Annotated in this window: 92 protein-coding genes, 6 tRNA genes and 2 pseudogenes (1 of these 100 running past the window's edge); 33 read left to right on the top strand and 67 right to left on the bottom strand. The window is 44.2% G+C overall.

Translation table 11 applies throughout. The features are described from left to right. On the top strand, positions 1–603 hold the 3' portion of the coding sequence (locus ACH0AB_RS04655) for a glycosyltransferase family 2 protein (RefSeq protein WP_406877362.1). The gene continues 147 nt to the left of window position 1, outside the view; 603 of the gene's 750 nt are visible here — the last part of the coding sequence; the start codon falls outside the window, past its left edge; the stop codon is at positions 601–603. Positions 604–691: 88 nt separating this feature from the next. Here ACH0AB_RS04655 and ACH0AB_RS04650 read toward each other — a convergent pair whose 3' ends face one another. The 7 genes and pseudogenes from ACH0AB_RS04650 to ACH0AB_RS04620 form a co-directional block, all read right to left on the bottom strand. Continuing rightward, positions 692–1,768 (bottom strand): WavE lipopolysaccharide synthesis family protein, encoded by a 1,077-nt coding sequence (locus tag ACH0AB_RS04650; protein ID WP_007116947.1) that lies wholly within the window; start codon positions 1,766–1,768, stop codon positions 692–694. 174 nt (positions 1,769–1,942) lie between these two features. Continuing rightward, positions 1,943–2,914 carry an HpcH/HpaI aldolase/citrate lyase family protein gene (locus ACH0AB_RS04645; protein ID WP_353478667.1) on the bottom strand — a complete coding sequence of 324 codons (972 nt, stop codon included), beginning with the start codon at positions 2,912–2,914 and terminating at the stop codon, positions 1,943–1,945. Positions 2,915–3,007: 93 nt separating this feature from the next. Further along, positions 3,008–4,147 (bottom strand): cysteine protease StiP domain-containing protein, encoded by a 1,140-nt coding sequence (locus ACH0AB_RS04640; RefSeq protein ID WP_007116945.1) that lies wholly within the window; start codon positions 4,145–4,147, stop codon positions 3,008–3,010. 2 nt (positions 4,148–4,149) lie between these two features. Beyond that, a complete protein-coding gene (locus ACH0AB_RS04635; protein ID WP_406877360.1) occupies positions 4,150–4,980 on the bottom strand; it encodes an HAD family hydrolase in 831 nt (276 codons plus the stop codon). Between the two features lie 96 nt (positions 4,981–5,076). Next, positions 5,077–6,252, bottom strand: coding sequence for a phosphoribosyltransferase domain-containing protein (locus ACH0AB_RS04630; protein ID WP_406877359.1), 1,176 nt, complete (start codon positions 6,250–6,252; stop codon positions 5,077–5,079). Positions 6,253–6,281: 29 nt separating this feature from the next. Then, positions 6,282–7,364, bottom strand: a complete 1,083-nt coding sequence (locus ACH0AB_RS04625; RefSeq protein ID WP_406877358.1) for an ATP-grasp domain-containing protein — start codon at positions 7,362–7,364, stop codon at positions 6,282–6,284. A gap of 231 nt (positions 7,365–7,595) precedes the next feature. After that, positions 7,596–7,712 (bottom strand): annotated as a pseudogene (locus ACH0AB_RS04620) (IS5/IS1182 family transposase); the annotation flags it as partial. Between the two features lie 160 nt (positions 7,713–7,872). Here ACH0AB_RS04620 and ACH0AB_RS04615 point away from each other — a divergent pair. Then, the gene (locus ACH0AB_RS04615; protein WP_406877357.1) at positions 7,873–9,924 is read left to right on the top strand and encodes an OPT family oligopeptide transporter; all 2,052 of its coding nucleotides are present in this window, start codon (positions 7,873–7,875) and stop codon (positions 9,922–9,924) included. Positions 9,925–10,119: 195 nt separating this feature from the next. Here ACH0AB_RS04615 and ACH0AB_RS04610 read toward each other — a convergent pair whose 3' ends face one another. Further along, on the bottom strand, positions 10,120–11,634 hold the full coding sequence (locus ACH0AB_RS04610; protein WP_406877356.1) for an aminoacyl-histidine dipeptidase: 1,515 nt from the start codon (positions 11,632–11,634) through the stop codon (positions 10,120–10,122). Between the two features lie 231 nt (positions 11,635–11,865). On the opposite strand from ACH0AB_RS04610, the gene ACH0AB_RS04605 reads away from it, so the two are divergent. Next, complete coding sequence (locus ACH0AB_RS04605; RefSeq protein WP_007116939.1) at positions 11,866–12,048, top strand: hypothetical protein; 183 nt, start codon at positions 11,866–11,868, stop codon at positions 12,046–12,048. Here ACH0AB_RS04605 and ACH0AB_RS04600 read toward each other — a convergent pair. Beyond that, on the bottom strand, positions 12,017–13,006 hold the full coding sequence (locus ACH0AB_RS04600; RefSeq protein ID WP_406877355.1) for an extracellular solute-binding protein: 990 nt from the start codon (positions 13,004–13,006) through the stop codon (positions 12,017–12,019). The two genes, ACH0AB_RS04605 and ACH0AB_RS04600, sit on opposite strands and share 32 nt — an antisense overlap. 182 nt (positions 13,007–13,188) lie before the next feature. On the opposite strand from ACH0AB_RS04600, the gene ACH0AB_RS04595 reads away from it, so the two are divergent. Together ACH0AB_RS04595 and ACH0AB_RS04590 are read left to right on the top strand one after the other, a co-directional pair. Further along, positions 13,189–14,790, top strand: a complete 1,602-nt coding sequence (locus tag ACH0AB_RS04595) for an ABC transporter permease (protein ID WP_406877354.1) — start codon at positions 13,189–13,191, stop codon at positions 14,788–14,790. Continuing rightward, a complete protein-coding gene (locus ACH0AB_RS04590) occupies positions 14,787–15,863 on the top strand; it encodes an ABC transporter ATP-binding protein (protein WP_406877353.1) in 1,077 nt (358 codons plus the stop codon). Before ACH0AB_RS04595 ends, ACH0AB_RS04590 begins: the two co-directional genes overlap by 4 nt. 252 nt (positions 15,864–16,115) lie before the next feature. Here the strand turns inward: ACH0AB_RS04590 and ACH0AB_RS04585 are convergent. Continuing rightward, positions 16,116–16,191: transfer RNA gene (locus ACH0AB_RS04585), tRNA-Arg, on the bottom strand. 279 nt (positions 16,192–16,470) lie between these two features. On the opposite strand from ACH0AB_RS04585, the gene ACH0AB_RS04580 reads away from it, so the two are divergent. From ACH0AB_RS04580 to nagZ, 5 genes are all read left to right on the top strand, one after another. After that, positions 16,471–17,064, top strand: a complete 594-nt coding sequence (locus tag ACH0AB_RS04580; RefSeq protein ID WP_076774537.1) for a c-type cytochrome — start codon at positions 16,471–16,473, stop codon at positions 17,062–17,064. Positions 17,065–17,223: 159 nt separating this feature from the next. Next, entirely contained in the window at positions 17,224–18,183 is a 960-nt protein-coding gene (locus tag ACH0AB_RS04575; RefSeq protein WP_406877352.1) for an ABC transporter ATP-binding protein, read from the top strand. Between the two features lies 1 nt (position 18,184). Continuing rightward, positions 18,185–18,958, top strand: a complete 774-nt coding sequence (locus ACH0AB_RS04570; RefSeq protein WP_406877351.1) for an ABC transporter permease — start codon at positions 18,185–18,187, stop codon at positions 18,956–18,958. Between the two features lie 32 nt (positions 18,959–18,990). Beyond that, positions 18,991–19,842: an NADPH-dependent 7-cyano-7-deazaguanine reductase QueF gene (queF, locus tag ACH0AB_RS04565; protein ID WP_406877350.1), complete on the top strand. Its 852-nt coding sequence runs from the start codon at positions 18,991–18,993 to the stop codon at positions 19,840–19,842. Between the two features lie 135 nt (positions 19,843–19,977). Beyond that, positions 19,978–21,018 carry a beta-N-acetylhexosaminidase gene (gene nagZ / locus ACH0AB_RS04560; RefSeq protein ID WP_406877349.1) on the top strand — a complete coding sequence of 347 codons (1,041 nt, stop codon included), beginning with the start codon at positions 19,978–19,980 and terminating at the stop codon, positions 21,016–21,018. A gap of 161 nt (positions 21,019–21,179) precedes the next feature. Here the strand turns inward: nagZ and ACH0AB_RS04555 are convergent, their stop codons facing one another. The 17 genes from ACH0AB_RS04555 to ACH0AB_RS04475 form a co-directional block, all read right to left on the bottom strand. Then, positions 21,180–21,722 carry a hypothetical protein gene (locus ACH0AB_RS04555; protein ID WP_406877348.1) on the bottom strand — a complete coding sequence of 181 codons (543 nt, stop codon included), beginning with the start codon at positions 21,720–21,722 and terminating at the stop codon, positions 21,180–21,182. 273 nt (positions 21,723–21,995) lie between these two features. After that, positions 21,996–22,071 (bottom strand) — tRNA-His (locus tag ACH0AB_RS04550). 31 nt (positions 22,072–22,102) lie between these two features. Next, a tRNA-Arg gene (locus ACH0AB_RS04545) sits at positions 22,103–22,176 on the bottom strand. A 62-nt stretch (positions 22,177–22,238) separates the two neighbouring features. Then, positions 22,239–22,315: transfer RNA gene (locus ACH0AB_RS04540), tRNA-Pro, on the bottom strand. 153 nt (positions 22,316–22,468) lie between these two features. Continuing rightward, entirely contained in the window at positions 22,469–23,605 is a 1,137-nt protein-coding gene (gene nadA, locus ACH0AB_RS04535; protein ID WP_406877347.1) for a quinolinate synthase NadA, read from the bottom strand. Positions 23,606–23,792: 187 nt separating this feature from the next. Next, the gene (locus ACH0AB_RS04530) at positions 23,793–25,235 is read right to left on the bottom strand and encodes a lipopolysaccharide biosynthesis protein (protein WP_406877346.1); all 1,443 of its coding nucleotides are present in this window, start codon (positions 25,233–25,235) and stop codon (positions 23,793–23,795) included. Positions 25,236–25,268: 33 nt separating this feature from the next. Beyond that, positions 25,269–25,817, bottom strand: a complete 549-nt coding sequence (locus tag ACH0AB_RS04525) for a tyrosine-protein phosphatase (RefSeq protein WP_050324010.1) — start codon at positions 25,815–25,817, stop codon at positions 25,269–25,271. A gap of 148 nt (positions 25,818–25,965) precedes the next feature. Then, positions 25,966–27,387 carry an FAD-dependent oxidoreductase gene (locus ACH0AB_RS04520; RefSeq protein WP_095356380.1) on the bottom strand — a complete coding sequence of 474 codons (1,422 nt, stop codon included), beginning with the start codon at positions 27,385–27,387 and terminating at the stop codon, positions 25,966–25,968. A 164-nt stretch (positions 27,388–27,551) separates the two neighbouring features. Then, on the bottom strand, positions 27,552–32,021 hold the full coding sequence (gene gltB / locus ACH0AB_RS04515; RefSeq protein ID WP_406877345.1) for a glutamate synthase large subunit: 4,470 nt from the start codon (positions 32,019–32,021) through the stop codon (positions 27,552–27,554). A gap of 222 nt (positions 32,022–32,243) precedes the next feature. After that, positions 32,244–33,227 carry a hypothetical protein gene (locus tag ACH0AB_RS04510; RefSeq protein WP_406877344.1) on the bottom strand — a complete coding sequence of 328 codons (984 nt, stop codon included), beginning with the start codon at positions 33,225–33,227 and terminating at the stop codon, positions 32,244–32,246. 69 nt (positions 33,228–33,296) lie between these two features. Continuing rightward, positions 33,297–34,394 carry a 3-dehydroquinate synthase gene (gene aroB / locus ACH0AB_RS04505; RefSeq protein WP_406877343.1) on the bottom strand — a complete coding sequence of 366 codons (1,098 nt, stop codon included), beginning with the start codon at positions 34,392–34,394 and terminating at the stop codon, positions 33,297–33,299. Positions 34,395–34,462: 68 nt separating this feature from the next. Then, a complete protein-coding gene (locus ACH0AB_RS04500) occupies positions 34,463–34,999 on the bottom strand; it encodes a shikimate kinase (RefSeq protein ID WP_062334134.1) in 537 nt (178 codons plus the stop codon). Between the two features lie 107 nt (positions 35,000–35,106). After that, positions 35,107–37,440 (bottom strand): type IV pilus secretin PilQ, encoded by a 2,334-nt coding sequence (gene pilQ / locus ACH0AB_RS04495; RefSeq protein WP_406877342.1) that lies wholly within the window; start codon positions 37,438–37,440, stop codon positions 35,107–35,109. A 17-nt stretch (positions 37,441–37,457) separates the two neighbouring features. Further along, positions 37,458–37,991, bottom strand: coding sequence for a pilus assembly protein PilP (locus ACH0AB_RS04490; protein ID WP_203171548.1), 534 nt, complete (start codon positions 37,989–37,991; stop codon positions 37,458–37,460). Continuing rightward, a complete protein-coding gene (locus ACH0AB_RS04485; protein WP_203171547.1) occupies positions 37,981–38,739 on the bottom strand; it encodes a type IV pilus inner membrane component PilO in 759 nt (252 codons plus the stop codon). Before ACH0AB_RS04485 ends, ACH0AB_RS04490 begins: the two co-directional genes overlap by 11 nt. 2 nt (positions 38,740–38,741) lie before the next feature. After that, the gene (locus ACH0AB_RS04480; protein ID WP_050324001.1) at positions 38,742–39,413 is read right to left on the bottom strand and encodes a PilN domain-containing protein; all 672 of its coding nucleotides are present in this window, start codon (positions 39,411–39,413) and stop codon (positions 38,742–38,744) included. After that, the gene (locus ACH0AB_RS04475; protein ID WP_312540149.1) at positions 39,413–40,465 is read right to left on the bottom strand and encodes a pilus assembly protein PilM; all 1,053 of its coding nucleotides are present in this window, start codon (positions 40,463–40,465) and stop codon (positions 39,413–39,415) included. The genes ACH0AB_RS04480 and ACH0AB_RS04475 overlap by 1 nt, the downstream gene beginning before the upstream one ends. A gap of 201 nt (positions 40,466–40,666) precedes the next feature. Between ACH0AB_RS04475 and ACH0AB_RS04470 the strand changes: the two genes are divergently transcribed. After that, positions 40,667–43,396, top strand: a complete 2,730-nt coding sequence (locus ACH0AB_RS04470; RefSeq protein ID WP_406877341.1) for a penicillin-binding protein 1A — start codon at positions 40,667–40,669, stop codon at positions 43,394–43,396. 115 nt (positions 43,397–43,511) lie between these two features. Here ACH0AB_RS04470 and ACH0AB_RS04465 read toward each other — a convergent pair whose 3' ends face one another. The 22 genes from ACH0AB_RS04465 to ACH0AB_RS04360 all read right to left on the bottom strand — a co-directional run bounded on the left by ACH0AB_RS04465 (position 43,512) and on the right by ACH0AB_RS04360 (position 68,095). Further along, positions 43,512–44,030: a DUF6586 family protein gene (locus ACH0AB_RS04465; protein WP_050323998.1), complete on the bottom strand. Its 519-nt coding sequence runs from the start codon at positions 44,028–44,030 to the stop codon at positions 43,512–43,514. An 86-nt stretch (positions 44,031–44,116) separates the two neighbouring features. After that, positions 44,117–48,349, bottom strand: a complete 4,233-nt coding sequence (gene rpoC / locus ACH0AB_RS04460; RefSeq protein WP_406877340.1) for a DNA-directed RNA polymerase subunit beta' — start codon at positions 48,347–48,349, stop codon at positions 44,117–44,119. Positions 48,350–48,492: 143 nt separating this feature from the next. Continuing rightward, positions 48,493–52,611 carry a DNA-directed RNA polymerase subunit beta gene (gene rpoB, locus ACH0AB_RS04455; RefSeq protein ID WP_406877339.1) on the bottom strand — a complete coding sequence of 1,373 codons (4,119 nt, stop codon included), beginning with the start codon at positions 52,609–52,611 and terminating at the stop codon, positions 48,493–48,495. Positions 52,612–53,149: 538 nt separating this feature from the next. After that, positions 53,150–53,521, bottom strand: coding sequence for a 50S ribosomal protein L7/L12 (gene rplL, locus ACH0AB_RS04450; protein WP_007116395.1), 372 nt, complete (start codon positions 53,519–53,521; stop codon positions 53,150–53,152). 69 nt (positions 53,522–53,590) lie between these two features. After that, on the bottom strand, positions 53,591–54,094 hold the full coding sequence (gene rplJ / locus ACH0AB_RS04445) for a 50S ribosomal protein L10 (RefSeq protein ID WP_201664582.1): 504 nt from the start codon (positions 54,092–54,094) through the stop codon (positions 53,591–53,593). A 298-nt stretch (positions 54,095–54,392) separates the two neighbouring features. Further along, a complete protein-coding gene (rplA, locus tag ACH0AB_RS04440; RefSeq protein WP_406877338.1) occupies positions 54,393–55,091 on the bottom strand; it encodes a 50S ribosomal protein L1 in 699 nt (232 codons plus the stop codon). Next, on the bottom strand, positions 55,092–55,523 hold the full coding sequence (gene rplK / locus ACH0AB_RS04435) for a 50S ribosomal protein L11 (RefSeq protein WP_007116398.1): 432 nt from the start codon (positions 55,521–55,523) through the stop codon (positions 55,092–55,094). 214 nt (positions 55,524–55,737) lie between these two features. After that, positions 55,738–56,268: a transcription termination/antitermination protein NusG gene (nusG, locus tag ACH0AB_RS04430; protein WP_007116399.1), complete on the bottom strand. Its 531-nt coding sequence runs from the start codon at positions 56,266–56,268 to the stop codon at positions 55,738–55,740. A 139-nt stretch (positions 56,269–56,407) separates the two neighbouring features. After that, on the bottom strand, positions 56,408–56,875 hold the full coding sequence (gene secE, locus ACH0AB_RS04425) for a preprotein translocase subunit SecE (protein ID WP_007116400.1): 468 nt from the start codon (positions 56,873–56,875) through the stop codon (positions 56,408–56,410). A gap of 73 nt (positions 56,876–56,948) precedes the next feature. Next, positions 56,949–57,024, bottom strand: a tRNA-Trp gene (locus ACH0AB_RS04420). 73 nt (positions 57,025–57,097) lie between these two features. Next, on the bottom strand, positions 57,098–57,610 hold the full coding sequence (locus ACH0AB_RS04415; RefSeq protein ID WP_239741595.1) for a DUF2726 domain-containing protein: 513 nt from the start codon (positions 57,608–57,610) through the stop codon (positions 57,098–57,100). A gap of 165 nt (positions 57,611–57,775) precedes the next feature. Then, entirely contained in the window at positions 57,776–59,128 is a 1,353-nt protein-coding gene (locus tag ACH0AB_RS04410; RefSeq protein ID WP_406877336.1) for an SPOR and LysM peptidoglycan-binding domain-containing protein, read from the bottom strand. Positions 59,129–59,290: 162 nt separating this feature from the next. Continuing rightward, on the bottom strand, positions 59,291–60,640 hold the full coding sequence (gene folC, locus ACH0AB_RS04405) for a bifunctional tetrahydrofolate synthase/dihydrofolate synthase (protein WP_406877335.1): 1,350 nt from the start codon (positions 60,638–60,640) through the stop codon (positions 59,291–59,293). A 24-nt stretch (positions 60,641–60,664) separates the two neighbouring features. After that, a complete protein-coding gene (gene accD / locus ACH0AB_RS04400) occupies positions 60,665–61,570 on the bottom strand; it encodes an acetyl-CoA carboxylase, carboxyltransferase subunit beta (RefSeq protein ID WP_406877334.1) in 906 nt (301 codons plus the stop codon). A gap of 148 nt (positions 61,571–61,718) precedes the next feature. Next, positions 61,719–62,537: a tryptophan synthase subunit alpha gene (gene trpA, locus ACH0AB_RS04395; RefSeq protein WP_406877333.1), complete on the bottom strand. Its 819-nt coding sequence runs from the start codon at positions 62,535–62,537 to the stop codon at positions 61,719–61,721. A 37-nt stretch (positions 62,538–62,574) separates the two neighbouring features. Next, positions 62,575–63,165: a hypothetical protein gene (locus tag ACH0AB_RS04390; protein ID WP_406877332.1), complete on the bottom strand. Its 591-nt coding sequence runs from the start codon at positions 63,163–63,165 to the stop codon at positions 62,575–62,577. Between the two features lie 90 nt (positions 63,166–63,255). After that, positions 63,256–64,482, bottom strand: coding sequence for a tryptophan synthase subunit beta (gene trpB, locus ACH0AB_RS04385; RefSeq protein WP_036601146.1), 1,227 nt, complete (start codon positions 64,480–64,482; stop codon positions 63,256–63,258). A gap of 16 nt (positions 64,483–64,498) precedes the next feature. Next, positions 64,499–65,251, bottom strand: coding sequence for an SDR family NAD(P)-dependent oxidoreductase (locus ACH0AB_RS04380; protein WP_406877331.1), 753 nt, complete (start codon positions 65,249–65,251; stop codon positions 64,499–64,501). 95 nt (positions 65,252–65,346) lie between these two features. Beyond that, entirely contained in the window at positions 65,347–66,000 is a 654-nt protein-coding gene (locus ACH0AB_RS04375) for a cold shock domain-containing protein (RefSeq protein WP_239741587.1), read from the bottom strand. Further along, positions 66,001–66,645, bottom strand: coding sequence for a phosphoribosylanthranilate isomerase (locus tag ACH0AB_RS04370; protein ID WP_406877330.1), 645 nt, complete (start codon positions 66,643–66,645; stop codon positions 66,001–66,003). 129 nt (positions 66,646–66,774) lie between these two features. Then, positions 66,775–67,197 carry a YgaP family membrane protein gene (locus ACH0AB_RS04365; protein ID WP_406877329.1) on the bottom strand — a complete coding sequence of 141 codons (423 nt, stop codon included), beginning with the start codon at positions 67,195–67,197 and terminating at the stop codon, positions 66,775–66,777. 16 nt (positions 67,198–67,213) lie between these two features. Continuing rightward, entirely contained in the window at positions 67,214–68,095 is an 882-nt protein-coding gene (locus ACH0AB_RS04360; RefSeq protein ID WP_406877328.1) for an MBL fold metallo-hydrolase, read from the bottom strand. Between the two features lie 299 nt (positions 68,096–68,394). Between ACH0AB_RS04360 and ACH0AB_RS04355 the strand changes: the two genes are divergently transcribed. From ACH0AB_RS04355 to ACH0AB_RS04335, 5 genes are all read left to right on the top strand, one after another. After that, positions 68,395–68,703, top strand: coding sequence for an ArsR/SmtB family transcription factor (locus tag ACH0AB_RS04355; RefSeq protein ID WP_197931512.1), 309 nt, complete (start codon positions 68,395–68,397; stop codon positions 68,701–68,703). A 78-nt stretch (positions 68,704–68,781) separates the two neighbouring features. Further along, positions 68,782–70,497 carry a SulP family inorganic anion transporter gene (locus ACH0AB_RS04350; protein ID WP_406877327.1) on the top strand — a complete coding sequence of 572 codons (1,716 nt, stop codon included), beginning with the start codon at positions 68,782–68,784 and terminating at the stop codon, positions 70,495–70,497. A gap of 75 nt (positions 70,498–70,572) precedes the next feature. Then, complete coding sequence (locus ACH0AB_RS04345; RefSeq protein WP_050323982.1) at positions 70,573–70,905, top strand: protein tyrosine phosphatase family protein; 333 nt, start codon at positions 70,573–70,575, stop codon at positions 70,903–70,905. A gap of 29 nt (positions 70,906–70,934) precedes the next feature. Then, positions 70,935–71,384 (top strand): YaiI/YqxD family protein, encoded by a 450-nt coding sequence (locus ACH0AB_RS04340; RefSeq protein WP_406877380.1) that lies wholly within the window; start codon positions 70,935–70,937, stop codon positions 71,382–71,384. A 6-nt stretch (positions 71,385–71,390) separates the two neighbouring features. Then, on the top strand, positions 71,391–72,074 hold the full coding sequence (locus tag ACH0AB_RS04335) for a hypothetical protein (RefSeq protein ID WP_406877326.1): 684 nt from the start codon (positions 71,391–71,393) through the stop codon (positions 72,072–72,074). Positions 72,075–72,087: 13 nt separating this feature from the next. Here the strand turns inward: ACH0AB_RS04335 and ACH0AB_RS04330 are convergent, their stop codons facing one another. The 7 genes from ACH0AB_RS04330 to ACH0AB_RS04300 form a co-directional block, all read right to left on the bottom strand. Beyond that, positions 72,088–72,567 carry a DMT family transporter gene (locus ACH0AB_RS04330; protein WP_157797004.1) on the bottom strand — a complete coding sequence of 160 codons (480 nt, stop codon included), beginning with the start codon at positions 72,565–72,567 and terminating at the stop codon, positions 72,088–72,090. A gap of 30 nt (positions 72,568–72,597) precedes the next feature. Next, entirely contained in the window at positions 72,598–73,563 is a 966-nt protein-coding gene (gene epmA, locus ACH0AB_RS04325; protein WP_406877325.1) for an EF-P lysine aminoacylase EpmA, read from the bottom strand. Positions 73,564–73,671: 108 nt separating this feature from the next. Further along, positions 73,672–74,775, bottom strand: coding sequence for a 4-phosphoerythronate dehydrogenase (locus ACH0AB_RS04320; protein WP_406877324.1), 1,104 nt, complete (start codon positions 74,773–74,775; stop codon positions 73,672–73,674). Between the two features lie 118 nt (positions 74,776–74,893). Then, positions 74,894–77,806: a hypothetical protein gene (locus tag ACH0AB_RS04315; RefSeq protein WP_406877323.1), complete on the bottom strand. Its 2,913-nt coding sequence runs from the start codon at positions 77,804–77,806 to the stop codon at positions 74,894–74,896. A 169-nt stretch (positions 77,807–77,975) separates the two neighbouring features. Then, positions 77,976–78,878, bottom strand: coding sequence for a 3-hydroxyacyl-CoA dehydrogenase (locus ACH0AB_RS04310; RefSeq protein WP_406877322.1), 903 nt, complete (start codon positions 78,876–78,878; stop codon positions 77,976–77,978). A gap of 173 nt (positions 78,879–79,051) precedes the next feature. Beyond that, positions 79,052–80,635: an alkyl hydroperoxide reductase subunit F gene (gene ahpF / locus ACH0AB_RS04305; RefSeq protein WP_406877321.1), complete on the bottom strand. Its 1,584-nt coding sequence runs from the start codon at positions 80,633–80,635 to the stop codon at positions 79,052–79,054. Between the two features lie 136 nt (positions 80,636–80,771). Continuing rightward, on the bottom strand, positions 80,772–80,909 hold the full coding sequence (locus ACH0AB_RS04300) for a hypothetical protein (protein ID WP_156652230.1): 138 nt from the start codon (positions 80,907–80,909) through the stop codon (positions 80,772–80,774). 111 nt (positions 80,910–81,020) lie between these two features. Between ACH0AB_RS04300 and ACH0AB_RS04295 the strand changes: the two genes are divergently transcribed. Continuing rightward, the gene (locus ACH0AB_RS04295) at positions 81,021–81,911 is read left to right on the top strand and encodes a competence protein CoiA family protein (RefSeq protein ID WP_036598423.1); all 891 of its coding nucleotides are present in this window, start codon (positions 81,021–81,023) and stop codon (positions 81,909–81,911) included. A gap of 76 nt (positions 81,912–81,987) precedes the next feature. Here ACH0AB_RS04295 and ACH0AB_RS04290 read toward each other — a convergent pair whose 3' ends face one another. Next, the gene (locus tag ACH0AB_RS04290; protein ID WP_052024207.1) at positions 81,988–84,054 is read right to left on the bottom strand and encodes an alkyl/aryl-sulfatase; all 2,067 of its coding nucleotides are present in this window, start codon (positions 84,052–84,054) and stop codon (positions 81,988–81,990) included. A gap of 140 nt (positions 84,055–84,194) precedes the next feature. Between ACH0AB_RS04290 and ACH0AB_RS04285 the strand changes: the two genes are divergently transcribed. Next, positions 84,195–85,076, top strand: coding sequence for an IS982 family transposase (locus ACH0AB_RS04285; protein WP_036598391.1), 882 nt, complete (start codon positions 84,195–84,197; stop codon positions 85,074–85,076). A 212-nt stretch (positions 85,077–85,288) separates the two neighbouring features. After that, positions 85,289–85,513: an HP1242/YdcH family protein gene (locus tag ACH0AB_RS04280; RefSeq protein ID WP_406877320.1), complete on the top strand. Its 225-nt coding sequence runs from the start codon at positions 85,289–85,291 to the stop codon at positions 85,511–85,513. Between the two features lie 139 nt (positions 85,514–85,652). On the opposite strand, the gene cytX is transcribed toward ACH0AB_RS04280, so the two are convergent. Next, complete coding sequence (gene cytX / locus ACH0AB_RS04275) at positions 85,653–86,852, bottom strand: putative hydroxymethylpyrimidine transporter CytX (protein ID WP_406877319.1); 1,200 nt, start codon at positions 86,850–86,852, stop codon at positions 85,653–85,655. 139 nt (positions 86,853–86,991) lie between these two features. Continuing rightward, positions 86,992–87,558 carry an alkyl hydroperoxide reductase subunit C gene (gene ahpC, locus ACH0AB_RS04270; protein ID WP_050323971.1) on the bottom strand — a complete coding sequence of 189 codons (567 nt, stop codon included), beginning with the start codon at positions 87,556–87,558 and terminating at the stop codon, positions 86,992–86,994. Between the two features lie 579 nt (positions 87,559–88,137). Between ahpC and ACH0AB_RS04265 the strand changes: the two genes are divergently transcribed. From ACH0AB_RS04265 to ACH0AB_RS04220, 10 genes are all read left to right on the top strand, one after another. Further along, positions 88,138–89,103 (top strand): hydrogen peroxide-inducible genes activator, encoded by a 966-nt coding sequence (locus ACH0AB_RS04265; protein ID WP_406877318.1) that lies wholly within the window; start codon positions 88,138–88,140, stop codon positions 89,101–89,103. Between the two features lie 6 nt (positions 89,104–89,109). Further along, entirely contained in the window at positions 89,110–90,645 is a 1,536-nt protein-coding gene (locus tag ACH0AB_RS04260; protein WP_406877316.1) for an exonuclease SbcCD subunit D C-terminal domain-containing protein, read from the top strand. Continuing rightward, positions 90,642–94,427 carry an AAA family ATPase gene (locus ACH0AB_RS04255; protein WP_406877315.1) on the top strand — a complete coding sequence of 1,262 codons (3,786 nt, stop codon included), beginning with the start codon at positions 90,642–90,644 and terminating at the stop codon, positions 94,425–94,427. Before ACH0AB_RS04260 ends, ACH0AB_RS04255 begins: the two co-directional genes overlap by 4 nt. Positions 94,428–94,628: 201 nt before the next feature. Continuing rightward, the gene (locus ACH0AB_RS04250) at positions 94,629–95,543 is read left to right on the top strand and encodes a bifunctional enoyl-CoA hydratase/phosphate acetyltransferase (RefSeq protein WP_309593290.1); all 915 of its coding nucleotides are present in this window, start codon (positions 94,629–94,631) and stop codon (positions 95,541–95,543) included. A 40-nt stretch (positions 95,544–95,583) separates the two neighbouring features. After that, the gene (locus ACH0AB_RS04245; RefSeq protein ID WP_406877314.1) at positions 95,584–96,813 is read left to right on the top strand and encodes an acetate/propionate family kinase; all 1,230 of its coding nucleotides are present in this window, start codon (positions 95,584–95,586) and stop codon (positions 96,811–96,813) included. 310 nt (positions 96,814–97,123) lie between these two features. Further along, complete coding sequence (locus ACH0AB_RS04240; RefSeq protein WP_406877313.1) at positions 97,124–97,714, top strand: phasin family protein; 591 nt, start codon at positions 97,124–97,126, stop codon at positions 97,712–97,714. A gap of 199 nt (positions 97,715–97,913) precedes the next feature. Beyond that, positions 97,914–100,034 carry a class I poly(R)-hydroxyalkanoic acid synthase gene (phaC, locus tag ACH0AB_RS04235; RefSeq protein ID WP_406877312.1) on the top strand — a complete coding sequence of 707 codons (2,121 nt, stop codon included), beginning with the start codon at positions 97,914–97,916 and terminating at the stop codon, positions 100,032–100,034. Positions 100,035–100,209: 175 nt separating this feature from the next. Beyond that, positions 100,210–100,872 (top strand): 2-polyprenyl-3-methyl-6-methoxy-1,4-benzoquinone monooxygenase, encoded by a 663-nt coding sequence (coq7, locus tag ACH0AB_RS04230; RefSeq protein WP_406877311.1) that lies wholly within the window; start codon positions 100,210–100,212, stop codon positions 100,870–100,872. A gap of 174 nt (positions 100,873–101,046) precedes the next feature. Then, a complete protein-coding gene (locus ACH0AB_RS04225) occupies positions 101,047–102,087 on the top strand; it encodes a tetratricopeptide repeat protein (RefSeq protein ID WP_312174635.1) in 1,041 nt (346 codons plus the stop codon). A gap of 182 nt (positions 102,088–102,269) precedes the next feature. Next, positions 102,270–104,585 carry an esterase/lipase family protein gene (locus ACH0AB_RS04220; RefSeq protein ID WP_406877310.1) on the top strand — a complete coding sequence of 772 codons (2,316 nt, stop codon included), beginning with the start codon at positions 102,270–102,272 and terminating at the stop codon, positions 104,583–104,585. A gap of 103 nt (positions 104,586–104,688) precedes the next feature. Here ACH0AB_RS04220 and ACH0AB_RS04215 read toward each other — a convergent pair whose 3' ends face one another. The 5 genes from ACH0AB_RS04215 to ndk all read right to left on the bottom strand — a co-directional run bounded on the left by ACH0AB_RS04215 (position 104,689) and on the right by ndk (position 110,153). After that, positions 104,689–105,588, bottom strand: coding sequence for a LysR family transcriptional regulator (locus ACH0AB_RS04215; RefSeq protein WP_007116438.1), 900 nt, complete (start codon positions 105,586–105,588; stop codon positions 104,689–104,691). Positions 105,589–105,815: 227 nt separating this feature from the next. Continuing rightward, a complete protein-coding gene (dnaX, locus tag ACH0AB_RS04210) occupies positions 105,816–107,918 on the bottom strand; it encodes a DNA polymerase III subunit gamma/tau (protein WP_406877308.1) in 2,103 nt (700 codons plus the stop codon). Between the two features lie 64 nt (positions 107,919–107,982). After that, entirely contained in the window at positions 107,983–108,321 is a 339-nt protein-coding gene (grxD, locus tag ACH0AB_RS04205) for a Grx4 family monothiol glutaredoxin (RefSeq protein WP_007116440.1), read from the bottom strand. A 171-nt stretch (positions 108,322–108,492) separates the two neighbouring features. Then, positions 108,493–108,993, bottom strand: a complete 501-nt coding sequence (ispF, locus tag ACH0AB_RS04200; protein ID WP_065253686.1) for a 2-C-methyl-D-erythritol 2,4-cyclodiphosphate synthase — start codon at positions 108,991–108,993, stop codon at positions 108,493–108,495. 728 nt (positions 108,994–109,721) lie between these two features. Then, positions 109,722–110,153 carry a nucleoside-diphosphate kinase gene (gene ndk / locus ACH0AB_RS04195; protein ID WP_007116442.1) on the bottom strand — a complete coding sequence of 144 codons (432 nt, stop codon included), beginning with the start codon at positions 110,151–110,153 and terminating at the stop codon, positions 109,722–109,724. 301 nt (positions 110,154–110,454) lie between these two features. Between ndk and ACH0AB_RS04190 the strand changes: the two genes are divergently transcribed. From ACH0AB_RS04190 to ACH0AB_RS04180, 3 genes are all read left to right on the top strand, one after another. Further along, positions 110,455–111,270, top strand: coding sequence for a phosphodiester glycosidase family protein (locus ACH0AB_RS04190; protein WP_406877307.1), 816 nt, complete (start codon positions 110,455–110,457; stop codon positions 111,268–111,270). 150 nt (positions 111,271–111,420) lie between these two features. Further along, a tRNA-Ile gene (locus ACH0AB_RS04185) sits at positions 111,421–111,497 on the top strand. Positions 111,498–111,814: 317 nt separating this feature from the next. Next, positions 111,815–112,423, top strand: coding sequence for a TetR/AcrR family transcriptional regulator (locus ACH0AB_RS04180; protein ID WP_406877306.1), 609 nt, complete (start codon positions 111,815–111,817; stop codon positions 112,421–112,423). A 225-nt stretch (positions 112,424–112,648) separates the two neighbouring features. On the opposite strand, the gene ACH0AB_RS04175 is transcribed toward ACH0AB_RS04180, so the two are convergent. From ACH0AB_RS04175 to ACH0AB_RS04165, 3 genes are all read right to left on the bottom strand, one after another. Beyond that, positions 112,649–112,948, bottom strand: a complete 300-nt coding sequence (locus ACH0AB_RS04175; RefSeq protein WP_406877305.1) for a DUF1330 domain-containing protein — start codon at positions 112,946–112,948, stop codon at positions 112,649–112,651. 3 nt (positions 112,949–112,951) lie between these two features. After that, entirely contained in the window at positions 112,952–113,635 is a 684-nt protein-coding gene (locus tag ACH0AB_RS04170) for a type 1 glutamine amidotransferase domain-containing protein (RefSeq protein ID WP_406877304.1), read from the bottom strand. 687 nt (positions 113,636–114,322) lie between these two features. Continuing rightward, positions 114,323–114,625 carry a putative quinol monooxygenase gene (locus ACH0AB_RS04165; RefSeq protein WP_007116447.1) on the bottom strand — a complete coding sequence of 101 codons (303 nt, stop codon included), beginning with the start codon at positions 114,623–114,625 and terminating at the stop codon, positions 114,323–114,325. A gap of 551 nt (positions 114,626–115,176) precedes the next feature. Between ACH0AB_RS04165 and ACH0AB_RS04160 the strand changes: the two are divergent. Continuing rightward, a pseudogene (locus ACH0AB_RS04160) lies at positions 115,177–115,343 on the top strand (zinc-binding alcohol dehydrogenase family protein); the annotation flags it as partial.

Below are 115,343 nucleotides of genomic sequence, written 5' to 3'. Positions count from 1 at the left end.
TTGCTTATCGTGCGCGATGTGTATGATACCCCGCGATTTGTTGCTGAGCGATTAACGCGCTTGGGTGTGCGCAATTTTATGATTCATACCCTTGATGGCGAGACAGCGGGACAAGCTGAAACAGTAGCGCTTGGACTGGGACTTGAACAGGGACTCGGTAATCCTAGCATTGATGACGATGAGCCGATTTATATTTTTAACATCGATACCTTTCGCTATGGTTTTCAAAAACCTGACTGGGTAGAGTCCGTTGATGGCTATTTAGAAGTATTTGAAGGCGAAGGTGATCATTGGTCATTTATCGCCATCGATGACGATGATAGGGTGATTAAAACTACCGAAAAACAGCGTATCTCCAATCTTTGCAGTGATGGCTTATATTATTTTAAATCCAAGCAGCAGTATCTATCGTTGTTTCAACAAGCGGTTGCCCAACAGTTGACGGTTAACAACGAATATTATATCGCCCCTATGTATAATTTATTAATCGCGCAAGGCGGCCGGGTTGGCTATGTCAAAATCACGGAGGACGACATTGATTTTTGTGGTACGCCGGATGAATACCAAGCGCTTAAAGCCCACGGTTTAAAGATTGATGTTTAAAGGTTGATGTTTAAAAATTGTCGTTTAATTGTTTAACTGTTGAAAAAAAGCTTACCATCTGTTGGGTAAGCTTTTTTATTTAGCGGATTTAGGGATAAAGACGCGAGAAAATCTGCTGTTGATCGACTGGGCTATTTTGATAAAACTCTGCCGCGGCAATACTTTTCATCACCGCTCGTTCATCCGCATGAGCCAAGCGGGTTTCGTCAACTTGGTTGGGATACCAATATTGATAAAACAGCTGATACCAGTCATCATGGCTGATGCAGTTCATCGCCATAAAAGCATCGGTCAATGTCCACGCGTATTTGGGTAACCGTAGTCCGTAGTCTGTCATATCAAGTACAATCACGTCACTCGCCAAAAATGCCTTGTGCGCGTCTAGAATCTGCTCGTTGAGTTCATTGTAATAGCTTGGCGTGGCGGCGTACCCGATTTGATTGGCATAATGACTGGCAATATGCTGCTCGACAGCCAAGCGCGTGCGAAAGGTATTGTCCGCAAATTTGGCATCGACATCTTGTGCATGCGACTCAAAATAAGTGGCATTGTCACGACTCATCAGGGGCGCCGACCAAAACGCCTGCAGTCGATCGGTCTTGCCAAACTGCGCCCAATCGCTGATATGAAACGCCATATGCTCAAACATGCTGGGGTCAATGGTAAAAAACGACGGCACTACAATCGGCGAATAGTCGGTTCCTTTACTTTTTGAGGATAAATGGCGCTGGGAATGTAACGTTACTTGCTGGGTATAATAGCGATAAAATTGTAGTAGATTGTCATTGAGCAAGTAGCTATCGGTGCGCAGTTTGAGCGCATATTCGGTGCTGACTTGGCTTAAACCCGCTTGCGTGGAGATGATTTGTCGATTGACGTTGTTAGGGGCGTCGTAGCCAAATTTGATATTGGGCAGACCCCCAGGATCTGGGTTTAAAATCAGCTGATCGATACCCAATTTGTCGGCGGTGTCAAACTCGGGCGGCAACGCAAGCGTATCCCAAGTCGATAATACAATGGTCGCATGGGGCAAGGCTGCTCGGGTTTTAGCGACGTTAGCCAAAAAATCACTGCCGTCATCGCCGCCCTGCCCTAGCTGATGAACGTTGATACTACCTTGAAAAATAACCGTCACTGACTGACTGGGGAGAGTATTTGCTTGCATAGGTTTCCATGATGCTGGTTATCAGTTAAATTGTTATCATAAATTATTGTTATCTGCTAACCCGTCATCATACCGCAATTTTGTTCAATTATCGGTCAGTGATTTGTTATCTGACTTTGATGTGACAAACTGTTAGACAGTGGCTTTTAGACCTTGGCTGTTAAACCTTAGCTTTTAGACATTGGCACGCAGCATCACACTGGTCGCCCACGCGCGATGCGTGGCTGGCTCAAGCATACTGTTGTCTTGCTTGAACACCGCCTTGGCATCGGCGGCAAGAATCGCGGTGGCTTGACTGCGCTCTATATCGTTGACATAAAAAGCTTGTTTGACTGCGGCAATTTGCTCAGGGTGAATGATGGTCTTTCCCACCAGTCCCAAGGCGACATCTTGACGCAATTCTTCAGCAAACAAGGCAGGTTTATCCAAATACTCAAACACTGGCGCGGTCAAATAAAAACCCTGCGGCACAAAACACGCAATTAACTGATAGATAAGTATGCCGACTGGGGTTTGATAGATCGTCACATCAGACGGACGACGCAAGCGCAGCGAGGCAAATAAATCATTGCCGCCAATACGCAGTGCCAAAATCGACTGGCTAAACCCTTCGCTAAAAGCTAGCGCCAGTTCTTGGTTGTGTATCGGGTTAAAGATGAGCCGAGTCTCAAGGGTCGGCATCAATAGCTGTGTCGATGGCAATGCCTGACAAGCCAATCGCCAATCGGCAAGGCTTTGCATATCGATTTTTGGTAACACAAAGCCATTCACCAAAGCAATCGTCTGCCAACTGGCAAGCTCAGTGAGCATCAAGGCGTTGCGCGGTCGGATAAACACCATCGGGCGTGAGGCTCGCGGTGAAATTTGACGCGATTCATCGCCAAAACCATGCCTCTCGGCGTGCTGAGCCCATGTCGCAAGCAGCTGCTTTAAGTTTGCGAGCGCGGCAGGAATTTCACTTTCACTTACCGCATCTTCCAAACAAATCACGATACTGTCAATCTCAGCCAATTTTTGCTGGCTAATAATTTGCCAAATATCTTGGCGCGTGGCTGGCATATATAAGGTTGCGCCCAACTGGTAGGGATTGATAGTTGAGGCAACAGACGCAGGTAAAAAATGATTTACAGGGTGTAATAGTGTCATAAAAGTACAATGTGCGTAAAAGAGCGATTAGGATAAATGGGCGGTTAACAGGGTCGATGAGCGCAAAGACGCGGTTATCATTGGCTTCTGTTCTTAATTTTGGCTTCTGTTCTTAATAATGGTGACAGCTTGGTAAGGTGCAATGCTGGCATCTTCAATTAATTGAATATTTTTTTCCTCACAAAGATGACGCAGTAATGCTGTATCTTGTCCGTCTGCCATCTCATTCACCAATACACACTCAGGGTCGCGCCGTAATATCGCGCGGGTCGCCTCGGCAATGGTGGGTTTGATACGGTTGCGATTGCTGATGGCAAAGCGCGCCGCCAAGTCATCTATCACAGACTGGGTGGCAAAAGTCGGCAACAACTTGCCCGTTAGTGGTGTTGGTAAGGGCGTTTGCTTACGCAGCGCATCAATGGTTTGGATAAACTCGCCACTGCGATCCCAAGGCTGTAACTTGTCATAATACACTGCTTGGTGCAGTCCATCACTGGGCTCACGATACAGGGTACGCGATATCAGCCCAGAGACAGTGCTATTGAGCAAACTTGCCGGCATCAGCCAATCATCATTACTCGCCGATAGCCAAGCCACCCCGGCAGGATCTGCCAACGTCACCAGTGGAATCACCCCCTCACCTTGGTGAAACAGTTGCGCTTGTTGCCGCTTATCAGTGATTTGGGCTAAACTTCGTTGCAACTCACCATAGATAGCCCCTTTACCCGTCCAACCATCGACAAACACAATCGGGCTATGGGGATGCTGCTGCAAAATATATTGCAAGGCAACAGGGTCAAGCCCGCGGTCACGGATGATACTCACCCCGTAATGCTGACTGGCTAACGCATAGCTGGCAGATGCATCACTAAACGCTTTTTGTAGCAAGACCCCAATCGGCAATCCTGCCCGCACGAGACTGACCAATATCAGCGGCTGCGAGGCACTCACGCGAGCATGAAATAGCTGATGTAAGCTAAAGGCAAGGCTTGTGACATCATTTGCCATGCGCTGTTTGCCTGCCGCCAATGCTTGATTGTACAAGGCTTCATGCATGGCACTGGGCGGTTTTTCAAGCGTCAGCATATCTGAATAATGGCTCTGACCTGATTGAATTAACGCTTCTTTTTGCGTTGGGCTGATATCATTGACGCTATCAGCACTGACGATATCGAGCAGCAAGGTAACCTCAGTGGGTAAATAACTACCCGAAAAATTCGCCTGAATTGTCATGATTATAAACACCCTTGATTGATAGCATCATGCAGTTGCCCGCGATTGGGCGTGCCATACCAGTCCAATAATTGTAAAAACGGCAAATCCGCCAAGCTATCACCAAAACCAAAACAAGGGCGGTTTTTATCCAAATGATAATCTAGCAAAAAACGCATCGCGTGATGCTTGTTGACAACGTGCGGCAAGATTGCCAAGTTATTGGCATTGACATGGATATAAAACTCATCGCCCAAATCAGCCGCCTCATTTAGCACACTCGGCAGCTGTGTCGCAAACTGCAGCAAAGCATCGTGGTCTTTATGCCGATGTTTGATGGCGACATATACCATCAAATCCGTCGCGTTATTGTCTACTATAAAGTGTTCATAATGTGGGGTAATGCGCAGTGCTTCAAACCCTGCCAATCGCGCCATAAGCTGGATAAGTTTGGGTTGTAGCGCCACCAATTGCCCTGCCATTAGCCGCTGCCAACGCGCACAAAGCTGCCCCGATGGCGCTACAATCACCGCACCATGGGTCAAAACTTGCCAACTATCAAACGGCAGTTTGACGCGCATAATCTCAGTGGTATCTCTTGCGGTGACGGGGATGAGCTCAGTTGATTGGTATAACCAATTAAAAAAATGGCGCTGCTTTGGGGTCAAAAAGCTCAATGGTGCATTCTGCTTATCGACGGTCGCCGCCACTAACCCATCCATTGGCAATTGCCAAGCTGCAATTTTTCGTTGGGTTTGAAACAAGGTATCATCCAAATCCATCAAAGCATAAGGCTTGACTAGCGCGACTTTTGATTCAAAAAAACGGGCTTCGGGTTTAAAAAAATCGGTCATTCACACTCACTTTTATCAAACTTAACTTTTATCGTTCTTGTGCTTAATTAGCTTTCGGACTTCAGGTATCGGACTCCGGTTGTCGGGTTTAGAATGTCAGATTTTGGGTCTTGGTGAAATTACCATGACATTATCAAAGCGCTGCCAAAACTCATCCACGCTATCTTGGGGGGTTTCCACGCACAACAGCACCCAATCCCACGCATCAGGCGTCACGTTATAAACAAAATTGGTCATGCCCAAGCCATAATGATCAAAGAACTTGATAACGCTAGTTACGGCGCTATCAGCATGGATGGCGATGGGTGACCGCGTCAAGGCGGAAAACTTGACATCCGCTTGATGCTGCGCCAGACTTTCGGCAAGCAGCAACGGCAACCAAACAAACTCATTACTGCCTAGCACCAAGATTTTTTGATGAGCAAATGACGCTAAGGTCAATTGTCTTTGTCTCAGCATATGCTGCAAACCTTGCAGCAAAAAATCCAATCCCGATGTACTATCGCGTGTCGGTTGCCTACCCCAATTGCCGGTAGGCAGCAGTGGCTGACTGCCTGCCTCTGTGGTTGACACATTTGGCATGGTAACCGCGGGCGCATTTATCCTATCTGTCCACGTCCAATCTCCTGCGAGCAGATGATGGCGAAAAAAGGCGATGTCATTAAAGATATTACTATCTGTTTTGCCCAGTGACCAATCAACTAGCGTCGCCAAATGCACTTGCTCAAGCTTACTCATTCCTGCTTGACGCAGGGCGTTAACCACATTTTGGCAGGTATTACCTGTGGAAGCTTCGTCATCGACCATAATCAAGGTTTTGGCGTTTTCAACGTTCGATTGTAGCGCGCTGTCATCACTTTGGTAAATCAAATGCACACTGGCATGACTATGATCTTCGCTAAACGTGGCAAGCAGCTCTGCTGCCTGTGCATGCCGCGTCGAGTTGAGCAAAATAGCTTGTGGATAACGCGCCTGCAGCACTTGATGCACCCCTGCCGACAGTCCGACTGCAGTCTCCGCCATACCAATCACCACAATCGGCTCAGGCAAATCATCGGGTATGAGAGTCGCCAACTGGGTGAAGGCTTGTCGCATCTTATCGGGGGATACCGGAATATGTCGCCCCAATACTTTGGATACAAACAAAAACGCGCGCTTGGGATTGATACGCTCAGCAAACCCCAACAAATCATCAAGCTGATAATCCGCAGTGGTTTGATAGCGTAAAGTAAGCTCGCCACGCGATAACGAAATGATTTTTTGCTCGGTCATGGCGTCTGTTGTCCTGTTATTTTTATCCGTTAGCCGATTTTGACGCTGGTCATGAGCGGACGCACGATGCAAGGGGTGATGGTATCACGTACCGCTGGCAGATGCGGTTTGGCAATACAGCCTGACCAATAGGCAAAAGCTAATTGGGTTAAATTCATCGTGCCGTTGTCAAAGGCGTGATCGGTGTAACCAATCCCACCTGACGCACGGCTATTGATTTCCAGTACCTTGTGCATCCCATTTTCATCAGCCTTGGTTTGGATGCTCACAATACCATCGGCTTTTAGGGCTGCCACTAGGCGCTTGACAAGTGCCATCACTGCCTCGTCATAGCCCACATGCTGTTCACTGCCGTCTTTATAGCGCGTCACTGCGGCTAACACTTCCCCCGTCTCACATACCACATCAATCGAATATTCTTTGCCTGCTAGATAGGGCATCAGCAGCATGGCAATGGGTTTGTCAGTTACCATTTGGCTATGGTTATAGGCGTGTAAAAATTGTGCAAGATGAATTTTTTTAGCATCAGTAAAGTATAAATGCTCAAAACTATCCCATTCATCGACCGCTGCCGTATCGAGTCGCCAAAACCCTTGCGCAAATATGCCTTTAACGGGTTTTACACATAACGGCTGCCCACCATGCAACGCGAGCAGTGCCATTAACTCATCTGTATTATCGAACTGCCAGCCACTGGCCACAGGGATGTCATGTTGCTGGCAAAAAGCTGTAAAAGCGGCTTTATCATCCATTAATTCAAGCGTGGCTGTGTCAGTTGCGCCTGTCAACAACCGAATACCGGCTGCTTTGAAGTCTTGACGTCTGGCTTCGTAATCTTGGCTATTGCGCCCTGTCAATATCACTTTGCTATTATGCTTTTTGGCCTGTTCAAGTACAAATTCAACCCGCTCACTTGGCTCGGATGGCTCTTGGCACGCTATATCGGCACAGTTTAAGATTTCTGGTCGTGGTTGTCGATGGGATGCCACGATGGTCATCGGTAAGTTATATCGGCATTTCATGGCTTGCATGGCAAGTAGCATCTCACGCTGGCTTGACTGCCCTTCTGCCAACCAAATTGAAAACGGGGTATTACTGGGGTTTAAAATCATTGAACTTCCATTGGCAACGCATCATGCCATTTAACTTATTATCAACTGGATGAGAAGCCGTATCATAAAATAAAACTGGGTTGGATGAATAGCATTTTTAGCATTTCGTCCACTAAAAAATCTTGGGCAACTGAACGAGTGAGTAACGCAATCATAATTTTTTTCCTTTACCGCTTAAATGCTGGCTAAATCAGGGATAAAATCTGCAGACTGTTGTTAAATTAACCACCGTGATTTTAACCGTTTAACAAAGCTGTCTTTATCACAATTCAAATGAATTTTAAAGCTGCAGACGATTTTTACTTTGTCAGTGCTATCTTTTTTACTGACATAGGCGGCTTCATTCTCTTAGCTATTAAATGATCGTCCTATTCAGAACCGTAGTGTTACGATGTTTCGAGGGTGAGGGTGCTCGATAAAAGTTATTGTTTTAGCCATAAAACGCAGTATAATCCATAATATTTTTTTTACTCACCATCAACTTTTGCTTTTACATGGAGATTTGCCCATGCAAGTTCAGCCTATCGGTGATATGTATGCCAATCACAAAGAATTGACGCTAAGGGGCATTATTCTTGGGGCATTAATCACTGTCATCTTTACCGCGTCCAATGTATATCTTGGACTTAAGGTCGGGTTAACGTTTGCCTCGTCCATTCCGGCGGCGGTGATATCAATGGCGGTTTTAAAATTTGCCAAAGATAGCAATATTCTTGAAAATAATATTGTACAAACCCAAGCTTCGGCGGCAGGTACTTTATCGTCCATTATCTTTGTGTTGCCAGCGTTATTAATGCTTGGTTATTGGACAGGGTTTCCGTTTTGGCAAACCACTATTTTATGTATCGCTGGCGGTATCTTAGGGGTGATTTTTACTATTCCGCTTCGCTATGCGATGGTCGTTAACAGTGATTTGCCCTACCCTGAAGGCGTTGCCGCTGCTGAAATTTTGCGGGCAGGCGAACAGGACACATCAGATGATACCCCCGCTCAGTCAGATGCCTCAACAGGCGCCAAGGATATTGTGATTGGTGGCGCGTTATCAGGCATTGTAGCGTTTTTGACCGGTGGACTTAGGGTATTGGCAGATTCGGCAGGCTACTGGTTTAAAGCAGGCTCGGCGATTACCCAATTACCCATGGGGTTTTCCTTGGCGCTACTTGGCGCAGGCTATCTAGTTGGAGTAGCAGGCGGTATTGCTATTTTGCTGGGTATCGTTATTGCTTGGGGTGCAGCGGTGCCGATATTGACGAGCATGACGCCTCAGCCCAGTGACATGGAAATGTCGGCATTTGCCATGAAAATCTGGAAGGAAAATGTCCGTTTTATTGGTGCAGGTACCATTGGTGTTGCCGCGATTTGGACGCTACTCACGCTTATGAAGCCAATGATTGAGGGATTAAAAATTTCCATGCAGGCGCTCAAAGGTGGCAATTCATCAAACCTCAGTCGTATGGAGCAGGATTTATCGCCCAAGGTTATGATCGGCTGGACGGTGGTAATGACGTTGTTATTGGCGGTTAGTTTCTATCAGTTTGTGGCAGATGCAAGCTTGCCAGCGGGTTTGGCATGGTTGCTGGTGTTGGTTTGTACTGCGGTCACCTTTATCATTGGTTTCTTGGTAGCGGCAGCGTGTGGTTATATGGCGGGTTTGGTTGGATCGTCGTCTAGCCCAATTTCAGGTATTGGTATTATCTCGATTGTGGTGATTTCGCTCATTTTATTGCTTGTTGGCAATGCCTATCCACAATTGTTAACCACGGGTGATGGTAAATTTGTCACCGCGTTGGCGCTATTCTGTGGTTCAGCGGTATTATGTGTGGCGACAATTTCAAATGACAATTTGCAAGACTTAAAAACGGGTTACTTGGTAAAAGCCACACCTTGGCGTCAGCAAATTGCCTTAATGATTGGTGTCGTGGTAGGTGCCTTGGTAATCTCCCCTATTTTAGAACTACTGTACAAAGCTTATGGTTTTACTGGGGCATTGCCTCGCCCTGATATGGATGCCTCGCAAGCCTTGGGCGCACCGCAAGCAACCTTGATGACTACGATTGCCAAAGGGATTTTTGCGCATAATTTAAACTGGGACTTTATCCTTATCGGTGTGCTGATTGGTGCTGTACTGATTGTCGCTGATACTTTATTACGCAAGACTTCAGCGGGTAAATACAGCTTGCCAGTATTGGCAGTGGGTATGGGCATTTATTTGCCACCTACCATTAATATGCCGATTTTTATAGGCTCAGTATTGGCATGGTGGATTAAAAACCGTATTACCAAAAACAGTGCGGCGGCGCAACGTGAGCGTAACTTAAAGCTTGCAGAGCGCAAAGGTACGTTATTTGCTGCAGGGTTAATTGTCGGTGAAAGCTTGATTGGCGTTATTATGGCGTTTATTATTGCCGCATCAGTCACGACGGGCGGCTCAGATGCACCGCTGGCGCTTAAACTTGCTAATTGGGACAACATTGCCCAATGGCTAGGGTTATTGGCATTTGTATTGGCTATCGTGATACTAGCCAGACGCGTGTTGAGCAGTGCCAAAACATCGGCATAACAAGCATTAAAACCCAATATCTCTATACATCCTTGAAAATCAGTAAACCCTTGAAAATCAGTTTTTTCAAGGGTTTTTTATGTATCGCGGTTTGAGAAAATAGGCTCAAAACCCTAGATTTAAAATCCTAGATTTAAAACCTTAGCAACGACATTTTTTCACAACTGTGATAGCAGCATGAGCAATCATTAGCAATTACAAAACTTTTAATAAGTCTAATAACACCTGCCAAGTTTTTGCCACGCTGGCGATTTCTACGCGTTCTTTGGGTGAGTGCGCCGCACGGATATTTGGACCAAAAGAAATCATGTCCATGTTTGGCGCTTTACCTTTAAATATGCCGCATTCAAGACCGGCATGAATCACCTGCAGTTTTGGCTCGCCTGCAAAATGGCTCGCCATCACAGATTTTGCCACTGCCAATAGCTTAGAATCTGGGTCAGGTTGCCAGCCTGGATAATCATCGCTTAACTCTAGCGCTGCCCCTGCCAAATCTGCTAAAGCTTGTAGCCGCTGGGTGATGTCATCTTTTGGGGTTTCACCCAAAGATCGCATCAGACAACGTATCTCAAGGGTGGCGGTTTGATTATTGTCGTGAGTTTGGCCAAGCTTAACCACGCCCGTGCTAATTGATGTATCTACCACGCCGGCAAAACTATCGCTCATGCGTATCACGCCATTGGGTAGGCTACGCAGCAAGTTAAGCACACGCTGACTGTCGGCTATACTAAGGGCGGAAAGGTTGCTAGATGCCGGTGACAGCGCGTCCGTGGCTACTAATTTTTCAACAGTGACGGTGAGGTTGGGTTCCGTGATTTTATATTCAGCTTGTAGCGTTTGCAAGATAGTGGGAAGCAACTGGCTAATACGCTCAAAATCACCCAACACCGCCGCAGAGGCTTCGCGCGTAATCACATTTCGCAGTACCCCACCTGTCCAGTGTTGTAGATAAAAAGGCGATGAGCCAAACAGGCTTGCCAGCACGCGCGCCAGTAATAAGTTAGCATTGGCTAAGCCTTTATGAATATCAATGCCAGAGTGCCCACCTTGTAAACCGCTCACCTTAATCACCATCGGCGTGACATCCTCGGTTACGGTAATGAGCGAGGAAGTTAACTGAAATGTTGCATCACGCCCGCCAGCACAGCCAATAAACAGTTCACCTTCATCTTCTGAGTCAAGGTTAATCATCGCAGGTGCGGTCAGCCACTCAGGGTGAATGGCTTGGACGCCGCCCATGCCGATTTCTTCTTCACAAGTCAAAATCAACTCAAGCGGTGGATGGACAATATCATCACTAAACGCCACCGCCAATGCCATAGCAAGCCCAATACCATTATCTGCCCCAAGCGTCGTATCGCTTGCCCAGACCCAATCATCTTTAATGACAGGTTTGATAGGATCAGTGATAAAATCATGGTTGGTGGTTTCCCCTTTTTGTGCCACCATGTCAAAATGCGCTTGGATAGCCACCGCAGGACGGTTTGCCATATTGCTATCAAGCTGTACGCTTGCTGGTTTATAGATAAAAATATTGCCTTTTTCATCTTTTTTGACCGTTAACCCGTATGGTTGTCCGCGGGTTTGGACTGCTTGAACAATAAAGTCACCCAAAGCGTGTTCATGAAAAGTAGGATGTGGAATAGCACAAATTTGATCAAACCATTGCCAAACAGCAGTGGGTGGCAGTTGAGAAAGAGTGGTTGTCATGGTATTGCCCGATTTTTAGTGTATTAACTATCAAAGGCAATATTGTAGCGAATTTTAGATAGGAATGGTCAGCTTATTTCTGGTTAGCATAGTTATAGCGCGATTACTGGCAAATCTACAATGCCATTCCGTTTTAGAAAATATAATATTGTTAATATTATTTTACAGAATATAAAGGTTTTTACATAATAATTCACCTACAGAATATCTATGATGAATTAAAATGTAAAAATGACTAAGAAAAACAAATTATTCGCCGAAGGATTGACGGCAACGCACAATATTATTCAATCCTTTGCGCAACAGCGATTTGGCAATATCACCGAGGGCTTTGCCCAGTGGCAACAAGCCCAAATTGACAACCCGCCTGTGAATACCGTGTTTATTTATAACCCGCTTTTTTCATTAGCATAATCGCATGGCGTTGGTTTTTACCAGCCACGGATACATTGATAATGTCCTGCTTAAAGCTGCCCCATCTGGCGACTTTTGGATCTGGTGCGATGCGTGGGTTGGCTGGGTATTCACTGTTCAAGTCAGCAAATAAATTCTGTGCCTCTGCGCCACTGAGCCATTCCATAAATTTTTGTGCTTGTGCGGCGTTTTTGCTGTGTTTAACTATGCCAATACCCGATACATTGACATGGGTGCCTTGCCATTTTTGGTTAGCAAAATAGGGTTTGACCTTAATGTTTGGCTTGGTATCAAGCAGCCGACCATAGTAGTAAGTATTAGCGATACCGACATCACAGCGACCTGCGTCAATTGCTTCAAGCAGCGCTGTGTCATTGGCAAATGGTGCGGTGGCTAGATTACTGACCCAACCTTTTAAAATACGCTCCATTTGTGGTAAGCCGTTGTGCTGAATCATGGTGGCAACCAAAGATTGGTTATAGACATTGTCCGACGTTCTTAAACACAGCTTGCCTTTCCACTTGGGGGTAGATAAATCTGCGTAAGTTGATAGCTGGCTTGGATTGATTTTGGTTGGGTTGTAAAAAATGGTACGGGCGCGCACTGACATACCAAACCAACGATTTTGTGGGTCTTGGAATTGCGGCGGGATATTGGTTTCAAGTACTTTTGAATTGACAGGTCTTAAGATGTTTTCTTGCGCCGCTTGCCATAAGTTACCGCCATCAACTGTGATAAGTAAGTCAGCTGGGGTATTAGCACCTTCTGCTTTAATTTTTTCGATCAGTACGCCTGCTTTATCGTTGACCAGCTTGATTTTTACGCCAGTTTGCTGCTGGTATTTTGCCACAATCGGCTTCAACAAATTATCAGCACGCGCCGAATAAATCACCAGATCACTTGCTAGCGCAGGTGTTACCGCGCCCATCAACATACCAAAAGTCATCAAGCGTTTCATAATTTACCCTTTTATTCGTCCTAAAAAATTATACCGAACACCCTACTAAAAAGCAGACCTTAACGATGCGACGGTGCAAGTTAAAATCGCCGCCACACGTATTGGTTTCGTAGTATAATATAGAATATTTATTTAAACAATAATAATTATTATTTACATTTAGGTTGACGATTTGGGTGGACATGAATAAGGGTATTGGTTTGGCTCGGTTTTGGCTGGTGCTATGTTCGACTCTAGTATTGCTGCCGCTTTTGGTGGTACTTACTAGCTTTGGTGAGATTGACCAAGAGATTTGGCAGTTTTTGCTTGATTATCAGTTGGGGTTACTACTTAAAAACACCCTGATATTGCTAATCACGACGTCCGTCGGGATTTTGCTACTTGGCGTGACCACCGCATGGCTAACGGCGATGTACCAGTTTCCAGGACGTAAGCTATTTTTTTGGGCGATGATGCTGCCACTTACTGTACCTGCCTACGTATTGGCGTTTGTGCAATTGGGTATGTTTGACTATACAGGTGCAATTAGTACCTATTTGCGAGAGCAGCAGGGGTTTGCACAAGGTCTGCCCGATATCCGCAATATTTGGGGATTATCGATTGTGCTGATACTAGCTTTTTATCCCTATGTGTATCTTCTCGCTCGCAACGCCTTTACCAGTATGGGACAACAGGCGCTGGAGATGGGCGCATCGCTTGGCTTGACACCGCGCGAATCGTTACTCAAAATTGCCCTACCGATGGCGCGTCCATGGCTCATGGGTGGCTTGCTGCTGGCGATGATGGAAGTCCTCGCAGATTTTGGTGCGGTATCTGTCTTTGGGGTAGAAACCTTTACTACTGCTATTTATCAAGCTTGGTTTGGCTTTTTTTCCATTGATACTGCCAAACAACTGGCTTCTTTACTGGTGCTATTTGTATTTGTCATGATTGTGCTAGAGCAGCTGAGTCGCGGCCGCCGTCAATTTGCCACCAAAAAATCAACGGCAATTCAGCCAAAGCCGCTACCTAGTGGGTTGGGTTGGCTGACAACGGTCTATTGCGGTGTGATTTTGCTGGTCAGCTTTGTGCTACCTGTCATCCAGTTGATTGTTTGGGTGGTCGCACATTGGCAGCAGGGCGATGTGAGCGCGTTGCTCCAGCCGATGGGCAATTCATTAGTGATTGGGCTTGTTGGTGCGGTATTGGTCATGGTTGTGGCATTGCTACTTGTGATTGCCAAGCGCAGTGATAAGTCATTGTTCGCCACGATTTTGATGCGTATTACCACGCTCGGCTATGCCATCCCTGGTTCGGTGTTGGCGATTGGTATTTTTATCCCAATTGCAGCGATGGACAATCTGTTATTACAATTTTTGCCCGTCAGTGATGGTACGACCGCTGTCATCAAAGGCACGTTAATTGTGATGCTTTTAGCCTATATTATTCGCTTTTTGGCGCTGGCAGTGTCGAGCATTGAGGCAGGTTTTGAGCGTGTCCGCCCAAGTCTTGTGGAGTCGGCAGTCATCCTCAATGTGCGCGGTGTTGCGTTGATTCACCGTTTGTATATCCCTTTGGTCAAAAGCTCGCTAGGCGTTGCCGTACTCATGGTGTTTGTCGATTTGATGAAAGAAATGCCCATCACGCTGATGACCCGACCTAGTGATTGGGACACACTCGCGGTGCGAATTTATGCCTTTACCATGGAAGGGCAGTTTCAGCAAGCCGCATTGCCTGCACTGGTCATTATACTAGCGGGACTGCTGCCCGTGATTTTGTTTTCCAAGGAAACTAACGTAACATGAACTTCAATAATTTATCGCAGAACGCGGTATCGGATGCGCATTTGACTGTGAATGAGTTATCGCTCAGTTATCACCCGTCTAGCAAAACCGTCCTCGATCAGATTAGTTTTGAGTTGCCGCAAGGGCAAATTGCGTGTTTGGTCGGTCAATCTGGCTGTGGTAAAACCAGCCTGCTACGCTGCATTGCAGGTTTTGAAACCCCGACAGCAGGCTCAATTCAATTTGGCAAGCGGACGCTATTTGATAGCCGCACCCACATCAATATCCCTGCTTATCAGCGCCAGATTGGCATTGTGTTTCAGGATTATGCGCTGTTTCCGCATTTGACGGTGGCAGACAACATTGGTTTTGGGCTTCAACACTTGTCAAAAACTGATAGACAGAGCAACATTGATGCTTTACTTACCTTGATAGGACTGGAACAGTTAGCATGTCGCTACCCGCATGAATTATCTGGCGGGCAGCAGCAGCGGGTGGCATTGGCACGGGCGATTGCCCCCAATCCGCAGCTGATTTTGTTTGATGAGCCATTCTCAAGTCTCGATGCCGATATGCGAGAAGCGTTGGCGATGAGCATTCAGCAGCTACTTAAAGCCAAACAAATCAGCGCCATTGTGGTGACCCATGACCAGCAAGAAGCCTTTATGATAGCCGATAAAATCGGTATGTTGGCAGATGGTCGATTGCAGCAATGGGACACGCCAATTCAATTGTATCAAGCCCCCAGCACCGCCACGGTGGCAAAATTTGTCGGCAAAGGCAGCTTTCTACAGGCGCGGCAACATGGCAATGAGTTGCTGACCGCAATCGGTGCGTTGCCAATGAGCAATTATCCTTATTTTGCAGACAGTCACCAAGTGCTGATTCGACCAGAATGGCTATCGGTGGTACCCCAAACAAACAGCGCGGTTAATGGGTTGATTACCGCCAAGCAGTTTAAAGGCAGTCATGTGGTTTATGAAGTGCAGCTTGCTAGTCAAGAGCGTGTGTTGGTCTACTCACCCACAGATGTTGCCATATTGGGCGAAACCGTGGGGCTGCTGATCACTCACCTGCCTACAAGCCGTCAATAAAGGTGAACCGCCCCGGAATTGTCGGAGACCTAAAACCTTGAGACAATACCCTTATGAAAACCAAAAAACACCCAACAGAAGTTAAAAATAGAGCCGCCGAGTTGCTGATCGAATTGCAAAAGATTATTCTTTACTATGGGTAGTCATACAAGCAATTACATTCTACCAATGGATATGTATCGCCTATTATGTATCCATAAAAACATGAATAAATTAAAATCCTCATGAAATCAATAATTTAGGCATTAAGAATGGTGCGCTCGGCGGGACTCGAACCCACGCCACAGGCTTCGGAGACCTGTACTCTATCCAGTTGAGCTACGAACGCTTTGATTGGGATTGAAAAAAAGCAGTGGGCTATTTTAGCAAACTTTTCGTACAATAAGCAAATCATCAAAATTACTGCTAAAAACTGCTCGGCAAAGTTGATAGCACACATCAAATAAGCATAGCTTTTTCAGATAATTTTCCCTTATAATAGTATGGAAAATAAATCTGTGTAACATTTATCGCATCAACGGATACAATCGAGCAATCTAATGGCTCATATTGTCCGTTTTAAAAGTATTACGATAATTTAATTCACCTGTTTGAGAGAACGTGACGAATGAAAAAAGTAGTGATGTTATCAGCGGTTACTATGCTAAGTCTTGCGGGTATCGCTGTCAGCCAAGCTGAGGATAAAGCCAGTGCCCCTGCAGCGGCATCAGCTACCGCTAGCGCTTCAAGTACCGCGACAGCCTCAAGTACTGCAACTGCTTCAGCCCCTGCATCCTCTGCCGCTCCCGCAAAAAAGGAAGCAGAAAAAGCACCTGAAGACCCACCTCAAGTTGCAAAATTGGTTGCATTATACCCAAATCTAATCGCACGTATTGCCCCACAAGGTAAAGTTTGTTTTGAAGGTAAAGAGTGTGATATCACTATTGCCGCTGCATTGGGTGCCGCTGATCCAGATAAACCACGTGAAGGCAAAGTAATTTATGAAGGTGTTTGCCATACTTGTCATACTGCAGGTCTGTTAGGTGCACCAAAATTTGGTGATAAAGGCGCTTGGGGTCCCCGTATCGCTAAAGGTACCGCTACCCTTCACCAACACGCGCTACAAGGCTTTAACGCCATGCCAGCCAAAGGTGGTAACGCTGATTTGCTAGATGTGGAAGTGACCAACGCGGTTGATTATATGGTGTCTCAAGCCAAATAATCATTTTTAGCCCCGATGAAGCCTATCAACTGATAGGCTTTTTTAATTGTATCATTGATATAATTTAGCTTAACCACTATAAACTTAGTTCACGCAAATCTTTAAACTGTCCAACCCATCCCCATTAAGGTCTCACCTTTAACCAGAACCTGCATTGCTATGGCAAACTTTGACACTACCATCCCTGCTCTAAAAATTACCCAGCTCACCAAAACCTACCCAAATGGTTTTTCAGCACTCAAAGGCATTGATTTGACCGTACCCCAAGGTGGATTTTTTGCCCTACTTGGTCCCAATGGTGCGGGTAAATCCACCACCATTGGTATTATCAGCTCGCTATTTAAACCCAGCTCAGGCTCGGTAGAAATTTTTGGGGTAGATTTGCTTAAACAGCCTGCCAAAGCCAAGCAGTTTTTAGGCGTGGTGCCGCAAGAATTTAACTTTATGCAGTTTGAAAAAATCGAAGATATTTTAATTGCCCAAGCGGGCTATTTTGGCATACCTGCCAAGGAATCTCGCCCGCGTGCCGAAAAACTCCTTAAAGCATTGGGGCTTTGGGAAAAACGCGATGACAAAGCGCGTATGCTCTCTGGCGGTATGAAACGCCGTTTGATGATTGCGCGTGCTTTAATGCACCGTCCCAAACTGCTGATTTTGGATGAGCCGACTGCAGGGGTGGATATTGAACTGCGCCGCTCGATGTGGGATTTTATGCAGCAAATTAACACGGAAGAAGGTACGACCATTATTTTAACCACCCATTACCTAGAAGAAGCTGAGCAGCTGTGTAAAAACATTGCTATCCTTGACCAGGGTGAAATTCGTATCAATACCGATATGAAAAGTTTGCTTACCAGCCTTGATATGGAAAGCTTTGTGTTTGATTTGGCGCAACCTTATCCCGCACGCATTGCGTTAACCAATGTGGTAAAAACCAAGCAGCCAGACCCGTTGACCCTTGAAGTCACACTCAAAAAAGGCGACAGTCTAAATGACGTCTTTGCCCAGTTAACTGCTCAAAATATTCAGGTAGCCAGTATGCGTAACAAAGCCAATCGCCTTGAAGAGCTGTTTTTGGGGATTGTTGAAAACAATTTGACTGAAAAATTGGAGAATTAACATGGATTTTCAGCACCAGTTGGTTGCATTTAACACCTTGTTAGTCAAAGAAATCCGCCGAATTCTTCGCATTTGGCCGCAGACGCTGTTGCCCCCTGCCATCACCATGAGTTTGTATTTTATCATCTTTGGTAAAATGATTGGCGCTCGGGTTGGCGATATGGGCGGTGTCTCCTACATGCAGTTTATCGTGCCTGGCTTGATTATGATGTCGGTGATTACCAATAGCTACTCCAATGTGGTATCGAGTTTTTTTGCCACCAAGTTTCATGGTAATATCGAAGAGATGTTGGTCAGTCCGATTTCTAAACATACCATTTTACTGGGCTTTATCGCGGGCGGTTTGTTTCGGGGGTTGACCATTGGCGCGATTGTGACGGTGCTCGCGTTGTTTTTTACTCAGTTATCACTGGTGCATGCATTTGTCACGATTTTTACCGTGGTTATGACCTCAGCATTGTTTTCGCTGGGCGGTATGATTAATGCGGTATTTGCGCGCTCGTTTGATGATATTTCCATCGTACCCAGTTTTGTGTTGACACCCTTGACATATTTGGGCGGCGTGTTTTATTCACTGAATGATTTATCGGGATTTTGGCAAAACATATCGCTACTAAACCCCATTGTTTATATGGTCAATGCTTTTCGCTATGGTATTTTGGGTCATTCAGATGTCAATGTATGGTCATCTTTGGTAGCGATTGGGATTTTTACCGCGATATTTTATGGCATTGCGTATTATCTTTTAGCAGATGGCTCACGCGTTCGTTTATAACTTAGTTAAATTAAAAGTTAAATTAAAAAAATATGAAACCACTTGAAACTCACGGTATTTTGGGTCAATCCACTAGCTACCCAAAAACCTACGCCCCCGATATACTTTACCCCATTCCTCGCGCATTAGGACGAGCAAACCTAGCGCTGCCTGCTGACGCCTTAAGTATCGGCATGGACTGGTGGCAGGTTTTTGAGATGTCTTGGCTTAACTCGCACGGTATATCACAGGTGGCAATGGCGCGCCTTGCCATCCCTGCCACATCAGACTACATTGTCGAATCAAAATCGCTCAAACTTTATTTTAATAGCCTAAATTTCACTGAATTTGACAATCAACAAGCTGTTAAAGCAGCGGTGGAAAAAGATTTATCCGCTTGTCTAAAAACTGATGTGACGCTTGAGATTTTTGAGGTAAATATTGCAAATAGCTTACCTATCAGCGCGCCACAAGGTGACTGCATTGACAACGCGTTGGATAATAGCGATAAAAAAATCGCCATCGTCAGTGATGTCGATCCTTCAAGTTTGACCGTTGCCCATCAAGGCGCCTCGGATAGCCAGTTACAAATTTTGCATTCGCATCTGCTGCGCTCAAACTGCCCTGTCACCAATCAGCCAGATTGGGGAACACTGGAGATTCAGATAGATAGCCAACCGATTGACCAAGCAGGACTGCTTGAGTATATTTTGAGCTTTCGTCAGCATAATGGCTTTCATGAACAATGCGTGGAGCAAATTTTTAGTGATTTAACCCAAGCCTTTGCGCCAAAAACGCTCATGGTACGCGCATGGTACACACGCCGCGGCGGGATTGATATCAATCCTTGTCGGGTGAGTGATATCAGTTTGTTACCGCCACCGTCACGGCTTAACCGTCAGTAATAATCGCTAATAATAATCGCCAGTAAGCTAGTCGCATTTTTATCAAAAAAAGCGTATGCTATGTTTTTTCAAAATTTTTCTGCCTCCAACTATATCTAACCGTTGACGGCAAGCAATACCCAGAAGGATTACCGCATGCAAGCAGTCGGTCAACTCATGCTTGATATTGAAGGCACAGCGCTTAGCCTAGCAGACGAAGCACTGCTACGCCAACCGGAAGTTGGCGGCGTGATTTTGTTTGGGCGTAATGTAGAAAGCCCTGAGCAAGTACGCGAACTGACCGATAGTATGCGTGCTATCAAGCCCAATATTTTAATTGCGGTTGACCAAGAAGGTGGACGTGTCGCTCGCTTGCGCGCGGGTTTTTCGCCGCTACCTGCGATGGGTAAACTCGGTGAAAGGTTTGAGCATGACCCTATCACTGCGCTTGATCTTGCTTATTGCGCAGGCTATTTGATGGCAAGCGAAGTCCTAGCGGTTGGGATTGATTTTAGTTTTGCGCCTGTACTTGATATCAATGGGGTGAGCCGCGTCATTGGTGATCGCGCGTTTCACGCCCATCCGATTGCAATCACCGCCTTATCTGCTGAATTCATGCGTGGGATGAAGCTTGCCGGAATGGCAACCACGGGCAAGCATTTTCCCGGTCACGGCTCAGTTGCACCAGATTCTCATGTGGATGATGCCACCGATGAGCGCAGTTATGATGAGATTCGCCAATATGATATGCAGCCCTTTATTCGCAACAAGCCGCTACTGGATGCACTTATGCCCGCTCACGTGGTATTTAGCGCAGTTGATAACAAACCTGCAGGGTTTTCATCGATTTGGCTGCAGCAAATTATTCGTGGCAAACTAGGGTTTAATGGGGTATTGTTCTCCGATGACCTATCGATGAAAGCGGCACATGTTGCAGGTGATGCAGGTGACCGTATTGCCGCTGCTTTAACGGCAGGTTGCGATATGGGATTATTGTGTAATGACCGCCCTGCTGCCTTAGTTGCGCTTGAGCGTTTGCAAAAACAGCCAACACTGCTCAATACCACCAGCCAACATCGGTTATCTAGCATGAAAGGCAATATCAAAGGCTGGCGGGGCTCACTGGCCGACTCAGCTCAAGAGTGGTCACATTGGCAAAGCAGTCAGCGTAAGGTGCTAGAAAATTTCTTTGCATGACTTTTCTTAAAACAAGCCACTTTGAAACAAGCCACTTCGAAAAAATCAAATTCAAAAAAACAAATTCGAAAAAAAGCACCTTTTAAAAAAAGCAACGCGGCAACGTTGCTTTTTTTATGGCTACTTTTTCATAGCTATTTTTTTAGCTACTTTTTGATTCATCAATTGACATAGCGTAATTGAGCTATCATTTTTTGCAAATGCTCACTACTTAATTGACTCCAGATATTATAAAAACAGCCATTGTTCAGCACTATATAAGCCAGCATTTTACCCTGTGGGTTATTGCCCTCTCGCCCAAGCGTCACATAACTACCATCGGCATAGTTTTTACGATAGGCCCAGCCCTGGTACAAGTCACGCTTAGACGTCGTACCGGCATTGGCTACGCCATAAGCACTGCGTAAAGACCTGCCTTTATAGTTCTTCAAATCATACGCCACCGCAAAGCCACCTGAAAAATTGGCAGCGCGTGATTGTGCAGTTTTAACATTGACTGATGAATGATTAGCAATGGCTAAAATTGGGCAATATTTATAATCAGATTGTCGCCATTGCTGTTGATAAATTGGGCTAACTTGGCTACTTTTGAGCGATGCATGCGATTGCCAAGGTGATTTTGGCAGCCTAGTAGCCGCTTGGGCAGTATTGACAACTATGCAGCCACTTATCGCAACACAGGTCATAGCAAGTTGATAAAACATCGTTGTACTTCGTATCATATTTATGCGCTCACGCCATTTTATTTGAGGTTTTCGATTAGGTAAAGTTACGCTATTGCCAATTTACCTTTACGAGCTTATCTTCTAGTACACTATATGACCCTAGTATATAAAGTAGATAATTGTTCATCCTAAAAAAGTGTAGCACAACCGTTGTTTTTTATAACAAATCTGCAAACGTGATAAATAGATAAGGGAGCAGGCAAGGCATAAAAAAAGCCCTTAATTCAATGAATTAAGGGCTTTTTTAGAATATGGGGCGAATGATGGGACTCGAACCCACGACAACCGAGATCACAACCCGGGGCTCTACCAACTGAGCTACATCCGCCATAAGGTAGGTTTTACAGACTAGCAAAATGCGCGCCTGACAGGATTCGAACCTGTGACCACCCACTTAGAAGGCGGGTGCTCTATCCAACTGAGCTACAGGCGCATAAAAAAAGCCTGCTCGGCTCTTGATTCATTTTTTTAACTTGGGTAAGTTTAAAGAATGAATGGTCGGAGTGAAAGGATTCGAACCTTCGACCCCCTGGTCCCAAACCAGGTGCACTACCAAGCTGTGCTACACTCCGATTGCCTAACTAGGCTTTAATTGTTACTTCAATACCTTAGCAATAGTGAGCTTAAAGGCTATCATCGCTAAGTGGTGCGTATATTAAAGCAAGTTAGTTAGGCTGTCAACGACTTTTTTCAATATTTTAAAAACAAGTTAGGGTTGTTAACACCTATCTTTTGAGCGTGGCGCCAAACGCGAGCATTCGATCTAGGGGTTTTTTAGCTTGTTCGATTAGCTGCGCATCAACAAAAATCTCGTGCGGTATGGCGTCAGGTGTGCCTACTTTCTCCAGTGCATGGATGATTTGGTCTAAATCATTCATCGCCATCCACGGGCAGTGCGCACATGAACGACAGGTTGCACCTTCCCCACGCGTCGGCGCTTCGATAAACACCTTATCTGGCGCCGCTTGCTGCATTTTATAAAAAATACCGCGATCCGTGGCGACAATGAACATCTTGTGCGGCAGGGTTTGCGCCGCTTTAATCAGCTGACTGGTGCTACCGACGGCATCTGCCATTTGGGTCATCTCAATCGGTGATTCTGGGTGTACCAATACGGCGGCATCGGGGTACATCTCTTTCATGGTTTTTAGGCTGCGGCTACGGAACTCTTCATGCACGATACAAGCGCCATCCCACAGCAGCATATCTGCGCCCACTTTTTGCTGGATATAACGCCCCAAATGCTGGTCAGGTGCCCAAATGATTTTTTCACCTTGGCTGTCTAGATGGTCAATGAGCTCAACCGCGATACTCGATGTCACCACCCAATCTGCCCGCGCTTTAACAGCCGCTGAGGTGTTGGCATACACCACCACAGTACGGTCAGGATGCTGGTCACAAAACGCGTTAAAGTCTTCAATCGGACAACCCAAATCTAGTGAGCAAGTGGCTTCTAGCGTTGGCATTAATACCGTTTTTGCAGGGCTTAGGATTTTGGCGGTCTCACCCATGAATTTGACGCCTGCAACAATCAGTACATCAGCATCACTATCACGCCCAAACCGCGCCATCTCTAAACTATCCGACACGATACCGCCTGTGGCTTCGGCAATTGCTTGGATTTTTGGGTCGGTGTAATAGTGAGCAATTAACGTGGCATTATGCTGTTTTAACAAATCGGCAATGCGCTGTTTTTTTTCTGCGAATTCGGCATCGTCAATCTGAATATCTTGGGGTATACCGAGCTTATCGAGATGTTGTTTGACAATGTCTTTGGCAGACACTGCTACCAGCTGCTCATTATTCGCTAATAGAGGATTGGCTAGCTGGGTAGTTGCTTGTGGCGTACTTGATTGTTGCATGAAAAACTCCTTCTCATGAGATGACTTACCCCTGTCTATCACAGGTAAGTAGCAATTCATTGATTCTCCTGCTGTTACTATAGCAAACTTTTTTGCGCAAGGTGAATCAATTGCGACTAGTAATTAATATAAGGATAATTTGGCTAAATTAAATACTTATACCCATTAAAATCTTATTAAGGTTCATTCATGACGCTTTTGCTTTTACCAAACGTTTTAACAGCGCGCGCTCGCTATAGCCGATTAAGCCAATATAGACCAGTAATAAGGTATTGGATAACCAAAAATTCATTTGAAAAGCACTGACGATTATCACGCTAAACAGCATCAGCGTGCCCAAAAAGAAAACGATTTTTTTGGTTTGGTAAGGTATCGGATAAAAATGCTGTCCAAGCGCGTACGATACTATCATCATGAGGAAGTAAACAAAAAGCGTCACCCATGCCGACACCATAAAGCCGTATTGTTTTAAAAACAGCATATGGAGCAAAATAGTCAGTCCCGCCCCAAGCCACGAGATGGCTGAGCCAATCCCAGTACGGTCAGTTACCTTATACCAAGTTGATAGGTTGTAATAAATCCCAAAACATAGATTCGCAATGACGATAATCGGTACGATATTAATCGCTGTCCAATAACTGGGATCGGTGATAAATAACCGTTTGAGCCATGAAATATTGGCAATAATACCAAGCGCCACCACCGATGCAAATAAAGCAAAGTACTCTGTCATCATCGCATAAGTATGTTTGGCATTGGCGTGGTGCATTTGTTTGAATAAAAACGGCTCAATCCCCATCCGATACGCGGTCACAAACAAAGTCATTAACACTGCCAATTTGTAGCAGCCACCGTATGCCCCCGCATCGCCTTTATCAATCATATAATATTGAATGATTTTATCGAAGTTTTCATTCACCATAAACGCCAACCCTGCCAGCATGACCGGATAAGAATAGCGAATCATACGTTTGAACAAAGCTTTATCAAAATGCCAGCGTACTTTTTTGATAATCGGAAACAGCATCATAAAAGTGGCGAGACTGGCAACTAAATTCGCAAAGAACGGATACGCCACTTGCTCAGTCAAACCGAAACTTTTGGCAGCCTCAATGGGCACAAAGCGAAATAGCGCAATAACCACCACAGTTTGTATCAAAATCGACACTACCCGCACCACCGAATACTTCACAGGCTGGTTGTGATAACGTAGCCAAGCAAACGGAATGGTACAAATCGCATCAAAAAACGCAATCCAAGCAAACCAGCGCAAAAATTCAGGGTGATTGCCATAATCCATCAGAATTGATAGCGGATTGCTAAATAGCAACACCATGACCAAAAAACCGCCTGCCAACATGGCAATAAACCAAAACGCCGTGCTAAACACATTTTTTTCGGCGGCGCCTGTTTTATCTTCTCCTGAGAAACGAAAATAAGATGTTTCAAAACCAAAAGTGAGCACAATATTGATAAAGGCAATCCAGGCATATAGGCTGGTAAAAATAGCAAAGGCTTCTTTATCGATGTAATTGATATACAACGGATTGAGTAAAAAGGTAATGACACGGGGTAAAATCGCACCGATACCATAGATAATGGTTTCACCTAACAGTCGTTTGATATTCACAGGCTATCCAAAGTTAATGTCGCTTGATGGGTTTTAAGGTTGGCTAATAATAGGCTTTTGGCGTTGTAGCGCTAACAAGGCGTGTTGCACTTCTTCCACTTTTTTCTCGGTCAATAAATTGCTGATATTAATCCAAATCCAGTGAAAGCCATACCCGCCGTCCTGCATTTCAATTTTGGCATGTTCAATCGTCCAGTTTTGTACCAAAATGCGATACATAGCAACGGTAATACCGGTGCGATCTGAGCCATGATAACAATGCACGAGCACCTTGTCGCCACGCGCTTGGTGCCACAAAATATCATACAAAATTTCAGCAAGTTGCTGCGGCTTGATTGCCCAAGTCATCAATGGGTGATTGATAAAGGTCAGCGGTAAATTGGCTAAATTTTCTTCGTTATCATCGCGATCAAAAAATCGTAAATTGATAAGCGTATTGATGCCGTACTGCCGGATAATACCGATATCATCGGGCGTTAGCTGCTCACTACGAAACAGCTGCTCATCGATTTGATAAAGATTGGCATGTTGACACCGTAATTTTGCCCAAGTAGCGGGACGAAAATGCTGCGCAAATGGCATGTCATTGACCTAGTAGTATGATGAATTTATGCGACATAATAGCCCAAAGTGGACAAAAACGCACCGAAATTTACCTGTAAAAAAACCCAATCAATATTGGGTTTTTTGACGTAATTAACAGCAATTCTTAGCTAAAGAAGGTTCTCGATTAAACATCTAGGTAATCTAGGATACCTTTAGCGGCCTCGCGACCTTCCCAAATCGCGGTTACCACCAAGTCTGAACCCCGCACCATATCGCCACCTGCGAAGATTTTTGGATTCTTAGTTTGGTACTTATAGGTTTGTAACTCAGGCGCGATCACCCGTCCGCTATTATCCATCTCGATGCCTTGGGTGGTAAACCAATCAGCCGGGCTAGTACGGAAACCAAATGCCATAATCACCGCATCGGCTGGCAAGATTTCTTCTGAATTGGGAATAGGCTCTGGGCTACGACGACCGCGGTTGTCAGGTTCGCCAAGTTTAGTGGTCACTACTTTAACGCCGGTTACTTTACCGTTTAAACCGATAATTTCAATCGGCTGACGGTTAAATAAAAACTGTACGCCTTCTTCACGCGCGTTACGCACTTCACGGCGTGAACCTGGCATATTCTCTTCATCACGGCGGTAGGCACAAGTCACAGAAGTTGCACCTTGGCGGATACTGGTACGGTTACAGTCCATCGCGGTATCACCACCGCCAAGAACGACCACTTTTTTGCCTTGTAAGTCGATGTACTCTTGTGGGTTCGTTTCCCAACCTTGGCAGCGGTTGACGTTTGCGATTAAAAAATCAAGCGCATCATACACGCCAGATAACTCTTCACCGGCATAACCGCCACGCATATAGGTATAGGTACCCATACCCATAAACACCGCGTCATACTCAGAGAGTAACTCATCAATAGTGACATCTTTACCGATCTCGGTATTTAAACGAAATTCAATGCCCATGCTCTCGAAGACTTCGCGGCGGCGACGCATGACATTTTTTTCCATTTTAAATTCTGGAATACCAAAGGTCAGTAGTCCACCAATTTCAGGGCGTTTATCAAATACCACAGGTTTGACACCATTACGGACCAATATGTCAGCACAGCCAAGACCGGCAGGACCTGCGCCAATCACCGCAACTTTTTTATCCGTCCAAGTCACACCGCTCATATCTGGACGCCAGCCTAGCGCAAACGCAGTATCGGTGATGTATTTTTCCACGTTCCCAATGGTGACTGCCCCAAATCCGTCATTGAGAGTACAAGCCCCTTCACACAGACGGTCTTGAGGACATACTCGCCCACAGACTTCTGGCAACGTGTTGGTTTGGTGGCATAAATCTGCCGCTTGGAAAATATGACCTTCGGTAGCCAGTTTTAACCAGTTTGGAATGTAGTTGTGAACGGGACATTTCCATTCACAATAAGGGTTACCACATTCAAGACAGCGGTGCGCTTGGTCAGTTACCTTGTCTTGCTCAAAGGGATAGTAAATCTCAACAAACTCGTGAGTACGGGTATTAATGTCTTTTTTTGAAGGGTCGACACGTGCGACGTCTAAAAACTGAAAATCGTTGTGTAATCGTTTTGCCATGCCCCAATGCTCCTAAAGCAATGCTCCTAAGTGAGTGGTATCCAGCGATTCACTGTATACCGACCTGCTTGACAGCGAACTTTTAAAATTTAAGTTAAAGGTAGAGCGCTGGTCACGCGCTACCTTTAGCAATCCAATATCATGAAATTATGCTACACAATCGCTTATTGTGGGTCTGCCATGGTCGTTTTTAGTAGCGAAGTAATGTTCGCGGCTTTTGGTTTGACCAAATAGAACTTACGAACATAATGCTCAAAGTCGTCAAGGATGGTTTGACCCCATTGGCTACCTGTTTTTGCCACGTGTGTTTTGATAATCGACATCAAGTTGATACGGTGATTTTCTGTTTGCTCACTTGAGATACGATGCATATCGATAAGCTCATGGTTACAACGGTCAAAGAAATCGCCATCTAAATCAAGCACGTAAGCAAAACCGCCTGTCATACCAGCACCGAAGTTTAGCCCTGTTTTACCCAACACTGTCACTACACCACCCGTCATGTATTCACAGCAGTGGTCACCGGTACCTTCAACCACCGCAAAACAACCTGAATTACGAACCGCAAAACGTTCACCGGCAGTACCTGCTGCATATAGATGACCGCTTGTGGCACCATACAAACAGGTGTTACCGATGATAGCGGTTTGCTGGCTAGCAAAAGTCGAACCTTTTGGTGGGTAAATCACGATTTCACCCCCTGCCATGCCTTTACCTACGTAGTCGTTGGCATCCCCTTCAAGCTTAATGTTTAAGCCGCCTGCATTCCACACACCTAAACTTTGACCCGCGGTGCCGGTTAAGTGCAAGTTGATTGGCGCGCTTGCCATACCATTGTTGCCATGCAGCGCAGCAATCTCCCCTGAGATACGCGCACCGATGGAACGGTCACAGTTGCCAATACGATAGCTAAAGTCACCACCTTTGGCTGATTTGATGGTCTCCATCATATCGATAACCATTTGCTCAGCAAGCAAGCCTTTGTCAAATGGCTCATTGCGCTCAACTTGGCAAGTTTGTGGTTTGCCATCGCCTTTGCTATGGGTAAATAATAGCGGCGCTAAGTTTAGGTGTTGTTGCTTGTTGGTAGTGCCTGACATGGCTGATAGCAAGTCGGTGCGACCCACAAGCTCTTCCATTGAACGCACGCCCAATGCCGCTAACCACTCGCGGGTTTCTTGTGCCACAAATCTAAAGAAATTAATCAGCATCTCTGCTTCACCGATGAAATGCTCATCGCGCAGTTCTGATTTTTGCGTTGCCACGCCCGTTGGGCAGTTATTTAGGTGACAGATACGCAGGTATTTACAGCCCACGGCAATCATCGGCGTGGTACCAAAACCGAAGCTTTCCGCTCCCAGTATTGCTGCTTTTACTACGTCTAAACCCGTTTTTAAACCACCATCTGTTTGCACGCGTACTTTATGACGTAACCCGTTGACACGAAGCGATTGGTGCGCTTCAGATAAGCCCAATTCCCAAGGCGAGCCTGCATAGTGAATTGACGACAAGGGTGACGCTGCGGTACCACCATCATACCCTGAAATGGTAATCAAATCGGCATACGCTTTTGCCACACCCGTTGCAATGGTACCTACGCCTGGGCGCGACACCAATTTGACTGACACAAGCGCGTTTGGATTGACTTGTTTTAAGTCAAAAATTAGCTGCGCCAAGTCTTCAATCGAATAAATATCATGATGTGGCGGTGGTGAAATCAAGGTCACACCTGGCACTGAGTAACGCAAACGCGCAATTAAGCTATTTACTTTACCACCCGGCAACTGACCGCCTTCACCGGGTTTTGCCCCCTGCGCGATTTTAATCTGCATCACTTCTGCCGAACGCAGGTAAGCCGGTGTGACCCCAAAACGACCTGAGGCGACTTGTTTGATTTTTGAGTTACGAATCGTGCCATAACGTGTGGGATCTTCACCGCCCTCACCCGAGTTTGAACGTCCGCCAATCGTGTTCATCGCGGTTGCAATCGCCTCGTGTGCTTCTGGTGACAAGGCGCCTAATGACATACCTGCTGAGTCAAAGCGTTTTAGGATTTGTTCAATGGGCTCAACGTCATCAACACTGATGGATTTACTGGTATCTAACTGCAGCAAATCACGTAACGTCGCTACGGGTCGGCTGTTGACAATCGACGCATATTCTTTGTAATTGTCGTAGTCGCCCGTGCGTACCGCTTTATGTAGCGCTTGAATCACATCTGGGTTGAAGGCGTGGTATTCTTTGTTAAAGACAAATTTTAACAAGCCGCCTTGGTCAAGCGGTACACGTTTGGTAAAGGCATTTTTTGCCAAGATTTGTTGGTCAATCGCCAAATCGTCAAACGTGGCACCTGAGATACGGCTTTCAACCCCAGTAAAGCAAAGCTCAACCACTTCTTCTGATAAACCCACGGCTTCAAACAATTGCGCGCCGCGATAAGAAGAAACGGTAGAAATACCCATTTTTGATAGGATTTTTAACAAGCCTTTATCCAAGCTTTTGCGGAAGTTGTTTTTGGCGTACAACGGGTCACCAAGCAAGTCGCCTTTATCGACCAAGTCTGCAATCACATTGTAAGCCAAGTATGGATAAACCGCGGTAGCACCAAACCCCAACAAGACCGCTAATTGGTGCGAATCACGTACCAAACCTGTTTCGATGATTAAGTTGGCATCTGCGCGTAAACCCACATTAATCAAGTGATGATGCACCGCACCTGTCACCATAATGGCATTGGCAGGTACTTTACCTTTTTCAATATTGCGGTCAGATAATACAATCAATACTTTACCTGCGCGTACCGCTTGGGCAGCTTGCTCACAGATGTGTTTGATGGCATCTTCTAATGCCATTGATTCATCATAATTTAAATCAATGGTTTCAATTTCAAAACCTGGTTTTGTGACGCTGCGTAGTTGCATCATTTTGCTCGATGACAACACAGGCGATGACAATACGATACGGTTGGCGTGGTCTGGCGTGGGCTCAAAAATATTTTTTTCGCTACCCAAACAAGTTTCCAATGACATGACAATCGCTTCGCGCAGGGGATCGATTGGTGGGTTGGTAACCTGAGCAAATTGTTGACGGAAGAAATCAGCCACGTGACGAACTTGTTTCGACAGTACCGCCATCGGGGTGTCATCGCCCATTGAACCAACAGCTTCTTGACCGTTTTCGGCTGAAGGACGGATGATTTCTGTGCGTTCTTCATTGGTGATATGAAACATTTTTTGCAGCGCTAACAGATGCTCGCCTGTTTCACGTTGCTCATAAGCTTTTTCTTCTAGCTGTTCATCATCCCGTAGACGTACCGCATTTTCACGTAACCATAGGCGATATGGGTGGGCTTTTTTTAGCTGACGACCCACGGCTTTGGTATCCATGATGTTACCAGTTTCGGTATCAATCACTAGCATTTGACCCGGTCCGACGCGACCTTTAGCAATCACGTCTTCAGGTTGATAATCCCAAGTACCGATTTCTGAAGCCACGGTGATATAGCCATTTTTGGTAGTCACCCAACGTGATGGACGTAAACCATTGCGGTCAAGCATACAAACCGCATAGCGACCATCTTGGATCACTAGACCGGCTGGACCATCCCAAGCTTCCATATGCTGTGAGTAAAACTCATAAAACGCGCGTAAATCCATGTCCATCGTGTCAACATTTTGCCATGCTGGCGGCACGAGGATAGAAAGCGCACGGAATAAATCCATGCCCCCTGACACCAGTACCTCAAGCATATTGTCTAAGCTTGATGAGTCAGAGCCCACACGGTTGACGAGTGGTTGTAATTCTTGCAGTTCTGGAATCAAATCGGTGACAAATTTTGGCGTACGAGCGACTGCCCAGTCACGGTTACCATCAATCGTGTTTAATTCACCATTGTGGGCAAGATAGCGAAAAGGCTGGGCTAATGGCCATCTTGGCAGGGTATTGGTTGAGAAACGTTGGTGGAATACCACAATGTGTGACGCCAAACGTTCGTCTTGTAAATCCAAGAAGAACGCGGGTAAATCGGCAGGCATAACCAAGCCTTTATAGATAACCACTTGTGAGGTCAATGACGTCACATAAAACAACGGGTCATCTTTCAGTTCGATTTCTGCTTTGCGGCGTGCAACGAATAATTTACGGTTAAAGGTTGCCTCGTCCATATTGATTGGGCAATTGACTAAAATTTGTTTAAAGCCTGGGAGTGATTCACGGGCAATGTCACCGACGATACTTAAATCAACTGGCACATCACGCCAGCCAGCGACTAGCAAACCTTGTGCTTCAATCGCTTGGCTTAGTGTATCTTGGCTATGCTGTGCTAATGCTTTGTCGAGGTTAACAAATACCGTGCCGACGGCAAAAATTTCGTTTAGGGTAAAGCCATTGTCTGAAGCGATTTTTTTAAAGAATACCTTGGGTGTCGCAATCAATAAACCACAACCATCGCCTGTCTTACCATCAGCTGCCACGCCACCGCGGTGGGTCATACAACTTAAACTATGAATCGCTGTTTGCACTAAGTCATGACTAGCTTCACCATGGGTATGCGCAATCAAACCAAACCCACAGTTGTCTTTGAACACATCGGGTTGGTAAAGATTATGCTGATCTGAATACTGATTTAAAGACATAAGCGTGTTCCCTTAACAAGCTGGTAGCAAAGAAATGGGCATACTATAAATATGTGCAATGTTTGCTATTGAATCATAAAAGATTGGAATAGATAACCGTCATGTTTGTTATCTATATGTACCATAAGAAATCAAAATGATACCCTTCGTTATATTAACGAAAAAGGGTGAAAAAATCCACTGTTATTTGAAAACCAAACTGAACCAACCTGTCTAACCTCACTAGTTGGCTTGGGACTTCTGCTTGATTAACTCGCCCATGCTGTCCTTTGAGGCATCTTTGGGTTTTGGCTTTTCTTCAGACGGCTTGCTGTGGGTTTGTTTGGGTTTGACATCAGTATTATCGTTCTTGCTATTGATAACTTTTGGTTCTGAACGGGTAACATTTGAGTCGTTACTGTTGCTTTCAGCAATCACTTTACCTTCCTGAATAGAAAGGGTCTCTTGAGGATTAGTTGACTTTTCAATGCTGGTTTTTGGCGCCATGCGTTTTGGTTCTACTGCTGTAGAAGTCGCAGCTTGTGGTTGTCGTTCAACTTTGGCTTTTGGCGCAGGCAACAATTTTGGTGTAGCGTTTAGTTTGACTTCTCGCGCGGCTGTCTTACCCACATCACGAAGTGGCGGCGCGACTTCATACTCATCCATTTGTGGGGCATACATTTTAAATTCTTCAGGAAATGCTTTGACCTCTTTTGGTAAATTAAAATTCACTACTTTAGCCGCGCCAACTGCTTCTTGTACTGAGCCAAATACGCCATAGGTGACCACAAAGCGTTTTTGGTTATGCGCATCAACGATACGAAAATAATTAAATTTATCACGATCGTCACGGCTATTTAGGTAATCGGTGACCACTTCGTGCTCCACCACGTTCATGACTTGAACTGTCCATTTACCGTTATTGGCCTTGATAAAGCGACTGTCCTTAAATTCTTTGGGATAGTTGCGCATATCACGAATTACCGCATCAAATTTGATGGGTCTAACTTCAGTATTAAGCTCTTCAGGTGTTTTGGCCAATAGTAGCGCGGTGGGATCTTGATTTAGATTGGCATTACTCGCCGCTTTCACCGCACTTTTGGCAGGCTTTACCGCAGAGGCAATCCACACCGTGACTGTCAAACCCCCTGCAATCGCCGCTAAAATCAGCCAAGTGGTCACTTTAAATGCCCATGAACGATACAGCGTAGATAAAGAATGCACCATAAAACAACCTTCTGTCTGAGGTAAGGTTAACGCCCGATATGACGCTTTAACCCATCTATAAAATTTATATCAATTAGGTTTGTCAGTCAAAGCCAGCACGTCTGTCAGTAACGCTGGATCATACGCTGACGTCAATACCGCTTGTCCCAATTGTTCTAGTAATACGAGACGAATTTTGCCGGATTTGACTTTTTTATCATGCCCCATCAAATCCAGTGCTGTATCCACCTCAATGACTGGCGGATGGGTGGGTAAATCAGCACAGGCGATTAAAGAGCTGGCTCTGTCAACATCGTCGGCGCTAAGCCACCCTTGTTTTTGTGACAACTGCATCGCTTGAATCATACCTACCGCGACTGCTTCACCGTGCAGCCAATTGCCATAACCTTCATGCGTTTCAATCACATGACCAAAGGTATGACCAAAATTAAGTAGCGCGCGTGTATTAGCTTCAAACTCATCTTGCGCCACAATATCCGCTTTATGCTGGCAAGAAATCAGTACAGCTTGGGCTAATAAATTCAAATCGAGCGCGCGTAACGACGTTATATGGGTTTCAAGCCAAGCCAAAAACGCCACGTCGCCGATTAACGCGTATTTAATGACTTCCGCTAACCCTGCTGATAATTCACGCGGTGGCAAGGTCTTTAAGGTGGTCATATCTGCCAAAACAAGACGCGGCTGCCAAAACGCGCCAATCATATTTTTGCCCAAGCGATGATTGATGCCTGTTTTGCCGCCCACGCTAGAATCCACTTGCGATAACAAAGTTGTGGGAATTTGGATAAAATTCACACCGCGCATAAAACTTGCTGCCGCAAAACCCACCATATCACCAATGACGCCACCACCAAGGGCAATCAGCGTACAGTCACGGTTAAAGTGATTTTCCATCAACTGATCATAGATACTATCAATGCTTTGCTGGGTTTTATACTGCTCACCATCAGGTAAAATACAAGTCTTAATGAGTTTATCGGCAGGCAAACGTGCGACGAGTTTATCAAGATATAGGGGTGCAACTATCTCATTGGTGACAACCAATATTTGTTTGCCACCAATATAGTCAGCAAAATCAAAGGTTTCGATGAGATTTTCCCCGATAAAAATGGGATAGTCGTGTGAACGTGTATGGACAATTAACTCACGGCGCATGGCAGTACTCATATCAATGTTATCTTTTTGGCATCTAGCAGGTTGTCATCAATTAGCTTGTCATATCTACAGTGCTACATTTAGACGGTTATATTGGCGTCTTGCAATTGCAGCAAAATGTCATGCACCATTTTTTTTGGGGAACTGTGACCCGTAACAATGGTGATGTCGGCAAGCTGCTGATAAATTGGGTCACGTTTACAAAACAGTTCGGTTAACTTTTGCTTAGGATTGTCTATTTGTAATAACGGACGGTTGCGGTCACGACAAGTGCGTTCATACTGAATGTCAACTTCTGCCCGCAAATAAATGATTATACCACGTTTTAAAAAATGGTGATTTTCAGCGATAGTAACTGCCCCACCGCCTGTGGCTAGTACGACATGATCCAGCTGGGTTAGTTTATCAAGTACACGTGTTTCGCGTTGACGAAATCCTACTTCACCCTCTTTTTCAAAAATCCAGCTAATACTCGCGCCCGAGACGCGTTCTATTTCCTGATCACTGTCATAAAACGTAAATCCAAGTTGCTGCGCCAACAGTTTACCAATTGTGGTCTTACCCGCACCCATCGGACCAATCAAAATAATTAACGGCTTAGGTTGATTACACTCCATAAAAAAACCACAAATCACTCTATAATATATTGAAAACATTATACTGTGATTTGTGGCAATGCGCTATAAGACTATTTTGTTATACAACAGCTCTATTAGGGAGTAAATTAATTAACACGGCCCGTGTCATTCACCAATTTTGGGGTCACAAAAATCAATAATTCTTGCTTGTTGTTGGTTTTTGAGGTGCGTTTAAAGAAGCGATCAACATAAGGTAAATCGCCTAAGAAAGGGATTTTAGTCACATCGTTACCTAAGGTATTTTTAAACACGCCACCGAGCACAACCGTTTGACCATCATCGACGACCACGTTGGTTTTAATCGAATCTTTAGAAACCGCTGTCGCACCATTGACGATAGTTGGTGAACCATTTTCAATACTCAAATCCATGCCAATACGACCTTCAGGGGTGATATTAGGGGTCACTTCAAGACTCAATGCCGCTTCGACAAAGCTCGTTGAGGTCGCCCCACTGGCAGAGGCTTCTTGATAAGGGATTTGTGTGCCTGACATGATTCTGGCGGTTTGTTTGTCGGCGGTTAGCACTTTTGGACTGGAGATGACTTCACCCTTATTATCCGCTTGCATGGCTGACAATTCTAAATCTAATAGTAAATCTGAAATGCTCAGCAGGCCAAACGCAATTTGTCCTGCAGGGTTAGCTGCACCTAGATTAACACTAAGGTTATCAGGTCGTGTAATAGTGTATGAAGGATAATCAACAGTTTGCCCATTTACGGTCATTGATTGCATACTATATTTCTTAAGATCCCATATGGTCTGCTCAGAACCACCCACTAATAAATTACGATTACTGTGCACGCCTTGCGATAAAATACCCCATTTCACCCCAAGTTCTTTGCTAAAGGTGTCTGTCGCACTCACAATACGGGCTTCAATCATTACTTGTTTGACAGCGATATCGATTTTACTAATCAAATCACGGATGTTGCTGATGGTTTCAGCCGTATCTTTAACAATCAAGGTGTTGGTTCGGGTATCGATTGTGACTGTACCTCTGTCTGTTAACAGTGAGGTATTGCCGCTCGAGCGATCGGATGTTGCTCTGCCTGCTTCAATCAGTGTTCGTACATTTTCTGCTTTCGCGTAGTTAAGTCGGATATATTCGGTACGCAGGGGGTCTAATACTTTTTTCTCTTGTTGCGCTTTTAACTCATCGGCTTCTTGTTTGGCAAGTTCTGCCGCGGGTGCCACCCAAATTACATTACCATTAACCCGTTTATCTAAATTTTTACTTTTTAGGATAATATCTAGGGCTTGATCCCAAGGCACGTTAATCAGACGCAAGGTAATATTACCACTGACGCTGTCACTGGCAACAATATTGGTATTGGTATGTTGTGCCAACACTTCTAAAATCGTACGCACGCTGACATCTTGAAACTCTAGTGATAAAGGCGCCCCGCTATAGGTACGCTCCTCAAGGGTCGGCTCGCGCAGACGTTTGGGGGGATCGATATTGATATTTAGCTGATTACCTGTTTGAAAGGCTCTATAGTCATAATCGCCTGTCATGGTAATACGAATCACGCCATTGCGTCCTTGGTTGGTTGCGATAACATCACGCACCAAGCCGTTACCTACGGTCATTTGTTTTTGCAGGCGACTGGGAATGGTAGCGCCTGTCAGACGAATGACTAACTCATCACCCATGCGCTGCACATCCACAGGGATGCTGTCATTCACCAAATTAATGCTAACATTACCACCGCCGTTCGAGGTGCCATTAAAATTAATCGCCGCTAGACCATCATAGTTGTATTGTTGAACAACGGTGGCAGCAGGATTTAATAAAGGATTGACTTTGACTACCATGGTATTGGCGGGTGGAGCGACTTTTGGTGTTTGGGTCACGACGGCAACAGGTGGCGGCGTTTGCACGACCACAGGTGGCGGTGTAGCAATCACAGGCGCAGCTTCAGTCACTACGGCAGCAGGCGTTACCACCGCGGGCTGACTCACGACGGGGGTAGTCACCACAGGTGTAACGATTGCGGGATTGGTAGCTGCTGTGGTTTTCGGCTGCATTGATACTACCAGGCGATTATTAATCACACGTGTACTAAAGGTCGCTTGATTTGACAACTCAATAATCATCCGTGTCATACTGTCATTGGTCAGCGTGGTGATATTTTTGACATAGCCTTGGTTATAAGTTTGCATCCGTGATGCAATTTGATTATTCACATTGGGGAAATCCAACACCAATCGTGTGGGTGAGGCAAGTTCATAAGCCGTCGGCGTCACAGCACTGTTAGCGAAGTCGATATTGAGTTCTGTTAGCACAGCGCTCGGCGTGGTAACCGAGATATTTCTAATGGTATCAGCTGCAAACACACTGCTAGATACTAACATCGCACTCATCGCTACCGCAAGCTTAGACGTTGAAGTTCGAAATGGATAGGCATTAAAATTCATTGAATTATCCCTTTGTTTTATTGACTAACTGCGGCAACAATTGAGTTTGCTTTTTCGACATAGCCGACACGACTGTCTGGTATGATTTCAATTAAGTTAATTTGGGTTGGGGTAATCTCTGCAATACGCCCCTCATTTTTACCCATATAATTACCCACTTTGACACTGGCAATCCCCCCATCTGGGCGTTGCACAAGACCATACACCTCGCCAGATGATGACACCATCGTACCTTTGTAGGTAAGCTCATTCAACTCAAATTGTTCAAGTGGCTCTTTGAGTCGGGACACATCCGGTCTCACCCCTTTCATTTGCTGTACTTGATTGGCTTGCAGCATTAAACTAGGCGGCATAAATGGACTACGCAGCGGTGAAGCGCTGTAATTAAACTCTTGTACCACTTCGGGTGTCGGCGGTGGCTTTACCGGTTGCGCAGGCTGGTTACGGATGTCCTGCATTTGTTGCTCTGCCAAACCGACACGGTCGGTACAGCCAGATAACAGGGCTAATAGGGCTAAGCAAATAGTGAGCGGTTTTTTATTAATTGCCATTATTCGCTTCCTTATTGTCAGACCCAGCTGGATTTTTTTGATTATCTTTTTGTGCTTTTTTCAATTCTTCTTCAGTTAACTCTTTTGAACGATAAGTTTTAACGTTCAAAACAAGATTGGTTTCTGGTAGCTTGTCTAGGCTAGGACTAGGGTTGGCAACTTCAAAGTCATGGAGGGTAATAATCCGAGGTAATTTAGCAAGCCCACTAATGAATGAGCCAAATTGGTGATAATCTCCTAAAGCGGCAATACGAATTGGCTGCTCAATAAAGAATTCTTGGGAGACTTCGGGTTCAACTTTAATATCCTGAAATTTGACATTACTGCCCACACCAACCATATTAATTCCATCCACCAAGTCAGAAATACGGGTGTCTTTGGGTAATTGATTGAGCAGTTCTTTAAAATCAGACTGCATTTTTGATACTTGCGCCTGATATTCTTTTAGATGACGTGCTTTGGATTCTTTTTGGCGATATTCATCTAACAAGGTTTGCTGCTCGGCTTCGGCAGCGGCAATCTCATCACGTTTGGTACTAATCGGCAAAAACCAAGTTAAAAAGGCGATAACAGCAACCATAAATAGCAATACGGTAACCTTAACAGGCACAGGCCAGCTACCATAATTATTTTGGTCCAGGGATTTAAAGCTTTCGGTAAAGGCTTTAACATCAAACGATTTTTTTGCGGTAATGTGAACGGGTTTTTTGACGAGTTTCGGTCTTTTTAGCGGATTGGTTAATTTCACCGTTATTTCTCCTTACTCGCACTTGCCGCAACGCCACTTGCAGCGGTAGCACTGGCGATGTCGGTTTGCTTAACCATGGTTGTTACCACAAAAGTCACGTAATTGGCTTCTGGTAATGTTGCGCTGGTACTGCTAGCACTGATGTTACCAGCAGCAGGTGCGGGTGTGGGGGCTTGATAAGCCACCGCATTGGGCTGCTGTATACTGACCACAGCCGATTTTTCTAACCACTGCGTCCCATCAAGACTGCGCATAAATGTCGAAATCACATTCGGGTTGTCGGCTTGACCGGTAAAGGTGATGGTATCAGCTTCACGCTTCATACTGGTTAAATACATTTGTGCGGGGATAATTCTGGCAATATCTTCCCAAATACGGACAGGGACAGGGCGACGGCCTTGCAAGTCTTGAATCACTTTCATACGCGCGATGATATCATCACGCTGCTGCTCAAGGGTTGCGATTTCTTTTAACGCCTTGTCTAAATTAGCGTTTTCTTGTTTGATGCGTTCATTAGCAAGCTGCTGGTTTTCTAGGGTGTTTTTATAGTAACTCCATGCCGCAAAGGCACCAAGTAGTGATAATAATAATACCGCAACCACTAAAGTCATAAACTCACGGTTTCTTTGTTCACGAAGTTCTTGACGCCAAGGAAGTAAGTTAATCTTTGCCATTAATCAAAACTCCGTAACGCCAAGCCACAAGCTGCTATTAAGCTTGGCGCGTCCATAATCAGTAATTCAGTGTTGATATGGTTATTAATCGTCATATTTGAAAATGCATTGGCAATACCTGTGCGGGTACCAAGTTTTTGTTCAACCATGCTCGCTAGACCCGCAATGCTGGCACTACCACCGCCCAACAAAATATAGTCTACTTGGCTATTTTGGCTTGATGAAAAATAAAACTGCAGCGAGCGGGTGATTTGCTGCACAATGTCATCTAAAAATGGCATTAATACATCAGTATAGTAATCATCCGGCAATGACAGGGTGCGCTTATTAATCATCGCCTCCTCGAACGTCAAACCATAACGATTTTGAATACTTTCAGTTAACTGGGCGCCGCCAAAAAGTTGTTCACGGCTGTATACAAACTCCCCGTCCTTTGCAATATAAAGCGTGGTTTGGCTGTGCCCGATATCAATAAGGGCTATATGCTGAGGTTGACCTGGCAAGCTATCGACCATCAATTGAAAGGCGCGTTCAACTGCGTAAGACTCCACATCCACAATTTTAGTATCCAGCCCCGCCAAAGCACCCGCGTCGACACGTTGGTCAACGTTTTCAGTGCGAGAGGCAACTAACAATACCTTACACATATCAGGCGTAGCTGAAGGGCCAATCACTTCAAAATCTAAATTAACTTCTGATAAAGGATAGGGAATATATTGGTCAGCATCTAGACGTATAAGGGATTCTCGTTCAAGCTCTGTGAGATCCGCTTCCATCTCAATGATTTTGCTAATAACCGAAGAGCTTGCTACGGCTGTCGCGATATGTTTACTGGAAAAACCTCTGCTACGAGATAATCTTGCGAGGGCGTCACTGACCGCTTCAATATCTACAATATTTTTATCAACAACAGCACCGCGAGGTAACGGTTCAATGCCGTAATTTCTTAAATGAAATAGACCTTGCTGCCGTGTTATTTCAACCATTTTGATCGCAGTGGTAGTGATATCTACCCCAACGACTAGCTTGTTGTTTTTTGTAAATAACCTCACAAGTTTGTTCCTTGTATACTAAGTTCAGTAACGTGATTTTTACTACGCTACAATACTTTAGAAATTTATTTGATTCAACCATTAGTTGTCACTAATTTATTGGGTGGTTTAAAAACAAGCGAAAAGCAAAATAGATTTTTCACAGAACTCAAATTTTTTTAGGTATAATAAAGCTTTATTTTGCTTTGAGCTAATGACTTTATGACCCAGTCGACTGCTGCTACCTTTACTTGGATGAAATTTTTACTCAATCTTTTGGTTGCAATTTTAGCGTTTCTTTTTATTTTGGTATTAGCTTTCCCCATCGGTTTTTACGGTATGGCGATGTATATATCACCTAGCCTACCAAGCTTAGATGACCTTAAAAAAGCCAAGCTGTCAATGCCACTACAAATCTATACCGAGGATAACCAATTAATTGGTCAATACGGTAATGATATGTCTTTGCCAGTGAGTTATGAGCAAATTCCCAAAAATATGGTTAATGCTTTTTTAGCGGCCGAAGATTCGTCATTTTTTCAGCACAGTGGTATCAGTATTAAGGGTATTGGGCGCGCACTGACCGAAGCGGTTAGCGACGACGATAGCCAAACAGGTGGGTCGACGATTACCCAACAGGTTGCCAAAAATTATTTTTTATCCTCCGAACGTACCCTTAATCGTAAATTAACGGAGTTATTTTTAGCCCGCAAAATTGAAGAAAAGCTGTCTAAACAAGACATCATGACCTTATATGTTAATAAAATTTATTTGGGTCAAGGTGCCTATGGGATTAAAGCTGCCGCTAAACAATATTATAGTAAATCATTGAATAACCTAACCATTGCAGAAATGGCAATGATTGCCGGTCTGCCAAAAGCACCATCAAAATACAATCCTGTTGCTAATCCTGAGCGCGCGTTAGAGCGGCGCAACTGGATTTTGGGTCAGATGCTTAAAAATGGCGCAATTAGCCAAGTGCAACACGACGAAGCGGTTGCCGCACCCATTGGACTGCGCCTATACCAAGCTAAACTTGATAAAAACTTACCGTATTTGGCGGAAATGACCCGTGCCTCATTGGTGGAACAATATGGCGAAGCTGTCATCAATTCGGGCTGGCGCGTGAAGCTTACCATTAATAGCGAAGCACAAGAAATTGCAGAAAACGCCATTAAACGCGGTTTATTTGCGTATGATCGCCGCCACGGTTGGCGCGGCGCCCCTGCTAATACAAAAGATAAAGAAAAACCTGGCAAGCTTGCCAATTTCCCAGTTATCCATTCTTTTTATCCGGTTGAAGTCACCAGAGTCTATCCTGGCAATGGCTTTGATGCGGTCATGAAAGACGGTACTCAGATTAAGGTGCCTTGGTCAAACATGCGCTGGGCGACGCTGCACTACCGTAATCCAAACTCAGCATTTATCTCCAACAATATCGTCAATCTGCATGATATTGTGTATGTCACATCAAATGCTGACAACAGCAGCTGGAGTTTGGTGCAAATTCCAGCCGTTGAAGGTAGCCTAGTATCGGTCAATCCAGAAACTGGCGCGTTACTTGCGGTCGTTGGTGGCTTTGATTTTAATAAGAGTAAATTTAACCGCGCGATTCAAGGTTATCGCCAACCAGGATCAACCATCAAGCCATTAGTTTACGCCACTGCCCTAGAAAAAGGCTTTAGCCCAGATACCATGATATCTGATGATCCATTGACCGTCGGTTCCTGGAAACCCAAGAACTCAGATGGGCGCAATTTGGGGATGATTCCACTGCGTAAAGGTTTATACCTATCGCGCAACCTAGTATCGATTCGAGTGCTACGTTCAGCGGGTATCTCTGATACACGTGAGCTACTCAATGAATTTGGGTTGGAAAAAGAACGCATGCCAAACACCTTATCATTGGCACTCGGTTCTGGTGAAGCGACCCCATTACAGATGGCTACGGGCTATGCGACCTTTGCCAACGGCGGTCACCGTATTCAACCTTATTTTATTCAGCAAATTTTTGACTACAACGGTAAGCTGCAATACCAAGCCAACCCAAAACAAGCCTGTGCGGTATGTTTTAACAATGATTTACAGCAAACCAATGAAGATAACTTAACAGCATTCCAAGAACAACAAACTGCTTTGTTAAGTGGTCAAAGTAAAGACACGCAAGCAGGCGATAAAGCGACTGAAAAATCTGATTTATTCAACGCAAACCCACTGGCTAAAACCAACGAAAAAGACAGTTTAAACAAACAAGATAAGAAAAAACTTAGCAAAGAAGAAGCGGCATTAGAAGCCAGCACTCAGCAAATGCTAGCACGCCAAGCGTCCCTTGAAGCGCAACTATATGATGCCGGCCCCGACACTGATAAGCTAAAACCCATGCCTATTCAGTATATTCCAGCGCAGCAAGCGCCCCGTATTCTTTCTTCTAATGTGGCATTCCAAATGGCCAATATCTTACGTGATGTCATCCAGCGCGGTACCGCGGTTAAGGCGCGGGCGTTAGGTCGCTCAGATTTGGGTGGCAAGACAGGTACTACCAATGATGCCAAAGATGCGTGGTTTGCCGGTATCAACCCCAGAATGGTGACGACAGTTTGGGTCGGTTTTGACCAACCTATCGGTATGGGTAAAAAAGAATTTGGTGGCGTGGCGGCGCTACCTATTTGGATGGATTTCACCTCTAAAATGCTCAAAGGTCAACCTGTGGAATGGGTATCAGTGAATAATCGCGCCAAATCCAAAAAACAAGAGCAGGAAACCATTGAGCTTACTGATAATGGTACTAGACGCGTCGATAGCAAGGGCAATGAAATCACCCGTGATGACAGTAAACCCCCGCAAGCGGTTACCCGAAAACGTCCTGAGGAACAAGCATCCGTAACGATGCCAACAACGGGTAACAATATCAACTACGCTCAGTTAAATAGCAATAAATCACTGAACCAATGAGTCGTTAATGAACCTTAATAGAAAAGCTCGATCATGAATCGAGCTTTTTTATGATCTTTGATAAGTATTAAGGGGATAAGCACCAAGTTGATAAATAATAATTTTGATTAAACGATTAAAACTCAATCATCCCTTCTCGCAAACTATCGATCGTATCCACCAAATCGCCACGCCATTGGCGAATCATATCGACTGAAATATTGGTACTTGATGGACTTGCCATAACATCAATCACCGGCAATTTAGCATTTTTGTTGCTTTCATCACTCTCATTGCCGAGGTTTTGGGGCACAGGTTTATAGATAATCTGCTGCCATGCTTTTTCGATATCACCTAAATAATCATTAGCTAATAGTTGCTTTAACCGCATGACTTCAGGTGATACTTGGGTTTTAGCCTCCAACGCATCACTAATTGATTGCAGACTGGGGTTTAGCATAGTTAAATTATAATAGCGCGCTACTTCTTGTAAAAATGCCAAATAGCCGCCGTACAAATGCATGAGCGCACTTTCAATATGTGCTTCCTGTAATTGCCCTTTTGGCGTCTGTTCAGCTTGCTGACAATAAATTCGGCAAAAATACATTTTTTGATTAGTTCTATCTGCTTGATAACGTGCAACACGACCTGCCATATTGTTTCCTTAGACATTTGATACGGCTATTTTGATGAAAAAAAAGGCCAGTTGCAAGCACCGGCCTTTTTATGACTGATTAACGATTATTTTGCATCTTGGCTATTAAACTCTTCAGCAAATTTGTCTTCAAATGACATTGACGCAGGCTCCATGTTTTCGGCAAACAAGGTGTCTAATGCTTCTAGTTGCTGATTTTCAGTAGCTTCTGTGGCGGTGGTTTTACCGCTCTCTAGACGCTGGGCATGGTAAGCTAAACCAGTACCTGATGGTACCAAGCGACCGACGACCACGTTTTCTTTTAGACCACGTAAGTCATCAATCTTGCCAGTAACTGCTGCCGCCGTCAATACGCGCGTTGTCTCTTGGAATGACGCCGCAGAAATAAAGCTTTCAGTTGCCAATGAGGCTTTGGTGATACCGAGCAATAAACGGTCAAACTTGACAGGGAATTTGTTTTCTTCGTCGAGTTTTTTGTTCATGGCGACGATATCAGCGTATTCAGCTTGGTCACCTTTGAAGTAGCTTGAATCACCGCCATCGGTAACTTCAACTTTACGTAGCATCTGACGAATAATCACTTCAATATGCTTGTCGTTGATTTTTACCCCTTGTAAGCGGTAAACGTCTTGTACTTCATTGACGATGTAGTTGGCAAGCTCAGTTTCACCTTTTAAGCGTAAAATATCGTGTGGGTTTTGTGGACCATCGGCAATCACCTCGCCACGCTCAACACGTTCACCCTCAAACACGTTGATTTGACGCCATTTTGGAATCAACTCTTCATGCACTTCGCCATCATCATTGGTAATGATAAAGCGGTTTTTACCTTTGGTGTCTTTACCAAAGCTTACTGTACCACTCATTTCCGCCATAATCGCATGATCTTTTGGACGACGCGCTTCAAATAAGTCAGCAACACGCGGTAGACCACCGGTAATATCTTTGGTACCTGATGATTCTTGTGGTACACGACCTAAAATCGAACCTGTTGTTACCTCATCGCCTTCACGCACACGAATGATGGTTTGCTGTGGTAAGAAGTACACCACTTCTTTACCCTCTTTGGTATCAAGGATAATCGCAGGACGTAAATCTTTACCCGAGCTTGGGCGGTCTTTGGTTGCCAAGATTTCGTATGAGCTCATACCTGTTGCTTCATCGATTTTCATGGTGGCCGTTAAGCCATCGGTGATTTCGCTAAAGCGTGCGGTACCTGATACCTCGGTAATGATTGGATGGGTATGCGGATCCCATTTACCAATGGTTTGACCTGGGGTAACTTCAGTGCCATCAGCCACTAGAATTGACGAACCATACGGTGCTTTATAGCGCTCACGCTCACGGCCTAATTCATCAGTAATACTAATTTCCGCAGAGCGAGAAACTACCACCAAATGACCGTCGGCATGGCTAACAGATTTCAAGTTTTGGAAGCGAACAGTACCGCCTTTATTAACCTGAATGCTGTTTTCCACGGCTGCGGCACTCGCGGCACCACCCACGTGGAAGGTACGCATGGTAAGCTGAGTACCTGGCTCACCGATTGATTGCGCTGCCATGACACCCACAGACTCACCAATATTGACGCGGTGACCACGTGCTAAGTCACGACCATAACAATGTGAACAGACGCCATGTGGCACTTCACAAGTAATCACAGAACGTACCCAAACTTCGTCAATACCATGTTCATCAAGGACTTTTACCCAATGCTCATCCAGCAAGGTACCCGATGGGATGGCTAATTCGCCTGTTTTATTTGACATCACATCTTTAGCAGTGACTCGGCCCAGCACGCGGTCAGCCAATTGCTCAATGATTTCACCACCCTCAATGTGTGGCTTCATCAAGATACCTTTATCGGTACCACAATCAGGCTGGGTGATAACCAAATCTTGCGCAACGTCAACCAAGCGACGGGTTAAGTAACCTGAGTTTGCAGTTTTTAGTGCCGTATCAGCTAGACCTTTACGGGCACCGTGCGTCGAGATAAAGTACTGTAAAACGCTTAAGCCTTCACGGAAGTTAGCTTTAATTGGGGTTTCAATAATCGAGCCGTCTGGTTTTGCCATCAGACCACGCATACCTGCCAACTGACGAATCTGTGCGGCACTACCACGTGCTCCTGAATCCGACATGATATAAATCGAGTTAAACGATTTTTCTTTTTCCGCTTCACCTTGGCTGTTGACAACGGTATCTTGTGATAGGTTATCCATCATCGCTTTGGCGATTTGGTCATTGGTACGTGACCAAATATCAATGACTTTGTTATAGCGTTCACCCGCGGTCACGAAGCCTTGTTCAAACTGGCTCTCAATCTCACGAACTTCCGCATCCGCCGCTTCGATGATTTTGTTTTTGGTAGGTGGAATGAGCATATCTTCCATACCAATGGATACGCCTGACAACGTTGCTTGGGCAAAACCCAAATACATCAATTGGTCAGCAAACATGACGCTGTCTTTCACGCCCATTTTGCGGTAGCAAGAATTGATAAGGCGAGCGATGTTTTTCTTGGTCATCTCTTTGTTGACTTCGTCAAAGCTCATACCTTTTGGGGTGATATTCCAAATCAAACAGCGGCCGGCAACGGTGTCAACCATTTTAGTAACGCTATTGGCATTACCTTCATCGTCATACGTGATTTCTTCAATACGTACTTTAATTTTGGCATTGACGCTTAAATCACCAGTACCTAGCGCACGATACACTTCTTTCACGTTGGAGAAAGTCATGTTTTCGCCTTTGGCATTGATATGCGAACGGCTGATGTAATATAACCCCAATACAACGTCTTGTGATGGTGTGATGATTGGCTCACCATTGGCAGGTGACAAGATGTTGTTGGTTGACATCATCAAGGCACGGGCTTCAAGTTGGGCCTCCAAAGTTAACGGTACGTGTACCGCCATTTGGTCACCATCAAAGTCGGCGTTGAACGCGCTACAAACTAGCGGATGTAGCTGAATCGCTTTACCTTCAATCAGTACAGGCTCAAATGCTTGTAAGCCCAAACGATGGAGGGTCGGTGCACGGTTTAGTAGCACTGGGTGTTCACGAATCACGCTGGCAAGCATATCCCACACTGCCGGTTCTTCACGCTCAACCATTTTCTTAGCAGCTTTGATAGTGGTCGCAATGCCATTTTGTAAAAGTTTGGCATAAGTAAAGGGCTTGAACAGTTCAAGTGCCATTTTTTTAGGCAAGCCACATTGGTGTAGACGCAGGTATGGACCCACGGTAATGACCGAACGACCTGAATAGTCGACACGTTTACCCAGTAAGTTTTGACGGAAACGACCTTGTTTACCTTTAATCATGTCAGCTAAAGATTTCAATGGACGTTTGTTGCTACCGGTAATCGCACGACCGCGGCGACCGTTGTCAAGCAGCGCATCCACTGACTCTTGCAACATACGTTTTTCATTACGCACAATAATGTCAGGCGCATTGAGCTCCAACAAGCGTTTTAAACGGTTGTTACGGTTAATGACGCGGCGATATAAGTCATTTAAGTCTGAAGTGGCAAAACGACCCCCTTCAAGCGGTACCAATGGACGCAAATCGGGTGGTAATACAGGTAATACGGTCATTACCATCCACTCAGGCTTATTGTTTGAATCACGGAATGACTCAAGCAATTTTAGGCGTTTTGACATTTTTTTAAGTTTGGTTTCTGAACCCGTGTTAGGAATTTCTTCACGTAACTGGTCGATTTCCAAATCCACGTCAATATCGCGCAGCAAGTCTTGAACCGCTTCAGCACCCATTTTTGCGGTGAATTCATCACCAAACTCTTCAAGTGCTTTGAAGTAATCTTCATCATCGAGCAACTGATATTTTTCAAGGGTAGTTAACCCTGGGTCAGTCACGACATAGCTTTCAAAATACAATACGCGCTCGATATCACGCAAAGTCATATCAAGTAGTAGACCAATACGGCTTGGTAATGATTTTAAGAACCAAATATGCGCGACTGGGCTTGCCAGCTCAATGTGACCCATACGCTCGCGGCGTACTTTGGCGGCGGTCACTTCAACGCCACATTTTTCACAGATCACGCCTTGGAATTTACGGCGTTTGTATTTACCACACAAGCATTCGTAGTCTTTAACAGGTCCAAAAATTTTGGCACAAAAAAGACCATCACGTTCTGGTTTGAAAGTACGATAGTTGATGGTTTCAGGCTTTTTAACTTCCCCATGCGACCAAGATTTGATGGTGTCAGGTGAGGCAAGAGAAATTTGAATGCTGTCGAACTCTTGGTTACCAGAGTCGGCAGGGCTTTTCATGATGTCTAATAAGTCTTTCAAACTGCTTCTCCATCGATTAAATTGAAAGCCGATACAGATTGACTTTCAATTTAAGGTTAATTTTTATTCGTTTGTCATTAACAAGGTAAACTATTGAGTTTGAGTATGGTGACGTTTAAAGCCGCCATACTCACCATCATGGCTTAGTTTTTACTTTTGCTATGATCTTTTAACTCAATGTTAATACCCAATGACTTAATCTCTTTGGTCAATACGTTGAACGATTCTGGCATACCGGCTGACATGCTTTGTTCACCATCGACGATGTTTTTGTACATGCGGGTACGACCTTCCACGTCATCCGATTTCACCGTCAACATCTCTTGCAATGTATAAGCAGCACCGTAAGCTTCAAGTGCCCACACTTCCATCTCACCGAAGCGCTGACCACCAAACTGGGCTTTACCACCCAATGGCTGCTGGGTAACCAGTGAGTAAGAACCTGTTGAACGTGCGTGCATTTTGTCGTCAACCAAGTGGTTGAGTTTGAGCATGTACATATAACCTACGGTCACCGGACGATCAAACTGTTGACCGGTACGACCATCAAACAATACTTGCTGACCTGAGGTTGGCATACCCGCTAATTCTAGCAAGCCTTTGATTTGCTGTTCTTTAGCGCCATCAAATACTGCGGTACCCATTGGTACGCCCGCACGTAGATTTTTTGACATGGCAATGATTTCGTCATCACTGATGCTACCTAAGTCTACTTGCTCGCCGCCAATTTGGTTATAGATTTTGTCTAAGAAATCACGTAACTCAGCAACTGCCGCTTGTTGTTTGATCATCTCGTCAATTTTGATACCCAAACCACGTGCTGCGCCGCCTAAGTGAGTTTCTAGAATCTGACCGACATTCATACGCGATGGTACGCCTAGTGGGTTTAGTACCACATCCACTGGGTTGCCGTTTTCATCGTATGGCATATCTTCAATCGGCATGATACGTGATACCACCCCTTTGTTACCATGACGACCTGCCATTTTGTCACCGGGTTGAATACGACGTTTCACTGCTAAGTACACTTTGACGATTTTTTGAACGCCATGCGTTAAGTCATCACCTGCCGTTAATTTGCGTTTTTTCTCAGTGAATTTTTCATCGATTTCTTTTTGTTTATCGGTTAAAAAGTCACCAATTTGTGATAAACGCTCTGCGGTATCTTCTTGGGTTGGCTGAATATCAAGCAAGGTTTCAAGCGACATATCTTGCATTGAGTCTTCACTCAACACCGTACCTGATTTTAAGCCCGCGCCACCACTGACAGTTTGACCGTCAAGCAATGAAATAATGCGACCGCGTGCGGCGTTTTCAAAGATACGCAATTCTTCTTTTAAGTCTTTACGATAGCTATCAAGCTGGGCTTTTTCGATAGCTTGCGCACGGCTGTCTTTTTCTACGCCATCACGGGTAAAGACTTGGACGTCAATTACCGTACCTTTGGTAGAAGAAGGAACGCGTAACGACGTATCTTTAACGTCAGCGGCTTTTTCGCCGAAAATTGCACGAAGTAGTTTTTCTTCAGGAGTGAGCTGCGTTTCACCTTTTGGTGTCACTTTACCCACTAAGATATCGCCACCTTGCACTTCCGCACCAATATAGACAATACCTGCGTCATCTAGATTAGCTAGGGCTGCCTCACCCACGTTTGGAATATCGGCAGTGATTTCTTCTGTACCCAATTTGGTATCACGCGCCACACAGGTTAATTCTTGAATATGAATGGTGGTAAAACGATCTTCTTTAACCACACGCTCAGATAACAAAATCGAGTCTTCGAAGTTGTAACCGTTCCAAGGCATGAACGCCACACGCATGTTTTGACCCAATGCCAACTCACCCAAATCGGTTGATGGACCATCTGCCAAGATATCCCCACGCGCAATGACATCACCTTGGTTGACGATAATGCGTTGGTTAATACAGGTGTTTTGGTTTGAACGGGTGTATTTGATTAAGTTGTAGATATCAATGCCCGCTTCGCCCGCTTGCATTTCATCTTCATTCACTTTTACAACGACACGGCTCGCATCCACGTCCATAATGACGCCGCCACGTTTGGCAGTCACACACACACCTGAATCACGGGCAACGTGACGCTCCATACCAGTACCAACCAGTGGTTTGTCAGAACGTAAAGTGGGTACCGCTTGGCGCTGCATGTTTGAACCCATCAAAGCACGGTTGGCATCGTCATGTTCCAAGAATGGAATCAAACTTGCTGCCACAGACACAACCTGACGCGGTGATACGTCCATATGGGTCACTTTCTCTGGTGCCATACGTACAAATTCACCATAGTTACGCACAGAGACATAATCTTCTGTCAACTGACCGTTTTCATCAATCGGCGAATCCGCTTGTGCAATCACAGTGCCTACTTCTTCAATCGCTGATAGATATTCGATTTCATCCGTCACTTTACCGTCAACTACTTTACGATACGGAGTCTCTAAAAAACCAAATTCATTGGTTTTAGCGTAGACGGCTAGAGAATTAATCAGACCGATGTTTGGACCCTCAGGGGTTTCAATCGGACACACACGACCGTAATGGGTTTGGTGTACGTCACGGACTTCAAAGCCTGCACGTTCACGTGTTAAACCACCTGGACCTAAGGCAGAAACACGACGCTTATGGGTGATTTCTGACAATGGGTTGTTTTGGTCCATGAACTGTGACAATTGTGATGAACCAAAGAACTCTTTAATGGCGGCTGCCACAGGTTTTGAGTTGATTAAATCTTGTGGCGATAAGTTATCTGTTTCAGCTGAGCTTAGACGCTCTTTGACAGCACGCTCAACACGGACTAAACCCACGCGAAATTGATTTTCTGTCATCTCACCGACTGAACGGACACGGCGGTTACCTAAATGGTCAATATCGTCCACTACCCCACGACCATCACGAATTTCAATCAACATTTTTAATACGTCGATAATGTCTTCGTTGGTCAATACACTGCGTTCACGCTGCACATCAGGGTCATTGGTTGGCTCATAGACCCGGCCCAAACGACGGTTGAACTTCATGCGACCGACATTTGATAAATCATAGCGATCCGCGTTAAAAAACATCGATTCAAACAGTTTTTCAGCTGTATCAAGTGTTGGTGGCTCACCTGGACGCATCACTTTGTAGATTTCAATCAACGCTTCTTCACGGCTCATCGCCGTATCCGCGCGCAGTGTATCGGCGATATATGAACCATGATCGATATCGTTAGTGAATAAAATATCAAATTCTTTAATACCGTTATTGCTGATTTTGACCAAAGTCTCGTGATCGAGCAATTGGTTAGCGCGTGCAATAACTTCATCATCCACCACGATATCGTGCGCCAAAATACGCTCATACAAGTATTCATCAGGCACAGGTAATTTAGTCATACCGGCTTGTTCGATTTTACGAATCGCGCGCGCGTTGATACGTTTGCCCTGTTCGACAATCACTTCGCCATCCGGTGAAACGATTTCAAACTGCGCCATTTCACCGCGTAAACGGTCAGTGACAAGATCGATTTCAAATTGCTCATCACCTTTATAAACGTGGGTTTTTTCATAAAACGCATCTAAAATTTGTTGCGTATTCATCCCAATGGCATGCAAAATCACCGTTGCCAATAATTTACGGCGGCGGTCAATACGAGCAAACACCAAGTCTTTGGCATCAAATTCAAAGTCTAACCATGAACCACGGTAAGGAATAATACGGGCGTTATATAGCACTTTACCACTTGAATGTGATTTGCCTTTGTCATGGTCAAAGAATACGCCTGGTGAACGGTGTAATTGCGATACGATGACACGCTCAGTACCATTAATCACAAAAGTACCATTTTCAGTCATCAATGGGATTTCACCCATATAGACGCTTTGTTCACGGATATCTTTAATTGCCGCTTTAGCATCTTTGTCTTTAACATCTTTGTCTTTGATGACCAAACGGATTTTGACACGTAATGGCGCTGCATAGGTTGAACCACGTAAAATACATTCGCGCACATCAAACTCTGGTGTACCTAGATAGTATTCAACAAATTGTAGCTCCGCATTGCCAGTATGGCTTTCAATAGGGAAAATAGAATTAAAAGCGGCTTGTAAACCAATGTTTTCCCGACCTTTTGGCTTTTTATTTTCTTGCAAAAATTGCTCATATGAGTCAACTTGGATGGCCAATAAGTATGGCACGTCCATGACGGTGGGCAACTTTGCAAAACTTTTACGAATGCGTTTTTTTTCAGTATACGAGTATGCCATTAAAAGTCCTTAAACATTCAAAGCGTTAATGCCTACCCATCTATCAATACTTCAGTGCACTGATACCGCTATGCACTGATAAAGTCACAAATTACCAAATTTCCTGTTGGGAAATTAAATTTTTTGCGCCCTGATTAACGATGGAATCTATTTTTAAAAGATTTGATGACCCAATCCCTAATGTCTTAAGTCACCAACTTACAATCCAACTTCCTAACGGAAATCTTAAAACCTTGCTAAATCAGCGAATAAGTTAATCATCACAGGATGGATAACCTAATCGGCGATATAATATAAAATCGATACAAACAAAAACTGTAGAGACGACAAAAAGCCAAACACCTTTGGGGTATTTAGCTAAAGTTTTTTACGCATTACCAGACTTTCTAACTTGCATGGAACAATTCTGTCCTTGGTGCGTGTGCCATCTTATGTTCAATCAGACACGAAAGGTCAAGAGAATGATTATAATAAAAAAAAGCCATTATTGCAAGTGCAATAATGGCTTTTTGAAGGTTAGAGAACTTAAGTGCGAGAATTATTTCAATTCTACTGATGCGCCTGCTTCTTCTAATTTTTTCTTCAATTCTTCAGCTTCAGCTTTCGCTACGCCTTCTTTAACTGTTTGTGGTGCGCCTTCAACTAGGTCTTTAGCTTCTTTTAAGCCCAAGCCAGTGATTTCGCGAACTGCTTTAATAACAGCTACTTTCTTGTCGCCAGCGCCAGTTAATACAACGGTGAAGTCGTCTTTTTCTTCTGCTGCAGGCGCGTCACCGGCTGCTGCAGGTGCTGCTGCTAGTGCAGCGGCTGATACGCCAAATTTTTCTTCCATTGCAGAGATAAGATCTACAATTTCCATTACTGATTTTTCAGCGATTGCATCAAGAATTTCTTGGTTAGTTAATGCCATGATGTGTGTTCCTAAATAAGTGAATTTGGTTTAAAAAATGCTAAGCGTAGTTAAGTTTACTTAAATAAATTAAGCGGCTTCGCCTTGCATTTTGTCGCGTAATGCTGCCAAAGTACGAACAAATTTGCCTGCAGCGGCTTCTTTCATCGTACCCATTAAGCGCGCAATCGCTTCGTCGTAAGTTGGTAAGCTTGCTAAACGATCGATATCTTTAGCAGCGATAAACTCGCCTTCAAAAGCTGCACCTTTAATTTCAAACTTATCGTTTGTTTTAGCAAATTCTTTGAACAAACGTGCCGCAGCACCTGGATGTTCAGTTGAGAATGCGATAAGTGTTGGACCTACAAATACGTCATTTAACACAGTGTAGTTAGTGTCTTCTAACGCACGACGTAATAAAGTATTACGCACGATACGCATATCAACACCCGCTGCACGAGCTTCTTTACGCAGTTGGGTCATTTTACCTACTGTTACGCCACGAGCATCGGCAACAACAGCAGAAAGGGCACCTTTGGCAGATTCACTTACTTCAGCAACAATCGCTTGTTTGTCTTGAAGATTTAATGCCATGGGTTGTCTCCATATTATCAGTTTCCTAGTTATGATTAACTTAGGGCACCAATAAACCTAGTTAATATAATAAGTTAAAGTACAACTTATTATCACTCCGATACGGTGGCAGTCAATGATAAATTAAACTGCCATCCCGTCTGCGTAGGCTGTGAAAAACTTTCACAATTAAACTATTTACGATTAAGCCAATAGAATTATGATTAAACCAATAGAACCTACGGTCTTAGACAGCACAACCCGTTTGTGCTGAACTAAATTTAAAATATATTAAAAATCTACCATCAAGCGTGATAGCTTAAGCATTACGATAAGGAACTGCATCTAAGTTGATACCAGGGCCCATCGTGCTTGATAGAGTGATTTTCTTGATATAGATACCTTTTGAGGTCGCAGGTTTTGCTTTTTTCAAATCAGCGATTAATGCAGACGCATTTTGCTCGATTTGTTCAGCGCTAAAGCCTACTTGACCAATCGTGGTATGGATAATACCCGATTTATCAACACGGTAAGTTGCCTGACCCGCTTTGGTGTTTTTAACCGCTTCAGCAACGTTAGGGGTAACTGTACCTACTTTAGGGTTTGGCATTAAGCCACGTGGACCTAAAATTGTACCTAATTGACCAACAACGCGCATTGCATCAGGCGACGCAATCACAACATCAAAGTCCATGTTACCCGCTTTGATGCTTTCTGCTAGGTCTTCAAAACCTACGATATCAGCACCCGCTTCTTTTGCTGCATCCGCTGCTGCACCTTGTGCAAACACGGCAACGCGTTTGGTTTTACCAGTACCTGCAGGTAGGTTGGTAGCACCACGAACCACTTGGTCAGATTTACGTGGGTCAACGCCTAGATTGATAGCAATATCGATTGACTCTTTGAATTTTGCTGGTGGCAATTTGTTTAGAATTTCTACCGCTTCAGCCAATGTGTATTGTTTGTTCGCATCATAACTTTCAGCGATTGCTTTTTGACGTTTAGTTAATTTAGCCATTTACACACCCTCCACGTCAATACCCATTGAGCGAGCAGTACCCGCCAATGTGCGAACCGCAGATTCTAAGTCAGCAGCAGTTAAGTCAGCGTTTTTGGTGTTAGCAATTTCTTCTAACTGTGCGCGGTTGACTTTACCCACTTTAGTTTTGTTCGGTACGCCTGAACCTTTGGCAGCACCTGCAGCTTTGCGAATTAAGAACGCCGCTGGTGGTGACTTCATGATGAAGGTGAACGATTTGTCGTTGTAAACAGTGATTTCAACAGGAACAGGTAGACCTGGTTCCATGCTAGAAGTAGCTGCGTTGAACTCTTTACAGAATGCCATGATGTTCACACCTTTTTGACCCAATGCTGGACCGATAGGTGGTGATGGATTAGCTTTACCAGCTGGCACTTGTAGTTTGATGTAACCATCAATCTTTTTAGCCATGATAGACTCCTGTTATGGGTAATAGCGCTAGATACCCACTCATCGAATGGCAATCTGGCTCCCCGGGTGATATTGTCAATCTTGCAGACAACAGAAAAAATAAAGTGCCATATTATAAGCGAATTTTTACCGAGGTAAAGCAAAAATTGCTAAATTTGGCACTTAGTTACAATTTTAGAGTCAAAAACCCCTGAAAAAGCAAACTTATCAAAAATTAGTTAATTTTTTCTACTTGCTTAAATTCTAGCTCAACCGGGGTTGGACGGTTAAAGACATTGACGGTCAACTGTAAGCGTGATTTTTCGTAATCTACTTTTTCCACCAAGCCTCTAAACTCGGTAAACGGACCATCGATGACCAACACTTCTTCACCTGGCTCAAACAAGGTTTTTGGACGCGGTTTGTTTTCGTTGGTATTTAAACGATTTAAAATGGTATCGGCTTCTTTTGGGGTAATCGGCGCAGGATTTTCTGGCGTACCGCCAATAAAGCCCATCACACGTGGACAGTCTTTAACTAAGTGCCATGTATTGTCGTTCATATCCATTTCAATCAATACGTAACCTGGGAAGAATTTACGCTCGGATTTGCGTTTTTTGCCATCTCGCATTTCGATAACTTCTTCGGTTGGGACGAGTACTTGACCAAACGATTCTTTATATTCGCTGCGATTGATACGTTCAATTAATGAACGCTGCACTTGTTTTTCAAAGCCTGAAAATGCTTGTACGATATACCAACGCATGGATAATCTTCCTCTAATTCATTGCTAAACACATCGCCTACTATACCAAATATGAGCAATGCAGGTAAAATATTGATATTGCTAGATAGATAAAAACCCACAGATGTGGGTCAAATAAAAGGGTTTGGCTAAATTTTTGCTATTGACCAATGACGTATTGAATCAATTGGCTAAATACGGTATCTAATAACCACACAATAAAGGCTAATATCCCAGCCACTACCGCAACTTGCCAAGTGTATTCAAGGGTTTCTTGTTTGGTCGGCCAAGTCACACGGCGTAATTCAACGCGAGAATCTTGCAACAGCGTTTTAAAAGCACTGCCTTGGTTGGTCAATGCCAGTGCCAATAATGCAGCAATGATTAGTCCAGCAATAACAACCACGCGCGTCCATAAACTGCTAGCGGGTTGCCAATATGCGGGTAAATATTGATTGACTAAAGTTGCACTGATTAATGCAACAAAAGCAAAAATCCACAGGGCAAAATCTTTAGGGGAGTGTCGTTTGGCAATCTCAATAGCGGCAGGTTGGTGGACAACCACTTTTTCACCAGACATCCTTTTGCCATTGAGCTCTGCTAGTTTTTTCTCTAGCATTTGTTTCATAAGGCTGCCCTGTCTATCATTAAAACGTATTTTATTATTAGAATAAAGCGTATACGCTAAACTAACTAAAATGTGGCAGGCGATGAGGGACTCGAACCCCCAACATTCGGTTTTGGAGACCGACGCTCTACCAATTGAACTAATCGCCTATGTTGAGTTTGAGTATTATAGCGAGTTTTTTTTTGAATGCAACACTTTCTATAGTTTTTTGCGATTTTAATCTTACCCTATCACTGCTAAGATTTTACGGCGTAAAAGCGCAGCGTCCGGCATGGCTTCGCCATTGATTCGTAGTATCGGAATACCTGCACTCAACAGCGCTTTGTCTTTTTTTTCATCTTGCTGCTGACGGCGGCGAGTGTTGTGCGTCCAGTCGTCTAATTCAATTGCCAATAGTACGGTTTGCTTGTCTTGATCGACCAGCACATAGTCAACACTCATACGGCAAATACGATTAAACCAAAAGCCTTGGTCAGTATCGTCATCGTCATTTGGCATGATAATACGTGATAGCTGTACTTGCCCAAAAATAATCAGCTCAGGCACGGCTTGCTGCAAGCGATTAAAAAATATCACTTCGGTGGGCGTCATGATTGGCATCGGCTCAAACGGCCATACCGCTAATTCATCTCCCCGAACTGGCTTAATAACCTCTTCACGGCTACTACCACTACTACGAAATGCAAATACTAACAGGATAAACACCACAAACGCTAACACTAAAAAAATTGTCACACTAACCACACACTCATATCTATAGGATAATTACCACAAGGGAGCATTATTCCTCTATTGGGTGATTTTCACAAGCACATAGACAAACAATGCGACACAAAATGTCGCATTGTTTGGGTTGTTTGGCCTTGTTTGCATAGTTTGGCTTCAAAAGGTTAAATAGGCTTACCAGTAAAGCACCCAGCCACTATTGACATCCACGCGGCTATCGTTATTGAGCTTGTCTTTGAGCGCCAAGGCAGCGACTTTGCCTTTTTCTGGACCTACGACAATACGTACCCCTTTGCTCGTTTGGGTGGTTTTGACTTTGTAGCCTGCCGCTTGTAATTTTTGGGTGATTTCATTGGCTTTTTTCTCGTCGGTTGCCAATGCGACTTGTACCCCAAACGTACCTTTGGCATCGGTTTGTTTCACCGTCTGACGCGCCTGCCTTAAATTGTCTTGTGCCGCTTGGAATGCTTGTTTTTTCTGGGCTTGTTGCTGAGCTTCTAATTTTTTCTGGGCGATTTCTTGTTGACGTTTTTGCTCTTTTAACTGCTCTCTTAACTGGGCTTCTTGCTTTTTACGGGCGATTTCTTGCTGTTTTTGCTGCTCTTTTTGCGCGGCTTCTTGTTTTTTACGGGCGACTTCTTGCTGCTGCTGCAGTAGCGCCTGTTGCTTTTTTTGTTCAGCTTCTTGTTTTTTGCGGGCAATGTCATTTTGACGTTGTTGCTCTCGCGCTTGGGCTTGCTGGGTGATACGGTTGACTTGTGCCGCAGTCGGGATGGTGATAGTTTGCCCGACACGTAAGCTGCTGGTGGTGTTGAGATTATTGACGCTTGCCAATACGTCGACTGGCACATTGTAGCGACGTGATAACCCTATCAACCCATCGCCTGCCTTGACTTGATAGGTGCCAGGATTGCTAGGGGTGGCTTTTGCCGCGGGCTGCGGCTGTGCGACGGCGGGTGCTGTCACTGTGGGCTTTGGCGTAGCTGCTTGTTCTTTAGTTTGCGTAGCGCTTCGAGTTTGCGCAGCGCTTTGGGACTGTGCGCTATTTTGCACGCTATTGGGTACTGCAGCTTGCGTTTGTGGTGGTGCGGCGTCCCTGTCAACGGGTCGGGGCTTTACCACAGGTTGGGTAATCGCGGTCACTGAGCTGGCAACCACCGAATTGGTATTGGCGGCATTTTTGTTGGCATACAGTTGATTTTCAGCACGGCTACGCGCCAAAGCTTCCGCTTCAATCCGCTGTTGCTCGGTCATGTATTGCTGGGCTTGTTGTTCTTGCGCAGCGACCCGTTGCTCACGTTCTTTTTGTTTTTGCGCCAGTAAATTTTTTTCGGTTGCGATATCGGCGGTGAGTGGCTCGTTGCTGATTGCCGATTGTTTATCTGTCGTGGGTTTAGCGATAACTTGTTGGCTATTGACTGCAGGTTTGGCAGGCGCGTTCAAGACTTGGTGCATAGTGGCATATAACAACACGCTACCGCCTAACAATACCGTTGTACCCAATAATGCTTGCTTAGAAAATTTCATGCCAATTACCCTAATTTATGTGTCTTGATAAATGATTTTTTCAACCTATAAAAATCAACGAATTTTGACTAATCATAGCAAAATTCGCGTTAGCAGTTTTTACCATTGTTGAGATATTAACTGAAAATTTTGAAAAGTAAAATCATTTGACGCACAAATTCGTTATTCACTGAGTGATTGGCTAGTCAGTACACCGCTGATGGTATAAAAAGAACCACACACTAAAATTAGGTCATTATCTTGGCTGTGGACAATCACCGATTGGGTCGCCAAATTCAAATCCTCAAAAATAGACACAGAATTAAAATAGCGTGGCAACAACTCAGTTAAGCGCTCTTGGCTACTGGCTCTAGGGTGAGATATAACGCCGCTATGAACACTGTCAATCGGCATTACCGTTTGGGAGAATTGTTGTAGCTGCGCAAGCACTGGCTCAATGTCTTTATCAGCGAGCATGGATATCACCAAATGCAATTTGGCGGTTGGATGCTGGCGTTGGTAGGCATGTACATACGGCGTCAACTGCTTGAGCAAAAACTGCATCCCATGCTCATTGTGGGCAACATCAAACACCCATTGGCGAGCTGACATGCGTCTGCTGTCAAAACGCCCAGCCAATTTTACCTTCGGTAACGCAGCTTGGATGTGGTCTTGGGTTATGGTCAATGGGCTGGCTAAGAGGGCGGTGATAGCCGTTGCGGTATTGTGCAAAGACAAATTGGGCATAGGCAATGATAAAGTCACCGCGTTATTGCTATATTGCCATGTCGCTGCACCGTCAATATGGCGGTAGCCATAATCTTTGCCATACTGTAGCAAATGGGCATGGTGCTGTGCCATCAAAGGCGGGATGGTCGAGGGCATATCGGCTTCGCCATACACCAATGTTAGATTATCACGCAAAATACCAGCTTTTTCTACCGCGATTTTTTCACGGGTGTCGCCGAGCCATTCGACATGGTCGATACCCACATTGGTAATGACCGCAAGGTTTGGCTCGATGACATTGACGACATCGAGGCGGCCGCCTAACCCCACCTCCAATACCCAGACATCACAATGGTTTTGGGCAAAAATCAAAAACGCGGCAAGCGTCGTCATTTCAAAAAATGACAGTGTCAACCCACAATCCAATCTCGCCTGCTCGATTTTGGCAAACGCATCAATCAGGGTTTGGTCATCGACCATTTTTCCATTGATTCTGACACGTTCGTTAAACACCAGTAGATGCGGTGATTGATATAAAGCGGTTTTATAGCCCGCTTGTTGACAAATCTCAGCAATAGTGGCGGTGGTTGAACCTTTGCCATTGGTGCCTGCCACGGTAAACACAAAGGCATCGGTTTGCTTTATACCCAATGCTTGAAATACGGGCATCACCCGCTCAAGCCCCATATCAATCGCGGACACATGGATGCCTTGCATATAGTTTAGCCACTCGGTTAACGAGCTTGAAACGCTAGGCGGTAATGGGGATGGTGAGAGTGCGGCTGGTGAGCTTGACTGTTGCATGGATAAAACCGTGATAATAATGAATTAGTGAGCCTGACGAAAATAGGTCATTTTTTTGAGTAAGCGATGAATGGTTTCTTTCATTTGTAGACGATGGACGACATGATCGACCACACCATGCTCTGCCAAAAACTCAGCGCGCTGGAAAGGCTCGCCCAGCACCTCGCGAACGGTTTGTTCGATCACCCGTTTGCCGGCAAAACCAATCATGGCTTTGGGCTCTGCCAAATGGATATCGCCTAACATCGCAAGTGATGCCGTCACACCGCCATACACAGGATTGGTCAGTACCACAATATAAGGAATATTGGCGTGTTTGAGTTTCTCAATCGCTGCCGCCGTACGCGCCATTTGCATGAGTGATAACAAGCCCTCTTGCATACGGGCGCCACCCGATGCGGCAAAACATACCAGCGGGATTTGTTCTTTGAGCGCCGTCTCGGCAGCGAGCACAAATCGATCACCTACCACAGAACCCATTGAGCCACCCATAAAAGCAAAATCAAACGCACAAGCCACCACGGATAGCCGCTGAAGTTTGCCTTTCATGACGATAAGCGCTTCGGTTTCGCCTGTCTTGGCTTGCGCTTCGCTCATTCGTGTTGGGTAAGGCTTGCTATCGACAAAGTCTAATGGATTGCCTGCTTGGTACTGCTGCCCTAGCTCATCATCTACTTGGTCAAAAAACCAGTTCAGACGCGTGCGCGCGGTCATGCTAAGATGTTCATCACACGATGGGCAGACATAATTATTAAAAATCAGCGCCGTATTGGTGATGATTGAATTACAGTTGGGACATTGAGTCGATGGTTCGGTCTCAACCGCCGTCAGTATTTGCTTGGCACGCGGCTTGATGGTGGGTAATGGGCGTTTTAACCAAGTTTCTTCCAGTGTCTGTCCCATCGGTTGAGGCTTCATATCAGTGCTCATAATAAGTCCCTATTAACAGTGCAATTTAAGAGTGCCAATGAATAGTAGTTTTTTGAGTGTACAAGTACAAACTCATTTTATAATGCGTATGCTAACTGATTTTAGCAATAAATGAAATGATTAACCTCAAGTACCTCAAACCATTCTATCACTCAAGACTATCAATCGCTTCTCTTAGCTCATCCATTTTATCTAAGATGGCTTTTTTGGCATGGGCAATTTTCTGTTCATCATTGCCCACATCCGCAAAGTTTTTCACTAGCTCACTACCGACAATCACACCATCCGCATATTGTCCGACTGCTTTTGCCGATGCACCATCACGAATACCAAAACCAACACACACAGGCAAAGCAGTTTGTGCTTTAATCGCTTGGACGTGCTCGCCCACATCTTGGGCATCCAATGCTTTTGAGCCTGTTACGCCTTTGACCGATACATAATAGATAAAACCTCCGCCATGTTTTAACACTTGCTCGCGGCGTTCTGGCAAGGTGGTTGGCGCAAGTAAAAAGATTTCGTTCATTGCGGAATTGGCGAGTTTTTGGGTAAAATCGCCCGCTTCTTGTGGCGGTAAATCGACCATCAAAACACCGTCAATCCCTGCATCTTGACAAAGGCTGATAAACTTGTCATAACCGATGATTTCAATCGGATTCAGATAGCCCATGACTAGCACTGGCGTGGTGGTGTTGGTTTTACGAAACGCTTTTACCATCTCAATCGCTTGGCGGGTACTGGTGCCACCTGCCATTGCGCGCTCGCCTGCGAGTGCGATAGTTTCACCGTCTGCCATGGGGTCAGAAAATGGTAAACCTACTTCGATGATGTCTGCGCCGTGGTCAACGAGTTCATGTAGTAAGCTGACGGTAACACTTGGGTTTGGGTCGCCTGCCATCACATAAGGAATTAAAGCTTTTTTGTTTTGCGCTCGTAACGTGTTAAATGTGGTTTCAATTCGGGTCATAGGTTTTCCTGATATTAGCGTAAATTTATTGGGAAGTTTAAATAGCTTCCCATTTCATTAAAATTTCAGCTTTCGGCTTATAGAATATTTTCAAAGGATTGTCTTTTGCCATTTGCTGTTTATTGTTTATCTGTTGATAAGTGCCACTATTGATTCTCACTTTATATTGATATTTGCATTTTTGTATATCACTATCGCAAGAGTTTGGATTTTCTTTATCATCAAAAAACAAATAATACTGTTTCGTCCCACGATATTCTTTTATTTGGGTTGTGTATTCATCAGCCATCGCTGTTTTGGTGGGCTCAAAAACAGCATAAAAGCTCTGTTTAAATTCAAATGAACCAAGAAATAATATAATTGCTAAAAATATGATGACCAGAATGCCACTTCTAATATCGGCTAAAACACTATCATTCCCTTGTCGCATTTTTTGAAATATAAAATAGCTAGCTGGCATTATTGAAAGAAAAACCATACTAAAACTAAGTTGGTATAAAATCTCCCAAATACCTTCGTGAAAATTGGCATAAATACCGATTAGAAAGTAAAAAGCAAAAGCCATGTACAAATAATAAATTATTTTGTAGCTATTAGTTGGCAGTTGCATTTCAGTATTATTTGTCATCGTCCACATTAATTCGTTAAACTTTATCTCTCATAACTATAAATGTAAAACCGAGTAAATTTAAGCCATTCCAATTGAGCAGATTATCAATCAAATCTCAATTCCATCACGTTTCATGACGGTATGCAAATCTTTATCCCCACGACCCGAAAGATTGACAATAATCGACTGGTCTTTTGACATGGTTTTGGCAAGTTTCAACGCATACGCAATGGCGTGCGAACTTTCTAGTGCAGGAATAATGCCTTCTTTTTGGGTACATTCACGAAATCCCACCATCGCTTCTTCATCGGTACAAGGTACATACTGCACACGGTCGATATCCTTTAAGAAACTATGCTCAGGACCCACGCCAGGATAATCCAGCCCTGCCGAAATCGAATGGGTGCCCAAAATCTGCCCATCATCATCCGCCATCAAATACGTGCGGTTGCCATGTAATACACCCACTCGACCGACGGTAAGCGGCGCAGCATGGTTGCCTGTCTCCACCCCATCGCCGCCGGCTTCGATACCATACATTTTGACGTCTTTATCATTTAAAAAGTCATAAAACAGTCCAATGGCATTACTACCGCCACCGACACAAGCGACCAACGCATCGGGCAGTTTGCCTGTTTTTTGGTAGTGTTGTAGTTTGGCTTCTTTGCCGATAATGGCTTGAAAGTCACGCACCAGCATGGGGTATGGGTGCGGACCTGCGACAGTGCCAATGACATAATAAGTGCTATCGACATTGGTGACCCAGTCACGCATGGCTTCGTTCATGGCGTCTTTGAGCGTGCGAGTGCCCGATGTGACAGGTACCACGGTTGCGCCAAGCAGACGCATACGATACACGTTCATGGCTTGGCGTTCGACATCATCTGCGCCCATATACACCACACATTCAAGACCTAGACGCGCTGCGATGGTGGCAGTTGCTACGCCATGTTGTCCTGCGCCTGTCTCGGCAATGATGCGTTTTTTACCGACCATCTTGGCAAGCAAGGCTTGACCTATGGTGTTGTTGACTTTGTGAGCGCCTGTGTGGTTTAAGTCTTCACGTTTGAGATAAATCTGCGCCCCACCGATATCATCACTTAGGCGCTTGGCATGATAAAGTGGTGTTGGTCTGCCAACATAATTGACCAAGTCGTCTTGAAAGGCTTTCCAAAATTCGGGGTCAGCTTTGGCAGTATTATAGATATGCTCAAGTTGTTCCAGTGCCGCCATCAGGGTTTCAGAGACAAAGCGTCCCCCATGAATGCCAAAATGTCCGCTGGCATCGGGATATTGATTAAAGTCTTTTACTTCAGTTGGATTTTGAATGTTCATTATTTTCTCTCTAATTTTATAAATCTTTAACGACTTTTAAACCTGCAAAGGTTTGTGCGGTTGGCATGACTTCAATACGGTTGATATTGACGTGTTTGGGCTGTTCAATCAGCCATGCCACCATATTGGCGATATCTTGTGGGGTGACATATTGCACGCTGTCATAAACTTGGGCGGCTTTGGCGTCATCGCCATAAAAACGAACATTGCTAAACTCCGTGCCACCACATAGTCCTGGCTCGATATTACTGACACGGATATTTTTGCCGACCAAATCGGCACGCAAGTTTAGGCTAAACTGGGTCACAAAGGCTTTGGTCGCGCCATACACATTACCACCAAAATACGGATAATTACCTGCGGTTGAGCTTAAATTAATAATGTAGCCGTCGTTGTTGGCGACCATGAAAGGTAAAATTTCATGGGTTAAATGAATCAAGCCTAGAATATTGGTATTGACCATTTGTTGCCAATCGGCAAAGTCTGTTTTATCCGCGGGTTCAAGTCCCAGTGCCAATCCTGCGTTATTGACCAGTACGTCGATGTTGGTAAGCAAATCATTTGGCAAAGTTTGTAAGGCGGTTTTGGTGGCAGGCAAGTCCGATACGTCAAAGTTTAGCGGGATAAATTTGTCGCCCAGTTGCCTCTGTAGTTCGTCCAGTTTTTCTTGACGTCTGCCAGTGCCGATGACGGTATGACCTTTTGAGATGAGTAATTCGGCAATCGCTTTGCCAAACCCTGCGGTTACGCCTGTGACCAAGATATTCATTTTTCACCTGTCGTCTTTTTGTTCTATTGTACTAGAACGCTAGTATAAAGTATTTTGCTAAAATTGCAATGTTAATGTTTGACTTATTTAAAATGTTACCAACGACTATCGTTTTCACAGACATCACCATCTTTATCACCATCCATTTTAGTATCAGGGCAATTTTGTGAAAACCATTCAGCTTCTTCACGTGAATTCATTTGGCTACAATGTTGTCTACCATCACATTTGAAATTGGTATTATTAACCGATTTTTGTTGCTCTATATTAGCAAGTGTTTGCTTAGATACTTGCGAATTAGTATATTCTGAACGATTTGACAAATTCTGATAGCCGTAATAGATAAGGCAAGCAATTGCTAAAAGACCAAATAGAGAACTAAACAAACCTTTTGGCTTATTATTTGGTAATTTTGATTGTCTATGCCTATGGGATTTTTTTGGGAAAGACATATCACTATCTTTACGTCGAGAAATATTGTCATCTCGCTCTAATTCTAAGTAAAGGTTTCCTTTTTGAGCATTTGTCGAAACATTATCATTTAGTTGATCTTTATATCTTGCTCTAGTCACCTGTAACCCTTTTGGCGTATTTTCAACTTGAAAAACGACATCATCACCAACTTTTGGACGAAGTGAATTAGGCGGAAAAGCCGAAATATGCACAAATACATCTTTGTCCAAATCATGAGATTTTACAAAGCCAAAACCTTTGTCATCGTGCCAGCGTACAATTTTACCGATACTCATTTAATTCCTCACTTTATCTAAAAAACCTGTCATTTTCGCCAAACTTTTCACCCCTTTTGCTGACTCAATGCCGCCACTCACATCCACGCCATAGACATTGGTTTTAGCAATCGCTTCGCCCACGTTATCCGCCGTTAAACCCCCCGCCAAAATAATCGGTAACGGCGAGTAGTTGGGGATTTTTTCCCAATCAAAGCTATCACCTGTACCGCCAAATTTATCGGGATGATAGGCGTCAAGTAGCACGCTACACGCCCCAAAGTCTTTAAGCGCTTGGATTTGGCTGACAATCGTCTCCGTGGTGTCATCATGGCTGATACGTAATGCCTTTATCCAGCGTTTATTGATTCTATCTGCCATCAGCTTGCATTCTTGCAGCGATTCATCACCATGAAACTGCACGATATCAAATGGCACGTGATGCGATAGATAAACCAATTCTTGCTCGGGCATATTGACCACCAATGCCACCACCGTGGTAAACGCAGGCACCGCTTTGGCAAGCTCACAGGCTTGCTCGGGGGTCACTGCTCGCGGACTTGGCTCATAAAATACAAAACCCACCGCATCGACGCCAAGATTGACCGCATTTGTAATATCTTGAAGTTGGGTAAAGCCGCAAAATTTGACCGCTGTATTTTTCATTGAGTTGTGTTTGTCTTGAAAATGATAAAAGCTAGTATAACGAAAAAAGGCACCCAAACGGATGCCTTTTCTCAGTCTTTTATTAGACTATAACGAATGTCACATTCGCTTAAATTAAAGCCGCCTAGATTAAGCCTCTTTTCTTTCTGATTGTTCTGACTTTTCCGCTTTGTCTGCATGGTCAGCTTTCTTGGCGTCTGCAAGTTCTTCTATTTTTTCCTGAGCAGTCTCTTTAAGCGTGGCTGCTTTTTCTTGAACTGTTTCTTTTAAGGTTTCAGCTGTTTGCATGACACTGTCAATCACGGTGCTTTTGTCATCAGCGCTATCTTTCGCATGGTCTTTGGATTGCGCTTTAGCGTGCTTTTTGCTATCTGCTGCTGATTTGGCGGTGTTGATACCTAGCATGCTATAACAAGGACAATGACCCGTCGCACCCGATACTAAGGGTATTAAGCCAAGCATTTTCATCTTTTTGCTTTTCGCTGATTTTAGTAAAGCTAGACCTGCCACAACACGCACGACTCGTTCTTTGTTGCCCACATTGGTTTTCATTTTTATTTTCCTTATTTTATGATAATTGATTTAAGGGAATTTTAAGGTAGCGAACGCCATTGTTTTCTGGTTTTGGCAATTCACCTGCATTGATGTTAACTTGTACCGATGGCAAAATCAAACGTGGCATTGCAAGTGTTTTGTCACGTTGGTTACGCATTCGTACAAATTCTGCTTTAGGCGTCCCTTGTTTGACATGAATGTTGCGTAATTTTTGCTCACTGACACAAACCGTTGCAATATGCTCACGCCCGCCCTTGGGTGGGTAATCATGGCAAAGGTACAGCAGGGTATCATCGGGCAAGGCTAATAAACGCTGAATCGAGTCATACAAATCCTCGGCACTACCATGAGGAAAGTCACAGCGTGCAGAGCCGACATCAGGGGCAAAGATAGTATCACCGACGAATACCGCAATTTTTTCTTTGTCACCGCTTTTATCCGTCACTTTATATGCCATATCAGCTGGGGTATGACCCGGTACATGCATGGCTGTGATGCTCAAATCACCCAGTGTTAGCTCGCTGCCTTCCTCAGTCAAAATATCAAATTGACTGGCATCGGTGGCTAGTTCGTCAAAGTTAAAAATGGTTTTAAAGGTTTTTTGCACCTTATCGATATATTTACCCATCACTATTTTACCGCCTAATTGCGCCTTGATATAAGGCGCGGACGATAAATGATCGGCATGGGCGTGGGTTTCGATGATATAGTCCAAGGTCAACCCTTGTGATTTGACAAACCCAATGACGTTATCGGCATTGTCATAGCTAATTTTGCCGGCTGCGGCGTCAAAATCCAATACTGGGTCGATGATGGCACAGTGTTTGCTAGCTGTATCGACTAGGACGTGGGTAAAAGTTTCAGTGTCTTTGTCTAAAAAAGAATGAATGTTCATAAGTTTTCCTGTTATCTAAAAACGCTTTTGGCATATCTTTATGGCAATTTCAACTGAAAAAACACTTTATACTTTTGTATAATAGCCGCATTGAAAGGCGTTGCTCAATTCATTATATTATTTTATAATATGTTATTAAATATATTGTATTGGCACAAACGTTTATTTATTTTAAAATTATGTGATAAGTTTGATGGTAGCAGCACTTAGTATCAGGCATTGCGTATTAGCCATCAAAATACCTTGGGGGGAAAGTCATGTCTGAAATTGCCGAACCGCAGTCCGATGCGCCTGTGTCGATGGATGCAACCATGCTCGATCAAATGCACGCTGCTGCAGGAAAAGCCAGCCAGTTGTTAAAGTCGTTATCTCATCCTGACCGCTTGATGCTGCTGTGTCAATTGACGCAAGGTGAGCATTGTGTGAGCCAGCTTGAAGAGAAAGTGGGACTGGGTCAACCAAGTCTGTCGCAGCAATTGGGGATTTTGCGTAAAGATGGTTTGGTCAACACCCGCCGCGAAGGCAAACAAATCTATTATTCAGTCGCCAGTGACAATGCCTTAGCAATCCTCAATGTACTGTATGATCGCTTTTGTCACACAAAATAATTAAATCTAAAGCTAACCAGTCTGCCAATTTATCGGACGCTAATTTATCAGAGTAACCACTTTATCGGAATAACCACCTTGCCATTACATTCAGCCTACTTGCGACGATTACCCCACTGGGTAACGCACTATAACAAGGCAAATCTCAGTCAAGATTTGTTGGCGGGTGTTATCGTGGGTATTTTGGTAATTCCGCAAAGTTTGGGCTATGCCATGCTGTCGGGGTTGCCCCCTGTATATGGGTTATATTCAGCGATTGTGCCGGTACTGGTGTATGCGTGGATTGGCGCAAGCTCGGTCAATGCCGTCGGTCCTGTGGCGATTACGGCGATTATGACCGCACAAGCGCTGCAGCCCTATAACGAGTTGCCGCCCATGCATTATGCCATTATGGCGTCGTTTTTGGCGCTGATAACAGGGGCACTATTGTGGCTAGCAAGCGTGTTTCGGCTCGGCTGGATTACCCAGTTTATTAGCCGTGGCGTGACGGCAGGGTTTATTAGTGGCGCGGCGATTTTGATTTTGGTCGGGCAAATCAAATATGTGACGGGTATCGCGATTAGTGGCAATTCACTGCTAGAGAATGTTGAAACCTTTTTGTTTCATCGCCGTGAGTTGCACGTGCCCACCTTAATGGTCGGTGTTGCGGCATTCACCGTCCTAATTATCAACCGCTATTATCTTAAAACTTGGCTCAAGCCTTTGTTGGCTGACAAAGTCATTGAGGTCATCACGCGCATGTTACCCCTTGGGGTACTGGCAATCGGTATTATCGCCAGTCAAGTTGGCAACTTTGCCGCTATCGGTATTCGTACGGTGGCGGATGTACCCAGTGGTTTGCCGCATTTTGTGCTGCCGTTTTATCAGATTTCGCCCGTTGAACTCATTAATTTATTACCTGCAGCCGGATTGATGGCGCTGATTGCGTTTGTCTCTAGCAACTCGGTTGCCAGCTCATTTGCGCGACAACGCCATGAAGCTTACGATGCTAATCTAGAACTTAAAGGGCTAGGCGTTGCCAATATCGCCGGTGCGTTTTTTCAGTCGTTTACCATTGTTGGTGGCTTCTCACGCACCGCGGTAAATGTCGATGCGGGCGCGCAAAGCCCCCTTGCCAGTATGTTATCGGTACTGGTGATGGCATTGGTGCTGCTGTTTTTTAGCCAGACTTTAGAGCCACTTCCCTATGCCATATTGGGTGCTACAATCATGTCAGTGATTATCAGTATGATTGATGTGCAAACGCTCAAGCAAGCGCTGCGCTATGACAAACTCGATGCGCTGGCATTTGGCGTGGCACTCACAGGTGTGTTAATGTTTGGGCTAAATATTGGCTTGGTGGCGGGGCTGTTAGCCTCCTTTGCAGGCCTGATTTGGCAAACCAGCCATCCGCATATCGCGATTGTGGGTCAAATTGGTGATACCGGGCATTTTCGTAATGTTGCACGCCATGCAGTGACCCAGTTTGATGATTTATTGATCATTCGTATTGATGAAAGCCTGTTTTATGGTAATGCCCAGTCCGTACTACACTTTATTGAGCAAGCAATTGCCAGTCACTCACAGACTAAAAATCTGGTACTGATGTTATCGGCAGTCAATCATATTGATTTGACGGCACAAGATATGCTCATCAATCTAAACCAAAATTTGGCAGCTCAAGCTATCGCCCTACATTTTTCGGAAGTCAAAGGGCCTGTGATGGATGTGATTGAAAAAACCGATGTGATTCAAAAATTAACCGGCAAGGTATTTTTAAGTACGCAACAAGCCGTTAAACAATTAACCCAATAAATATACTTGTCGTAGTCAGTAAAAACATGAATAATCAACGCTAACTTTATCGCTAACTTTATAAGGAAACACAACATGCCAAACAATACTGTTTTTTATGGTCAAATTGAGCCACAGCAAGTTGCTCAAATTCAAGCGCAAGGCTTTAAAACCATCATCAACAACCGCCCTGATGGCGAAGAGCCCAACCAACCACTGCAAACAGATATCGCTACTGAAGCACAGCAAGCAGGGCTCGCCTATCATTATCTACCGGTCGTTGGTGGTCAATTAACCCGTGAGCAAGTTGAGCAGTTTGCCGAGATTTTTAATCAAGCAGAAAAACCGGTGTTTATGTTCTGCCGTTCGGGCAACCGCTCAAACGTGTTATTTCAATCTGCCAAACAGCTTGATTTGCTAGATGACTAATCCTTTTAGTGAAAGCCATGACAGCAAAAATAACCCTGTGGATAGACGCTGACGCAATTCCCAATATTGCCAAGCAAATCATCATCAAAGCCGCGGAGCGCACGCAGACAACCACGATTTTTGTCGCCAATCGCGGCATTGCTTTGCCACGCTTGCCAGTTTTGCAGATGACAGTGGTCGAAGGCGGTTTTGATAAAGCGGATGACTATATCGCAGCGCACTGTGTAGCGGGCGACGTGGTCATCACCAGCGATATACCACTCGCCAATGACTGCATTGAAAAAGGTGCCAAGGTAGTCACCTCTCGCGGTTTTGTGTATGACAAAGACAACATCAAGCAAAAGCTTAATATGCGCGATTTTATGGATACCATGCGAAGTACAGGCGTGTTAGAAGCTTCACAGCAAGGTGGACAAGCCCCCTATAGCGACAAAGACAAACAAGCCTTCGCCAATATTTTAAATGCTTGGATTCGCTAGTTGATTATGCTAAACCCTATTAGTGCTATTAAGTTATTGTATCAACTGGAAAATCACCCCGAACCGCTGGGTGTCAGTCAGGCGATGATTGAGCAAAATGAGCAGGCCTTGGGCTTTCAACTACCTGCAGGTTTGTATCATTATTTATTGGCTTTAGGCAATATTGCTAGTCTAAATAGTGGCTTTAATCACCTTGGCTTATTGCCGTTAGAACGCTTGGGCGACCATCTCGTCATTGGCAAAACCTGCGATAATGACGGCGTTTGGGGCATTCATGTAGATGACCTAAGCCCAAAAAAGCAGCATAACCCGATGGTGCAAATGAGCCGCAACTTTGATGCGATTGAACAAAGCGAAATTCATTGGTTTGATGAATTACCGTTAGCGGAGTTCTTACTGGCGCAAGCGATTGTTAATGGTGTCAATGGTGGATTGAAACACCATGCCCAAATTTATGATTTTGATGGACGGTCAATTCCAGCTGATTTGAGTGAAAAATTACAGCATATCGCCAGTGAAATCACCGAATTGCGGCAGCCGCATGAGCGCTATTTTCAAGCGGAAGATTTTGGTGTGGTGATGTTATTGGGTATGGATGAGTCTATTCCCAATGCCTTGATGATTGGTTCGCAAGATGAACACAAATTCAATGATTATATCCATCAATTAGCGATTGGCTTTGAACATTGACCTAAAAATAGCATTATGACGACTTAGCAAACCATTTTTGTCCAAACATAAAAAACGATACGCCCACCAGCATCAATACAATCCCCAAAAATTTACTCCAATGCAGGGTTTTAACAGGCATACCAAATAAACCCAAGCTATCTACCACCATGCCCATAACCAGCTGACCTAAGATAAACAAAAACACCGTATTGGCAACACCGATTTTTGGCGCTAAAAAAATCGACGCAAAAACAAAAAACGCGCCCAGCGCACCGCCAAGCCATTTCCACCAATCACTGATTTGCATGTCTGATAGACCCGATTGTACCGCTTGCCAATCGACAAATAGCAAAGACACCAAGAACAATAATAGCGCGCCAACCGTAAACGATACAAATGCTGCCATTAACGGTTGACCACCAAACATTGCGCCCAATCGGGTGTTAATCGCTGCTTGAATCGGGATGCCCAAGCCTGCCATCAGCCCCAAAAATAAATGCCAAATTTTCATATCAATTCCTATTTTTTGAGTTCACTGCTGTTAGGCGTGAGGGGTGGGTAAAGCGATGACATCGCGGATATGGGTTTTGCCCGTTTTAATCATCAGCAGTCGATCGAGGCCAAGCGCAATGCCACTACAAGCTGGCAGGGCATCACAAGCTGCCAGCAGATTTTCGTCAATTGGCATTACAGGTAGCCCGCGATTTTTACGCGCCACATTGTCTTCATCAAAGCGCAGACGCAGCGCCTGTCCATCAGCCAGCTCATCATACGCATTGGCGATTTCAAGACCGTTGATATACAGCTCAAAGCGTCTAGCCACCCGATTGCCATCTTTGTCTGTGATTGTCTTGGCGAGGGCGGCAGTGGCGACAGGATAATCGTAGATGAGTGTCGGTAGCGCTTTTCCCAAATTAGGCTCCACCAAATGACTAAACAATAAATCTAACCAGCCTTGGTGATCCTCCCCCAAATCAATGTTAAGACCATTATCTTTAGCGATGGCTTTAAGGGTATCGCAACTAGCAGTAAAGGGATGAATTTTAACAAAATCCATAAAGGCATCCACATAGCGATAATGGTCAAAGATCACCGGATAGCCGAGTACCGCGGATATCAAGTCATTGGTCTCTTTTGCCAGTTCATCCAAGCTAAAATTGGGACGGTACCATTCAAGCATGGTAAATTCAATGTTGTGGCGGCTGCCAATTTCGTTGTCGCGAAACACGGGGCAAATCTGGTACATCGGCACTTGCCAAGCTGCCAATAGACGCTTCATGGCAAATTCGGGTGAGGTGTGCAGATAATAGGTTGTTGGATGGTCGGCCACAGTGACATTGCTAGCGACGGATTGCAAAAATATATCGGTGTTGCCCGCCTGTGACATCACCGGGGTTTGTACTTCTATCACCTGTCGCTCGGCAAAAAATTGGCGGATGGTGGCATACATCTGAGCACGGGCTTGGGCGGTTTGTAGGGTGCAAGTAGGTTGATAAGTGGTTGACATAGCAGTTTGGATAGTTGGATTTGCGACAATATTAGCAGACCCAAAAAAAATAGCCAGTATTTTCCCATACTGGCTATTTTTGCTTTATGTCATGGTGAACATTTTTTATCAAATTTTGAACACGTATGATTGCCATTCACGGCGCAGCGGGTAATTTTTACGCAGGTTATCAAAGTCTTTTCCTTCAATATCACCGTTTGCATTTGCCACACTACGTAAGCGCTTGTCATCAGCTTTGATGTCATACATCACAGGAATTTTATTGAGCAGTTGGTGACGCTCGTGGTCTTTGAGTGGGTTATGCACTTTTTGAAACAGCGGCACTTCAGCTGGCATCAAGGTATGAAAATCAACCGTTGGGACAACCTGTAAATATTTGCATAAGGCATTATAGACAAACTGTGTGCCCCTAAGTTTGCCTTCTAGGGTATAACCGGCGATATGCGGGGTGACGATACTACAGGCTTTGAGCAGCTGGGCATCGATATTGGGCTCGTGTTCAAACACATCGAGTACACACACATTCGGGCTTGCGACAATATCATCACGACCGAGCACTTCACCGCGTGAGGTATTGATGATGATGGCAGTGTCGGATACGGTTTGCCAGCGCGCTTGGGTCATCAGATAGTCGTGATGGGTGGGATATGAGCTGTTGTGCGCATGCGTGAGCGGCACGTGAAAGCTAATCACATTGCTTTCTTGCAGTACAGTTTCAAGTTTGGCGTTGTTCACCACCGACGGTGGTTTGAGTGGGTCATAGCCCAGCACATTCCAGCCATAGGAAATCGCATATTGTGCTAGCGTATTACCGATATTGCCCACCCCAATAATGCCAAGGTTGATGGGTTTGAATAAATAATCAGGGCGCAAATTGGCAATCGCTGCCACCACATATTGTGCAACCGAATGTTTACTACAGCCAGCGGCATGGGCAAAAATGATACCACGCTTGGCGAGGTACTCCACATCGACATGGTCGATGCCGATGGTGGCACTACCGACAAATTTGACGCTTTTATTGTTGTCTAACAACAGCCTGTTGACAGGCGTGACGGAACGCACTAACAAAATATCGGGCTGATGCTCATCTATCACAGCCGCGTCAATCTCACGCCCTGCCATCGCAATCAATTCAATGGGTCGCCCTAAAGTGTGTTCATTAAAAAAATCGCTTAAATGAGCAATATTGCCATCAGCAATAATTTTCATATTGTATCCCTATCTTTCTTTTTGTTGTCATCATCCAACTTACAGACCGTTAGCATAACAAATTTTTATGACCTTTTGATGCGTATGCTGACTTTTTTCAAATAAAAATTGGGGAAATTTATCGCATCAATTTGACCAGTATCACCATGATAATCAAAACAAGCACCCCACCGATAGCAATCACTAGGAGTTTTTTATCTTTGGCTGTATCTTTGGTGGATAATTGGGTCTGTAAACGCAGCTTGTCATTCATAAGTTGCTGCGTCAGCTCATTGGACAGCGAGGATGGCGACGCTTTTGGTGTCTGTGAGGTTGACGCTATGAAGGGCTGTAAAGTTGGCTGTACATCAGCAAGTTTTTGCCCAGTCGTTTGTTGAATAGCGGCTTGTTGAATAGTCGCTTGTTGCTTAGCAGTAGCTGGCATTGGATTTTCTAGCTTGTCTGACATCAATCCGATAGCTGAACTTTGTGCTCGGTTGGGTGTTCGGCTGGGTGCTCGGTTGGGTTTAAATTTTGGCCATAGCCGCTTTTGGGTTGCGGCATCGGTGCTATCCTGTGCGTATTTTTGCTGCCAGTGGATATAGGGGAGTAAATCATAATCTTGCCCAAATTGCTCATAAGCCAAGCTTAGCCAGTAATGATAATAGGCTTTATCCCATAATTGGCTAGGCAATACCATAATTTCGCCCTGCTCGGGTTTATTTTGGTAAGCATTAGTATGAATGATAATGGGCACTATGCTGTTTGATAACATACCATTGGGCAAATGGCGCCGCCAAATCCAACTGGTAGTTATCCGATAGTTGGTCGCTGCGATACTGGCTGGATAAGCCAAATTGAACACCCTAGATGTGTCGTCTTGGCAATGTAATTGATAAAATGCCACGTCAGGCGTAGCATTTGGCGGCTGATTGACTCTGCCAATCGCATCCTTTAATTGACTTGCCTTGGCTTGCAAGTCTTCTAGCCTTGCTTGCCCGCTTGGATCAAACAAAATGTCGGCACAACTTACCCGATAGTTGGCAAAAGGCGTGTCTCGTTCCTCTTCTGACATCGGCTCGGTTAACGCCGTATCAGATTTTATCACGACGCCCCACACCACTTTGCCATAGCGATATAAATCCTCAGTCGCTTCTACTTGCCGATACAGTTCATCTTTAATCAAATTATCACTGACGTACACCTGCAAATAGCCTTGCTCATGGTGGCTGGCTTGCAAAATATGTTTGGCCAAATCAAACCCGCGCCAATCAATACTGGTATAGTCAAAAGCTGCCATATTCACATTGGGTTGATTATCAAGTATCGGCAATAGCGTAAAATCAAAATGCGTCACCAGCTGCGCGTTTTGTTGCTGGATACGCTGGTCTTTGGGCGGCAATACCCAGCTATCAAGTTGATTGACACAGGCATCTTGCCACAGCATTTTGACCGCGGTATTTTGTGTTAAAGGTGTGCTTAGCAGTGCTTGGTAAAAGTCAGTGGTTAACGCGATTATTTGCTCTGACGTAATCGCTGCTTGTGCGCTGTTTTGATGACTGACTAACGGATAAATTTTTAGACTGTGCCAATCATTGGCAGACTGATACGGCAACACAAGCTGCAACTGTAAGCGAGGGTTTTCATACACCCATATCTCAATCACGATCCCTTCAGTGCGCCCCATCGGCAAATTGGTATAGCTATCAAAACAGCCAACGATTATGGGGGCTAATTGTGGGTTTTGATGCAGCGTTTGGTAGAGGCTATCAATTAGCTTGTCGGTATCTGTATCTGTGGCTCTAACTGTGTCTAAATCCGTATCGCTAGGAGATAACAGCTTAATATTGGATGGGTTAAATACCGTTAATTCATCCCCTATATTGTCGCTGCTATGGGCTTGATACACACAAGGTACAATCGGCTGACCTTGTGATAACCTTGATAGCACAGATGCCACCAACGCACCCGCCGCCTGCATGGCTGACGTCCAATGCGCTGGCAAGTCAGCGGTAGCGCTCACAGCGTCTTGATAAGGATAAACCGCTAGGTGACCTGCATTTTGCCGTTGTAAAATATCGGCAAACTCAGCAGCGGTAGTCGGAAAACTGCTAGCAAGTCCAAATAACCGATTGGTCACTACCAGCATTGGCGTGCGATAGCAGTCCTCAAACAGCAGCACAAAACTATGCTCAAGGCATTCAGCAAACGCCTCGCCCAAGCTGTCATACATCTGCGCAAAAGATACCCAGCGCACGGGCGCATTGGCCAAGCGACTGCTGGTCACGCCAATATAAAACCCCAGCAAATAGCAAAATGCTTGATGTGAGGCATCTTGCAAAAAGTCCAGATAATCCGCTTGCGTAAACCCAAACGCCTGCTGAATAGCCGATAACGCCTCATCAATTTGCACCAAACTATCACGGCTATGGTCAAAATTCACCGCTGCCAGATAGGTAGAAAATGCGATAGCGGCATCCTGTAGTTTACCTGTTTTCACTTTTGCCAAATAGCCCTGACACACCACCTCAGGCGATTGCAATAAGTTCACTTGCGATTGCTGATAGAGGGTCTGCGTCATCTGGGCAATAAACTGTGGCAACACATCTTTACCCTGCAGCAAATCTGGTAATAGCTTAAGCGGTTGGCAATATACCTTATGCCCGATACGCGCGGTGAGTGACGCGTAAAAATCGGCAGGTAACTGTGACTGGGTGGGGTACTTATTTTGCCGTGCCAGTTGCGCTGACATCCTGTCATAGTCATACCAAGCAATCGGTTGCCCGGTGGTTTTGGCTAAATAGTCTGCAATATAAGCGGCGAGCGCTACCACAAGTGCTTGCCCGCTTTGGTTTGCCAATAATTGTGGCAATTGAATGTGGCGTTTTGCCATTGCTGCAAAAAACCGACTGAGTTGTTGTAGGCTGTTGGCTGAATAATCAAAGTCAATCTTTTGCAAGTTTTCCCAAAACAGTATCTCAAACGGCGGTGTCTGTTTGGTCTGCAAATAATATAATAAGGTGTTGATTTGTTGGGCTATGGTTGGCTTCATCTAGGATTTTTGGCAACAATTTTTTATCATTTTGGGGTAAATTGTTGGCTTTGGCAAGTGCTAGCCGTGGGTGCTGCCGCAATAGAAGATAAAAAAAAGCCCATTTTGGATGAATGGGCTTTTGTCATCCTCTCACTTTTAAATACTGACTTTTAAACTTTTTTGAGGCTTATTTTAAAAAATCAGGGTCTTTATAAGCCGGGTTTGGATAATCGTAAAAACCCTTGCCCACTTCAAACCCTGTGCGACCTTTATCGATCAGTTCGGTTTGCAGTTTTTGGATAAATCGCTCGGCAGTTTTTGAGCCTGTTTTGGCTTTTTGCTGGCTGACATTAACAATGGTATTGACCCCTATGATATCCATGATGGCAAACGGTCCCATCGGTGCGCCTGTGCCAATCATCCAAGTTTTATCGACGGTGTGGGGATCGGCAATGTCATTGGCATACAAGTGCATACCGGCATTTAAGAAGGGCACCAAGAGGGTATTTAAGATATAACCAGGCTGTTCTTTATTGAGTGGTAACGCCACCATGCCGATGGCTTTGGCATAAGCAACAATGCTGTCAAATACCGCCGGGTCGGTATGCGCTGAGCCCATGACTTCTGCGGTGTTGTTCACCCAGATACGGTTGGCAAAGTGTAACGCCAAAAATTTATCGGGACGACTTGTGGCTTCGACCATTTGGCTAGGAATCAACGTTGAGCTGTTACTGGCAAAAATCGTGTGACTTGGGGCTACCTTTGCCAGCGCCTTATAAAATTCATTTTTGATATCAAGGACTTCTGGTAAGGCTTCAATGACCAAATCAGCCTGTGCCACCGCTTCGCCTAAGTCAGTCACATAGCGAATCGCATGGGTGATGACTTGGGCTTGGGCTGGGCTTTTGTCATAGAATTTGGCGTAGATGGGCATGAGTTTTGCGATGCGCTCTTTGACCTTTTCAGGTTCTTTATCAAAGATTGTGACGTTAAAGCCAAAAAAGGCATTTTGCATGGCGATTTGAGAACCCAGTACGCCGCCACCCGCTACCGTAACCTGCTTGATGGATGAAGTATTTGCTGTTGTCATGATTTATTCCTTTAAATCGCTATGATAGTTTGCAAGTTACTGTAGCGGATTTTGGGTAGTATGTCTACCTCACCAATATAGACTGACAAGGCAACATAATATTACCTGCCAAAAAAAAGCCAAACTATGAGGTTTGGCTTTTTTTGAAAAATAACTAAAAAACAGGTGAAAAATTATTGCAACATGAGGTATTCAAACGCACTGAGTGCCGCTTTACTACCTTCGCCCATCGCAATATTAATTTGCTTAAACGGTACAGTAGTGACATCACCACAGGCAAAGATTCCGGGTTTGTTGGTTTGGCATTTCTCATTGATTTCAATTTCACCAAATTTGGTCACCTGTACCAAATCTTTGACCACTTCCGAGTTTGGCACCAGTCCGATTTGCACAAAGATAGCAGATAATGGCAATTCTTTGTTTTCACCGGTGGTACGGTCTTGGTAAATTAGCGAGCTGACTTTACCAGCGGTTGCTTTGACCTCTTGGCTCGCTACACTTGTCATGATATCGATATTATCGCGCTCTTTGGCTTTATCAATCAATACTTGGTCTGCTTTGAGCGTGTCAGCAAATTCTAACACTGTCACGTGTTTGACAATGCCTGCTAGGTCAATTGCCGCTTCAATCCCTGAGTTACCACCGCCCACAACTGCCACGTCTTTGCCTTTAAAGAACGGACCATCACAGTGCGGACAATACGCAACGCCACTACCGATATTTTCATCTTCACCTTTGATATTAAGCTTACGCCATTTTGCCCCCGTCGCTACGATAATCGCACGCGTGGCGAAACTTTCACCGGTATTAAGCGTGATTTGGTAAGTTAATTTGTCATCACCTTGCTCATTCATTTGTGCAGAATTTTCGGTGATGGATGTCACGCTTACCATTTCTTTGACCGTGATACTATAAGCGGTAATATGTTTGACAAAATTGGCAGATAATTCATTACCATTGGTCAACGGGATTGAAATCAAGTTTTCGATATCTTGGGTATCTTTCACTTGCCCACCGATACGATCAGCCACCATGGTCACTTTTAAGCCTTTACGTGCCACATAAATGGCTGCCGCCACGCCCGCAGGTCCGCCACCGATGATGGTCACATCTTGCTGCTCAAGCTGTTCGGCTACTGCAGCACCACTCATCAAATCTGGGTATTGCTGTTGCAGTTTCTCGATAAGTTTGGCAGTGTCAATTTTACCATTGGCAAAAGGTTTGCCATTTAAATATACCGCAGGTACGCCTTGGATATTGCGCTCGTTAATCAAGTCTTGGAACACGCCACCATCAATCATTTCATTGCTGATGTTGTCATTGAGTAACGCAAATTGGTTTAGCGCTTGCACCACGTCAGGACAGTTGTGGCAAGATAATGAGACGAAAGTTTCAAATTTTAGCGGCTGTTTAATTGACTTGATGATATTTTGAATACCTGGGTCAAGTTTGATTTCACTACCACCTGATTGTAAAATCGCCAAAATCAATGAGGTAAACTCGTGACCACCTGGAATACCACTAAAAATGATACCCGTATCTTTGTCTTGGCTACGAATTTTAAAACTCATCGGTGATAGATTGGCATCGAATTGTTGACTCAAACGAATCTTGTCAGTAGTGCCTGCAATTTGGGTCAAAAAATCCACCAGTTCAGCGCGCTGTTCATGTTCACCCTCACCCAACACAAACTCAATCGGGCGAGTCATACGTTCGCTATAAGTTTTTACGGCATCTAATAAACCTTGATCTAACATGGCATTTTCCTTCTAGTCATTGGGTAAGTCATTTTGTTAACCTTATTATTGTGATTTTTGCAGGCTTTGACAATGTGAGAAAGTTGATAGCTATGTTTTAAGAAACAAAACGTTTATTATTTTATATAACAAAATATTAATACTCCGAATACTCAATTTTTCTTAGCTGCTCGCTGACGATAATCTTTAAATACGTATCCCAAAGCGTATCACGGGGATAATTCATCAGCTGATCATGCAGTTCATTGAATACTACTAAGTGATTGTTTTCCATATAATTGCACCGATTAAACCCCTATTAACATCCCTATAGCAGCCTATTTCAAGATCAAATTTTATCGCATAGTTACCTCACTCCTAACCAACTAACAAAAGGATGGTAACTATGTCTATGTCAATTGCTGTTAATGAGCAGAAGCAAATCGTCAATGTTAAGCAAGTCGAGCGAGGGCTGGCTTGTATGTGTTTTTGCTTTGAATGCGCGGAACCTGTGGTGGCTCGTAAAGGTGAGAAAAATGAGCATCACTTCTCGCATCTAAGTAATAAAGAAAGCTGCACGATTCACCCTGAAAGTATCCTACACAAGTTTGCTAAGCAAGTCATTATGGAAGAGAAATATTTAACACTACCATCACTACCTGATGACGAAAATAGTGAAGATAAAACTTGGGAGTTTGATCAACTAATCGAAGAGCAAGCTGTTGGCTGTATTCGACCTGATATAGTCGCAACGGTTGACGGAGAAATGATGTTTATTGAAGTTGCTGTGACTTCTTTCATCGATACTGATAAAGCAGATTTTATTAAGCAATTAGGTATTAAGACCGTTGAGATCGATTTGAGAGAAATCCTCACACAAGGTATTGAGTTGCCAAGTGAGGAAGCCAAAGATTATATTCTAGACTGTGTCAGTAATAAGCAGTGGATATTTCCAGCACCGAAATCATTAACAATAGCCCCTACACCATCACCTGAGCCTCTTTATAATTGCCAGAGCAGTACTGATGAGAATAGCAACGGAAGCTTTGATAAAGGCTATACCATCTATCGCTTTACCGTCAACCATGCTTGGGTAGATGTCAGGGTCTTTAATTCAGGCATGATGTCTATCAAGTGTGTGACCTACAACCATGATGTCATTGAGATACTAAAGCAATGGCGTAACGAAGGCGGTGGTCAGTACAATCAAAAATATAAGTCATGGAATTACTTCAAACCATTTTCAGACACCGTCTTTCAACGACTACAAGAAATGGATAGTTCACCCAAGCAATGAGATAATAAAATATATATAACTATTAAGGCCTTGCTGTTAGCAAGGCCTTAATAGTTATAGTCGAAAACAAGCTGCCTTACTCATCTGGCAACACTATACCAAATGAAGAATTAGGCTTCTCAAACAATCTAAAGAAGCCTATCAAGCCAAGTGGATTACCGTCAACCTTAGACTCTTTAGATAACAACATACCTTTAAAATCTGTTTCACCTACTAATAAATCGACAAACATAGCATGAGGTAAATTCAACGTAGCATTAACCTTCTCTTCTACTGGCTTAGAATCATCAACTAAACGATGATGGAGCACTGAGTTCTCAATCCATAAGAGATGGCTTTCATTTAGATCCGTAAAATTAATCACTATCTTAGTGTCTTTATTAGCTGCATCTTCTGATTTTAAACGCACAGCTAAAGTATCGAAAAAGTTAGAGACTGGCGTTTGTAATAATAGGTCTTTAGTAGCGGCAAGATTCACGCTGGTGTTGGATGTTCCTTGACGTAACTCTAAAGCACCGGTCAAATAAACATCACGCCACGGTCCTGATTCCGCTTGATAGCCTAATTGATCATAGCTACGCGCTAGCAGCTCGCGCGCTACTATGTTTTTGGGTTCAACCGATACCAAATGATTCAATAGCTCAGCGGCCCAGCGATAGTTATCCTCATCAAAGGCTTTTTGCGCTTTTAATAATACATTATTACTACCACCAGCTAGATCGACGTAAGCGGTAGCACGTTGTGGATCAGGTAACGGATCTAAATGGGCAGGATTACCATCGTACCATCCTAAATAACCTTGGTAGACAGCACGTGCATTATGTTTTACTGTGCCATAATACTCGCGATTATAGAATTCCTGCGACAAACTAGTAGGCAAAGTAATATCTTCAGCGATCTCGCCTGGTGTCATACCTTTATTCATACGGCGCACGCTCTGATCGTGAATAAATTTATAAGTATCGCGCTGTTGCTTTAAGAATTTCTGAATATTGTCTTGCCCCCACATAGGCCAATGATGACTACCGAAATAGATATCGGCATCACCAAATATATTACGCGCCTCTTCTATATAACCGCTCCATTTCAAAGCATCACGTACCTTTGCACCGCGTAGCGTATACAGATTATGCATATTTCGTGACACCAATTCTGCACCGCCAAAAGCCTTGTATTCTGGTAGATAGAAGGTTAGTTCTGCTGGAGCTTCTGACTCAGGCGTGTACTGAAACTCGAACTTGACGCCATCTATATTTAGTTTAGTAGGAGTGCGATCAATTAATACCGTAGGCTTGGTAATACTGACCTCTCCAAAAGCTGGGCTCTTTCCTAAGCCAGTATCGATATGACCGAATTCATCACGCGCCAAGTCTTTGCCGTACATGTAAACGGCGCGGCGTAGCATAGCATTACCAGCAATGATATTTTCGCTGGTCGCTTCTTCTATAAACCCAGCAGGTGCAATAATTGGAATTTTCTTACGCTCAATATCTTGCTGACTAACAATGCCTAATACTCCGCCGAAGTGATCAACATGACTATGCGTAAATAAAATAGCACTGACGTTGGTTGTATTCGGATAGCGCTTAGCTAGATGCTGCATAGCGAAGTCATAAGCATAGCGCGCGGTTTCTTTTGAGGTCATCGTATCAATAATAATCCAGCCACTATCGCCTTTGATTAACGTCATGTTAGATAAATCAAAACCGCGAACTTGATAAATACCTGGTGTTACCTCGAATAGTCCTTGAATATTATTGAGCTGAGCTTGTCGCCACAGGCTAGGATTGACTGTAGCAGGAGCCTCACCTTCTATAAAATCATAAGCACTCATATTCCAGACGTTCTTCGAGGCGTCTTTAGAGGATGGGATTTTCAAATCTTTAGGACTGGCGATAAGTCCGCGACGCGCGTCTGTGAAATCTTGCTGATCGTTAAGGTTTAATTGTTTGGCGACCTGACTATTAGCTTTGATGGTAGCGGTCGTAGGGGCGCGATTATCACCGCTTACACTAGTCACTGTTCCTGTACGCGCAGGTGCTGAGCTACAAGCTATTAGTAGCATACTGCTACAAAGTAATAACAACTCTTTTGAATGACGAAGATTATTAACTGTGTTTTTTTTATGGCTGATTATTACCATAATAAATTCCTTTTATGAATGGCAGGTTAAAATTAATTACGATCATTTAATACCCCACTCTCAACTTCGAAAGTGATTGAAAAAAGAAGAGCACCTCACTAATCTATTGTTTTCGACCAAGAATACAATGGAGTTGTGAGATCCCCATAGACGAATTTATCATCAATATCTATTTAATGGTAGAGCAATATTACAAAATAGTCGTCACCAAACCCTTGCGAAGTGCAGGTTACGCGCCAAAGCTAAGTGATCCTGAGGTTATTTGCATGGAGATGGTCGGTGAATTTTTACACCTAGATCAAGACAAACAAATTTGGCAATACTTTACCCAGCATTGGCAAGACTGGTTTCCAGCCATCGGCTCATACCCTAACTTCGCAAAGCACTGCGCCAATCTGTGGCAAGTCAAACAGCAGATACAAGATAAAGTCAGTGAACTTGAGGGCCGTGACAACATCCATTTTATGGATGGCTTTCCGATACCCGTCTGTCATTATGGACGCGCTTATCGGCATAAAAACTATCAAGACTTAGCGGCTTTTAGCTACTGTGCGGCTAAGCAAGAGAGATACTATGGCTTTGAGGGACATTTGCTTGTTAACTTATCGGGCATGATTAAAGGCTTTACCTTTGCTCCTGCCAATGTTGATGAAAGAGCGGTTGCCCCAGAAATCACCACTCATATTCATGGGCTACTTGGCGCTGATAAAGGGTATATCAGCCCTAGTCTGACATCGTACTACGACGCTCAAGGCGTGGATTTACAAACGCCACTCAGAGCTAATATGAAAGAGGATAGACCCAAACCTGTGGTAAGACGGCTGATGAAAGCCCGCCGTATCGTTGAAACAGTCATTGGTCAGCTATCAGAACGATTTAATATACAAAGGGTACGAGCAAGAGATTTATGGCATTTGTCTCATCGATTGATTCGTAAGATTCTTTCACACAATCTGTGCTTTGTACTCAACAAAAAACTTGGTAACCCGCCTCTTCAGTTTGATTTGCTTATTTCAAGTTGAGAGTGGGGTATTAATACATAAATTACTTCAATCCATTGATAGTGTGGCTTTTTCCCTATCACCAATTGTTAACGATTAGCGTATAGTCAACCCTACAATTTTTCGTTACAATGCTAATAAGACAAATGCAATATACCAACTCAATCAAATTTGTCTTATGTATTGACCCCTTTGCATTATTTTTCACATACAACCAAAAAAAGGAAAGGACTATGTTTCCAGAACATCGCGAACTTATTAGCAAACTAAAAACTTCTGATAAACACTTTGAAAAATTATTTGATAAACACAACGACTTAGATGCTCAAATCATTAACCTAGAAAAAGATCCTGTTGCAGCAGGCAGCCTTGATGACGAAATTGAAGCATTAAAAAAACAAAAACTGCAATTAAAAGATGAAATCTACAAAATCTTAGAAGACAATAAACATAAATAAGCTCTAAGCTAAGTTCGATTTTATTGATTAAAGCCCTGTTCGTTGTGACAGGGCTTTTGCTATTGATAGCAAGCCTAATGGTTCAATCAACCAATCAATCCCACTGTGAAAAAAGTTGGTTTAAGCGTGGCGGACGGCATTATTTTTTTGTGAATACATTAACCAAGAAGCATAACAGCATCGTTACCATAATCACCGGCAAGGTATTCCCGATATCGAGTGGATGGGCAAGCCAATAACGGTACAAGCAAAAACCAATCGCCCAGACAATCAAATTTTTGACATGAAAACGCTGTTTGATACCGGTATTTTTTAAAATAAAAAAGTCCACAATTTGAATGGCTGCCATTGGCGCAAACACCGAGCCTAAAAAGTATAAAAATTCAGTGATATTATCCATTTGAAACAGCATCGCTGCGATGGTACAGATGAGGGTAATACCAATTGCCAAACCTTTTTCTGGAAGTTTTTGCCACAGCGAGACACCCGACACGCCTGCCGAGTACGCATCCAAAAACGTGGTTGTCACCGTCGCGAGCACAATCAACAATAACCCTGTCACGCCCAATCCAAGCTGTAACAGCATTTGGGCAAAATCCGATGTTTGGGTATACAGTGCCATGCCCAGTCCAATCGCATACATCCACGCACTCATCACCCCATAGCTCACGCTGCTCACGAGCGTCGCTTGCAAAGGTTTTTGCGCATGGCGAGTATAATCACTCACCAGTGGCAACCATGATAATGGCATAATGACCGCCAGCTCCACCGCTGACCCAAAGCTCATCGCTGCTGCCACGTCTTTTGTCGCTGCCACATCCCCAGCACCTAAGTTAAATAATTTATACGACAAAATAAGCGTTAAAATAAACAACCCAGCTACGGCCAACGCATTGATTTTGCCAAAGAAACGGTTGCCCATCCACAGCCACAGTACAATCAGCGCGCCAATCACGCCACACCATGCCGCTTGTCCGATAGCCCAAATCCCATTGACTGCCAATGCCCCATCATAAATCATGATGGCTGTCCAACCGACCAATTGCACAAGATTTAGCAAAGCAAAAAGCATCCCACCTTGAAAACCAAAACTACCCTTCACTGTTTCCATGGCACTTTTGCGTTGGGTTGCCCCAATATAGCCGACTAGAAAAAATAGCACCCCGCCTATCATATGCCCAATGACGATGGCTAACAAACCACGCTCCCACCCCAACGGAGCAAGGTAGGTGCCCGTCAAAATCTCAGCGATTGACACGGCTGCCCCTGCCCACAGCAAGGCGTAATGGCTACTTGTCGTCTGACTGCCAGTTTGGTGGGTGGTTTGTGCGCTATCCATGGTTATTCTCTCAAACTTCAAAGAAGCTGATTTTATCATTGTTAACAACAGTAGTTGAATAAAAAAAACCCCAAATCTTTCAATTTGAGGTTTTTAATTTTATCTAATTGTCAGTCAATAAAACATTAGACCATCAAGATTAGATTTTACCCACTAAATCTAGGCTTGGTTTTAAGGTTTCTTTACCTTTTTCCCATGCCGCTGGACATACTTCGCCGTCGTTGTCACGGACGTATTGAGCCGCTTGGATTTTACGGATTAAGTCTTTAGCAGAACGACCGATACCTAAGTCATGAATTTCTGCTACTTTAATTTTACCGTCTGGGTCTACCAAGAAAGTACCACGAAGCGCAGCGTTGTCTTCTTCAATCATCACGTTAAAGCCGCGAGTGATTTTACCAGTACCATCGCCAAGCATTGGGTATTTTACTTTAGCAATTGCAGGTGACGCATCTGCCCATGCTTTGTGTACAAAATGGGTGTCTGTCGATACCGCATAAACTTCCGCGCCTAATGCTTTGATTTCTTCGTAATGGTCTGCCATGTCTTCAAGTTCAGTTGGGCAAACAAAGGTAAAGTCGTGTGGGTAGAAGAAAAATACTGCCCATTTGCCTTTAACGTCATCTGATGAGATTTCTTTGAATTCACCATTCACAAATGCTTGGGTTTTGAATTCTGGAATGGTTTGGTTGATAATTGCAGCCATGGATTTTTCCTTATATAAGCTATTGTTGTGGTTAAAAATTTAGCAACATCACCAATTGACAAAGCCAAATCAGTGAGTGCTATATTGATAACACAAATTTGATGTCATTGGCAACCTAGCTTTTTAGGCTTCTAGCTTGTTAGGCTATAGTCGGTTGCTGTTTTTTAATCATCAAACGTTGTTATCGATGGGTCTATCTTAGTACAATTTAAGATTCAGTCTAGTTTAAAGTTTTTAATTGATTGATTAATTTTTTAAATTAACCTTGAGGGTTTTGCCTTGTAGTTTCAATCTTTAGGCTATCTTGTAATTATTTTGAAAGGCTCGATAATGGATTCAATACCAAAACCGAATTAATGATAGATTAAAAAAGATTCCACTCGTAAAAGCACACAAAAATGGTAAACTAAATTTGAAATGATTCGGTTCATTGAAGTTTTTAGCATGCATCTTTTGCGTGTTGTTTGCTAGGGTAGCCGTCAGTTTTTTTACCTTTTTATCTGTTTATCTTTTTATTTATCTTTAACTAAAACGCATTAGCGAAGATTGTACGCTATTTTAAAGGTTAAAATTCAAACCATGATTACATTACGACAATTAGAATTTGCATTGGCAGTTGCCAAATACAAGCATTTTAAACGGGCAGCAGAAGAGTGTAATATCTCACAATCTGCTTTAAGCTTGGGGATTGCAGAGCTGGAAAAACAGCTTGATACCCAAATTTTTGAGCGTAACAACAAACAAGTGCTAATCACCCCGATTGGGGAGGAAATTCTTGAGCGAGCCACGCGGATATTTGCCGAAGTCAATGATTTGGTAACTCGCGCCCAGACGCACCAAACCCCACTCGCCTATCCGATGACGATTGGTATCATCCCAACCATTGCGCCATTTTTGCTGCCCAAGGTATTGCCGCTACTGCGCCAACAATTCCCACAATTTCAGCTCAATGTGGTAGAAGAACAAACTGAGCGACTGCTTGAAAAAGTCCGTTATGGCGCGATTGATACCGCCATTATTGCGCTGCCTTACAATACTGACGGCTTGTTATCATTTGAGTTTTGGTCAGAGACGTTTTTGGCGGTATTTGCTAAAGACAGTAAACACGCCAACTTACCCAGCATCAATGCCGACGAGTTAGCCAACAGTAACTTGATGCTGCTAGGCGAAGGACATTGTTTGACCGATCATGCGCTATCGGTATGTCACCTCGATAAAAGCCGCGTCAAACACGCCTTTAGTGAAGCGAGCCTGCATACGTTAATTCAAATGGCTATCAGCGGTATGGGCACCACGTTAGTCCCGCAAATGGCAGCTGGGCAAGTGCGCCAGCAAACTGACAATGTGTCATTAGTGCCGCTCAATGAAGCCGGTCCGCATCGCCGTTTGGCGTTTGTCACCCGTCTCAACTATGCGCGGGTCGATGATGTTAATCTATTGGGTCGCTTGTTTGCCCAAGGGTTACACGATAGCGAATTGGCGTCTGCGCCAGCCATCGCAGATTCTGAGTCCATGACTTCAGCGAATCCCGCCACAGAGGCATAATTTTTTATGCTCACTTTATTACATACATCAGATTGGCATTTGGGGCGTAGGCTTTATGGTAAGCCACGCTACGATGAATTTAAGCAGTTTTTAGACTGGCAGTTACAGACGCTGCGTGAGCAAAAAGTCGATGTGCTATTGATTGCAGGGGATATTTTTGATACCACCGCGCCCAGCAACCAAGCGCAAAATTTATATTATGATTTTTTAAGTCAAGTTTGCGATACCGATTGCCGCCATGTGATTATCGTAGCGGGCAACCATGATTCAGCCAGTTTTTTGGAGGCACCCAAACAGCTACTCAAAGCCTTTAACATCCATATCATCGGTAGTATGACAGATACGCTGACTGATGAAGTGATTACGTTATCAGATAAAGCAGGGCAACCTGAGCTCATTGTCATGGCAGTGCCCTACTTGCGTGACCGTGATGTACGAACCGTCGGGCATGGCGAACGATTGGATGATAAAGAACGAAAACTTGCCCAAGGCATCAAAGCCCATTATGCACAGATTGCCGATATTGCCATTGCGCGACAAGCGCAGCTCAAAGCCAAATATAAGCGTAGCATTCCGATTGTGGCAACGGGGCATTTATTTACCGTTGGCGGGCAAACGATGGAAGGCGATGGGGTGCGTGATTTGTATGTCGGCTCACTGGGTAGTATCGGTGCAGAGATTTTCCACCCACAGATTGACTATGTAGCGCTTGGGCATTTACATATCCCGCAAGTGGTTGGCGGACAACCACACATCCGTTACGCTGGCTCACCCATTGCCATGGGTTTTGGTGAAAGTCGCCAGCAAAAACAAGTGCATTTGCTGCGATTTGATGCCAAGCCTGACTTACTGTCTCAGCCATTACAGACTTTAACCATTCAAAAAAAACCGCTTGTCTCTGCGCCAACCCCTGTCAAAAAACGCAAAAGTGTGAGCCATACGTCGATGGATTTATTTGCAGATGAAGAGTTGCCTGAACCATCCATGCTTGGCGCGATAAATACAGAGGCTGATATTAACGCAGAGGTTGATGCTCAAGCGAGCCATAAAGCAGGATATGATACACCCAGTTATCATCTGAGTGGGCAACCTAATGGACAAATTATTGGGCAACCTTACAATATAGCCAAGCTTAGCGATACTACCCTCCTGCAATCACTGCCTGTTCCTGTGTTCCAACCCATACAAACGCTCAAAGGCGATTGGCAAACCATCAAAACTAGCTTACACAGCCTAAAAAAAGCCCAACAATCGGTTTGGCTTGAAGTGGTGTATGACGGGCAAGAAGTCGTGGGTGATTTATCAGAAAAAATTGCAGAACTGGTTAAAGACTCTAGGCTTGAAGTACTACGCATCAAAAATCAGCAAAAACGCGATCAGGTGATGCAAAGCCAGCGCATGGATGAGTCGCTTGAAGAATTAAACCCAACACAAGTATTTGAACGCTGCCTAATTGCCCATCAAGTGCTAGAAGAGCAAAAACCCATGCTATGGTCAAGATATACTGAAGTGCTTGAAAGCTTGCAAGGGGGGCAGCAATGAGAATCTTAAAGCTTCGCTTTCAAAACCTTAATTCATTGCAAGGCGAATGGGAAATTGACTTTCGCCATGCCGCGTATGCTGATGAAGGTATTTTTGCCATCACAGGCTCGACAGGGGCGGGCAAAAGCACCATTTTAGATGCCATTTGTCTTGCCTTATACGGAGCGACGCCACGCTTGGGCGAGATTACCCAAAGCAGAAATGACCTCATGTCACGCCATACCGGCGAATGTCGAAGCGAAGTAATTTTTGCCACCAAAAGTGGCAGTTATCGCTGTACCTGGCTACAAAAGCGCGCCAGAAAAAACCCCGAAGGCAACTTGCAATCGCCGATGCACGAAATCGCCCCTTTTACCGATGACGCTGCAGATTTACCACCGCTTGAAACCCAAACCAGAAAAACTAGAAAACTGGTCGCTGAATTCACCGGCATGGATTTTGACCGTTTTACCCGTGCCATGCTACTGGCGCAAGGCAGTTTTGCCGCTTTTTTGCAAGCCAATAGCGACGAGCGCTCCAACCTGCTCGAAGAAATCACCGGCACTGAAATCTATGGCGATATCTCAAAAAAAGTACATGAGTTTAAAACCCAATCAGATGCTGAACTTAAGACGCTTACCGATCGCTTATCAGGCATGACGGTGTTATCTGATGAAGAAGTACAAAGCCTAACCTCACAAAAAAACGCCCTAATTGACATCGTCAATGAAACCCAAACCGCCTTGACTAAAATCGAGTCTGATAAGCTATGGCGACAAAACCTTGACGCATACACGCACCAAATCCATAAGCTTAAGCATGAAGCACGCGACCTTGCCGAGCAAGAAAGCCAATTTGCCCCACAAAAAACCCGACTACAGCGCGCACTAAAAGCCCTTGAAGTGTCCGGTGATATTAAAAAACTTGATTATCAGCGCGATTTGTTGAGCGCACAACTCAGTGATCTTGCGGGTTATGAGCACCAGCTACCCACCGCCGAACACAATTGCCAACTTGCTCAAAAAAACCAAGATGAGCATCAAGCACAAGCCCAGCAAACCGAAAACGACTGGCAACAAGCCCAACCGTTATTAAACCAAGTTCGCAAACTTGACACTACCCTTGGGCAAAAAAATCAGTACGCCCAAGAGATTGCGCAGCAGTTGTCACAGCTTGGTGAGCAATTGGCGCATAATGCCCAAAGCATTGATAGTCAGCAGCAGCAGCTTGTTAGCCAGCAAACACAGCGTGAACAGCTTATTCAAGCGCAGCAGCAAATCCCCCATGCAACAACCTTGCCTCAAACATTGGCCTCTCTCAACCAGTTACAAGAAACTAGCCAAGCACTTAGTGAACAAGTGCAGACATTCACCACCGAACGGCAGCAGTTACAGGGTGATTTTCAGCACAATGAGCAGCAAGCCTGCGCTCTGCAATCACAGCTCACGCAGTTGCAATCACAAATCTCTGAGCATCGACAAAACTTAGAGAGCCAAACCAGTCACTTACATCATCTGACACAAGGGCAGTCGGCAGCAGCATTGCGCCAGCAGGTTGAAACTTATTGGCGAACCGACCAGCAGCTTATCGCTATGCAAAGCGATGTGCAGACTTGGCAAACCAACCTACAACACTATCAGCAATTTGTGCAGCAGTTAGCCGAGGGTCAAACTCAATTGGCTCAGATTGCTAGCCAACGACTAACTAGCGAGCAGCAGCAACAAGCCGCCGAGCAAACCGTTGAATTGTTAAATCACAACTTAATTTTATTGGCAAAAATTCAAGATTTGACCGAGGAGCGCAATAAATTACGCCACGGCGAACCTTGCCCGCTGTGTGGCTCAACCGCGCACCCTTTCGCTACCCATCAGCCCTACACGCCCGATGATACAGAGCAACAATTAGCGATTGCCAAACAACGGCTTGATGACATCAATTGCCGATTACAGCAGTTATTGCTTGAAGAGCATGCACTCACAAATAACCAGCAACAGCTCAATGAGCATTTACAGCACTTAGAGGCACACAACCAACGTTTATTAAATCAATTACAGCTTGCCAGCCAATACCTTATACATGCTCAACCTGTACAACAGGCAATTGAAGCATTACCGCCCGTTGCAGCCCCCAGCACCGATGACGATATAGACCACCAAGCCCTTCAAAGATTGGCGACGATAATTAAGGCTGAACAAACCAACAATCAGCAGTCTTTGGCAGCACTGCAAGATTCACTGACGCAAATCGAAGCCGTACAATCCGAGCAGCAGCAAACTCAGCAGCGATTAGCCTCATTGAGCGAGCAATACAATGACGTTTTGCAGCAACAAACCCTGCTACACAATCAGCAGCAACATCGCCAAGACAGAATCCGCGGTATTGATGCCCAGCAATTGGTTATCGCCGATAAGCAACATCAAGTAATACAGCGCATTGACAAGTTACTGATGCCTTTTGCAACGCGCGAACGCACTTTTAGCTTTGCTACCACACAGGATGTGAATGCCCAATTAAATCAGCATATCGATACCCTTGCGCAACTTTTACAGCGCTATCAAGGATTAGAAACTAAGCTTAGCCATATCAATGACACCATCACAGGTATTGAGCAAACGCTCACCCGATTGGTGGCAGATCAGCACCATTTAACCCAAAATCAACACCAAGCCCGTCAGCGACAGCAAGCATTGGCGCGAGAGATTAGCGAGCTACAGGCGCAGCGATACGCCTTGTTTGGCGAACAAGCGGTAGACATCGTCTCTCACGCATTAGTCCAAGCAAAAAATCAGGCTTTGCAGGATTATCAAGCCAGCCAAACAGCTTTTCATGAGCAGCTAAGTCAGCTGCAGATTTTGCAACAACAAATCGCATCTTTGACCACTAGCACTACCCAACTAAAAATTGCCCAGCAAACCCTACAAGCCGATATTCAGCAGCGTTTTGCGACATTGGGTTTTATGGATGAGGCGGATTATCGCGCTGCGGTTTTGGTCGATACCGAGCGGGAACGCTTACAACAGCTTGCCAATCAACTCCATGATAGTCAGCAGCGCAATCATAACCTACTTTCTGAAGCCAAACGCATACAGCAGCAGTTACTCGATCATCCCCAAACTGCGCTGTCACTTGAGCAATTGCTTGATGCGCTTGGGCAATTGCAACAGCAATTTAGCGAGGATCAAAAACAATTGGGCGCCGTTGAGCAGCAGCTAGCAGCCAATGAAGCCCTTAAACAAAATCAGCAGCAACTATTAGATGCCATCAACCAACAGCGCAACCATACCGAAGAATGGAAGGTATTGCATCAATTGATTGGTTCAAGCGATGGCAAAAAATTTCGTAACTTTGCCCAAGGCTTGACCTTTAATATCATGGTTGCCCATGCCAATGAACAGCTCAAAAAAATGAGCGACCGTTATTTACTGATAGCTGATAGCGAGCAGCCCTTGATGCTCAATGTGATGGACAATTACCAAGGCGGGCAAATCCGTACCAGTAAAAATCTATCAGGCGGTGAGAGTTTTATTATCAGCTTGTCGCTTGCATTGGGACTGTCAAATATGGCCAGTCACCGCATGCAAGTAGATTCGCTGTTTTTGGATGAAGGCTTTGGTACGCTGGATGAAGAAGCACTCGATGTAGCGCTCGACACCCTAACCAACCTACAGCAATCGGGCAAGCTAATTGGGGTGATTTCCCATATTCAGGCGCTGAAAGATAGAATCAGCAGTCAAATCCAAGTAGTGCCGCAAACAGGGGGCATCAGTAAAATTATCGGTGCCGGTATTACCAAGATTAGTTGACTCAGGCTAGCTTTGGTTAAGCCAAATTAAGTTAAGATAAGCTAAGCTAATAAGTTAAGCGGCGCGGCAAACACACCGTAACAACCGATTCATCTTGCTGTCATGTCATTGGTTCATACTGTTTTATGTCAATCTATACCGCTCGCTTAATCAAAACCTAAGTGCTTAATGTTATTTATGTCAACTCATAAGGGCAACACGATGTTAACCAAACTTTCGCAGCTTTTAGCCCAAGGGCGCTTTGTCTCCCCTGTCCCTGCCGTGGTGGTGCACCCTACTACCGATATCATCTTGCAATCTTGTATCCAAGCACATCAGCACCACATCATCACCCCGATTTTGGTCGGTCCAAAACATAAAATCGAAAAAGCCGCTACTGACGCCAATTTAGATATTTCAGGCTTTACGTTAGTGGATGCTGAGCATAGCCACGACGCGGTTGAAATCGCCGCAAAAATGGTTCGTGAACAGCAAGCCGACTTTATCATCAAAGGTTCAGTGCATACCGATGAGTTAATGGGTGTGCTGATCGATAAAACCCAAAACCTACGCACCGAGCGCCGTATGAGCCACGTGTGGTTAATGGAAAGTCCCACGTATCACAAGCTTTTGACCTTGACCGATTGTGCACTCAACGTGGTGCCAGATTTGCTGACCAAAAAAGACATTTTGCAAAATGCGATTGATTTTGCGCACGCGCTAGATATTGAGCAGCCTAAAGTAGCCATCTTGGCAGCGGTTGAAGAAGTCAAACCGCAAATGCAATCGACCATTGATGCCGCCGCGTTATGCAAAATGGCAGACCGGGGGCAAATCACCGGCGCCTTGCTTGATGGACCACTAGCATTTGACAATGCGATTAGCCAACATTCTGCGGATATCAAACATATCCACTCACCTGTCACGGGCGATGTCGATATTTTACTGGTACCTGACTTAGAAGCGGGCAATATGCTAGGTAAACAGTTAATTTATTTGGGCGAAGCCAAAGCCGCTGGTATTGTCATGGGTTCAAAAGTGCCGATTGTGTTGACCAGCCGTTCGGATGACGAACTCGACCGCCTGTATTCTATTGCCCTTGGCGCCTACGTTGCGCAAAAGCGTAAACAAGCTTGATGTTAATTCAGGTTACTTGAGATTAATTGAGATTACTAGCATGAACGATTCTGTCATGAGGCATATTGACTTAACTCACCCGATCGCGGTGACTTTCAACGTGGGTTCAGCGACTATCAAAATGGCGGCGTACGACACGGCTAAGGCAGTCGACTCATCCCCCCTTGCGTGGTCCCCCTTGTTTGATGTCAATATCAACCTAAAAACCAAAAACAAAGTCTGGCACTCCATGCCACAATCTTTGGCTGATTGGGAACCCCAAGATAGCCTGACAGACACCGCGGTAAGCCTGTTTACTCGTGTTAGACAGGCCTTTCCCGCGCGTGACATTGTCTGTATCCACCGAGTGGTTCATGGTGGCAAACGCTATCATGTTCCTGTGGTGATCAACGAGACAGTGATGGCGCATTTGGTGGAGTTATCACCGATTTGTCCGCTACATCAGCCTCCTGCCCTATCTGTGGTCAACGCGCTGCAAGCCATGGATAAAAACCTGGTGCACATCGCTGCCTTTGATACCGCCTTTCACTACCATCGCCCAGAGATTTGGGCTAGCTATGCGCTGCCAAAATCTCTGCGCGATCAAGGCGTGCGCTGTTATGGCTTTCATGGTTTATCGTATCAGGCGATTATGCGTAAACTTGAAACCTATCTCCCAAAGATTGCCAAAAAACGCTTAATCATCGCGCATTTGGGTAGTGGCTGTAGTATCACCGCGGTCGACAATGGCGAGTCAAAAGACAGTACCTTTGGCTTTAGTGGATTAGATGGCGTACCAATGGGTACCCGTCCGGGTCATTTGGATTCTGGGGTGATTTTATATATGGTTGAGCAAGGTTGGACGCTCGAGCAAATGAACCAATGCCTATATAAAGAGTCGGGCTTGCTCGGTTTATCTGAAATTAGCAATGACGTGCGTGATTTGCTCGCTAGTGATGACCCACGCGCCAAATTTGCACTGGCGTATTTTGCCACCCATGCAGCCAAAGAAATCGCAAGCTTGATGGTTAGTATGAAAGGCTGTGATGCGCTTATCTTTACCGCAGGGATAGGCGAGCAGTCGGCGATTATCCGTCAGATGATTGTCGAACAACTCGATTTTTTAGGTTTTAGTCTGGATGCGGATAAAAATATCGATGGCCGTATTGATGTGCCGATTTTACGAATCAACTCAGATGATGACAAACAAATTTATGTCATATTGACCGATGAGCAACTTGAATTAGCTTTATCACTTGAGCATGCAATCACGATCGAAACTGATGCGTAAAAGCTACCAACTCTTTACTTATGTCCACAATAGCGCATCAGATATAACCGATTTTTATCTATCCCCTACTTTCATTGTAGGTTTGATTATGTTATTACAAATATTAACATAAATTATGATTGTTTTTTACTTTTAAGCTCCTCGCGAGGTTTAATTTAGCATTTTTTCATGATATTGTAATATCAAGCAAACATACTATGCTTAAAGCTTATCACATTCATTTTAGTGACATTTTTGATTAAAAGATGGATTGTAATTTGGTGGTGTTTAAACCTTTCTTGTTTTTTCTGGTAGCCTAATGAGGTCAATTATGAACAACGATTTTATGGATAAAATGAAAGATAGTTCACGTCAACTGTATGCACCATGGTCACGCTTCAACCAAGCGATGTTACGAAATGCAGAAAAAATGACAGACTTTTCTTTAGAAACAATGCGTCATTACTCAGAGATGGGTCTTGAACAACTTCGCAATGTTTCTTCTGTTGATTCTCCAGAAGCAGCTTCAAGCTTCAACCAAAAACAAACTGAACTGCTCAATCAATTGGGTCAAAAAATGTTGTCAGATGCACAACGTTTGACTGAGCTTGGCAACGAAATCCGTAATGAAGTCATGTCAGCGATGAATGAAATCTACAGCCAAAATGCATCAAGCATGCAAGATGCCATGCAAAGCGCTGCTAGCAACGCATCAAAAACGGCAGAAGATTTTAATCGCAAAGTAAACGAAAACATGCACAAAGCGGCAAACCAAATGTCAGAAGCGGTTAAGCAAACCACCCAAAACATAAATAAAGCTGCTTCTAGCGTGACAGCTGGGGCTACCCGAAATACTAATGATGTAGCACAAGAGAGCGAAGCAACAAAACCTGCAGCAAAAACAACCCCTGCAGCAAAATAATTAGTTTGATGCATCGTAGTCATTCTTAAGACTGTATCATTTATAAACAGCTATTTATGTTTTACCTGATAGATGAATGGCAGCTTATGAATCTATAAAAGTGGTGGATTAGACAGATGCCTAATCCACCATATTTTTAAGTAAGCGTGCATATTCACAGCGAATTTTTATCAAGCACATTATAATAACGGGACTTATCATGGCAGACAATAAAGACACCCAATATCAAGGAACGAACGGCCATTCCTCAAGCGACAATGCTTCAAATAACAATAATTCCAACACCCAAGGCGCAGAGAATACCAATGCTTTTGGCTACACGCCATTCGCCAATTTCCCCTTTGGCAATAATGCTTTTGATTTTGGTAGCAATCCTTTTAACAACTTTGGAACCAACGCCTTTAATCTGCCGCAAAATCCGCTGGATTTTTTGAGTAAAACCAATCCGTTTGCTCACATGGCCTCTAGTATTCCACCTTACAATGCTGCGGTCGGTGAATTCTATAGCGAATTTTTTGGCAATATGACCAAACTGAGCCAACAGATTGCACAGCAATCGATGCGTGCCAACCAAGCGCCGCAGTATACCAATACTTCCATCATGATGGATTTAATGGATGGTTGGCGTAAAATGGGTCAGATGGTGACCAATCACCCAGGCACGATGGTTGAAGACCAATTGCAGTTGTTTAAAGACCAAATGCACTTGTGGCAAAACACACTACAACAATTTGCCGGTAAAAAAATCGACCCAGTGGCAAGTCCTGAAAAAGGCGACAAACGGTTTAGTGATGAAGAATGGGAAGACAATCCTATTTTTAACTTCCTAAAACAGTATTATTTATTAACCACCCAAGCCATGATGGATGCGATTGATGGCGTTGAAGGTATTGATGAAAAAACCCGTCAACGCTTGGCTTTTTTTACCCGCCAATGGATCAATGCGGTGGCCCCAACCAACTTCTTATTGACCAACCCTGAAGTACTACGTTTGACCATCGAAAGTCGTGGTCAAAACCTGGTTCAAGGTATGAAGCAGTTGGCTGAGGACATGGGTAACAGCGCTGATACACTCAATATCCGTATGACTGACCAGAGTGCGTTTCGGGTGGGTGACAACATCGCCACCTCAAAAGGTAAAGTGGTATTTGAAAACCACATGATGCAGCTCATCCAGTATGACCCTTCAACTGACAAAGTAAAACAACGCCCGTTGTTGATGGTGCCACCATGGATCAACAAATTCTACATCATGGACTTACGTGAGAACAACTCGTTTGTACATTGGGCTGTCAACGAAGGTCATACGGTTTATGTGATCTCTTGGGCGAACCCGACGCCTGAGTACAAAAATGTTGGCATGAGCACTTACATGAAAGACGGTGTGCTTGCAGCGATGGATCAAATTGAAGCCATCACAGGTGAAAAAACCATCAATATTACAGGTTATTGTATTGGGGGTATGTTGACCGCATTGACACTAGGCTATCTTGCCGCGACCAAGCAAGAAAGCCGCATTGCCAGTGCGACACTTTGGGCGACTATTATTGACTTCTCAGATCCAGGTGATATCGGTGTCTTTATCGATGACAAAATCGTTGCGGCGATTGACAAGCAAAACGCCGACAAAGGCGTATTTGATGGGCGAATGATGGGCGTGTCATTTAGCCTACTCCGTGAGAACAGCCTATACTGGAACTACTACGTACAAAACTACCTAAAAGGTGAGCGTCCTGTACCTTTTGACTTGTTATACTGGAACTCAGACTGCACCAACGTAACCGCTGCCCTGCACCATTTTCTATTGCGTGAGTTCTATATCAACAACTTGCTGCGTAAACCGGGTGGGGTTGAAATTGACGGCGTGAAAATTGACTTATCAAAAGTTAAAATTCCCGTGTTTATGGTCGCAACCTTGCAAGACCATATCGCAAAATGGAAAAGCTGTTACCCAGGCACGCAAGTATTTGGCGGTGAAAAAGTATTTGTGTTGGGAGAATCAGGTCATATTGCGGGTATCATGAACCCCCCAGGTAGTAAATATGGTTATTACACCAACGATAACTACACTGCGGACGCCGACCAATGGTACAAAGACGCCACCTATGTTAAAGACACCTGGTGGACAAGATGGCATGACTGGATCAAACCATTTGAGGGCAACGAAATCAATGCCCGTATCGTCGGTCAAAATAGCCAAGGTAAAGAAATCCCAACCTATGGCGATGCCCCAGGTAGCTATGTCACGGTCAAAGCGACTGAAGCCTTGACGGGTCATAACTTTGCAGAAGCTTACCGTTCACAATTACCACCCGTATAATATATCGTTATTACACAACATCCCGTGATTGCCTAGCCTCTCACGGGCTTTTTATAAAATAGCCAAATCGCCCATCAGCTACATAGATTTGCTAGTCAAAAGTTGTGATATTGAGTAGAATTAACGTCATATTCTGCGCATAATAGCGATTGGAAACACTTTGAATAGAGCGCCTATGTCGATTGAACCAACACAAAACAACTTATCACTCAGTAAGCTAGACCGCAATATTGTATTCTTTGATCGGGCGATTCGCTCGTTTATTCCAAACAGCAATCCTAGCACCCGTCCGTTGCCTGTCTCTAGCCCCGATGTACCAAAACTGTCCGTGGAAGAAGCGCGTCATGTCGCAGGTCTCATGCGTATCAATCACACGGGCGAAGTGTGCGCGCAAGGACTGTACCACGGTCAAGCATTTACCGCCAAGCAAGCAACAGTCAAAAAAGCCATGCACCAATCTGCGCTAGAGGAAATTGACCATTTGGTATGGTGTGAGACACGGTTAAATGAATTGGGTAGTCATCCCAGTATTTTTAGTCCGCTTTGGTATGGGCTATCATTTGGTATGGGTGCGGTAGCGGGATTGATTTCTGATGAGTTTAGTTTGGGGTTTGTCGCAGAGACAGAAACCCAAGTTAGCGAGCATTTACACAGCCATCTTGGTAAGCTGCCTGCACACGATAAACGCAGTGCTGAGATTTTAAGCCAAATGGATAAAGAAGAATTGCACCACCGTGATAAAGCAGTCGAATCAGGCGCCAGCCCATTGCCACCACCCATCAAAACCACGATGCGTTTTTTGGCTAATTGCATGAAAACAGTGGCGTATCATATTTAACCGAGCATGTTTATTGCTATAACCTTGCTTAAGCGCGCTGCTTTCGCGTAAAAATATAACAATAACTTTATTTTTTTTTGATAGTATTTTTACATTATTGCTTTACATTGTTGCTATGGGATAAGCTGATTGATTTACGCAATTTATCCCACCCAATTTTTTAAGGAAATTTCAATGACTCACATGGTAAAACCTCTAGCCTATACCTTAGCTATTTTGATGGCAACAAATGCCACTGTAGCGATGGCTGCAACGGCAACCGCAAAAACAACGACCAAGACCACCACCACCAAAACCACCACGGCAAAACCCGCTACCCAGACAACAGCCACTAAAAAAACCACGGTCACCAAAGCCAAAACTACCAACAAATCAACCGAAAAATCGGCTGATACAGTCAACAGCGTGAAAGATACTACCCCGCAAACGACACCCCCGTCAGCCACCTCAAACACAGGTTCAATGATAGTACCTGTCTTGACCGCCCCCACGGTTGCCAATGTGATTTATCCATCTACCAACAGCGTACAATTGGTAGGCACGGATATTTCAGCGCAAAACCTTGCCAATATCCCACTGCCGACTTTAACGCTTAGTAATATCTCAACAATAAAAACCGTTTTGGTTCCACGAACCACGGATAACAGTACACAGTTAGATGTCAGCGTGTTAGACGATTTTATTACCTATGCTAGCCCAATGGCGCGTCATTACCCACCTGTTTTTTCAAGCCGTACTGAGCGCTACAATACCACTGAGCGACTCAAATCATTGACCGCATGGATTGAGACCTACGCACAAAATCCAAATGCCTCTTATGAAGTGCTACTGCGTGCAGCAAAACTCAATGCCATGGGTCGCAATCTGGATTTAGGTTCTGATTATGCCGTGCGTGCAGGCAATTATATCGCCCGTGCCGTGAGGCTCAATGACACGGCAGAAGCCAACTTTTTATATGGCGCAATGCTTGCTGAGGGTGGCGGCTTTAAAGAAGGTGCCAAATACTTAGAAAAAGCCGAAAAAATGGGCTATCTAGAAGCTACGCAAAGTTTGGCACAAGCGGATTTATTGGATGACAAAAAAGACCGTGCCATTCAACGGTTAACGGAATTTAAGGCCAAAAACCCAGACAACCCATATATCGATGAGCAATTACGCATCGTCAATAGCGGTAAATACTATATTTGGGATATTCCTGCAAAAGTCGTTCAATAATTTTTTGCGTTTATACCCTAGCCGTGGTTTAATATCACTGCTAAGTCACCATGCTAATTCACCATCATAGTTGAATTTTAGCATGGTGATTTTTTTCATGCTGTCATTCAACGATATGTAACTTTTTTGCGCTAACCTTTTTTGCTGTCTCCCTTTTTGCTCTTTTAGCCGAGTAAATCATCATGCCGCTCACAAACCAATCGACTAGATTTTGTCAAACGCCTCTAATCACTGCAACGACATTGGTTGCTATCATCACCCTTACTGGCTGCGCCACCACCAAAATCGGTAGCCGCAATACTGCAAGAGCCATCATCGATCAGCGCGTCAGCGTGTTATCGGGCAGCCGCTTGAGTTCTGACACCAAAAGCCGTTTAGTGCAGGCAGGTTTAGATGAAGAAAAATGCTTGGCAAATATGCCTGCCTGTGTAGTGACGCTCAAGCAAGCAGATCTTAATACCGATAAAGGGATTTATGGCGCAATTAGTGAGCTGTTTTACGCCTCTGCCCAGCAGCGCCAGCAAGCCAAAACTTGTACCAATCCGCCAAAAGATTTGACCACAGACTATGCCAAAAATTTGGTTGGCAAGACCGACGTTGTAGCGCGCAGACCCGATGAAATCTCTTGTACCACCGCCTTTCAAGACGATATGCTGCAGTCGATTCGGTTTTCTTACATTTATTTGATGTACGATATCCTCAATCCAACTGTCGTCAATCAACAACCGTCACAATTGTATTATCTGCCAAAACAACGCGACACCCAAATTCAGGATTTGTATTACGCTGCCATCGATGCGTTAGGTGATCGCTTGTATCATCAAAAAATAGCAGAAAATTATCAAATCACTCGCAACAACCTGCGTATCAATATCAATGGACAGCCGTTTACCCAAAGGTCAGCATCGATGAAGCTGATTTCAAGCTACCAGATTGATTTATCAAAATTTAATACCATCAGTCGCCGCGATGGCTTTGGTATCAATTATGTGGCGCTGCTCAATAGTCGCATCAATACGGCGGTGATTATTGACTTGTTGCAACACTATGCCAATAATACACCGTTAGAAGAACGTATCCACCAAACAGGGCATTTGCCTATGACCGCGGTGTTGGTGCCCAAAGGCAATACCATTGATGAGGTACAAAAAACCACCGATTTTTCGCTCAATATTTATGATTCCTATCAGTTTAAAAGTGTCTCTATACTCAACAAAGATTTTGCACTATCGGCGAATTTTTCGGCAGCCTATGGCTTATGGTCACAGGACAATCGCCTAGGCAATATCAGTTATTTTAGTATGTTTTCCTCGCCGTATCAGCAGACCCAGCCGCATTTATTTATGCTTGAGCCTTACAATCCTAATAAACGTGTGATTATCATGATGCATGGGTTGGCATCGAGTCCTGAGACTTGGATTGGACTGACCAATGACATTTTTAATGACCCAAAACTTCGCGAAAACTTCCAAGTTTGGCAGATTTTTTATCCAACCAATATCCCGATGCTAGAAAACCGCCACCAAATTTATGACTTGATTGAACGCACTTTTAAAACTGTCGATCCTGAGCAGCAGGACGTTGCCAGTCAACATGCGGTGCTGATTGGTCATAGTATGGGTGGGGTGATTGGGCGTTTGTTGGTATCAAATGATGACTTAACGCCCAAAGTCGAGTCGCTGGTTGCCAATTACTCACAGCTGAATAATTTTTCAGCAGGCTACGCGGCCTTTGTCCGTCATGCGCAAAATAAAACGCTCAGTGACCGCTTCAAACTTCAAGCGCTGCCGCAAGTCGACCGCGCGATTTTTATCTCTTCGCCATTTCGCGGTACCGATTATGCCGATCGCTGGTTTACTCGCAGTTTGCGCCGTATCATCTCACTACCGGCAGGATTTATCCGCACCGTGTATGACAATTTAAATTCGCTATTTACTGAAGGCGTGGTTTCAAGCAATCCGCTGGCACAGCTATTTTTGGAAAATGGCGCCAGCCAGTTGAGCAGCCGCTCTTACTTTAACCAATTAACGGCAGATGTCACCATCGCGCCCAATGTTGCAGTCAATAATATCATCGCCACTGATGATAAAGATTTGTCCAATGCGCTCGAACAGCTTACCGCTAAGGCAGCCAATAGCGCTACTGATGATGTATCGGCATCCATAACCTCTTTAAAAAATGACAATACAACCGCGACCGTTAACCCCGCCACACAAACCAAGCTGTATAACACCACGAGTCTCGCGCAAGCCAAACAAAGTCTAGATGAGAAAAAGCAACTCTTAGAATCGGTGAAATATGGCGCAACCGACCGTGTCTCCGATGGTATTGTGCCGTACAACAGCTCGCATTTAGAAGGCGTGGAATCTGAAAAAGTGCTTACCGGTCGCCACAATGTCCATACTAGCCCGCAGGCGATTTTGGAGTTGCGTCGCATCCTGCATCAACAACTCACTCGCTATGGCGTCACCCAAGCGCCGCCTGACAGACAGCCTTGATTGTCACTATCAGCACCAATAAAAAAGCGAATAGCCTTCACTATTCGCTTTTTATTAAACTGTTTATTAGTACTAATTATTGGTATTACTGACAGTCCAACCGTTAAACTTTAGCAAAATACTTGGTCAACACTTCAAGACAGCGCGTCACCTTGGCAGGTTGTTGTTCATGTCTGGGTGTTACTGCATACAGCATATAACTTGGTAATTGGTAACCTGGCAATACTTCCACCAAATCGCCATTTGCCAATTCTTTTTGGATATCTAGTGACATGATACGGGCAACGCCATGCCCTTCTTTAGCAAGGGTCGTGGCAAGCATAATGTTGTTGGTTTGAATACGCGTTGGCATACGCACGCGTGATTTTTTACCTGTTTCCACATTGATCATATCGACTTGATTGGGATCTTTGATAAGGCTAATGCCAATCATATTGAGTTTGGCCAAATCTTTTGGCTCGGTCAATTTTTCATTTTGACGTAAAAAATGCGGTGAAGCCACTAGCAACTGACGTATCTCGGTCAAAGGGAACGCTGATAAACTACTGTCATTAAGGTTTGGTGACATCCGAAGGGCGATATCGATACGCTCTTCAATCAAGTCAACATACTGATTGTCCGCTTCAAAATGGATGGTTAAATCATCATGCGCCGAAATCCAAGTCGACAGCGCCGGTAAAATATGATTCACACCCAATTCTGGCGTGGTCGCAATGCGCAAGTTCCCTGCTAACTCATCGCGTAATTGATTAACACGGATACGACCTTGTTCGGCTGCCGCAACCACATCTTTGGCACTCTCATAAAAACTAGTGCCTGCTTCTGTTAAGCTTAACTTACGAGTTGAGCGATGCAACAACACCACACCCATATCGTTTTCTAACGAGCGGATTTGTTGACTAACCGCACTTGTTGTTATGCCCAGTTCTTTTGCAGCACCACTAAATGAACCATGACGTACAACACTTGCAAAAACCGCCATGCCTCTTAAATTATCAAGCATATTTCACCCAATTTTATCACTTAATCAAAGTCACTTTTAAAAGCTGATGTATTATACGCCATTAGCAAGATAAATTAAACGACATCGGGATTTATTAACTAAAATTATTAATATTTTTTCAACTATTTAATGTTGTATTTTATTGATTTTCTTAACAAACATTGGTTTTCTTCGATTGTTCGTCTGTTAAAAAAGTAAAAATTAGAATTTATATAAATTAAATTGACTTATTTAATTAACTTAACAGAGCTAATTGATGCCTGTTGTTGCAACAGCGCCTGGGTAACTGCTTGTTGTTCAAGCTGGTGGGTAGCTTGTTGTAACGCTAGTTTTTCGCGGGCTTCTTGTAGCGCTTCTGGTTTTAATTTCTCTAGCGCTTGAAAATTACTTGCCGACTCCGCCAAACGAATATCAATACCCTCAAAACGCTGTTGCAGTTTTTGGCAAAAATTATCAAAAGTTGCGGTATGGGTCAAAAAGTTTTGTTCGGTGGCAAATTGGCTGACCCCATGAATCTCGCCCGTCATCACCCCGCGTTTGGCAAGCACTAATTCATCCTCATCGAGCCAGCCTTGCTCACGGGCATTAAACACCCAATAATCCCATTTGGCAGGCGTCCATTCGCCTTCAAGTGGTACATCAGTGGGTTTGAGCAACGCCAGTGGCGATATATCAGCAATATCATTACCCTCTGCCGCCATAGTGTGGTGGGAATGGTCAACATTAACATTGACATTGGTAGCTATGGCGACTGGCGCTGGCGCATTGTTTTTTATCAATGCGCTATCTTCTGTGACAATGCTAGGCGTGTTGCCAGACTCTGCAACGATGTCTGGCGCAGTAATTTCATGATGACTATCGCTTGATTGCAAATCAGATAAGCGATTGGCATCGTCTTCTATGGTAGGTGTTTGCTGTGTGGGGGTATTGACCGCGGCTTCATCGATAGATATTAAATGGGTATCATCAAATGTCTGTTGTTCAATGCCTTGTTCAATGATTTGTTGAAGGCTATCAACGCTCGCAACGTTTGGCGCAGATTTGAGCAGATTGTTATCCGATAAGTTATTATCACTCTGCTCGGAGGTTACTTGTAAGCTATCTTCAGCCACCACTGAAGACTTTGCAGCTTGCATTAATTCGCTAGGCGTTGTGTCAACAAGTTGAGAATCAGGACTTTGAGAATCGGGACTTTGAGAATCAGGGTTACTAGCGATTGGATGACGAAGCGGGATTTGATTACGATGCAGCGGCTTGAACGCCATCAAGCGGAGCAAACACATCTCTAGCGCTTGCATCGGCGTATTGGCTAATGCCAAGTTTTCACGGCTTTTTACCACAATGTCATAATATAGTTGTAATAGCTCTGCGGGTAACTGCTGAGCCAGTTGTTGCAATTGCTCGCTTTGCTGGCGATTGATTTGCAAATCAAAATTTGGCAAGGCCTGCAAAATAGCCAATTGATGCAGCGTCTCAGCCAACCTGTCAAATACGGCTTTGGCATCCACCACCTGCTCACGCAGAAGCTGAATGGCCTGCGTCAACTGTTGGGTATTTTGCTGATAAATATTGGCAAGGATAGCGATGACATCGGCTTGGTCAATTAAACCAAGCATCTGGCGAATCACTTCATCTGTGACATTGCCATTGCCAAACGCAATAGCTTGATCAGTGAGTGACAATGCATCGCGCACGGAGCCTTTGGCACTGCTCGATAGCTGCCATAAGGCATCAGGCTCGTAGCTAATTTGCTCTTTGTTCAGAATCGTGCCAAGATATTCAGCGAGCGCGACTTGCGGCAAAGGTTTGAGTACAAATTGCAGACAACGCGAGATGATGGTAATGGGCAGTTTTTGTGGGTCTGTGGTCGCAAGCAGAAACTTAACATGCGCTGGCGGCTCTTCGAGGGTTTTGAGTAGCGCATTAAAACTATGCGTCGATAGCATATGCACTTCATCAATTAGATAGACTTTGTAGCGACCTTGCGTTGGAGCATAGGGTACGTTGTCGAGTAATTCACGGGTATCTTCAACTTTGGTACGTGATGCCGCATCAATCTCAATCAAATCAATAAAGCGACCGCTATCGATAGATTGGCATACAGTACATACGCCACAAGGCTCGCTTGTCACCCCTGTCTCACAGTTAAGGCATTTTGCCAAAATACGCGCAATGGTGGTTTTGCCGACCCCTCGCGTACCCGTAAATAGATACGCATGATGCAAGCGCTGGTTATGGATGGCATTGATTAATGCTTTGGACACATGTTCTTGTCCCAGCAGCTCATGGAAGTTTTTTGGACGATATTTGCGTGCTAGGACTTGATACATGGTTATGGATACATGACAACAAAAACGTTAAAAAAGAAATAACCTTAACCCACTCGTAGTAAAACTAAACCGCTGGGCTATTGGCTTCAATTAGGGGTTGTAATTCACCGTCTTGGAACATTTGATAGATAATATCACTGCCGCCAATCAGCTCACCTGCCACCCATAATTGTGGGAAAGTTGGCCAGTTAGCAATTTGTGGCAAAGTTGCACGGATTTCTGGGTTTTCAAGAATATTGACAAACGCAAATGGGCGGCCAATTTGGGTTAGCACATCCACCGCACGCGCAGAAAAACCGCATTGTGGAAACTGTGGCGTGCCTTTCATGTAAAGCAATACGCTGTGTTGAGCGATTTGGTCACGGATGGTTTGTTCGATGTCAGTTTGGTTCATATCAGTCATATGAAATTCCTTTATCAAGCCCTTTAAAGTAGAGCGCTATCTTCGCAGCTAGAATTTGACTCACTAATAATGAGTGCAGGGTTGCTATTATACGCTATAATGGTTATTGAAAGTAAACATTCAAGATGCCCACCCCAAAAAAGTCAGCAGCAAAATCACCCGCAAATTCCATTAATTTGATGAAGTCACTTGTTCAAGCAACACCACACAGCTTACCATGATCCCTTCTTGACGACCGGTAAACCCAAGCTTTTCAGTCGTGGTGGCTTTGACGCTGATTTGGTCAATCGCGCAGCCCATGACACCGGCAATACGCGATTGAATCTCGTTACGATAAGGCAATAGTTTTGGACGCTCCGCCATGATAGTGATGTCGGCATTGATAAGCGCAAAGCCTTTTGATTGGATAAACTGGTACACTTGGTTTAGCAAAATGGTCGAATCTATATTGCGAAAACGCTCATCGGTATCTGGGAAAAACTGCCCAATATCGCCAAGTGCCAATGCACCAAGCAACGCATCACACAACGCATGTAGCACCACATCGCCATCAGAATGCGCAAGCAAACTGTGGGTATGGGGAATTTGTACCCCGCCTAATGTTATGAATTGGTTTTCTGTGCCGTCATTAACAAAGGCATGGACGTCAATACCCTGACCGATTCTTATCATGGTTAATCCTATTTTTTTATCTTACTGTCGTGATTTTGGTAGGCTATTCTGTTTGGTTTAATGGTGTCTATTTTATCGGTCTCTATTTTAACGGTTAAAGCATGATTTACAAGTAGCTAGGCAGCTTAGACTAGTAACTTAGGAATAGCAAATTGGGAAAAACAACTTGTGAATAGCAACTTTTAATACCCCATTGCTGGCGCTACCACTACATAGCATAAAAATCGGCTATTAAACAAGTTAGCCTATATTATTTAAAAAAAATTGATAAATCCTAGTAAATTGCTATGGTATTTTATTATATAACGTTATATAATATAAAAATAAACCCATCAAGTGGGGAACTTGATGGGAGTGGGTAATGCACTACTTGTTTTTATTTTTATTGTTTCTTTCTTCTTCTTTGTTTTACTGATGTTAGCCATAATGCCAAATTATGGCTTTTTTATTTTTATCGTTTTTTATTTTATTTTTTGTCTTACTGATATCGTAGTCAACAAAGCTTGTATTTATGTCGTGATGAATTTATTTTAGCGGATTTGCACCTACGCTCTATGTGCTCTTTGTTATGAATTGTTAAATTAAGTTTCTTTAGTTTCCTTAATAAAACTATTAATATTAATTTTGCATCCTTGTTGTTGCATTGCTACTTTTTAATGATAGCTCAGCCGAGTGATAGGCAATAAAAAAACGGCTTAAAATTTAAGCCGTTTTTTGTTGTGTTAAGATTAACGCGTACGTGGGCAAACTTCATTGTCATTGAAAAAATAGCTGATTTCACGGGCTGCAGATGTGGTTGAGTCTGAACCGTGAACCGCGTTCTCATCAATGCTGTTAGCAAAGTCACGACGGATAGTGCCTTCAGCGGCGTCTTTTGGGTTGGTAGCGCCCATGATTTCACGGTGGTGAGCCACTGCATTCTCGCCTTCAAGTACTGATACAACCACTGGACCTGAAGTCATGAAAGAGACTAAATCGTTGTAAAACGGACGCTCTTTGTGCTCAGCGTAGAAACCGCCCGCCTTTTCGTTGTCTAAATGCAACATTTTTGCTGCCACAATTTTTAAGCCTGCTTTTTCAAAACGGCTGTAGATTTCGCCAATGTGGTTGCCTGCAACTGCGTCAGGTTTGATAATTGATAACGTACGTTCAATGGCCATGTTAAATTCCTTTAAAATTGAAGGGGATTATGATTTTAAGTGCTAGAAACTGTAAAAACAGCCCATACCCTGCCCGATGGCTCTGTCAAATCGTGATTTGAAGATTTGAATAAACGCGGGGTGCTGTTCTTAGTTGCCTATTATAATGATATTGAGGGCAAAAACTAGTTTAATTCATCACTGTTAAGTCGAAATTGCTAGAATATCAAGTTGAACGAGTTTTTTGTAATAAATGGCGGATATATTCTGTGATACGCAACTATGATATAGTAGCCAATAGCTTAAATTTTCTCTCAATGGTATGACGCTCTCAAATATCACAAAAACACAAGCGGTTGTTGTCAGCCTATGCTTGGCGCTATTATTGGTGGCAAGTATCGGTTTGGCACGTCAGTTTACTGTCAAAACCATGCCAGATTGTCAGCGAAAAAGCCAGCCGTTCGACTATAGTATCTGCGAGCTTGATGCTAAAAACGCGGCGAATTTTTCACTACATTGGCAAAATCCCTCGTCCGCGAGCCACCCATTATTACTCACCTTTACTACCCTTCGCGATTATTTGGCAAGCCAGCAACCTGCCAAAACCTTGTTGTTTGCGATGAATGCCGGGATGTACGATGGCAATTTTGCGCCGATTGGGTATACGGTCATCAATGGCAAGCAAATCCGAGCCCTAAATCTCAAGCAGGGCGGTGGTAACTTTCACCTAATGCCCAATGGGGTATTTTGGCAAGACCGTCAAGGTTTTTATATCACTGAAAGTCAAAGCATGGCAAAAAAACTGGCAAGCGGGGCAAAACCGACCTTCGCCACCCAATCTGGACCCATGCTGGTCATCGATGGTAACATCCATCCAGCATTTGATGCCAATAGTACCTCGAGAAAATACCGCAATGGTGTTGGCGTGTGTGGTCGCAATCCTAGCCGCGTCAAATTTGTGATAAGCGATACCCCTGTCAGCTTTTATGAGTTTGCCGATTTGTTCAAATCGCAATTGGGCTGTGACAATGCGTTGTTTTTGGATGGCGGTAGCGCCTCGGCATTGTATAGTCAGACGCTGTCACGCAATGACAATAAATATATGGGTGTGATGATTGCGGTGACACAAGACAAATAATGCGTATTCGGTGAGACAAGTTTATGCTGATTTAATCAGCGTTTTGCATAAAATTATCCATTTCCACATTGCAAAAATAATTTTTTAAGGTATTATAATCAGCCTAGTTTTGACAAATTTGCTTAGCAATATTTGTGACACTACCCTTTCGGGCCTATAGCTCAGTTGGTTAGAGCAGAGGACTCATAATCCTTTGGTCCACAGTTCAAGTCTGTGTGGGCCCACCATATAAAAATAAAATAACCACTTAGGTGCATTAATCCTCAGTGGTTTTTTATTTTTTGGATTGTAATAATCAAATAGCAATTAGCGTCAATCCCTATTTTAAAGTCATACTTTTAGATCTACACTCATATCATTGGTTTTGACTGTTTGAATTAATCACCTAACCACTGCCTAATTTTATATAAATCCTTGTTTTATATTGAATTATTTTTGTTAGTAGTTAATACTTTCAAGGAAAACGTCTTTACATTCATTGTAGAAAAGTTATAATAAAAACAATACGACTGGTCTATTTTTTATAATAACGTATACAATAACTATGGAGCCTACCCCTATCAAGAAGTCTGAAGCAAAACGCTTACACATTCTTAACACCAGTTCTGACCTAATTTTGCGTAAAGGTTTTAGCGGTGTGGGATTACAAGAAATTTTACAAAGCTGCGACATCCCTAAAGGTTCATTTTATCATTACTTCAAATCTAAAGAGTCTTTCGGCTGTGAATTGGTACAGTATTATGTAGATAATTACCAACGCCGTTTAGATGAACTCTGGCGTAGCGACCAATCGGCTTATCAAAAACTAATTGGGTATTTTAACCTATGGATTGAAGATCCTGATGCGCCATGTAGTTGGGCAGATAGCTGTTTAATTGTAAAACTTGCTGCAGAAGTCGCTGACCTATCTGAAGATATGCGCGCTATTATGTCTGATGGCGTCGATAAGGTAATCCAGCGGATTGCTGAGGTCATCGTTTTGGGCAAGCAAGATGGGTCTATCCAAGCAGATACTGATGCCTTGACGGTAGCCCAAGTGACTTACCAAATGTGGGTGGGCGCAGCGTTATTAAGTAAGCTGCAAAAAGATAAAACACCATTACATCAAGCGCTAAAAGCGACGGCGTTTTTATTAAAAAGTGGAAAGTCTTAACAGTTAGCTTTGCTAGCTTCACCTCACTAACTTAACCTTAGTAACTTAGCTTCACTAACTTAGTTTTACTACCTTAGCTTCACGACAATGATAGCCGCAAAAATTGTAATAGCAGCCCAGTCATACATAATGACTGGGCTGCTATTACATCAACTTGATAACAATGCGTATCACTCATGTACTAACTTGTAGGTTAGCTAGCACATCTGATAGCAGTGCTTTTTCTCAAATAGCGTCTTCAACACCTTCAATGATAAAGGCACGATAATTTGCCCCTTTTAGGCGATGTTGTAATGCTTCTTGATATATGGGACTGTGATACCAGTCTCGCGCGGCTGCCATATCAGGAAAGCGTAAAATAACAGCGCCTTCAATTTCATTGCCTTCAAGCACTTCTAATTGACCATAAAAAGCCAAGGGTGTTAGCTCACGACCTTCCCGAGCAAGCGGCGCTTTTTGTGCATATTGCGCCAGTTCCTCAGCGTCCGTAGTTTGCTCATGGGTAAATACCACATATGCAGACATGGGCTACTCCTTATTTAACAATTCAAGCAGTGCGCTGGCGGTTGCAGCAGAAGAGGCAGGATTTTGTCCAGTGATTAGCAAGCCATCTACTTGGACATACACTTGCCAGTCACCCGCTTTAGAATAATGACCACCTTTTTCTTTGAGCATATCTTCGACTAAAAACGGTACAACTTCGGTCAATCCTACTGCTTCTTCTTCAGTATTGGTAAAACCCGTCACGGATTTACCGCTGACCAAAGGCTTGCCATCACTGGTTTTTACATGACGAAGAACACCTGGGGCGTGACAAACTGTCGCAACGGGTTTTCCTGACTCAATCGCTTGTTCAATCAGAGCAATTGAAATCGGATCTTCTGCCAAATCCCACAATGGACCATGCCCGCCTGGGTAAAACACGGCATCATAATCATCGATAGAAATTTCGCTAAGTTTATGTGTGTGTGCCAATGCTTGCATTGCCACGGGATCTGCTTCAAAGCGATGCGTGGTTTCAGTTTGTGCTTCTGCTAAATTACTTTTTGGGTCTAGCGGTGGCTGCCCACCTTGAGGTGATGCTAGGGTAACTTCAACACCCGCATCAATAAAGGTGTAATACGGCGCTGCAAGTTCTTCTAACCAAAAACCTGTTTTCTTACCAGTATTGCCGAGTTTGTCATGTGAGGTCAGAACAATTAAAATTTTCATGTTATTTTCTCTGATAGTTTTTAGCATTGAGGTTATTGCTACATGAGCACAGCAGGAAGTCGTGTGCGCAATGTACAAGATGCCGAGCAAATCAATCCTTTATTTAATAGCATTGATTGGTAGCATTGAAAAAGATTGCGCGACTGATATGTAAGCAAATATTATCTGTCCAACAAACTTAAAAAATTGCTCAATACTGCAAACATTGGTCAATACTGCAAATATTGCTCAACGCTAGTCAACACTGGGATTTTGCTGTCATCATGCCGTCACTATACACAAAAATAGACCAGTCGTCTATTTATTTGTAGTGTAGATTTCTTGATAGTGTAAATAATAAAATTTAATCCATCGGGAAAAGCAGTTTTTGTAAGTAAGGTAGCTAGCTTAAAACCTGATTTAAACCTTGGTAATGACTAAAACAACAAAGCGGTATGATTAATTGCAGGGTAAATAGTTAAATAGCGCAAAGTCTAAATTTGCACATTGCTTGCTATCAGCAAGTTAAGAAAATATTGTAATTGAATATATATAGTCAAATAATCGTCAATGACACAGTATGGGATGACCGATTAGCTAAGTGACTGATTTAAGTGAAGTGATATAATCATAATAAAGAGCTGCTTCTTAATTAATATTTTAGGCAGCTCTTTAGGAGGCTTAGGCTCAAGAGAATTGGGCTTCAATCTAAGCTGGTAGTTTACTTGCCAATACATCTACTTTTTCAATAGAAGGCGGTTCTGAAAATAGTTCATCTGCTTGGGCCATCAAAGCGGCGGCAACCTTGCCCGATAAATGAGCCTCGCGACCTGCTTCATCAGGGAATGCATCAAAAATACCAAAGGTTGAAGGGCCAAGGCGTAGACCAAACCATGCAACTGTGGCAGGTTCTTCATTGACGATAGGCAGACCAGCTTTTAGGAAATCTTCTACTTGTTGTTCTTTACCTGGTTTAGCTTCAAGACGGACATATAAAGCGGTTTTAACCATCACTAATACTCCAATATTGACTAGCCGACATTGACTAGCATCAAAATTGAGTCTAAACCACTGTTATATTCATGTCAAACGGCTTTAGCGCATAGCTTTGTTGTATAAAGGTTACATAAACATTTATGCTTTAGGTCGTGGGGAATGTCTGTATCAGCTTAAATTTGATACTGATATTACTTCCTTTATGCTTGTGCTTTAACTATAACCTTGCTTTAACCATAACAAAGAAACAAGCATAAGTGATAAGGTGTAAATGATGTTGCACTCGCCACCTTTGATTGGGTACACTGGTACAACAATAAATGACGGCATTTTACCAACGGCTATTTTTGGCGAAAACACAGGCGCAAAAGCTATGACCTTAACTAGCGCCCTTGACCTTGTACCTTTAGCCTAGCCTAGCCTAGCCTCAGAATATCGACTATCTTTCATTAATTCTATCAGATTAGACTGACTGACCCAAGCCAGCCTATCTGCAATACACTAAAAACACTGCATTTAATTAAACTAACCCGCTATTAAATCCACTATTACAAAAGGACAAATCTATGAAAGCCGTATCGTATGTTATAAATAACCATGATGATTTTAAAAATTCATTGGTAGATATTGAAAAAGCGAAGCCTACGCTTAAGGAACGTGATGTACTGGTAAAAGTTCAGGCAATCTCTGTGAACCCCGTTGATACCAAAGTGAGAAAAAATTCGTCTGAAGC

Origin of the sequence: Moraxella sp. 179-F 1C4 NHS (genome assembly GCF_045370505.1) — a bacterium.
GTDB lineage: Bacteria > Pseudomonadota > Gammaproteobacteria > Pseudomonadales > Moraxellaceae > Faucicola > Faucicola tetraodonis.
The sequence above is the reverse complement of the archived record's forward strand: the minus strand, read 5'-3'. Positions and strand labels throughout refer to the sequence as shown.

What these genes read in the sequence shown, in the direction of transcription:
- ACH0AB_RS04650 (WP_007116947.1), bottom strand. Translation starts at nt 1,768, where the DNA reads ATGCAAGCAAATACTCTCCCCAGTCAGTCAGTGACGGTTATTTTTCAA.
- ACH0AB_RS04645 (WP_353478667.1), bottom strand. Translation starts at nt 2,914, where the DNA reads ATGACACTATTACACCCTGTAAATCATTTTTTACCTGCGTCTGTTGCC.
- ACH0AB_RS04640 (WP_007116945.1), bottom strand. Translation starts at nt 4,147, where the DNA reads ATGACAATTCAGGCGAATTTTTCGGGTAGTTATTTACCCACTGAGGTT.
- ACH0AB_RS04635 (WP_406877360.1), bottom strand. Translation starts at nt 4,980, where the DNA reads ATGACCGATTTTTTTAAACCCGAAGCCCGTTTTTTTGAATCAAAAGTC.
- ACH0AB_RS04630 (WP_406877359.1), bottom strand. Translation starts at nt 6,252, where the DNA reads ATGACCGAGCAAAAAATCATTTCGTTATCGCGTGGCGAGCTTACTTTA.
- ACH0AB_RS04625 (WP_406877358.1), bottom strand. Translation starts at nt 7,364, where the DNA reads ATGATTTTAAACCCCAGTAATACCCCGTTTTCAATTTGGTTGGCAGAA.
- ACH0AB_RS04615 (WP_406877357.1), top strand. Translation starts at nt 7,873, where the DNA reads ATGCAAGTTCAGCCTATCGGTGATATGTATGCCAATCACAAAGAATTG.
- ACH0AB_RS04610 (WP_406877356.1), bottom strand. Translation starts at nt 11,634, where the DNA reads ATGACAACCACTCTTTCTCAACTGCCACCCACTGCTGTTTGGCAATGG.
- ACH0AB_RS04605 (WP_007116939.1), top strand. Translation starts at nt 11,866, where the DNA reads ATGACTAAGAAAAACAAATTATTCGCCGAAGGATTGACGGCAACGCAC.
- ACH0AB_RS04600 (WP_406877355.1), bottom strand. Translation starts at nt 13,006, where the DNA reads ATGAAACGCTTGATGACTTTTGGTATGTTGATGGGCGCGGTAACACCT.
- ACH0AB_RS04595 (WP_406877354.1), top strand. Translation starts at nt 13,189, where the DNA reads ATGAATAAGGGTATTGGTTTGGCTCGGTTTTGGCTGGTGCTATGTTCG.
- ACH0AB_RS04590 (WP_406877353.1), top strand. Translation starts at nt 14,787, where the DNA reads ATGAACTTCAATAATTTATCGCAGAACGCGGTATCGGATGCGCATTTG.
- ACH0AB_RS04580 (WP_076774537.1), top strand. Translation starts at nt 16,471, where the DNA reads ATGAAAAAAGTAGTGATGTTATCAGCGGTTACTATGCTAAGTCTTGCG.
- ACH0AB_RS04575 (WP_406877352.1), top strand. Translation starts at nt 17,224, where the DNA reads ATGGCAAACTTTGACACTACCATCCCTGCTCTAAAAATTACCCAGCTC.
- ACH0AB_RS04570 (WP_406877351.1), top strand. Translation starts at nt 18,185, where the DNA reads ATGGATTTTCAGCACCAGTTGGTTGCATTTAACACCTTGTTAGTCAAA.
- queF (WP_406877350.1), top strand. Translation starts at nt 18,991, where the DNA reads ATGAAACCACTTGAAACTCACGGTATTTTGGGTCAATCCACTAGCTAC.
- nagZ (WP_406877349.1), top strand. Translation starts at nt 19,978, where the DNA reads ATGCAAGCAGTCGGTCAACTCATGCTTGATATTGAAGGCACAGCGCTT.
- ACH0AB_RS04555 (WP_406877348.1), bottom strand. Translation starts at nt 21,722, where the DNA reads ATGTTTTATCAACTTGCTATGACCTGTGTTGCGATAAGTGGCTGCATA.
- nadA (WP_406877347.1), bottom strand. Translation starts at nt 23,605, where the DNA reads ATGCAACAATCAAGTACGCCACAAGCAACTACCCAGCTAGCCAATCCT.
- ACH0AB_RS04525 (WP_050324010.1), bottom strand. Translation starts at nt 25,817, where the DNA reads ATGCCATTTGCGCAGCATTTTCGTCCCGCTACTTGGGCAAAATTACGG.
- ACH0AB_RS04520 (WP_095356380.1), bottom strand. Translation starts at nt 27,387, where the DNA reads ATGGCAAAACGATTACACAACGATTTTCAGTTTTTAGACGTCGCACGT.
- gltB (WP_406877345.1), bottom strand. Translation starts at nt 32,021, where the DNA reads ATGTCTTTAAATCAGTATTCAGATCAGCATAATCTTTACCAACCCGAT.
- ACH0AB_RS04510 (WP_406877344.1), bottom strand. Translation starts at nt 33,227, where the DNA reads ATGGTGCATTCTTTATCTACGCTGTATCGTTCATGGGCATTTAAAGTG.
- aroB (WP_406877343.1), bottom strand. Translation starts at nt 34,394, where the DNA reads ATGAGTACTGCCATGCGCCGTGAGTTAATTGTCCATACACGTTCACAC.
- ACH0AB_RS04500 (WP_062334134.1), bottom strand. Translation starts at nt 34,999, where the DNA reads ATGGAGTGTAATCAACCTAAGCCGTTAATTATTTTGATTGGTCCGATG.
- pilQ (WP_406877342.1), bottom strand. Translation starts at nt 37,440, where the DNA reads ATGAATTTTAATGCCTATCCATTTCGAACTTCAACGTCTAAGCTTGCG.
- ACH0AB_RS04490 (WP_203171548.1), bottom strand. Translation starts at nt 37,991, where the DNA reads ATGGCAATTAATAAAAAACCGCTCACTATTTGCTTAGCCCTATTAGCC.
- ACH0AB_RS04480 (WP_050324001.1), bottom strand. Translation starts at nt 39,413, where the DNA reads ATGGCAAAGATTAACTTACTTCCTTGGCGTCAAGAACTTCGTGAACAA.
- ACH0AB_RS04470 (WP_406877341.1), top strand. Translation starts at nt 40,667, where the DNA reads ATGACCCAGTCGACTGCTGCTACCTTTACTTGGATGAAATTTTTACTC.
- ACH0AB_RS04465 (WP_050323998.1), bottom strand. Translation starts at nt 44,030, where the DNA reads ATGGCAGGTCGTGTTGCACGTTATCAAGCAGATAGAACTAATCAAAAA.
- rpoB (WP_406877339.1), bottom strand. Translation starts at nt 52,611, where the DNA reads ATGGCATACTCGTATACTGAAAAAAAACGCATTCGTAAAAGTTTTGCA.
- rplL (WP_007116395.1), bottom strand. Translation starts at nt 53,521, where the DNA reads ATGGCATTAACTAACCAAGAAATTCTTGATGCAATCGCTGAAAAATCA.
- rplJ (WP_201664582.1), bottom strand. Translation starts at nt 54,094, where the DNA reads ATGGCATTAAATCTTCAAGACAAACAAGCGATTGTTGCTGAAGTAAGT.
- rplA (WP_406877338.1), bottom strand. Translation starts at nt 55,091, where the DNA reads ATGGCTAAATTAACTAAACGTCAAAAAGCAATCGCTGAAAGTTATGAT.
- rplK (WP_007116398.1), bottom strand. Translation starts at nt 55,523, where the DNA reads ATGGCTAAAAAGATTGATGGTTACATCAAACTACAAGTGCCAGCTGGT.
- nusG (WP_007116399.1), bottom strand. Translation starts at nt 56,268, where the DNA reads ATGCGTTGGTATATCGTACAAGCATTTTCAGGCTTTGAAAAACAAGTG.
- secE (WP_007116400.1), bottom strand. Translation starts at nt 56,875, where the DNA reads ATGAAACAAATGCTAGAGAAAAAACTAGCAGAGCTCAATGGCAAAAGG.
- ACH0AB_RS04410 (WP_406877336.1), bottom strand. Translation starts at nt 59,128, where the DNA reads ATGAAATTTTCTAAGCAAGCATTATTGGGTACAACGGTATTGTTAGGC.
- folC (WP_406877335.1), bottom strand. Translation starts at nt 60,640, where the DNA reads ATGCAACAGTCAAGCTCACCAGCCGCACTCTCACCATCCCCATTACCG.
- accD (WP_406877334.1), bottom strand. Translation starts at nt 61,570, where the DNA reads ATGAGCACTGATATGAAGCCTCAACCGATGGGACAGACACTGGAAGAA.
- trpA (WP_406877333.1), bottom strand. Translation starts at nt 62,537, where the DNA reads ATGACCCGAATTGAAACCACATTTAACACGTTACGAGCGCAAAACAAA.
- ACH0AB_RS04390 (WP_406877332.1), bottom strand. Translation starts at nt 63,165, where the DNA reads ATGACAAATAATACTGAAATGCAACTGCCAACTAATAGCTACAAAATA.
- trpB (WP_036601146.1), bottom strand. Translation starts at nt 64,482, where the DNA reads ATGAACATTCAAAATCCAACTGAAGTAAAAGACTTTAATCAATATCCC.
- ACH0AB_RS04380 (WP_406877331.1), bottom strand. Translation starts at nt 65,251, where the DNA reads ATGAATATCTTGGTCACAGGCGTAACCGCAGGGTTTGGCAAAGCGATT.
- ACH0AB_RS04375 (WP_239741587.1), bottom strand. Translation starts at nt 66,000, where the DNA reads ATGAGTATCGGTAAAATTGTACGCTGGCACGATGACAAAGGTTTTGGC.
- ACH0AB_RS04370 (WP_406877330.1), bottom strand. Translation starts at nt 66,645, where the DNA reads ATGAAAAATACAGCGGTCAAATTTTGCGGCTTTACCCAACTTCAAGAT.
- ACH0AB_RS04365 (WP_406877329.1), bottom strand. Translation starts at nt 67,197, where the DNA reads ATGAAAACCAATGTGGGCAACAAAGAACGAGTCGTGCGTGTTGTGGCA.
- ACH0AB_RS04360 (WP_406877328.1), bottom strand. Translation starts at nt 68,095, where the DNA reads ATGAACATTCATTCTTTTTTAGACAAAGACACTGAAACTTTTACCCAC.
- ACH0AB_RS04355 (WP_197931512.1), top strand. Translation starts at nt 68,395, where the DNA reads ATGGATGCAACCATGCTCGATCAAATGCACGCTGCTGCAGGAAAAGCC.
- ACH0AB_RS04345 (WP_050323982.1), top strand. Translation starts at nt 70,573, where the DNA reads ATGCCAAACAATACTGTTTTTTATGGTCAAATTGAGCCACAGCAAGTT.
- ACH0AB_RS04335 (WP_406877326.1), top strand. Translation starts at nt 71,391, where the DNA reads ATGCTAAACCCTATTAGTGCTATTAAGTTATTGTATCAACTGGAAAAT.
- ACH0AB_RS04330 (WP_157797004.1), bottom strand. Translation starts at nt 72,567, where the DNA reads ATGAAAATTTGGCATTTATTTTTGGGGCTGATGGCAGGCTTGGGCATC.
- epmA (WP_406877325.1), bottom strand. Translation starts at nt 73,563, where the DNA reads ATGTCAACCACTTATCAACCTACTTGCACCCTACAAACCGCCCAAGCC.
- ACH0AB_RS04320 (WP_406877324.1), bottom strand. Translation starts at nt 74,775, where the DNA reads ATGAAAATTATTGCTGATGGCAATATTGCTCATTTAAGCGATTTTTTT.
- ACH0AB_RS04315 (WP_406877323.1), bottom strand. Translation starts at nt 77,806, where the DNA reads ATGAAGCCAACCATAGCCCAACAAATCAACACCTTATTATATTATTTG.
- ACH0AB_RS04310 (WP_406877322.1), bottom strand. Translation starts at nt 78,878, where the DNA reads ATGACAACAGCAAATACTTCATCCATCAAGCAGGTTACGGTAGCGGGT.
- ahpF (WP_406877321.1), bottom strand. Translation starts at nt 80,635, where the DNA reads ATGTTAGATCAAGGTTTATTAGATGCCGTAAAAACTTATAGCGAACGT.
- ACH0AB_RS04300 (WP_156652230.1), bottom strand. Translation starts at nt 80,909, where the DNA reads ATGGAAAACAATCACTTAGTAGTATTCAATGAACTGCATGATCAGCTG.
- ACH0AB_RS04295 (WP_036598423.1), top strand. Translation starts at nt 81,021, where the DNA reads ATGTCTATGTCAATTGCTGTTAATGAGCAGAAGCAAATCGTCAATGTT.
- ACH0AB_RS04290 (WP_052024207.1), bottom strand. Translation starts at nt 84,054, where the DNA reads ATGGTAATAATCAGCCATAAAAAAAACACAGTTAATAATCTTCGTCAT.
- ACH0AB_RS04280 (WP_406877320.1), top strand. Translation starts at nt 85,289, where the DNA reads ATGTTTCCAGAACATCGCGAACTTATTAGCAAACTAAAAACTTCTGAT.
- cytX (WP_406877319.1), bottom strand. Translation starts at nt 86,852, where the DNA reads ATGGATAGCGCACAAACCACCCACCAAACTGGCAGTCAGACGACAAGT.
- ahpC (WP_050323971.1), bottom strand. Translation starts at nt 87,558, where the DNA reads ATGGCTGCAATTATCAACCAAACCATTCCAGAATTCAAAACCCAAGCA.
- ACH0AB_RS04265 (WP_406877318.1), top strand. Translation starts at nt 88,138, where the DNA reads ATGATTACATTACGACAATTAGAATTTGCATTGGCAGTTGCCAAATAC.
- ACH0AB_RS04260 (WP_406877316.1), top strand. Translation starts at nt 89,110, where the DNA reads ATGCTCACTTTATTACATACATCAGATTGGCATTTGGGGCGTAGGCTT.
- ACH0AB_RS04255 (WP_406877315.1), top strand. Translation starts at nt 90,642, where the DNA reads ATGAGAATCTTAAAGCTTCGCTTTCAAAACCTTAATTCATTGCAAGGC.
- ACH0AB_RS04250 (WP_309593290.1), top strand. Translation starts at nt 94,629, where the DNA reads ATGTTAACCAAACTTTCGCAGCTTTTAGCCCAAGGGCGCTTTGTCTCC.
- ACH0AB_RS04245 (WP_406877314.1), top strand. Translation starts at nt 95,584, where the DNA reads ATGAACGATTCTGTCATGAGGCATATTGACTTAACTCACCCGATCGCG.
- ACH0AB_RS04240 (WP_406877313.1), top strand. Translation starts at nt 97,124, where the DNA reads ATGAACAACGATTTTATGGATAAAATGAAAGATAGTTCACGTCAACTG.
- phaC (WP_406877312.1), top strand. Translation starts at nt 97,914, where the DNA reads ATGGCAGACAATAAAGACACCCAATATCAAGGAACGAACGGCCATTCC.
- coq7 (WP_406877311.1), top strand. Translation starts at nt 100,210, where the DNA reads ATGTCGATTGAACCAACACAAAACAACTTATCACTCAGTAAGCTAGAC.
- ACH0AB_RS04225 (WP_312174635.1), top strand. Translation starts at nt 101,047, where the DNA reads ATGACTCACATGGTAAAACCTCTAGCCTATACCTTAGCTATTTTGATG.
- ACH0AB_RS04220 (WP_406877310.1), top strand. Translation starts at nt 102,270, where the DNA reads ATGCCGCTCACAAACCAATCGACTAGATTTTGTCAAACGCCTCTAATC.
- ACH0AB_RS04215 (WP_007116438.1), bottom strand. Translation starts at nt 105,588, where the DNA reads ATGCTTGATAATTTAAGAGGCATGGCGGTTTTTGCAAGTGTTGTACGT.
- dnaX (WP_406877308.1), bottom strand. Translation starts at nt 107,918, where the DNA reads ATGTATCAAGTCCTAGCACGCAAATATCGTCCAAAAAACTTCCATGAG.
- grxD (WP_007116440.1), bottom strand. Translation starts at nt 108,321, where the DNA reads ATGACTGATATGAACCAAACTGACATCGAACAAACCATCCGTGACCAA.
- ispF (WP_065253686.1), bottom strand. Translation starts at nt 108,993, where the DNA reads ATGATAAGAATCGGTCAGGGTATTGACGTCCATGCCTTTGTTAATGAC.
- ndk (WP_007116442.1), bottom strand. Translation starts at nt 110,153, where the DNA reads ATGGCCATTGAACGTACGTTATCAATTATCAAACCTGACGCAGTTGCA.
- ACH0AB_RS04190 (WP_406877307.1), top strand. Translation starts at nt 110,455, where the DNA reads ATGACGCTCTCAAATATCACAAAAACACAAGCGGTTGTTGTCAGCCTA.
- ACH0AB_RS04180 (WP_406877306.1), top strand. Translation starts at nt 111,815, where the DNA reads ATGGAGCCTACCCCTATCAAGAAGTCTGAAGCAAAACGCTTACACATT.
- ACH0AB_RS04175 (WP_406877305.1), bottom strand. Translation starts at nt 112,948, where the DNA reads ATGTCTGCATATGTGGTATTTACCCATGAGCAAACTACGGACGCTGAG.
- ACH0AB_RS04170 (WP_406877304.1), bottom strand. Translation starts at nt 113,635, where the DNA reads ATGAAAATTTTAATTGTTCTGACCTCACATGACAAACTCGGCAATACT.
- ACH0AB_RS04165 (WP_007116447.1), bottom strand. Translation starts at nt 114,625, where the DNA reads ATGGTTAAAACCGCTTTATATGTCCGTCTTGAAGCTAAACCAGGTAAA.